This window comes from Streptomyces sp. NPDC059224, from assembly GCF_042754285.1.
In the GTDB taxonomy this organism is placed as follows: Bacteria; Actinomycetota; Actinomycetes; order Streptomycetales; family Streptomycetaceae; genus Streptomyces.
In genome coordinates, this window is record NZ_JBHZAN010000002.1 from 55,185 (window position 1) to 144,543 (window position 89,359).

The window sequence follows — 89,359 nt, forward strand, 5'->3', positions numbered from 1 at the left end:
ACCGGCGGACGTCGGCGGTCCGCGTCCGGCCCTCCGCGTCCAGGTCGATGGTCCACAGGACGGCCGGGCAGGTCTGGCCGGGGAGCAGGCTGGCCGCGCCCTCGCCGAGTACGGCGGGGTGCAGCGGGATCCGCTCGTCCGGGAAGTAGAGCGTGTTCACACGGTGGTGTGCCTCGGAGTCGAGGTCGCCGCCGGGTACGACGAAGGCGGCGACGTCGGCGATGGCGTACCGGACGCGGTAGCCGCCCTGGTGCCGGGAGAGGTGCATCGCCTGGTCGAGGTCGTTCGCGGTGGGCGGGTCGATCGTGACGAAGGGGATGTCGGTCGCGTCGTGGGCGGGCACGGCCGGGTATCTCGCGGCGCTCTCGGCTTCCGCGAGGACCTCGGGCCGGAAGTCGTCCGGGATGCCGAGGTCGTCCCGGAGTGCGGCGAGCGCGGCCCGCAGGGGCGCCTCGGGGGCACCCTTGACGCGTATGTGGCGGCTGGGCATACGACGAGCGTAGTCACATCGTGCCGGTCCGGCGCTCTACGCTGGCACGGAGCGTCGATCGAAGAGCGTGATGGTGAAGAGGAGTACGTGTGCTGGTCCTGCTGCCGCCCTCGGAGGGCAAGGCGTCCTCGGGACGTGGTGCCCCGCTGAAGTCCGGGGCGCTGTCCCTGCCGGGCCTCACGGACGCCCGCGAGGCCGTGCTCGCCGAGCTGGTCGACCTGTGCGCCGGTGACGAGGAGAAGGCGCGTGAGGTCCTCGGGCTGAGCGAGGGACTGCGCGGCGAGGTCGCGAAGAACGCGGAGCTGCGGACGGCCGGTGCGCGGCCGGCCGGGGAGATCTACACGGGGGTGCTGTACGACGCCCTCGGTCTGGCCTCCCTGGACACGGCCGCCAAGCGGCGGGCCGCGCGGTCGCTGCTGGTGTTCTCGGGGCTGTGGGGCGCGGTCCGGGTGACGGACCGGATCCCCTCGTACCGCTGCTCGATGGGGGTGCGGCTGCCGGGGCTCGGTGCGCTGGGGACGCACTGGCGCAGGTCGATGGCCGAGGTGCTGCCGGAGGCGGCCGGGGCGGGGCTGGTGCTGGACCTGCGGTCGGCGGCGTATGCGGCCGCGTGGAAGCCGAGCGGGGAGGTCGCCTCGCGGACGGCGACCGTGCGGGTGCTGCACGCGCCGACGCGGAAGGTGGTCAGCCACTTCAACAAGGCGACGAAGGGGCGGATCGTACGGAGTCTGCTGACCGCGGGGATCGCGCCGGGTGGTCCGGGTGAGCTGGTGGAGGCGTTGCGGGACCTGGGGTACGAGGTGGAGGCGGCGGCACCGGGGAAGGCGGGGCAGGCCTGGGCGCTGGATGTGCTGGTGGACGAGATCCATTAGGGAGACGCAGGGAGACGACATCCGTTGCAGAGAATGCAACGGGTTTTGCGTGCTGTGCATCGCCCCGGCAGGATGTCGCCCATGCCCACCTCCGTGCTGGACCTCGCCCCCGTCGTCCCCGTCGTCGTGATCGAGGACGCCGGCGATGCCGTACCGCTCGCGCGGGCGCTGGTGGCCGGGGGGCTGCCCGCGATCGAGGTGACCCTGCGGACGCCGGCCGCGCTGGAGGCGATCCGGGCCATCGCCGGCGCGGTGCCGGACGCCGTGGTCGGGGCCGGGACCGTGCTGACGCCCGGCCAGGTCACGGAGTGCGTGGCGGCGGGAGCGCGGTTCCTGGTGAGCCCGGGGTGGACGGACGGGCTGCTGGGCGCGATGGCCGCGTCCGGGGTGCCGTTCCTGCCGGGCGTGTCGACCGCCTCGGAGGTGGTGGCGCTGCTCGAACGCGGGGTGCGGGAGATGAAGTTCTTCCCGGCGCAGGCCGCCGGCGGCACGGCCTATCTGAAGTCCCTCGCGGGTCCGCTCCCGCAGGCCCGCTTCTGCCCGACCGGCGGGATCGGCGCGCAGAACGCGCCGGAGTACCTCGCCCTTCCCAACGTGGGCTGTGTGGGCGGCACCTGGATGCTCCCGGCGGATGCCGTGGCCGCCCGGGACTGGGCCCGCGTCGAGTCGCTGGCGCGGGCCGCGGCGGGTCTCAGGGACGCAGGTGGGACGTGTCGTTGAAGAGCCGTACGCTCGCGTTGCCGTCCCGGTAGTACGCCACCGCCGACAGCGAGGCCGCCGACAGCTCCATGCGGAACAGGGACTTGGCCGGGGCGCCGAGGGCGAGCCGCACGAACGTCTTGATCGGCGTGACGTGGGTGACCAGCAGGACGGTACGGCCCGCGTGGGCGGCGACCAGCCTGTCCCGGGTGGCCGCGATCCGGGCCGCCGTCTCGGCGAAGCTCTCGCCGCCGCCGGTCGGGTGGGCCTCCGGGTCGGCGAGCCAGGCGTTCAGGTCGTCCGGGTAGCGCTCGCGGACCTCGCCGAAGGTGAGGCCCTCCCAGGCGCCGAAGTCCGTCTCCTTGAGCCCCTCCTCGAGAGTGACGTCCAGGCCGAGCCGCTCGGCGACGGCGGCGGCGGTCTGCCGGGTGCGGGTGAGCGGGGAGGCGAGGATCACCTCGATCGTGCCGCGCCGGGCGAGGGCGCCGGCGGCGGCCTGCGCCTGCCCCAGACCGACGGGAGACAGGGCCGGGTCGGTGCCGCCGCTGCCGGAGAAGCGTTTCTGGGGCGTGAGGGGGGTCTCGCCGTGGCGGAGGAGGACGAAGGTGGCGGGGGCGCCCGTGTCCGGCGCCGCCCAGCCGGAGGCCGGCGTAGCGGCCGTGGCTGCATCGCGTGCGGCGCGGGTGTCTGCGACCTCTGCCGTGGTAGCCGTCACCGTGCGAGCCGGTGGGGGTTGCTCGCGCCCACGCGGCGGAGCCGCAAATGTCTCAGCCCCGTGTCCCTTACGGGGCGCCGCCGTAGCCGCGGATCGAGCGTCGAGCTCCGCCGTGGAACCCGCGGCCGACCACCGCTCGCCGCGCTTGCCCGCGTCCATCGCCTCGTTGGCCAGGCGGTCGGCGTGTTTGTTCTCGGCTCTCGGGATCCACTCGTAGGTCACCCGGTCCGCGGGGAACACCCGCGCCGCCTCCGCCGCCAGGGGCTTCATGTCGGGGTGCTTGATCTTCCAGCGGCCGGACATCTGCTCGACCACCAGCTTGGAGTCCATACGCACGTGGACGCTCGCGGACGGGTCGAGTTCCCGGGCGGCCCGCAGTCCCGCCAGCAGTCCCCGGTACTCGGCGACGTTGTTGGTGACGACCCCGAGGTACTCGGCCGCCTCGGCCAGTGTCTCGCCGGTCGCCGCCTCGATGACCACCGCGCCGTAGCCGGCCGGTCCCGGGTTGCCCCGGGAGCCGCCGTCCGCCTCGACGATGAACTCCCTTGCCACGCGCGCCCCTTGCTACAGGCCGGACTCGGCCGTGCGGACCAGGATGCGGCGGCAGTTCTCGCAGCGCACGACGGTGTCGGGCGCGGCCGAGCGGATCTCGTTCAGCTCGGTGATGGCGAGCTCCTGGCGGCAGCCCTGGCAGCTGCGGGCGTACAGCTTGGCCGCGCCGATGCCGCCCTGCTGCTCGCGCAGCTTGTCGTAGAGCTTCAGCAGGTCCGCGGGGACCGTGCCCGCGATGACCTCGCGCTCCTTGGCGACCGTGGCCGCCTCGGCCTCGAGTTCCCCGGACGCGGCGTTGCGGCGGCCGGTGGCCTCGTCGATCCGGCCCTGGACGGCGCCGGTCCGCTCGGTCAGTTCGGCGACCCGCTCCTGCGCGGACTCGCGGCGCTCCATGACCTCGAGGACGACGTCCTCCAGGTCGCCCTGGCGCTTGGCGAGGGAGACGATCTCCTTCTGGAGGTTCTCCAGGTCCTTGGGGGAGGTGACGGCGCCGGAGTCCAGGCGCTGCTGGTCGCGGGCGGCGCGCTGGCGCACCTGGTCCACGTCCTGCTCGGCCTTGGTCTGCTCGCGGGCGGTGTCGCTCTCCTCGGTCTGCGCGGCCACCAGCAGGTCACGCAGCTGGGTGAGGTCCTTGGTCAGCGAGTCGATCTCGGCGTGCTCGGGCAGCGACTTCCGCTTGTGCGCCAACTGCTGGAGGCGGACGTCCAGGGCCTGGACGTCGAGGAGTCGGATCTGGTCGGCGGGCGCGGCGTTCAGTTGGGGGCTCCAAGGGACGGTGAGTGGCTGGTCCAGGGGTCGGTGACCGTCTTGGAGACGTGCACGCGGAGGTCCCAGCCGTGGCGGTCGGAGATCTCGTCGAGCTGGGCTGCGGCCAGCTCGCACCAGGGCCATTCGGTGGCCCAGTGCGCCGCGTCGAGCAGCGCGAGGGGGCTGTGGGCTACGGCTTCGGAGGCCGGGTGGTGGCGCAGGTCCGCGGTGAGGAAGGCGTCCACCCCGGCGGCGCGTACGACGTCGAAGAGGCTGTCGCCGCTGCCGCCGCTGACGGCGACCCTGCGGACGAGGGCCTCGGGATCGCCGGCGACGCGGATGCCCTGCGCGGTGGCGGGCAGCCGGGCGGCGGCCCGCTCGACGAGGTCGCGGACGGTCACCGGGTGGTCCAGTTCGCAGATCCGGCCCAGGCCACGGCGGCCCTTCGGGTCGGTGGCGTCCGGCACCAGGGGGGCCACCACCCGCAGGTCCAGGGCCCCGGCGAGCGCGTCGGAGACGCCCGGGTCGGCCGTGTCGGCGTTGGTGTGGGCGACGTGCAGCGCGATGTCGTTCTTGATGAGGGTGTGCACCACGCGGCCCTTGAAGTGGCCCGCGGCGACCGTGGTCGTGCCGCGCAGGTAGAGGGGGTGGTGGGTGACCAGCAGGTCGGCGCCCAGCTTCACCGCCTCGTCGACGACGTCCCGCACCGGGTCGACCGCGAACAGGACCCGCGCGACCTCCTGGTCGGGGTCGCCGACGACGGTGCCGACCGCGTCCCAGGACTCGGCCCGCTCGGCGGGCCACAGGCTCTCCAGCGCGGCGATGACTTCTGACAGACGGGGCACGGGGAAAGGCTACCTGCCTGTTCCCCGGGGCCGTACCTGCTCGCCCACGCGAGGCGACGCCCAGCACACCCGTCCCCGTTTCCTCAGGCGAATCGTCGAGTGTGCACCCGTATGTGTGAAGCCGTGGGGCGCTGCTGCCCCGCCTGTGCGTACGAAAACTAGCTTCGTGGCCGGAGGTGACCGAGAGATGACGGTCTGTGCGATCGAACCCTCGGCTGCGGACGAGGACGACAGCGCGCCGAGAGCGGGCTGCACCATCACGGCGGACGGGGCGTACGCGGCCCGGCTGGCCGAGCAGGAAGGTTCCTGGTACCCGGAGCGGTGGACGCTGGACGGCCCCGAGCCGTACGCCGTGCCGCTGCCCGGCAACCAGCCCGAGGAGCCGGGCACGGAGCTGCAGCCGATGGGCGACGGGCGGGTGCTCATCCGCCGGCCGGTGGACGGGCGGCACCACTTCACCCTGCTCTATCCGACCGGGCCCGGCACCGGTGAGCTGCCGCTGGGCGCGGTGGAGTGCCCGGACGCGGGGACGTCGCTACGGCTGCTGCCGCCCGCGCCCGGCGGCCGCACCGCGTACGCGCTCGCGGTGGGGCCGCGCACCTCCACGGTGTGGCTGGTGGCGGGCGGAGCCTTCGGGCCGGAGCGGCTCGCGGTGGTCCCGGGACGCTGTTCGGGCGGGGTCTGGCTGGACCGCGGCGGGCGGATGCTGGCCCTGGACCGGGAGCTGGGCGGGCGGACCAAGGCGGTCGTGGTCGATCTGGGGCGGGGTGGCGAGGTGTCGCCGCTGCTGCAGATCGCGGCCGACAGCGACGACCGGCTGCTGCTCGCCGAACCGGACAGCGGACTGATCCTGGTCGGCTCGGACGCCCCCTCCCCCGGGCAGGAACGATTGGGCTGGGGTGTTCTCGGCAGCACGCTGCCGGTGCGCTTCCCGGAGAGCCTGCGGCCGGCGGCGTGCACGGTGACGCCGTTCGCGATCCAGCCGGGCCTGGTGCTGATGCCGGAGAACTGCGGGGTGGCGCTGCGCATCGACGGCCCGTACGGCAGCTGGGTCGGCGCCTGGCGGCCGCGGGCCCGCGGGGTGTGCCATCTCCCGGCGCCCGAGGGGTGGCTGGCGGGCGTCGGGTCGTGGACGCAGGACGGGGTGCTGCGTCTTCCGTACGCCACCGGGGAGGTCCCGTGCGGTGTGGCGGAGGTCGCGGTGCCCTGGGGGGAGACGGGGGAGCACGGGGGGCCGGGCGACGCGGGCCCGGAGGATCCGGTTCGGGACGGCACGGCCGCCGGGGAGTCCGGTACGCCCGGGGAGCAGGCGGAACCGGACCCTCCGGTGCCTGTCGTGGCGCGGCCGGTGCCGCTCCAGCAGGCTCCGCTGGGCGGGCTGGTAACGAAGTAGGGACGGCTTGTAACGAAGTAGCACCGGTCGGTGTGCCTGCCTGGATCCGCCCCGTGCCGGGTTGGTTAAAATCGCCGCGCTGTAAGAAAGATCATGTTGACGGGGTGAATTCTTCCGATGAGCGACACCAGCACGTCTCAGCACCTGTCCGCCGGCCTGGAGGAGTCCGACAGCCACGGCAAGCACCGTGGTCCGGTCTCGGCCCAGGACGGCGAATCGGCCCCGAGCGGCCGGCACCGCAAGCCGGAGCCGGCCGAGACCGCGGCCTGACGGCACCTACGACAGCGGCTCCGCCCCTTGTGGGGGTGGGGCCGCTGTCCGTCTGCCACAGTCCGGGCGTCTGCCGCCCTACTGGCGTTTCAGCCCCAGCACCTCCGCCGCCGCGAAGGTCTCCCCCGCCGGCCGGTCGGCGTAGTGCGGGGTGAGCAGGGCGTCGAGTTCGTCGTAGCTGAAGGTGTCCTGCTTGCTGTCGAACCTGGCCTGGACCCGCGGCCGTTCGACGACAGCGACCATGCCGCCGTGGACGACCAGCAGCTGACCGTTGACCAGCCCGGCGGCCGGGGACGCCAGGTAGCCGACGAGCGGGGCGACGTGTTCGGGGGCGAGCGGGTCGAGGCCCTCGGCGGGCCGCTCGAACCCGGCGAAGACGTCCTCGGTCATCCGGGTGCGGGCGCGTGGGCAGATCACGTTGGCGGTCACGCCGTACTTGGCGAGGGCGAGGGCGGTGGAGGTGGTGAGGCCGACGATGCCGCCTTTCGCCGCCGCGTAGTTGGGCTGGCCGGCCGAACCGGCGAGGAAGGCCTCCGAGGAGGTGTTGACGATCCGGCCGTACACCCGCGCGCCGCCGGCCGCCTTGGACCGCTCCCGCCAGTGCGCGGCCGCGAAGCGGGTGGTGTTGAAGTGGCCCTTGAGGTGGACCCGGATCACCGAGTCCCACTCGTCCTCGGTCATGGAGAAGACCATGCGATCGCGCAGGATGCCGGCGTTGTTGACGAGGATGTCCAGCTTGCCGTACTGGGTTGTCGCCAAGGTGAGAAGGTCTCGCGCCTGTGAGAAGTCCGCGATGTCCCCGGTGTGGGCGACGGCCTGCCCGCCCGCAGCGCGGATCTCCTCGGCGACCTGCTCGGCGGGGCCCGTAGAGGCCGTCCCCGAGCCGTCCCGGCCCGGCTGGCCGAAGTCGTTGACGACGACGGCCGCGCCCAGCCGGGCCAGTTCGAGCGCCTCGGCCCGGCCGAGGCCCCGGCCCGCGCCGGTGACGACCGCGCTGAGCCCTTCCAGTGGCCTCTGCGGCATACCGCGTCCCCTCAGATCTCGATGCAGGTGCGCAGCGCGGTGCCGGTGCGCATCTGGTCCAGGGCCTCGTTGATCTCCGCCAGCGGCACCCGGTGGGTGATCAGGCCCTCCAGGTCGACGCGGCCGGCCCGCCACAGGGCGATCGTGCGTTCGTAGGAGCCGACCACGTCTCCGCCGCCGTACATGGACGGCAGGATCCGCTTCTCGTCGAAGAACAGCTCGAACATGTTGAGCTGGAGGAAGTCGTCCATCGCGCCGGCGCCGACGACCACGAGGGTGCCGCCGCGCCGGGTGTTGTCGTAGGCCGTGCGGGCGGTGGCGGACCTGCCGACGACCTCGAAGACGTAGTCGAAGCCCTCGCCGGCGGTGACCTCCTGCTTGGCGCCGGGCAGTTCGTCGGGCGAGACGGCCCTCGTCGCCCCGAACCGGAGCGCGGCCTCGCGCCGGGACGCGACCGGGTCGACGGCGACGATCTCGGCCGCCCCCTTGAGCCGGGCCCCCTGGATCGCCGAGATCCCGACCCCGCCGCACCCGATCACCGCGACCGACGAACCGGCCTCCACGTCGGCCGTGTTGAGGGCCGCGCCGAGTCCGGTGGTGACCCCGCAGCCGATCAGCGCGGCGATGTCGAAGGGCACGTCGTCCGGGATCGGCACCGCGCATCCGGCGTCGACCACGACCTCCTCGGCGAAGGTGCCGGTGCCGGCGAAGCCGAAGACGTCACCGCCGGAGCGCCTGAAGTTGGGGGTGCCGGCGTTCATGAACCCGGCCAGGCACAGCTCGGTCTGCCCGCGCCGGCAGGCCGGACAGGCCCCGCAGGCCGGCAGCCAGCAGACGACCACCCGGTCGCCCGGCTTGACCCGGGTGACGCCCTCCCCCACTGCCAGGACCTCGCCCGCGCCCTCGTGGCCCGGCACGAACGGGGCCGGCTGCGGAAGCACCCCGTTCATCGCCGACAGGTCCGAGTGGCACAGCCCGGTGGCGCGCACCCGTATCCGCACCCTGCCGGGGCCGAATCCGACCGCCTCGACGTCGTCGAGGACCTCAAGCTTCTCCTGACCGATCTCCTGCAGTACGGCTGCGCGCATGGTGCGGCTCTCCCCTCGACTGCGTGCCTGTTCAAGCGAGTTCAAGCGAGTTCAAGCGAGTTCAAGCGAGTTCATGTGGGTTCATGTGGTTTCATATGGGTTCTTCTGGGCTCTCGTGGGTTCACGAGTGTTCGACGATCGTGTCGGCGAGGACGGGCGCGTCGTCCCGCTCGACGGCGCCGACGGCCACGCGGACCTCGGAGGCTCCCCGCCACATGCGGATGCGCAGGGTCTCCCCCGGGTAGACCACGCCGGCGAACCGCGTCGTGTACGACCGCACCCGGCTCACGTCCCCGCCGAGCAGGGTGTCCACGACCGCCTTGAGCGTCATGCCGTAGGTGCACAGCCCGTGCAGGATGGGCCGGTCGAAGCCGGCGAGCTTGGCGAACTCCGGGTCGGCGTGCAGGGGGTTGTAGTCGCCGGAGAGACGGTAGAGCAGGGCCTGGTCCTCACGGACCGGCCGCTCGACGGTCCGGTCGGGCTCACCGGCGGGCGGGTTCTGCCGGGTGGACGGGCCGCGGTCGCCACCCCAGCCACCCTCCCCCCGTACGAAGATCTGCGCGTCGTTGGTCCACAGCGGCCCGTCGTCGTCCGCGACCTCGGTGCGCATCACCAGGACGGCCGCCTTGCCCTTGTCGTACACGGCGGCGATCCGGCCGGTCGCGGTGGCCGTGCCTTCCACGGGGAGGGGGCGGTGGACGGTGAGCGACTGGCCGCCGTGCAGCACCTTGGCGAGGTCGACGTCGACGCCGGGCATGGACAGCCCGCTGATCACCCCGGGCGAGCCGGCCCCCGCCACGGTGGCGAAGCTCGGCAGTACGTGCAGCCGGGACTCCAGGGTGTAGCGCAGTTCGTCGGGGTCGGTGGCGGGGCGGCCGGCACCGATGCCCAGGTGGTAGAGCTGGACGTCCCGGCGCTCCCAGCGGATCTCCCCGGACCGGGGTTCGGCGGCGAGGGCCTTGGCTGCGTCGATGGGCATACGGCTCCTGAGGTGTCTCAAGACCTCGGCACGACCGTCCGCACCGTCGGCCGCACCGAGGTCGTCCACGGGGCGGGTCCAAGGGGGTGTCCCTAGAACGCGTTCCAGTCCAGCGCCCCTTGTATAGCCGAGCGCTCCACACTTGTGAAGACTCCTGACACAGTGTCAGATACGGCCGTGCCGGGCCATGACATTTGTCCTGCCCGAGTCCGTACAACCGCATCTGCCGCGCCCGGTGCCCGGGTTCGTAGCGTCGTAGCCATGACATGGACAGGTGGGACGGCAGGCCTGACGGAGCGTGCGGTGTCCTTCGCGGGGGCGGTCAAGACCTTCGGGGCGCTGCGCGCGGTGGACGGGGTGGACCTGGAGATCGGGCGCGGTGAGACGGTCACGCTGCTCGGCCGCAACGGCGCGGGCAAGTCGACGACGATCTCGCTGCTGCTCGGGCTGGACACGCCCGACGCCGGCACGGTCGAACTGTTCGGCGCGCGGCCGGCGAGGGCCGTACGGAGCGGACTGGTCGGGGCGATGCTCCAGGAGGCGAGGGCGGTGCCCCGGGTCACCGTCGGCGAACTGGTCAGCTTCGTGGCCCGGCGCTATCCGGCCCCGATGTCCGTCGCGCAGGCCCTGGAGCTGGCCGGTATCGGCGAGCTGGCCGGGCGCCGCGTGGACCGCCTGTCGGGCGGCCAGACGCAGCGCGTGCGCTTCGCCGTGGCGCTGGCCGGGAACCCGTCCCTGGTCGTCCTGGACGAGCCGACCGCCGCCCTGGACGTGGAGGCGCGGCACGCGTTCTGGCAGTCGATGCGGGCGTACGCCCGGCGCGGCCACACCGTCCTGTTCTCCACGCACTACCTGGAGGAGGCGGACGCGCACGCCGACCGCATCCTCGTCATCGACCGCGGCCGGATCGTCGCGGACGGCAGCGGCGAACAGCTCAAGCGGGCGGCCGGCGGCAACCTCGTCTCCTTCGATCTGGCGGGCCGCGCCACCGAGGGCCTGGCGGGGCTGCCCGGCGTACGGTCCCTCGAAGTGCGCGGCGACCGCGCGCTGCTGCGTACCGACGACTCGGACGCGACAGTGATCGCGCTGGCCGCCCGGAACGCGATCCGCGGCCTCGAAGTCACCCCCGCCTCGCTGGACGACGCCTTCCTGGCCCTGACCTCGGGCCCGCGAACCGGTGACCGTCCGCCGGACGGAGCGCTGCGCGCCGCAGCCGGCCCGAAGGCCGCCCTCCCCGCCCGTACCGCCGCCGAGACGGAGACCGTCTGATGCCCGACTACCTGCGCCTCGAAGTACGCCGGACCCTGCGCGACGTCGGTTTCGTCGTCGGCGGGATCGCGATGCCGGTGATGATGTACCTGCTCTTCACCAACCTGGGCGGCGACGACAGCGGCTACCGGACCCAGGCCATGGTCGGCATGGCCGCCTACGGCGCGGTCGGTTCGGCCCTGAACACCGGCGGCGGGGTCGCCGAGGACCGGGCGATCGGCTGGCTGCGGCAGCTCCGGGTGACCCCGATGACCCCGCGCCAGGTCGTCCTCGGCCGGGCGCTGACCGGCTCGGTGACCGTACTGCCCGCGATCCTCGCGGTGCTGGCGGCGGGCGGACTGGTCAACGGGGTGCGGCTGGCCCTCTGGCAGTGGGCGGGGATCGCGCTGCTGCTCTGGCTGGGCTCGATCCCCTTCACCCTGCTCGGGCTCGGCAACGGCTACGGGCTGACCGCCCAGGCCACCGGCGTGACGAACATGGCCTGCAACCTGGGGCTCGCCGTGGTCGGCGGTCTGTGGTTCCCGATCAGCCTGTTCCCCCGCTGGCTGCGCGCCGTCTCGGAGTACACCCCGACCAACCGCTTCGCCGAACTCGGCACCTCCGTCGCAGACGGGCACACCCCGGCACTCGGCGCGATCGCCGTCCTGACGGCTTGGCTGTTCGCGTTCGGTTCGTACGCTGTCATGGCGTACCGCCGCACCGGGCGGACCGTGTGAACGGGGGAGCGGGAGAGATGTCCTGGATGCTGGGGATCACCAGTCAGCTGCGCCGGTGGCGGGCGGGGCGCGCGCGGTGGAAGGCCGACATGGCGGAGTTCAAGGCCGCGCGGAAGGAGTCGCGCCGCAGGGGCGAGTGGCCCGAGAATCCGGGTCCGCCGCCGACCGGCTTCACCCTGCTGCCGTGGCTGCTGCTGGGGCTGGGCTCCTTCTCCAACCTCCTCCAGGGCAAGACCCCCAACCCCTGGATCGGCGGCCTGGGCCTGCTGACCTTCAACTCGCTCTACATCTACGTCGTGTTCCGCTCCTTCGTGAAGGAGGCGCGCGAGGCCGTCCCGACGCGGGTGGCGCTCGGCCTGATGGGCCTGCTCACCTGCGGCCTGGCCCTCGGCTACGGCGGCAGCTGGCTGTACTTCTTCCCGCTGCTCGGCCTGGCCACCGGGGCCTGCCTGCGCGGGCCCCGGCTGGGCCAGATCGGCCTCTCGCTGACCGCCCTGGCGGCGGTGGTCTCCGCGTACCGGGCGGGCTGGGACGGGATCAACGTCGCCTACGGCACCTTCCTGTCCACCATGGTGACCGCCGCGATCCTCTCCCTGTCCGAGGCGGTACGGGAGCTGCGCGCCGCCCGCGAGGAACTGGCCCGGCGCGCGGTGGAGAAGGAGCGGCTGCGCTTCTCCCGGGATCTGCACGACCTGCTGGGCCACACCCTCTCGGTGATCGTCGTCAAGTCGGAGGCGGCCCGGCGCCTCGCCCCCCGCGACATGGACGCGGCCCTCTCCCAGATCTCCGACATCGAGTCGGTCGGCCGGCAGGCGCTCACCGAGATCCGCGAGGCGGTCACCGGCTACCGCGAGGGCAGCCTGGCCACGGAACTCGACCGGGCCCGCTCGGTCCTGACGGCGGCGAACGTCGAACCGGTCGTCCGGCAGACCGGGACGCCGCTCGCCCCGCAGACCGAGACCCTGCTGGGCTGGGTGGTGCGCGAGGCGGTCACCAACGTGGTCCGGCACAGCGACGCCGCCCACTGTGAGATCACCGTCGACAGCGGCGCCGAGCGGGTCCGGCTGACGGTCACCGACGACGGCACCGGCGCGAGTGCCGCCGAGCCGCGCCCCGCGGGCGTCGGCGGCACCGGCCTGAAGGGGCTGACCGAACGCCTCGCGGCGGCGGGCGGCTCCCTCGAAGCCGGCCCCTCGCCCCGCGGCGGCTTCACGGTCACCGCGGAACTCCCCACCGAGTCACTGGAGTTGCTGACCTCGATGACGGTGGCGACTACGGCGCCCAGGGCGAGCTGACGACCCAGCTCACGTCGTCGGTCCAGGACGTGGCGCTGTCCCAGGCGTTGGAGCCGCCGTCGCTCGCTGTGCAGAGGTCGTAGTCGTAGTGGCGCAGCCAGCGCGTCGGGTGGTTGTACGAGGCGAACGAGGTGCCCGTGCCGCTCTTGCCGGTCCCCGGGCAGAAGGTGGCGTCGGCTCTGAACGTGGCGGTGCCGTCCATGGGCTGCCGCAGGCAGCTTGAAGTTGTGGTGACGCAGGAAGTCACCGGGGTAGTTCCGTGACTCGAAGGAGACGCAGGAGCCGCTCGCCAGCCCGCGCCGGACGATCCAGGTGGCGTCGTTCCTGTCCAGGGCGGAGCCGGAGGCGGTGACGGCGGAGAGGACGGCCGCGCCGGCCTGGTGGCGGAGATAGTCGGTGGTGCAGCAGGACGTCGTGGCCTTCAGGGAGATCTCCGAGCCGGGGCTGAGCGTGCCGGAGAACCCGGTCGCGCCGCCGTAGCCGGCGGAGACGATGTCGGACTGGACGGCGTCGTCGGCGGCGTCGGTCGGGATGCCGGAGGTCATCACGCCCTCGAAGAACGAGCCGACGGAACCGTTGCTGTTGTCACCGCCGGTACCGAGGACGATCGCGCCCTCCTGGTGCATGGGCGCGTAGCCGCCGGCGGTGGGCTCACCGCCGGAGTACGTGGTGGTGAGTCCGCCGGACCGGGCGTTTGCCCATTTCAGTGCGAAATGGTTCTGACCGTTGTTCTTCAGCAGCGCGGTGACGAAAGGCGTCGCGCCCGTGCCGGTGCCGGCGGAGTCGGTGCTGTGGCCGAGGTCGGACTGGAACAGCCCGTTCTCCAGGTCCGCCTGCACCCAGGGGCCCGAGCCGTAGCAGGGCGCGAACCAGCACTCGGTGCCGAAGTTGATGGCGTCCATGTGGCCGTTGCCGGTGTCCTTGTTGTCGGTCTCGGCGTTGCCGTAGTCGAAGCAGCAGCTGCCGTTGACATGGGTGCCGGAGGTGACCATGTACATCCCCTCGGCGGCGCCGTTGGTGGCGACGCCGGAGGTGGAGTTGTCCCGGTAGCCCATGCCGGCCGAGATCTCCAGGCCGTAGACCTGGTGTCCGCCGACGGTCACCGGCAGCGCGTCCGCCGGGGCCCCGACGTCGGCCGCGCCGGCCCCGCCCGCGCCCTCGACGGTGAGGTCGTTGTGCCGGGCGGACTGGTCGTAGCTCTTGGTGACCGATGCAGGTCGTGCCCGAGCAGAAGGAGTCTCCTGCGCGCCCGCGTTCGCGTAGCCGCCGGCGGTCAGCGGGCCGATGTCCGCCGTGGCGCCGTCGGAGGCGCGCTGTACCTGGTGGAGGGATCCGCCGTACGACGAGTACAGCGCCCGGACCATGCTGTGCGCGGCCACGCACGGCGTGCCGGCGCCGGCGCAGACGTCACAGGGCAGCGAACCCGCGGCGGCGGCCTGCGGGGCGCCGGCCCCGACGACGAGCGCGGCGACGGTCACGAAGGCCGCGAGCGCGGCGAGCGATGCTCTCCTGACGCGTGCCGGACAGGAGCGGGGCTCGTAAGGACTGTGAGAACACGGTGCACCTCTTCTTCGGTTCCTCGTAGGGCTGTGCGGTGCGGGCTCGGGTCGATATGCCGAACGCTGTTCGATCGACATACCGAACCCATTCGACGGTCGAAATACCGACCATCGGGCGGGAATTCGGAGAATTGCAGAGGTGATTGTTTGAACACGGTCAATCGCCGTCAAGCCCTGGAGCGGGAAACAATGACCACTCTTCGTTTCGCGGGCCCGAAGCTAGGCTTGGGCCGTGTACGAGCCTGCGAACGAGATGCCCCGGGACCACCGGCCCGCCAAGTCGATCCGCGTGCTGCTCGCCGAGGACCAGGGCATGATGCGCGGAGCCCTCGCCCTGCTCCTCGGGATGGAGCCGGACATCGAGGTCGTCGCCCAGGTCGCGGCGGGTGACGCGATCGTGGACTCCGTGCTGGCCCACCGGCCCGACGTGGCCCTCCTCGACATCGAACTGCCGGGCATCAGCGGCCTGGACGCGGCGGCGGAGCTGCGCGACCAGGCGCCCGACTGCCGGGTGCTGATCCTGACCACTTTCGGCCGGCCCGGCTATCTGCGCCGGGCGATGGAGGCCGGGGCGGCCGGCTTCCTCGTCAAGGACGGCCCGGTCGAGGACCTGGCCCGGGCGATCCGGCAGGTGCTCACCGGGGAGACCGTGGTCGACCCCGCGCTCGCGGCGGCCGCGCTCAGCGCGGGGCCGAATCCGCTCACCGCCCGCGAGTGCGATGTGCTGAAGGCGTCGGTGGACGGCGCGACCGTCGCCGACGTCGCGGCGAAGCTGCATCTGTCGGAGTCGACGGTCCGCAACTACCTGTCCGCCGCGATCGGCAAGACCGGCACCCGCAACCGCACCGAGGCGGTACGCGAGGCCAGGCAGCAGGGGTGGCTGTGACCTCCCGACGCGTTCCGCGCTACTTCGTCACCTCCGCCGACTCGTAGGCGGTGCCCTGCGGGGCCACGCAGACGAACCAGTCGGCCCCCGGGTAGTCGCGGACCGGCCGGAGCTCCGACTGCCCGTCGTAGTACGGGGACTCGGCGGGAACGCGCGTGACCCGGGTCGAGGTGCCGTCCTTCCAGCGGCAGGTGACCGACGCGGCGGTCGTGGCGACCTTGCCGACCACCAGCCGGCCGGCGCTCGCCGGATCGTCACCGAGTCTGGCGGCGGCGGCGTCCACGTCGGTCCCCGAGAGCCGCTCCACCTCCTGCACCGTGTTGAACATGACCACCTGACGGCGGAATCCGTCGTAACTGCGGGCGGCGAAGAAGGACGTCCTGCCGATCAGGTCGGCGGGCCTGTCCGCGTCCGCGGGTCGGAGCCCCCAGCTGCCCATCGCCTTCCACTGCTTCTCGGCCTCGGCACGGGTGAGCGGCGCGCCCCACACCATGACCCCGACACCCCACTTCTTGCCCTGGTAGCTCCCCGACGCCAGATCCGTCGACTCCGGCGTGTACACATGGCGCGCCTGCGGTGACGGCGGCCGGACCGCCACCTCACCGCCCCGGTCCCGGTGCCCCCCGCCCGGCAGCCCCGTCACCGCCAGTGTCCCCGCCGTCGAGGCGACGGCGAGAACCACCGCCGTGGCCCCGGCCACCGCCCACCGCCGGGCCCGGCGTCGCCTGCCGCCGCGCATCACCGCCTGGACAGGGGCTATGCCGATCTCGACCTCGTCCGTGGCGTCCGCGAGGAGGAGGGCGATGTCCGACTCCGTCCGTGTCATGCCGTGGTTCTCCCTGTTCCCGCTCATCAGGCACGCCCTCCCTGTGTCGCCATGTCGGCCAGTCCCGGTATGGCGCGGAGTTTCGCGATCCCCTTGGCCGCGTTGCTCTTGACCGTGCCCACCGAGCAGCCCATCGCCTCAGCCGCCTGGGTCTCCGTCAGGTCCTCCCAGTAGCGCAGCACCACCGCCTCCCGCTGCCGGGGCGGCAGTTGGACGAGCGCCTTGAGCAGGGCGCTGCGGTCGTCGGCCTGGGCGATCCGGTCCCCCGTGTCGGCGATCTCGCGCACCAGGCCCGAGTCGTCCTTCGGCGCGAGGAACTCCTTGAGCCTCCTTCTGTGCCGGCGGGCGTGCGCGTTGATCATCACGCGCCGTACGTACGCCTCCGGGTCATCGGCCGAGCCGACCTTCCGCCAGGCCACGAAGACCTGTTCGAGCGTCGACTGGACCAGGTCCTCGGCGGCGTGCTGCTCCCCCGTGAGGAGAAATGCCGTACGCATCAGCCGCGGCCAGCGGCCGGTCATGAAGCTCTGGAACTCCTCGCTCCGAGCGTTCTCCCGTTCCCCCATGGGCACCTCCTAGATGTAAAGAGGAGTCCACGAGCCGCCCGGACCGTTGCCTCATCGAGCGGGCGCCGGCGAAATTCTTCCCGGCAGCCACAGCAGCATCAGCACCGCCCCGGCCAGCAGCACCCCGGTACTGGCGCGGAAGGCCAGCGCGTACCCCTCGGTCAGGGCCGCGGCCCCGCCGCCCGGGCCGGTCCGGGCCGCCGCGACCGTCGACATCACCGCGAGCCCCAGTGAACCGCCCATCGTGCGCGAGGTGTTGATGAGCCCCGAGAGCAGCCCGGCCTCCGCCGGTGCCGCCCCGGAGGTGGCCAGCGCGGCCAGCGGGGTCGCGGCCAGGCCCGCGCCGAGCATCATCAGGATCCCCGGGAGCATGATCGCCGTCAGGTAGGCGCCGTGCGGCCCCATGGCCGACTGCCAGCCGAACCCGGTCGCCGCGGTCAGGGTGCCCGTCACCGCCACCGTCCGGGCGCCCGCCCGGCGCATCAGCCGGGGCGCCGTCTTGGAGCCGACGAGCACCGCCACCGAGCTGGGTATCAGGGCGAAGCCGGCCTCCAGCGGGGAGTAGCCGAGGACGTTCTGGGCGTAGAGCGTCATGAAGTACCACATGCAGAACATCGCCGACCCGGACACCAGCATGGCCGCGTTGGCCGACGCCACCGTCCGCCGCCTCAGCAGACCCAGCGGCATCAGCGGGAGGGCCGTACGCGCCTCGACGGCCAGGAACAGCCCGAGCACCGCGAGCCCGGCGGCCAGCGGGACCAGGGTGGCGGCCGCCGTCCATCCCTCGGCCTCGGTCTGCGAGACGCCGTACGCCAGGGTCGCCAGGCCCGTCGTCACCAGCAGGGCGCCGGGCAGGTCGAGCCGCCGGCCGGCACCGGCCCGGCTCTCCGACAGCCACAGCACGGACCCGGCGAGGACCAGCGCGCCCACCGGCACGTTGATCAGCAGCACCCAGCGCCAGGACAGCACGTCCACCAGCACGCCGCCGACCAGTCCGCCGGCCGCGCCGCCGCCGGCACCGACCGCCGTCCAGGTGGCGATCGCCCGCGCCCGGGCCGGGCCCTCCGCTACGGCGGCGGTGAGCAGGGTCAGCGTCGAGGGCGCGAGGACCGCCGCGCCCAGCCCCTGGACGGCCCGCGCGAGCAGCAGCTGCCAGCCGTCCTGGGCGAGGCCGCCGCCGAGCGAGGCCAGCGTGAACAGGCCGAGCCCGACCAGGAACATCCGCTTGCGGCCGTAGAGGTCGCCGGCCCGCCCGCCGAGCAGCATGAACCCGGCGAAGGCGATGGCGTACGCGTTCACCACCCACTGCAGGCCGGACGCGCTCAGCCCGAGGTCCGCGCGCATCGACGGGAGCGCCACGTTCACCACGGACACGTCGAGCACCACCAGGAACTGCCCGGCACACGCCAGCGCCACCACCAGCCAGGTGGGGACGGTGGTACGGCGGGATATGTGTGAGGTGTCCGCGGCTTCGAGCATGGCCGTCATGCTCTCAAGCCGGTTACGGTCCTTGCACCGGTTTTTCGGCTCAGCCGGGTCCGGTCCGTACGGCCCGGTCCGCCCCGCGGGGCGTGGTGGCCCGGTCCGCCCTGCGGAGCAGGGTCACCACGGCCGCCCCGCCCAGCCCGATGTTGTGGGCGAGCCCCACCCGCGCGCCCGGCACCTGCCGCTCCCCCGCCGCGCCCCGCAGCTGCCACACCAGTTCGGCGGCCTGCGCGAGACCGGTCGCGCCCAGCGGGTGCCCCTTGGAGATGAGCCCTCCGGAGGGGTTCACCACCCAGCGGCCGCCGTACGTCGTCGCCCCGGACTCGACGAGCTTGCCCGACTCGCCCACCGGGCACATGCCGAGCGCCTCGTACGTCAGCAGTTCGTTGACGGAGAAGCAGTCGTGCAGTTCCACGACGTCGACGTCCTCGATGCCGAGTCCCGAACGGTCGTACACCTGGCGGGCCGCGGCCCGTGACATCGGCTGCCCGACGACGTCGATGCACGAGCCCGAGGCGAAGGACTCCTCGGTGTCCGTCGTCATCGCCTGCGCGACGATCTCGACGAGGCCGGTGAGCCCGCGCCGTTCGGCGAACCGCCGCGAGACGACCACGGCCGCCGCCGCACCGTCCGAGGTGGGCGAGCACTGGAGTCTGGTGAGCGGGCGGTGGACGGTACGGGCGGCGAGGATGCCGGCGACGTCGTACACGTCCTGGAACTGGGCGTACGGGTTGTGCGCGGAGTGCCGGTGGTTCTTGGCGGCCACGGCGGCGAGCTGCGCCTCGGTGGTGCCGTACCGCTCCATGTGCTCGCGGGCCGCGTCGCCGAAGATCTGCGCGGTGGGCGGGGTCGCCTCGAAGCCGTGCCGGGCGGCCATGACGCCGTAGTGCCGGGCGACGGGCGAGGTCGAGAAGTCGGCGCCGTCCGCCCCGCTCCCCAGCGCGCCCCTCTTCATCTTCTCGAAGCCGAGGGCGAGGACGCAGTCGGCCGCCCCGCCCGCGACGAGCTGCCGGGCCAGCATCAGGGCGGTCGCGCCGGTGGCGCAGTTGTTGCTGACGTTGTAGACGGGGACGCCGGTGAGACCCAGCTCATAGGCGGCCCGCTGGCCGGCGGTCGAGGGCTGGAAACAGTAGCCGACAGGAACCTGTTCCACATCGTCGTACGAGATCCCGGCGTCGGCGAGCGCCGAGCCCCCCGCCTCCCGGACCATGTCCCAGTACTGCCAGTCACGGGACTCGGGCTTCTCGAACCTGGTCATACCGACCCCGGCGATGTACGCCTTCACTGCACTCACGGCGGCACTCATGGCCGGTGAGACTAGAACACGTTCCATAAATTCACCAGGTCCTGACACCGGATCAGAAACCCATGGGAGGGTCAAGAATTCGTTAGCAGCTCGAAGCAACGGAATAGTTGCCTGCGCATACGAGGTTTACCCACCACTTATCCGCCGCGGATTCCGCTCCCCCTTCCCGTCACTCTCTGGCCCGGAGGCCTCACTCAATGACGCACACGACGACCGGCCAGCCCGCCCGGGGCGCGAGCGGGGCCGTGGTCCCGGTCCTCGCCTTCGCGGGCATCGTGGTCGCGGTGATGCAGACCCTGCTCGTCCCGGTCATCAAGGACCTGCCGCAACTGCTGGGCACCGAGCCCAGCAACGCCACCTGGGTCCTGACCTCGACGCTCCTGTCCGGTGCCGTGGCCACGCCGATCATGGGCCGCCTCGGCGACCTGTACGGCAAGCGGCGGATGCTGATATTCAGCCTCTCCGTGATGGTGGTGGGCGCGCTGATCAGCGCCCTCACCAGCGAACTGCTCACGATGATCGTCGGCCGTACCCTCCAGGGCTTCGCGATGGGCGCGATCCCGCTGGGCATCGGCCTGATGCGCGACATGCTGCCGCGCGAGAAGCTCCCCTCGGCGATGGCCCTGATGAGCTCCTCGATCGGCGTCGGCGGCGGCCTCGCGCTGCCCGCCGCTGCCCTGGTCGCGCAGCACGCCGACTGGCACGCCCTGTTCTACGGCGCCGCCGGCCTGGGTGTCGTGGCCATCCTCCTCACCCTCCTCGTCGTACCGGAGTCCTCGGCGCGCGCCGAGGGCACCTTCGACGTCCTCGGCGCGATCGGCCTCTCGGTGGGCCTGGTCCTCTTCCTCCTGCCGATCACCAAGGGCAGCGACTGGGGCTGGACCTCCGGCACCACGCTCGGGCTCTTCGCCGCCTCCGCCGCCGTCCTTCTCCTGTGGGGCGTGATGGAGCTGCGCGTCAAGGCCCCGCTGGTCGACCTGCGCACCACGGCCCGCCCGGCCGTGCTCTTCACCAACCTCGCCTCGATCATGGTCGGGGTCAGCTTCTACGTCGTCTCGCTGGTCCTGCCGCAGCTGCTCCAGCTGCCGAAGGCCACCGGCTACGGCCTCGGCCAGTCCATGGTCACGGCGGGCCTGCTGGTCGCCCCGCTGGGCCTGACGATGATGCTCACCGCCCCCGTCTACGCCCGGCTGTCCGCCAAGTACGGCCCCAGGACCACCCTGATCCTGGGCATGCTGATCATCGGCATCGGCTACGGCGCGGGCATCGGCCTGATGAGCGCGGCCTGGCAGAGCCTGGTCATCTCGGTGGTGCTGGGCGCGGGCATCGGCCTCGCCTACTCCTCCCTCCCGGCCCTGATCGTCGGCGCGGTCCCCGCGTCGGAGACGGGCGCCGCCAACGGTCTCAACACCCTGATGCGCTCCATCGGTACGTCGGTGTCCAGCGCCGTCATCGGCATGGTGCTGGCCAACACGGCGAACAACGTGGGCGGCGTCGCCGTCCCCACCATGCACGGCTTCCGGGTCTCCTTCCTGATCGCGACGGGTGCGGTGGCCGTGGGCCTGGTCCTCGCCCTGATGCTGCCGAGGCGGAGCGCGCCGGCGGCGGCCGCCCAGCACACGCAGCTGCGCGCGAGCGGCGACGAGGACATCGCGCCGGCCGTGGCCGAAGAGGTGCTGCGGGGCTTCCGCGGACGGGTGCTGGACGCCACGGGCACTCCGGTGGCCCGCGCCAAGGTCACGCTGATCGACCGGCGGGGGCGGCAGGCGGGCGCCACGCTGTCCGGTGACGACGGTACGTACGCGCTGGCGGTGCCGGCCGAGGGGCCGTACGTGCTGGCCGCGAAGGCGTCGGGATACGGGCCGCTGGCCTCCTCGGCGTCGCACGCGGGGGACGACCGGGCCGTGGACCTCGATCTTTCGTTGCCGACGGAGTCTGTCACGGCATAACGAGCGCGTTGCCGGCCGCGGGTCCGTGGGGGCCGGGCGCACCCTCGCGGCGGAGGCGCAGACCGGATTCCGCCCCGCCCACCCGAAGGGGCGCCGCCCCCGCGGACGCGGCATGCGTACCCCCCGTCGGGCAACCGGCGGGGGTACGACAGCATGGGGCGAGGAGAACGTCGTACGAGCGAAAGGGCCTCCATGACGGCCGCACCCCAGCCCGAGACCCTGGCCGCGTTCGAGAAGGCCAAGGGGTTCATGCCGCTGCACGAAGGGCTGGCGCTGTACGCGGCCGCCGCCGAGGCCGGAGCGCTGGGTCTCCCCCTCCTGGAGGTCGGGACGTACTGCGGCCGCTCCACCCTGCTCCTCGCCGACGCGGCACGCGCCGCCGGGGTCACCGCCGTCACCGTCGACCACCACCGGGGCAGCGAGGAGCAGCAGCCGGGCTGGGACTACCACGACCCGGAGACGGTCGACCCGGAGCTGGGGCTGATGGACACGCTGCCCGCCTTCCGGCGCACCCTGCACCGCGCCGGACTCGAGGACCACGTCGTCGCCCTGGTGGGCCGTTCCCCGCAGATCGCCGCGCTCTGGAACTCGCCCCTCGGGTTCGTCTTCATCGACGGCGGGCACACCGACGAGCACGCCACCGCCGACTACGAGGGCTGGGCCCCCCATGTGGCGCCCGGCGGGCTCCTGCTGATCCACGACGTCTTCCCGGACCCGGAGGACGAGTTCACCGGCCAGGCCCCCTACCGCGTCCACCTCCGCGCCCTGGGGTCGGGCGCCTTCACGGAGGTCGCGGCGCACGACTCGCTGCGCGTCCTGCGGCGAACGGGCGCGGGGATCTGAGGGCGCGGCCGGGACCGGGGCCCCTCCTCAGGCGGCGGGCAGCCGTCCACGGTCACGGAGTCGTGCAAACGTGCGCTCCTGGCGGTGAGGCGGAGAAGGACGCGGCCGGCGTCCGCGGGCGGGGCGGAGATCGGGCGGGCGCCCTGGGCCGGTCCGGACACGCCGGGCCGGGACCGCGTGACCGCCGGTCCCGCGCGGGTCCGGCGCGCGCTCGACGGCGGTGACGGAGAGGCCGTGCCTGGTGAGCCGGCAGGCCGGAACCCGGCCGGCGACGCCGGCGCCGGAGACGAGAACCCGCATGGGCCCACGGTCGCCGCCCCCGCCCGCCGCCGTATTGGACGCATGTTCCCCCGGCCCGGTGACCGGTGTCACGCCGTCATCCTTTCGGCCCTCTTGGACCCTCTTGGACAGGGTGGGCGCCGTGGACGGCCGCTAGGGTGGCTGATGTGTCGTACACAGGCCCGGACTTCGATCCCCCGCAACAGCGGCGCTCCCGGCGGGCGCCCATGACCTTCGCCCTCGCCGCGCTCGTGCCCGGTGCGCTGCTCGGATGGGTGGTGTACGAGGGCGTCGGGAAACCCGGCGGGAACGGCGGCGGACGGACGGACGCGGCGGCGCCCAGGTCGGCGCCCGTGTCGTCCGGCGACGACGCCAAGGTACCGAGCCCGAGCGCGACGCCCCCGCTGCGGGGCAAGGTCGTACTCATCGACCCGGGGCACAACCCGGGCAACTTCCAGCACACGTCCGAGATCAACCAGCAGGTGGACATCGGGACGAACTGGAAGGAATGCGACACGACGGGGACCTCCACCAACGCCGGTTACAGCGAGGCGCAGTTCACGCTCGACGTCGCGGACCGGCTGCGGACCCTGCTGGAGCGGGAGGGCGCCACGGTGAAGATGACCCACGACGGGGACAAGCCCGCCTGGGGGCCGTGCGTGACCGAGCGCGCGCAGATCGGCAACGACGCGCACGCCGACGCGGCCATCTCCATCCACGCCGACGGCGCACCCGAGGGCGACCGCGGCTTCCACGTCATCCTGCCCGCGGAGGTGCACTCCGGCGCCGCCGACACCCGCCCGATCATCGGTCCCTCGCGGACCCTCGGCGAGCACGTCGAGAGCGACTTCGCGAAGGTGACGGGCAGCGCTCCGTCCAACTACGTCGGCGACGGCACCGGTCTCGACGTCCGCAAGGATCTCGGTGGTCTCAATCTGTCGACGGTGCCCAAGGTGTTCATCGAGTGCGGCAACATGCGCGACAGCAAGGACGCGGCACTGCTGACGAGCGGAGCCTGGCGGCAGAAGGCGGCGCAGGGAATCTCTGAGGGAATCGTGAGTTTCCTGCGCGGGTAGGCATGGGTCGACTGGTCCGGGCGGACACGCCGATCGTACGAACGATAGTGTCCTTCCTGCGATTCCTACGATGAGGGGCAACCTCGCGACGCCTCCTCCGCCGACGATGCGACCTACGAAGGACCTGAAGTGAATATCCGCTCCCTCACTAGAGGCGACGGCGTGGTGATCGGAGCAGCGGTGTTGCTGTTCGTCGCGTCGTTCCTCGACACGTTCGACACGTCCGGCAACGGTGCCCCGAACGCCTGGGACAACCTCGGCCTGGTGATGAGCATGTACGTCGGCGGTATCGCCGGCGCGGTCCTGATCGTCCTCGCCCGGGCACTTCCGCAGCCGTTCAAGTTCGTCGGGCTCGACCTGGGCCAGATCGGCGTCGGCCTGTCCGTGTTCGCGGTGTGGACCGCGTTCTGGTCGACCATCGACCCGCTGGGCGCGTTCGACGACTTCAACAGCCTGAACATCGGCGCCGGTTCCGGTCTGATCCTCGGACTGATCGCCACCCTGCTGCTGGCCGCGGCCGCGATCGCCACCCCGCTGGTCCCCGCCCTCCAGGCAGCCCTGGTCCCGGCCCCCAAGCCGCAGGCCCCGCAGCCCTACGGCGCCCAGCCCTCCGGTGGCTACGGCTACCCCGGTGCCGGCGCACAGCAGGGCGGGCAGCCGTACGGCGCCCAGCCGCAGACCGGCCAGCCGTTCGGGCAGCAGCCCCCGGCCGCCGCACAGCAGCCGGCCTCCCCCGCGCCCGACTTCTCACCGTTCTGGTTCGCCGTCCCGGTGGCGCGGCCGCTGTTCGCGGAGGACGGTTCGACCGCGCCGATCGCCGAACTGGCGCCCGGCACCTGGTACTTGGCGGTCGAGCAGCGCGGCGGCGCTCTGGTGGCGCAGACGCAGGACGGCCGCCGTGGCGTGCTTCAGGACACCTCCGGGATCCAGCGCGGCTGACGCGTCGGCGACCTCCGCGGCCCCTTGCCCTTTCGGGTGAGGGGCCGTTGTCGTACAGTCGTCCGTCCGTAAGTTCTGACGTTCCGTCAGGAGGCTGATATGCGGCTCGGGTTGGCGCTCGGATACTGGGGACGGGGGCCCTCCTCGGACCAGGTGCCGCTGGCGCTGGAGGCGGAGCGGCTCGGGTACCACTCGGTGTGGACGGCGGAGTCCTGGGGCTCGGACGCGTTCACCCCGCTCACCTGGATCGCCGCGCAGACCTCGACGATCAGGCTGGGCACGGCCGTCGCCCAGATGGCGGCCCGCTCGCCGACCACCACCGCGATGCACGCGCTGACCCTGGACCACCTGTCGGGGGGCCGCGTGATGCTGGGGCTCGGCCTGTCCGGGCCGCAGGTCGTGGAGGGCTGGTACGGCCGCCCGTTCCCGGCGTCGCCGCTGACCGCGACCAGGGAGTACGTGGACGTCGTACGGCAGGTGCTGCGCAGAGCGGGGCCTGTGGAGTCGGCCGGGCGGTTCCACCCGCATCCGTACCGGGGGCCGGACGCCACCGGGCTCGGCAAGCCGCTCAAGCCCATCACCCATCCGCTCCGGGCCGGCCTTCCGGTCCTGCTCGGCGCCGAGGGGCCGAAGAACGTCGCCCAGACCGTCCGGATCGCCGACGGGTGGCTGCCGCTGTACTGGGCGCCCAGCCGCCCCGAGGTGTACGGGCCCGCGGTGGCCGACCTGCCGGAGGGCTTCCTGGTCGCCCCCATGGCCCAGGTGAAGGTCTGCGACGACGTGGCCGCCGGGCTGCTGCCCGTGAAGGCCATGCTCGGCTTCTACATCGGCGGGATGGGGCACGCGGCCCGCAACTTCCACGCCGATCTCATGGCGCGCATGGGGTACGAGGAGGAGGCGCGGCGGATCCAGGAGCTGTTCCTGTCCGGACGGCGCGAGGAGGCCGTACTGGCCGTACCGGACGCGTTCGCCGACGAGATCTCGCTGGTCGGCCCACGCGAACGCATCGCCGAACGGCTGGAGTCGTGGCGCGGGGGCCCGGTGACCGATCTGCTGGCGCTGGCGTCCGACCCGCACACCCTGCGGATTCTTGCCGAGCTCAACTCCTAGGCGGGCCAGGATAGTTCAGCGGAGGACGGCGAACGGGTCCAGGGCCGGTTCCCGCGCCCGGCACTTCCGGCTGCGTACCCCGGCCGGGCAGGGGCCTGGAACTCGACGCCGCCGGAGTACTCCTCGTCCTGGAACTCCTGCCGCCTCGCCGGTCCATTGGGCGGGCAGGGCGCGGCGCGGGAGACGGCGCCGGGGTCTTCGGCCGATGCCGAGCGGGGGCTCGTCGGCGGTGACGGGGCTGGATTACCGCCTCGAACAGTCACCGCCGGAAGCGTCAACTCCGTGCGGACACGGGGCGAACGAGCCGGACACTCGGGGGGCACCCGGACACTCCGGCGCCGGACCCGAACCACGTCGCTCAGTGGGTGAGCTGAGACGCCGAGGGCACCTTGTTGGTGACCGGGGCGCCGGCGCTCTTGCCGGCTTCCTTCACGTTGTTGATGACGTCGTTGAACGAGCTGGCCGCGTTCCCGTCGCCCTTGCGGAGCTTGGACGGCAGGCCCTTCAGCGCGTCGATGCCGGACGAGAGCGGGGCGACGGCCTTGGCGAGCAACGGGTCGCCCTGGGCGTTCCGCTTGGCGGCCTGCAGCCGGTTGTAGGCGAAGGTGCCCGCGAGACCGGCCTTGATCAGGGCGAGGGTGCGGCCGTGGGCGCCCTTCTTGAACTTTCCGGCCTTCCAGGGCTTGATGATCCACTGGTAGGTGGCTCCGGCAGCGAGGGACGCGTTGGCGACGAACCGCGTCTTGGCGAACTTCTGTTTCTCCGCGGACGTACTCGGACTGGGCGTGTCGGCCACGGGCACCACGGCCCTGCCGGTGTCCGTGGACTTGCTCTGTGTGCTGCTGCATGCGGTCACGCCGGCGACGAGTGCGCAGCAGAGGGTCAGCGCGACGACCAGGCGCCGTATCGGTACGGGCACGGGGTCCTCCCGTGTGTCTCGATGTCCTCCCCGAGCGGTAGCTTCCTCCCGCAGCCTCACCCAGATGGCGGCACCTCGCCACTCGGGGAACCCGGTACAGGTTTCAAGGACCGATCGGCGGCAACCCGAAGGGCATGTCTCCTCGATATCGTCACAACCAGGCAGGCACGGTCGTCGCGGTCGTCGCCGACATCATGGCCCTCATACTGGGCCTCTGGATAGTCATGTACCTGCTGGACGCGAACCGGGCGAACAGCCTGGTCCAGTTCATCCATGACGCGGCGGCCTGGCTGGCCGGCTGGTCACGCGACCTGTTCACCTTCGACGAGGCGTGGGCGAGGGTGGTCGCAGGATACGGCCTGGCGGCGGTCGTCTACCTGTTCATCGGCCACGCCATCGCCGGCCGGATGCAGCGGCACTGAGAACCGCCGTACCGCAGCCCCCGGCCGCCCGCTAGGCACAGCAGTCCACTTCGAGCCCCGCGGGCAGCCGCCCTCCCCCGAACACCGCGCACGTGGCGTCGTGCCCGCCGAGCGCGGCCACGGCCAGCAGCAGCGACCCCGCCGTCCAGGTGGTCAGCTCCCGGGGCCAGATCGCGCCGTCCTCGAAGACGTACCCGGTCCAGTACAGCCCCGACTCCGCGTCCCGCAGATGCTGGATCGACTGCAGGATCTCCAACGCCCGGTCGGACTCGCCCACCGCCCACAGCGCGAGGGCGAGTTCGGCCGACTCCCCGCCCGTCACCCACGGATTGGGTACGACGCACCGCACCCCGAACCCGGGCACGACGAAGCGCTCCCAGTCCTTCTCGATCCGCGCGCCCGCCTCGGCACCCGTCAACGCCCCGCCCAGGACCGGGTAGTACCAGTCCATCGAGTACCGGTCCTTGTCCAGGAACCGCTCGGGGTGGCGCCGTATCGCGTGGCGCAGCGCACCCACCGCCAACTCCCAGTCCGGCTGCGGCTCTTCCCGCTGCTCGGCGATGGCGAGCGCGCAGCGCAGCGCGTGGTGGACCGACGAACTCCCGGTCAGCAGCGCGTCGTCGGCGGCCGTCCCGTCCTCCTCGCGGCGCCAGCCGATCTCACCGCCCGGCTGCTGCAGACGCAGCACCCATTCGACGGCCGCGTACACGGCGGGCCACATCCGGTCGAGGAAGGTGTCGTCGCCGGTGGACAGGTAGTGGTGCCAGACGCCCACGGCGATGTAGGCGACGAAGTTGGACTCGCGGGCACGGTCGGTGACGTCGTCGTGCGCGCCGTCGGCGTAGGCCGCGTACCAGGAGCCGTCCTCGTTCTGGTGCTCGGCGAGCCAGGTGTAGGCCCGCTCGGCGGCCGTGTGCTCACCGGCCGCGTCCAGCGCCATCGCGGCCTCGGTGTGGTCCCAGGGGTCGAGGTGGTGCCCGCGGAACCACGGGATGGCACCGTCCTCCCGCTGCACGGCGAGGATGCCACGGACGGTCGCGGCAGCCTGCTCGGCGGTGAGGACCCCGGGCAGGACGAGGTGTTCTGTCCGGGGGGTGGTCACTTGGCGGCCACCTCGGCGTCCGACGGGGTGCCGGTCGCGGACCGGGCCCCGGTGCGGGGCAGGTGCGGCTTGGTGGCGTAGACGACGAAGCTCTTGCCCATGACCGGGTTCAGCGCCTGCTCGGCGACGCGGGTGGCCAGCGGCTTCTTCATGATGTCCCAGACGAGCAGCTTGTGGTACGCCCGTACCGGCAGCGCCTTGTCGTTGTCGACGCCGAACGCGCACTTCAGCCACCAGTACGGCGAGTGCAGCGCGTGCGCGTGGTGGCTGCCGTACGGCCGCAGACCGGCTTCCTTGATCTTCCCGATCAGCTCGTCGGCCTTGTAGATGCGGATGTGCCCGCCCTCGACCTCGTGATAGGCGTCGGAGAGCGTCCAGCAGACCTTCTCGGGGCCGTAGCGCGGCACGGTGACGGCTATCCGCCCGCCGGGCCTGAGCACGCGCACCATCTCGGCGAGCACGCCCTTGTCGTCCGGGATGTGCTCCATGACCTCGGAGATGATGACGACGTCGAAGGACTCGTCGGGGAAGGGAAGCGCCAGCGCGTCGCCCTCCATGGCGGTGGCGGTCGCGCCGGCCGGGGCCTCACCGGCCTCCGCCATCGCCGCGAACCACTTGGCGACCTCGCGGATCTCCTCGCCGTTCTGGTCGAGCGCCACGACCTGGGCGCCGCGCCGGTAGCACTCGAAGGCGTGGCGTCCGGCCCCGCAGCCGAGGTCCAGGACGCGGTCGCCCGGGGCGAGCGGGAACCGGGAGAAGTCGACGGTCAGCACGTGGCCCTGCCTTCGGAATTGACAACCTCTGAAGAGACAAAGTCGGGGGAGACGTCCTCCGGCGCGACGGAGACCCCGCGGCCGGCGGGGCCGACGCCCGCGGTGGCCGCCGGGCGGGCGGCGGCGTCCGTGGTCCGCCCACGGCCGGCCGGCCGGGTCCCCGGGTGGCGGTCGGGCCGCGGCGCCGCGGTGGCGATCGCCTCGCGGTAGCGGGCAACCGTGCCCTCCGCGGCGCGGGCCCAGGTGAAGTGCCGCAGCACCCGTTCCCGGCCGGCCCGGCCCAGGCGGGCGCGCAGCTCCGGGTCGCCGAGGAGCCGGCTCAGCCCGGCGGCCAGCGCTCCGGCGTCGCCGGGCGGCACGGCCAGGCAGGTCTCCCCGTCCCGTCCGGCGACCTCGGGAATCGCGCCGCCGGTCGTGGCCAGCAGCGGGGTGCCGGTCGCCATCGCCTCGGCGGCGGGCAGCGAGAAGCCCTCGTAGAGCGACGGCACGCAGGCGACCTCGGCCGAACGGACCAGGTCGACGAGTTCGGCGTCGGAGATGCCCTTCACGAACTCGACGGCGTCCCCGAGGCCGTAGCGCTCCATGGCCTGCGCGACGGGCCCCTCGGCGGGCCGCTTGCCGACGACGACGAGATGCGCGGCGGGGTGCTCGGTCCGTACCTTGGCGAGGGCTTCGACAAGGAAGACCAGCCCCTTCAGCGGTACGTCCGCGCTGGAGGTGGTGACGATCCGGCCGGGCACCTGGGGTACGGCGGGATTCGGCGCGAAGAGGTCGGTGTCGGCGCCGATGTGGACGACGTGGACCCGGTCCCCGCGGACACCGAGATGGTCGACGATCTCCTGGCGGGAGGTGCCGGAGACGGTGAGCACGGACGGCAGCCGGCGCGCGACCCGCTTCTGCATCCGGGTGAAGGCGTACCAGCGCCGTACGGACAACCGCCGCTGCCATCCCTCGGCCACGTCCAGCTCCAACTGCCGGTCCACGGTGATGGGGTGGTGGATGGTGGTGACGAGGGGCGCGCCGACATCCCCCAGCAGGCCGTAGCCCAGCGTCTGGTTGTCGTGGACGACGTCGAACTCCCCGGCGCGGGCCCGCAGATGACGGCGGGCCCGGAGGGAGAAGGTCAGTGGTTCGGGGAAGCCGCCGGTCCACATGGTGGCCACTTCGAGCGCGTCGACCCAGTCCCGGTACTCGTCCCGCGCCGGCGTCCGGAAGGGGTCCGGGGAGCGGTACAGATCCAGGCTGGGCAGCTCGGTGAGGGTGAGCTCGGGGTAGCCCTCGTCCAGGACGGGGTACGGCTGGGACCCGATCACCTCGACACGGTGGCCGAGCCGGGCCAGCTCGCGGGAGAGGTGCCGTACGTAGACGCCCTGACCGCCGCAGAACGGGTTCCCTTTATAGGTGAGGAGCGCGATGTCGAGCGGTCGCTCGCCGTCGGCGGCGGGTTCCTGGTCGGCACCCGTCCGCCTGGCCTCAGCGGTCACTCTGGGCCCCCTTCTCCCTGCACTTTCCCGCGAGGTTACGCCGGGACGCTAATCTAGAACAAGTTTCAGACTTGATCGTTCAGGAGGCTCTGAATCTACCGGCAGGTAGGGGCCGAGTGAGCAGTGGATCAGGTGATTCGCGCCACGGCGCGACCCCTGCCATGCTGTCTGATCACTCGCCCTGAGCGCTGCCCTCACCGACTGTCACGGACGGGACCCATGCCTGCGGAAGCCAAGGTGGACATCGGCACCGGATCGGCCACCCCGCCGCTCACCGAGCGGCAGGAGGCCCGGCGCCGCCGGATCCTGCACGCGAGCGCCCAGCTGGCCAGCCGGGGCGGTTTCGACGCGGTGCAGATGCGCGAGGTGGCCGAGTCCTCCCAGGTGGCCCTCGGCACGCTCTACCGCTACTTCCCCTCCAAGGTGCACCTGCTGGTCGCGACCATGCAGGACCAGCTGGAGCACATGCACGGCACGCTGCGGAAGAAGCCCCCGGCGGGCGAGACGGCGTCGGAGCGGGTCGCCGAGACCCTGATGCGGGCCTTCCGGGCCCTGCAGCGCGAGCCGCACCTGGCCGACGCGATGGTCCGCGCCCTGACCTTCGCCGACCGCAGCGTCTCCCCCGAGGTGGACCAGGTCTCCCGGCAGACGACGGCGATCATCCTGGACGCCATGGGACGGACCGACCCCACCCCGGCCCAGCTCTCGGCCGTCCGGGTCATCGAGCACACCTGGCACTCGGCCCTGATCACCTGGCTGTCGGGCCGCGCCTCCATCGCCCAGGTGAAGATCGACATCGAGACGGTCTGCCGGCTGATCGACCTGACGGAGCCGGAGCGGAAACCGTAGGCCCGCGGGAAGGCATGCGAAGACCTACGAGACGGGTTCCCTTCGCCGGCATGGTCCGGATCAGGTGAATGGAGGTCGCCGTCCGGCCCTACTGCTGCCTTTCGACCTCTCAGCCCGACCGTCGACGTCGGCACCGGCGGATGCTGGTGCATCTGCGTCGCGCCAGAGTCGGCTACTCCGCTCGGACTCCCTCACTCGCCTCGTAGGCTGTTTTCAGCATAGAACGTACAGACGGGAATGGAACACCCCAATAGGGGATTTTTTCTACTTTTCCCGCCATCCAGCTCCTCCTGCCGGGGGACCGGCTATCCCACCGTCTCCAGCCCGTCCCAGCTCCGCCCGGCCGCGGTCTCGCCCGCCCAGCGCTCCAGCAGCAGCCGGGCCTCCGTCTCCGGGGCCGCCAGGCAGACCCGCTGGGCGCCCGCGTGGACCCTGCGGGACTGTTCGCGGGTGCCCTCGCTGCAGCAGGAGCAGAGCACCTCCAGGCTGCTCGCGGGTTCCGCGCCGAAGCCGTGCTCCACGAAGAGGGCGACCAGCGCGTCCAGGTCGGCGGCCTCGCCGGCGTTCACCGTCACCTCCAGGGTCGGCAGCCCGGACGAACGGAGCAGGAGCAGTTCGTCGAAGACGGGGAACTCGCGGCCGTCGACCACCCGGCGCCCCGTGGGCTCGCCGTCGTGCACGACGATCTCCCCGAACCGGCGCCCCGCCGTCACCGGCACGTTCATCACCCTCCCCCGCGTCGGGCACAGCCGGTCGATCCACACGACCTCCCGCTCGCCGCCGGTGTCGAGGCGCACACAGGCCGCCCCGAACCGCCCCTCGATCTCCCCCTCCCCCGCCGGGAGTCCGATGCCGAAGCCGGCCCAGGCGTCACGGGCGGTGGCCCAGTCGCCCTGGATGGTGGCCGCGATGCCGAGGTTCCAGAACGCCGGGTCGCCCTCGCCGCGCGGAGCACGGGCGGCGGCCTCACGGCCCAGTGCGTGGGCCTTGGCCCAGTTGCGCAGGAACTTGTGGGCGAGCGCGGCGTCGTACCACCACACCGCGCTCCGTTCCTCGTCCGGGAACCGTGCGAGAACCCGCTCGAACAGCCTGGCGGCGGTCAGCCACTCCTCGGCCCGCCACGCCTCGTAGGCCTCACTGATCAGGCCTTCGGCCTCGGACTTGCGCACGTTCCCCACCCTGGTCGGCCCGACGGACCGCAGGAGCGTATCCCAGCCCACTGACAGCGCCGGCGTGGCCGGGGCGGGGGTACGGGGCCGTACCGGGGTGGCTCAGGTGTCCGCTCCCCAAGTCCCTGGCGGATCCCCTGCCCCCGGTCGGAGAATCTCCCCCATGGCACTCATCCACCACACCACCCTCAAGCCCACCAAGGTCGAACTCCTCGCCGGCTGGCTCCCCACCCGTCGCTGGTACCACGGGCCCGCCGCACCGGAGTTGGTGAAGGCCGGCGGCTTCCGGCTCGACGACCCGGAGGGGCAGGTGGGGATCGAGTTCATGGTCGTCACCGAGGGCTCGGCCGCCTACCTGGTGCCCCTCACCTACCGTGCCGCCCCGCTCGACGGCGCCGAGCACGCGCTCATCGGCACCATGGAACACGGTGTGCTCGGCACCCGCTGGACCTACGACGGCTGCCACGACCCCGTGCTGACCGCCGGGTTGGCGGCCCTGATCGAGGGGCGTGCCGCGGCGCAGGCGCAGAGCGTCACCGACACTCCCGACCGCGAGGTCGCCCGTGGGTACACCGGCGCGGGACCGCTCCCCGGCCTCGGCGCCCCCGCCGACACCGACGAGAACACCGAGTTCGCCGTGGCGGACGGCGGCCCGGTGCTGCGGCTGCGACGCGTACTGACCCCCGGCTCGCTGCCGCGCGCCGACGCGGCCGGATACGTCACCGGAGCCTGGCAGCGACCGGACGGCACCCGCGCCGGCGCGTTGTTCGCGGCGCTCGAACCGCGCTAGGGCCGGTCCGGCGGATCACGCGGCGGACGCGGGGTCTGCCACGCCCTGCTCCCCAGCGGCGTTGTCGTCGCTTGTCGACATCCCCAGCCCTCGGCCGGGAGGTGTCCACCGCGTTGCCGCCCTCCTCCGCCTTGCCGGTGGACGCACCGGACCCCGCCCACCGGCGCCGACGAGGCGCCACGACTTCCCGCCCCCTGATCCGCCGCACCGGCCCTAGTCCTCCGGCGGGAAGACCGGTTCGCCACTGTCCAGCAGGGTGATCGTGATCGCTTCCACCGGGCAGTTCTCCGCCGCGTCCAGGATCCTGCCGTTGGCGTCCGACTCCGGTTCCACGGGGTGGGACTGCATGGCGGAGTCGAGGCGGAAGGCCCCGGTGGCGCGGTTGACGCACTGGGCCGAGCCGATGCATACGGAACGGTCGACCTCGACGTGCCAGCGGTCACCCATGGCCCCTCACGCCTCCCAGCCGGCCGGGAGGTGGATCATCTTGTGCTCGAGGAACTCGCCGTAGCCCTCGGGCCCGAACTCCCGTCCCAGACCGGAGTTCTTGTAGCCGCCGAACGGTCCCAGCATGTCCAGGCTGAAGGTGTTGACGGAGTAGGTGCCGGTACGGACCTGACGGGCGACCTCGATGCCGTGCGCCACGTCCGCCGTCCACACGCTGCCGCTCAGCCCGTAGTCCGAGTCGTTCGCGATCTTCAGGGCCTCGGACTCGTCACCGTAGGGAAGGAGGCAGATCACCGGGCCGAAGATCTCCTCCCTGGCGATCCGCATGGAGTTGTCGACGTCGCCGAAGAGGGTCGGCTCGACGTACCAGCCCTTCTCCAGACCCGGCGGCCGGCCCCCGCCCGTGAGGATCTTCGCGCCCTCCTCCTGGCCGATCCGGATGTAGTCCAGGTTCCGCTGCTGCTGGCGGCGGGCGACGAGCGGGCCCACCTGGGTGGCCGGGTCGAGCGGGTCGCCGACCTTCAGGGCGCTCGCCGCGGCCGCGAAGGCGTCGGCGAACTCGTCGTACCGGGAGCGCGGGACGAGGATGCGGGTCTGGGCGACGCACGCCTGGCCGTTGTTCATCCAGGCCGCGGGGACGATCCCGGCGACGGCGGCGGCCGCGTCCGCGTCCGGCAGCACGACCGCGGCCGACTTGCCGCCCAGTTCCAGGGTCACCCGGGTGAGGTTCCTCGCGGCCACCTCCATCACCCGCTTGCCGGCCGCGACCGAACCGGTGAAGGAGACCTTGTCGACGCCCGGGTGCGCGACGAGGTACTCGCTCACCTCGCGGTCGGCCGGAAGGATGGACAGGACCCCGTCCGGCAGCCCGGCCTCCTTGGTGATCTCACCGAGGATGTAGGCGTCCAGCGGCGACTCGGGGGACGGCTTGAGCACCACCGCGCAGCCGGTGAGGAGCGCGGGGGCGAGTTTGGCGGCGGCCACGAACTGCGGCACGTTCCAGGGCACGACGGCCGCCACGACCCCGACCGGCTCCCGCCGCACCAGGATCTTCCCCAACACCCCGTCGCGCGTCTCCTCGTACGTGAAGTCGCGGGCCACCCGGATCGCCGCGTCCCACACCATCATCGCGCCGAGGGCCTGGGCGAGCACGCTCCACGAGTACGGCGAACCGTTCTCGGAGGAGATCACCCGCGCGATCTCCTCGTGCCGCACGGCGATCGCGTCCTTGATCCGGGTGACGACCTCGATCCGCTCGTCGAGGCTCATCCGCGGCCAGGGCCCCTCGTCGAAGGCCCGCCGCGCGACCCCGACCGCCCGGTCCACGTCCTCCCGCGAGGCGTGCGGCACCCGCCCGAAGACCTCCTCGGTGTGCGGCGACACCACCTCGATGACGTCCCTGCCCAGCGGGTCGGTCAACTCCCCGCCGATGAACAGCTGCCCATGCTCCAGGAACTCGGTCATGGCGCCCCACCACCTTTCCTGACGATGTTTCAGAACTGATACCAGTTCTAGTTATAGTGAGCAATGGCCGTGCGGCGGCGCGGGGGCGGAGGGTGGCGAATGGCGAACAGTCAGGGCGAGCCGGGTGAGCCGGCGGCCGCGCGGGCCGGGGTGACCGTGCACGATCTCGGCGGGGGCGTCCGGTCCGTCGAGGTTCCCATTCCGGACAATCCCCTGGGGTACACGCTGGTGTACGTCGTCGACACCGACCGCGGGCCCGTGCTGGTCGACACCGGCTGGGACGATCCCGGGTCGTGGGACGTTCTGGTGGCGGGGCTGGAAGCGTGCGGTACGGGGGCCGGCGAGGTGTACGGGGTCGTCATCACCCACCATCACCCCGATCATCACGGGCTGTCGGCGCGGGTGCGGGACGCCTCCGGGGCCTGGGTCGCCATGCACGCGGCCGACGCGGCCATCGTGCGGCGGACCCGGGAGACCCGGCCGGAGCGGTGGTTCACCTACATGGCGGCGAAGCTGACGGCCGCCGGTGCCCCGCAGGAGCACGTTGCGCCGCTGCGCGCCGGACCCCGCCGGCGCACCTCGCTGCCGGGCCTGTCCCCCGCCCTTCCCGACCGCGAGATCCTTCCCGGTGAGCTGCTCGACCTGCCCGGCCGCCGGCTGCGGGGCGTGTGGACGCCGGGGCACACGCCGGGCCATGTCTGTCTGCACCTGGAGGAGGAGCACCCGGCCCTGCCGACGGGGCGCGGCCGCCTGTTCTCCGGTGACCATCTGCTCCCGGAGATCACGCCGCACGTCGGCCTGTACGAGGATCCCGACGACGCGACCGTCACCGACCCCCTGGGCGACTACCTCGACTCCCTGGAGCGCATCGGCCGCCTCGCGCCCGCCGAGGTCCTCCCGGCCCACCAGTACACCTTCGCCGACGCGCCGGCCCGGGTACGGGAGCTCCTGGCCCACCACGAGGAACGCCTCACCGCTCTGCGCGTGCTCCTTCGGCAACCCCTGACCCTCTGGGAGTTGGCCGTGCGCATGGAATGGAACCGGCCCTGGGAGCAGATCCCCTACGGATCGCGGAACATCGCCGTCTCGGAGGCGGAGGCACATCTGCGGCGCCTGGTGAAGCTGGGACTCGCGGAGCCGGTGACGGGCAGCGAGCCGGTCAGGTACGTGGCGGTGTAGGAGCCGCGGTCAGCTGACGGACGTCTCGGACGTGATGAGCATGTCCGCCAGGTCGGCGAGGGTGGTGAGCTGGCGCGGGTTCATGTGCGGGGCGCGCGCCGCCAGCCGGACCAGGCCGCTCTCGCGCAGCCGGGACAGCGGGTCGGCCCGCGCCTCCAGTCCCTGCAGTACCGGCTGGAGCGCCTCGTACAGCGCCTCGGACTCGCTGGCGGTGAAGAATCCTGGCGGCAGCCCGAAGAACCGCCGCAGGCGGTCGGTGTGTTCGAGGCCCGGCATGCCGCTCTTGCGCCACTCGCCCAGCCACTGCCTGCTGGTGCCGGCGATCGCAGCGAGCTCGCCCAGCGAGTACCGCTTGCCGTCCGGACGTCGCCGGTGCTCGCGAATGAAGTCCAGCCGCTGCCGCACCCGTTCGGCCAGCTCCACCTCGGGCGCCGTGGCGCCGCCGAGCAGTTCGGCGACGGTACCGACGGGGATCCCGGTGCGGTAGGACAGGTCGGCCACGTCGAGCACCTCGGGCAGCCGCCCGGGCCGTCCGGTCAGTTCCCCGAGTCTGCCCAGTACGCCGGTCAGCGGGGTGTGGTCGTCACTCACCAAGGTCCCCCAGGAGACACGTCGTCGGCGGGCCGGCCTGCCGAGTGGTCGGCGGGCCGAACGGACGCGAGGTTATCGAACTCCCCAGCCCACTCACCAGACATGACAAGCGTCACTGCGGATTTGGGCAGTAATCGTTGACATATGACGGTTCGCCAGAAAGGATCTGGAACGATCACGTCGCCAGGCCACGGTCGAACCGACCCGCCCCGGGTGCCGCATATGGGGGAGCGGCATCCGTGGCGATCAGCCGCCCCGCCTCCTCCGGAAGGTGAGGCGAACCGATGCCGCAGCCCGTCCTGCTCCTCGGCGCCGGCCGCCGGTGCGCGTACGACGAGTTCGTACTGACGCGCATCGCCGCGACCCGCCCCGTGGTGCTGGTGGACGCCGCGCCGCCCGACTGGGCACGGCCGTGGCTGGCCGGTCACCTCTCGGCGGACCCCGGCAAGGACGGGGCGACGGCGTCCGCCGTGGTGCGGTTCGCGGCCCGGCACCGGGTCCGCGGGGTACTGGCCCACTCGGCCCGGTACACGCTCGCCGCCGCCCGGATCGCCGGGCAGCTGGGGCTGCCCGGCCCCTCCCGTGCCACGGCCGCCGCCTGCGCCGACCCGGCCGTTCTGCGGGCCTCGCTCGCCGTCGGCACGGTCCCCGCCGACGACCCGGGCACGCCCAGGGTCTGCGCCGAGACCGTCGTCCTGGACGGCGAGATCCGCATCGTCGCCATCACCCGGACGACCCTGGGCCCGGCGCCCGCCCGGCAGCCGCTCCGGCACACCGTGCACGCCCACGACGGCCTGCTGCACAACCGTTTCCTGCGGCTGGCCGTCGACCGGACCGTGCACGCCCTCGGCCTCACCCGGGGGGTGCTGCACATCGGGCTGCGGCTCACCGACCGCGGCCCCCGCGTCACCGACGTCACCCCGTGCCTGCCGGGCGACCTGATCCCGCTCCTCGTCAAACGCGCCACCGGCGTCGACCTCGCCCAGGCCGCCGCCGCCCTGGCCACCGGCGAGGTGCCGGACACCACGCCCACCCGGCAGCGGGCGGCCTCGATCCGGTTCGCCTACCCGGCCGCGACCGGCCGCCTCGACCACCTGGCCCTCTCCCCCGACGCGGCCCAGGAGCCCGGCGCCGAGCGGATGATCCTCACCCGGGACGCCGGCCACCACGTGACCGCCGGACCGCACGCGACCGTCGACGACCGCCTGGCACTGTGGGTGGCGGTCGGCGAGGATCCCGCCGGTTGCGACGACGCCCTGCGCCGGATGGGCCGCCACCTGTCCGCGGGCATCGCCCCGGTCGTGACCGCGGCCTAGGGCCGTCCGGCGGTCACAGCAGGGTCCGTATCAGCTTCTCCGCCGCGCCGAGCAGGTCGACCTCCCGGCGGCTCATCGTCGGGTTGGCCGCCCGTCGTCGCAGGGCCTCCGCCAGCCCCTGCTCGGTCAGTTCGGACGGATCGGCGAGCAGGGCCACGAGCAGTTCGCGGGCCATCGGCAGGTCGCCGACCGCGACCTGGGCGAGGATCACCGCGGACATGGCCCAGTCCAGCCCCGGCGGCCCGTCCTCGGCGTTGGTCCAGTCGATGACCCGGGGCCCGTCCGGAGTCAGCATCACGTTGTCGGGATGCAGGTCGAGGTGGAGGACGCGCGAGCCGGGGTCGGCCGGGTCCCGCCCGGGCACGGCGTGCAGCCGCCGCAGCAGCGAGGCGAGCAGCGCACCGCCCTCCGCCGGATCCGTCTCCGCCGCGAGCAGCGCCGTCAGCATGGTCGGCCCGGACAGCCGCTCCATGACCAGGTCGGTGCGGGACGCCGCGGGCCGCACCCGGGGCACCGGGTAGCCGTGCCGCCGTACGTACGTCATCACCGCGCCCTCGGCGGCCGCGTCCCCCCAGCCGTCCCGGTCCCGGCGCAGCACCCACGCCTCGTCGATCTCGTACACGTCGGCCGAACGTCCCGACCCGAGCAGTCTCCCCGTCATGGCATGACCATAACCAGCGGCTACGACCCACGGCCGCCCCTCGGCCTCGGAACGGCGGCCGGTAAAGTAGCCGGGTCGTCATCACCCGTACGGGGGAAAGCCGGTGCAAACCCGGCGCCGGCCCCCAACCGGTCCTCGGCTTCGCCCGAGCCGGGGACACCGATGTCCGTGAACCGTCGCACCGACGGTGAGCCGGACCGCCCCGCACGGGACGTTGATCGGCCAAGTGCGCCGGCACCCGTCGGCGCACGGCACCGTCGAGGTTCACGGAGCCGAGCCGCCGGGGTGTCCGGCGCCGCCCGGCTCCCCCGCAGGGAGAGGCACCCGCCGATCATGACCGTCCTCCGCCGCAGCGCCGCGGTGCTGGCCGCCACCGCCGTCATCGGTGCCGCCACGCCCGCCATGACCGCGACGGCCGCCGACGACCCGTCCCCGTCCGCCTCCACGGTGCTCCCCTCGGGGCTGTTCGGCCGTACGGACCCCCGGTACGACGGCGTCTGGCGCCAGTCGCTCGCCCTGCTCGCCCAGCACACGGTGGGGGTGACCCCGGCGTCGAAGGCGGTGGACTGGCTGACCGGGCAGCAGTGCGCGAACGGCGCGTACGCCAGTTTCCGTGCCGAGCCGGGCGCGGCCTGCGGCGCCAAGGTGACGGTCGACACGAACAGCACGGCCGCCGCCGTGCAGGCGCTGACGGCGCTGGGCGGGCACGACGACGCCGTCGGCAAGGCACTGACCTGGCTGAAGGCGCAGCGGAACAAGGACGGCGGCTGGGGTTACACCCCCGGCTCGCCCAGCGACACCAACTCCACCGCCGTGGTCGTCGGCGCGCTCGCCGCGGCCGGTGAGAGCCCGGACAGGGCGACGGACGGCCTCCTCGCCAAGTGGTCCCTGCCCTGCGGCCGGGACGGCGGCGGCGCCCTCGCCTACCAGCCGGACAAGGAGGGGAAGCTGGCCGCCAACGCGGACGCCACGGCCGCCGGGGTGCTCGGCGCCCTCGGCAAGGGGTTCGTGGCGAAGGCCGGGACGGCCCCCGCGGACGGCCACGCCTGCGCCGACTCCGACCCGGGCAAGGCGCTCGCACCGGCGGACGTGGCCCGCAACGGCGCGGCCTACCTGGCGGAGGCCACGCACGGCAAGGGGTACCTGGTCTCGGCCCTCGCCGGCGCCAAGGCCCAGCCGGACTACGGCAACACCGCCGACGCGGTCGTGGCCATGGCCGCGCAGGGCTCGGCCGAGGCCGCGAAGCAGCCGTACGCCTGGCTGGAGGCCCATGCCGTGCCGTGGGTGGAGCAGAGCGGTCCCGCGGCCTACGCGGAGCTGATCTTCGCTGCGCACGCGATGGGCGCGGACCCGCGCGACTTCGGCGGTACGGACCTGGTGGCGGGCCTCGGCGCGACCGGCCCGGCCCCCGCGAAGGCGGCCCGGAACACCGAGGAGAAGGCGGACGAGAAGGAGTCGTCGGGCACCGGCGTCTGGTGGATCGTCGGTACCGGGCTCGTCGCCGGCACCGGCATCGGATTCCTGTTCAGCGGGCGCCGGAAGCAGCGTCAGCCGTGACCGGCGTCCGCCGTGCGGCGCTGCTGGTCATCACCTCGTCGACCCTGCTGGCGACGGCCGCGCCGGCGGAAGCCGCCGGTTACCGCTACTGGTCCTTCTGGGAGCGGGACGGCTCACGGTGGACGTACGCCACGCAGGGTCCCGCCACCGCACGGCCGGACGACGGCGCGGTCGAGGGGTACCGGTTCGCGGTCAGCGAGGACTCGAAAGACGCGTCGCGGCCCCGCGGGACGGCGGACTTCGGCACGATCTGCGCCGGTACGGCCGCGGTCGGTGGCCGCAAGCGGGTGGGGCTGGTAATCGACTTCGGCACGACGGCGGACGCCCCGTCCGCGCAGCGTCCGCCGGTGCGGCGGACCGCGTGCGCGGTGGTGCCGCGGGACGCGACGGCGGCGGAGGCGCTGGCCGCCGTCGCCAAGCCGCTGCGGTACGACACGAACGCGTTGCTGTGCGCGATCGGGGGGTATCCCGCGCAGGGGTGCGGGGAGAAGGTGGCGGCGGGCGGTGGGCCGGCGGCCGGTACGTCGGGGGGCGGGCCGTCGGTGGGGCTGCTGGCCGGGGCGGGGGTGGTCGTGGTGGTCGCCGCGGGGGCGTTCTGGCAGGCGCGGCGGCGAAGGGATGGCTGAGCGGAGCACTCCTCGTACCCGCGGTCTGCACCCCGGTGCCTGGTGGCTGTGGGCGCTGTCCCTCGGGGTCGCCGCCTCGCGGACGGCCAACCCGCTCCTGCTCGCCCTGCTCGTCGCGGTCACCGGTCATGTCGTGGCCGCCTGCCGGAGCCGGACGCAGGGGGCCCGTTCGTACTCCGCGTTCGCCAGGCTCGCGCTCGCCGTGCTGCTCGTCCGGCTCGCCTTCACCGTCTTCCTCGGCTCCCCCGTGCCCGGCTCGCACATCCTCGTCACCCTCCCCGAGATCCCGCTCCCGCACTGGGCGCAGGGCATCCGGCTCGGTGGCCGGGTGAGCGCCGAGGCGCTGGTGTTCGCCCTCTACGACGGCCTCAGGATCGCCACGCTGCTGATCTGTGTCGGTGCCGCGAACGCGCTCGCCGATCCGGGCCGCCTCCTCAAGTCGCTGCCCGGCGCCCTGTACGAGCTGGGCGTGGCCGTGGTCGTCGCCCTCACCTTCGCGCCGAACCTGATCGCCGACGTCCAGCGGCTGCGCGCCGCCCGCCGGCTGCGGGGCCGTCCCGACTCCGGGGTACGGGGGCTGCTCCAGGTCGGACTGCCGGTCCTGGAGGGCGCGTTGGAGCGCTCGGTCGCCCTCGCCGCCGCGATGGACGCGCGCGGTTACGGCCGTAGCGCCGACGTACCGGACCGGGTCCGCCGTACGACGGCCGCGCTGACCCTCGGCGGGCTGCTCGGCGTGTGCGCGGGAACGTACGGGCTGCTCACCGCCGAGGGCGGCGGATACGGGCTGCCCCTGCTGCTGGCCGGGGTGGTCGCCGCGCTGGCGGGGCTGCGGCTCGGCGGCCGCCGTTCGCTGCGCACCCGGTACCGGCCGGACGCCTGGGACGGGCGGGCCTGGCTGGTGTCCGGGTCGGGTGCCGCCGTCGCCGGGCTGGTGGCGCTGGCCGCGGTGCGGGATCCGGGCGCCCTGCAGCCCGGGGTGGTACCGCTGGTCGCCCCCACGCTTCCGCTGTGGCCCGCGGCCGCCGTACTGCTCGGCCTGCTGCCCGCCCTGGTCGTACCGAAGGAGCCGTCGTGATCCGCTTCGAGAACGTCTCCGTGACGTACGAGGGCGCGGCCGAACCGGCCGTGCACGGTGTCGACTTCGAGGTCCCGGAAGGTGAACTCGTCCTGCTGGTGGGCCCGTCCGGTACGGGCAAGTCGACGATCCTGAACGCGGTCAGCGGGCTGGTGCCGCACTTCACCGGAGGCACCCTGCGCGGCCGGGTCACCGTCGCGGGGCGGGACACCCGGACGCACAAGCCGCGTGAACTCGCCGATGTCGTCGGCACGGTGGGCCAGGATCCGCTCGCCCACTTCGTGACCGGCACGGTGGAGGACGAACTCGCCTACGGGATGGAGTCGTTGGGGATCGCTCCGGCCGTGATGCGGCGGCGGGTCGAGGAGACCCTCGACCTGCTCGGGCTCGACGGGCTGCGAAACCGGGCGATCGCCACCCTCTCCGGCGGGCAGCGGCAGCGGGTCGCGATCGGGTCGGTGCTCACCCCGCATCCACAGGTCCTGGTCCTCGACGAGCCGACCTCCGCGCTCGACCCGGCCGCCGCGGAGGAGGTACTGGCCGTGCTGCAGCGGCTGGTGCACGACCTGGGGACCACGGTGTTCCTGGCCGAGCACCGGCTGGAACGGGTGGTGCAGTACGCCGACCGGGTGGTGCTGCTTCCGGAACCGGGGGCCGCGCCCGTGTGCGGCACGCCCGCCGAGGTGATGGCCGTGTCGCCGGTGTGTCCGCCGGTGGTGGAGCTGGGGCGGCTGGCCGGGTGGTCGCCGTTGCCGATGACCGTCCGGGACGCCCGGCGACGGGCGGGCGGGCTGCGGGAGCGGCTCGCCGGCCGGGTCCCGGAGCAGCGGACCCCCGCCGACAGCACGGCTCCCGCGGGTACCACCACCACTCCTCCGGCCACCCCGACGACCGACGCCCGCCCCGCCGCCCCTCTCCCCGCACAGGGGCCCGGCCGCCGATGGGCCGCCGCCGCCCGCCTCGGGCTCGGCACCGGGCGGCCCACCGCTCCGGCGGTCCCCTCGGTCGCCGCCGACGCGCCCGCTCCGCCCCTCGCCGAGGTCCGTTCGCTCGTCGTGCGCCGGGGCCGGGTGGACGCGCTGCGCGGTGTCGATCTCAGCGTCGCGCCCGGGGAGACGGTCGCCCTCATGGGCCGGAACGGCGCCGGGAAGTCCACGCTGCTCGGCGCCCTGGTCGGGCTCGTGGAGCCGGGTTCCGGGACGGTCCGGGCCGGCGGCGCGGTGCCGCGTCGCACCCGCCCGCACGATCTCGTACGCCTGGTCGGTCTGGTTCCGCAGGAACCCCGTGACCTGCTGTACGCCGACACGGTCGGCGTCGAGTGCGCGGCCGCCGACCGGGATGCCGGGGCGCTGCCGGGGACCTGCCGTGAGCTGGTGTCCGGACTGCTGCCCGGGGTCGCCGACGACACGCACCCCCGTGATCTCTCCGAGGGGCAGCGGCTGGCGCTGGCGCTGGCCGTGGTGCTGACCGCCCGGCCGCCGCTGCTCCTGCTGGACGAGCCGACCCGTGGCCTCGACTACGCGGCGAAGGCCCGGCTGGTCGGCGTGTTGCGCGGCCTCGCCGCCGACGGGCACGCGATCGTGCTGGCCACCCACGACGTGGAGCTGGCCGCCGAGATCGCGCACCGGGTCGTGCTGCTCGCGGAGGGTGAGGTGATCGCGGACGGGCCGACGGACGACATCGTCGTGTCCTCGCCGTCCTTCGCGCCGCAGGTGACGAAGGTCCTCGCGCCCCAGCGATGGCTGACCGTGACCCAGGTGCGAAAGGCGCTGGCATGACCGGCCCGGTACGGCTGGGCCCCCGTTCGGTGGCCGCCCTGCTCCTGGTCAGCGCCGTCGGCGTGGTCGCCGTCGGCTGGCCCTTCCTCGCCCCGCCCGCCTCCCGGATCACCTCGCACGCCCAGGACGCGCCCTGGCTCTTCGCGGGCCTGCTGCTCCTGCTGGTCGCCGTGCTCGGGGCGACGATCTCCGAGTCGGGGCTCGGTCCGAAGGCGGTCGCCATGCTCGGCGTACTGGCCGCGACAGGGGCGGCGCTGCGGCCGATCGGCGCGGGCACCGCCGGGATCGAGCCGATGTTCTTCCTGATGGTGCTGAGCGGGCGGGTGCTGGGACCTGGCTTCGGGTTCACCCTCGGTTCGCTCACCATGTTCGCGTCGGCGCTGCTCACCGGCGGGGTGGGGCCCTGGCTGCCGTTCCAGATGCTGGCGATGGGCTGGTTCACGATGGGAGCCGGGCTGCTGCCGGGGGCCGGGCGGCTGCGCGGGCGCGGTGAGCTGGCGCTGCTGGCGGGCTACGGCTTCCTGGCCGCGTTCGGCTACGGCATGGTCGTGGACCTGGCCGGCTGGCCGCTGCTGGCCGGCACCGCCTCGGACATCGCCTTCGACCCGCACGCCGGGCCCGCCGCCAATCTGGCCCGGTTCCTCGCCTACAGCCTGGCCACCGCCATGGGCTGGAACCTGGGCCGGGCGCTGTGCACGGTCGTCCTCACCCTCGTCCTCGGGCCGGCCCTGCTGCGGGCGCTGCGCCGGGCGACCCGGCGGGCCGCCTTCGAGACCGCGGTCACGTTCGACGGCCCCGGGGCGTGAGGCGGCGTACGCGTCCCGTGACGCGACCGGTGAGGCACCCCACATGACCCAGGTCACCTACGATCCCGGGCAGTAGTGCGATTTTCCCGAAATGCCCACTAGGTAACCGCCCTGACCTGCACTTTGAGAGCCACGCCACATCGCGGGTGAAAGTCTCCTGTGCGACCACAACTAGTAAAAGGGGTGATTGCGGACGGGAGGGCGGCCTGCTTCTCTGGACGACGTCGCCAGGCACCACCGGCTCCCGGCCGGCCGCGGAGCCGACGCACACGGCCACCGCTCACGGGCGGTTCCGGAGCACGGCGGCCCCCTGTCCCCGATGAACGAGGTTCTCCGTGTCCGTGTCCGTGTCCGTCATCCGCCGCATCGCCTCCCCGAAGAAGGTCCTCACCGCCGCCGCCGTGGCCGCCGCCACCGCCGGTATGGCACTGAGCGCGGCGCCCGCCCAGGCGGCCACCGGCTCGGCCTCCTCCGCCCAGGCGATCGCGCACAAGATGATCCCGGACGCCGCACAGTTCAACGCGTTCAGCAAGATCGTCTCGCACGAGAGCGGCTGGAACCCCAGCGCCACCAACAGCTCCTCCGGCGCCTACGGCCTGGTCCAGGCCCTGCCGGGCTCGAAGATGGCGTCCGCCGGGTCCGACTGGAAGACCAACCCGGCCACCCAGATCAAGTGGGGTCTGGACTACATGAACTCCCGCTACGGCAGCCCGACGGCCGCCTGGAGCTTCTGGCAGGCCAACGGCTGGTACTGAGCCGGCCGGCCCGCTCCCCGGACCTCGGCACCCTCGCCCCCCTCCTCCCGGGCGAGGGTGCCGACGCATGTCCGGACGTGGTGGACTTGAGACCCAGGAGCAAGCGGCCGCGGCCGCCCGGTCCGGCGCGACCCCACCGGAGGAGCGATGCCCACGGCGACCCCGCCCCGCGATCCCGAGACCCGCGGTGTGCGACTGGTGTACGCGCTGCTGGCCCTGACCGTGCTCAGCGGCATGATCGACGCCGTCAGCTATCTGGGCCTGAGCCATGTCTTCACCGCGAACATGACCGGCAACGTGGTCATCCTGGGTTTCGCGGCGGCCGGGGCGCCGGGCTTCTCCGTCCCCCACTCGGCGGCCTCCCTGGGCGCCTTCCTGCTGGGCGCCGCCACGGGCGGCCGGGTCGCGGCCCGGTTCGGCGGCGGCTCCCGCAGACGGTGGATGCGGGTGGCCCTGGCCGCGGAGGCGGTCCTGGTGGCCGGGGCGGCGGCGGTGGCCTTCGCCCGGCCCGGCGGGACGGCGACCACGTACACCCTGATCGGGCTGACCGCCTTCGCGATGGGGCTGCGCAACGCGAACGTCCGCAAGCTGGGGATCCCCGACCTGACGGCGACCACGGTCCTGACGACCACCCTGACCGGCCTCGTCTCCGAGTCCCACCTGGGCGACGCCAGCAGGCCGCGCTCCCCGCGCCGCGTGGCCGCGGTCCTCGCGCTGATCGCGGGCGCGGTCCTGGGCGCCTGGCTGGTCCTGCACCACAGCCTCGGTGTTCCGCTGCTCGTCGCGGCGGTGGTCTCCGGGGTGCTGGCGGTGGTGACGGCCGGGCGGGAGTGACGGACGACGGGGACCGGCGTCTCGGGGGAGGCAGGAACGGGGCGTGGGAAGGGGGTGCTCCTGCCTCCCTCGGGGCGGGCCGGCGGCGCCGGGAGCCGTCGGCCCGGGTCGGGGGGTGCGAGGGGTCACACCGTGGTGACCTGGAGGTGCTTCACCCCGTTGATCCACGCCGAGCGCAGCCGGTCCGGGTCGCCGACCAGCCGCAGGGTCGGCATCGCGTCGGCGATCGCGTTGAAGATCAGGTCGATCTCCAGGACCGCGAGGGACTTGCCCAGGCAGTAGTGGGGGCCGCCGCCGCCGAACCCGAGGTGGGGGTTGGGGTCCCGGGTGATGTCGAAGGTGTCGGGGTCGGCGAAGACCTCGGGATCGTGGTTGGCCGAGGCGTAGAAGACGCCGACACGGTCGCCCTTGCGGATCAGCCTGCCGCCCAGCTCGGTGTCCTGGGTGGCGGTGCGCTGGAAGGAGTTGACCGGGGTGGCCCAGCGGACGATCTCCTCGGCGGCGGTCGACGGGCGCTCGCGCTTGTAGAGGTCCCAGGCCTCGGGGTGGGTCAGGAAGGCGTGCATGCCGTGGGTGATGGCGTTGCGGGTGGTCTCGTTCCCGGCCACCGCGAGCATCAGCACGAAGAAGCCGAACTCGTCGGAGTTCAGATTGCCCTCGTCCTCGGCCGCCACCAGCGTGGAGACGATGTCCTTGGCCGGGCACTGCTTGCGGTCGGCGGCCATGTTCATCGCGTAGGCGATCAGCTCGGTGGCCGACTCGGCGCCCACCTCCTCGGTGATCGCGTACTCCGGGTCGTCGTACGAGATCATCTTGTTGGACCAGTCGAATATCTTCGCCCGGTCGTCCTGGGGGACGCCGATCAGTTCGGCGATCGCCTGGAGGGGGAGCTCGCAGGCGACCTCGGTGACGAAGTCGAAGGGGCCCGAGTGGGTGCGGGCCGCGTCGGTGATCGCCCGGGCGCGGGTCCGCAGCCGGTCCTCCAGGGCGCGGATGGAGCGGGGCGTGAAGCCACGCTGGATGATCTGGCGGACCCGGGTGTGCTCGGGCGGGTCCATGTTCAGCAGGATCAGCCGCTGGGCGTCGATCGCGTCCCGCGGGATGTGCTCGGTGAAGCGGATGATCGCCGTGTTCAGCCAGGACGAGAAGAGCTCGGGGTGCGTGGAGACGTACTTGACGTCCGCGTGCCGGGTGACGGCCCAGTAGCCGTCGTCCGCGAAGCCGGCGATGCCGTGCGGCTGTTCGATCCAGCGGACCGGTTCCGTCCGGCGCAGCTCGGCGAACTCCGGGAGCGGTACCCGGTGATGGAGCAGATCGGGGTCGGTGAGGTCGAACCCGTCGGGCAGCGCGGGACAGGGCATGGCGACTCACTCCCACCGTGTACGAACCTGGATACGTAGGCTCCGGCCCTGTTCTGACGGACCATCAGAAAGAGTCGGTTGCGGGTGAAGGTAGTAACGGGTTCTACAAGTAGCAAGGGGCGCGGTCACCCCAATTGCGTGCACCCCTCTTGCGGTTGTGGACGGGCTGTCAGCAGACTGCACACAGAACTAGTACGCGTTCTAGTTCTGCGTGGCGGGCCGGGCCGGGACGCCCCTGCGCCGCGCGGGTGACCGAGGAGAGGAACCGAGCCCCCATGGCCGCGGAACCCGTGATCGTCGAAGCCGTACGCACCCCCATCGGCAAGCGCGGCGGCGCGCTCGCCAACCTGCACCCCGCCTATCTCCTGGGCGAGACCTACCGTGAGATCCTCGGCCGCACCGGCATCCCCGCCGACTGCGTCGAGCAGATCGTCGGCGGCACGGTGACCCACGCCGGCGAGCAGTCCATGAACCCCGCGCGTACGGCCTGGCTGACCGTCGGGCTGCCGTACGAGACCGCGGCCACGACCGTCGACTGCCAGTGCGGCTCCTCGCAGCAGGCCGCGCACATGACCGCGAACATGATCGCCGCCGGGGTCATCGACGTCGGGATCAGCTGCGGGGTCGAGGCCATGTCGCGGGTGCCGCTGGGCTCCGGCTCCAAGCACGGGCCGGGCAAGCCCTTCCCCGACGAGTGGAACGTCGACCTGCCCAACCAGTTCGAGGCCGCCGAGCGCATCGCCCGCCACCGGGGACTGACCAGGGCGGACGTCGACGCGCTCGGGGTGCTCTCGCAGGAGCGGGCGGCCCACGCCTGGGCCGAGGAGCGCTTCAAGCGGGAGACCTTCGCCGTACAGGTGCCGACGACGGAGGAGGAGCAGCACGCCGGGCAGGGCATGTGGCGCCTGGTCGACAAGGACGAGGGCCTGCGCGACACGTCCCTGGAGGCGCTGTCCGGTCTGAAGCCGGTGATGCCGACGGCGGTCCACACCGCGGGCAACTCGTCGCAGATCTCGGACGGCGCGGCCGCCATCATGTGGGCCTCCAAGCGGATGGCCCGCGCCCTGAAGCTGCGCCCGCGGGCCCGGATCGTCGCCCAGGCCCTGGTCGGTGCCGATCCCCACTTCCACCTCGACGGCCCGATCGACGCGACCCGGGCCGTGCTCGGCAAGGCCGGCATGACCCTCAGGGACATCGACCTGGTCGAGATCAACGAGGCGTTCGCGTCGGTGGTGCTGAGCTGGGCCCAGGTCTTCGAGCAGAGCCTGGACAAGGTCAACGTCAACGGCGGCGCCATCGCCCTGGGCCATCCGGTGGGGTCCACCGGCGCCCGCCTGATCACCACCGCGCTGCACGAACTGGAGCGCACGGACAAGGAGTTCGCCCTGGTCACCATGTGCGCGGGCGGCGGCCTGGCAACCGGGACGATCATCCAGCGGCTGTAGCGGACCCCGCCCGCCGGACGCGGCCCACCCGCATGCCGCCCGGCTGACCCGCCGGCCCCCACCGCGTCGCCACGCCACGGGGGCCGGCACCGGCACGAGCACGCGGCGGCACCCCGGATCCCTGGTACGACAGAAGCCCGTCGTACAGGCAGGGAACACCCTTCTTCGACCTGCCGGGGAAGGGGCGGGAGCCGCCTTGGCAGGCGGGTGCCGGCCGCGACTGGTCACGAGGCGGTCGGCCTCCGACGTCCGGCGGTAGTACACCCGGCTGCCCTCCCGCGTCCGTTCAGCAGCCCCACCCGGTGCGGCCTGACCAGGTGGTACGACACGGTGGACGCGCTCATGTGCAGGCGCCCGGCGAGTTCCGTCGTGGTCCGCGGGCGCGGTCCGCCGGCAGCTCCAGCCGGGCGTGCGCGATGACCCCGCCGAGCGGGTTCCCGACCGGTCGGCGAGCGCGTCGGCCTCGCCGCCGTGGCCCACGCCGGCGATGTGATGGATCCAGTAGGTGTCGAGTGGTGCGGCATCGCCGCCCGGGCCGGCACCGCGCCCGCGTCGAAGGTGCCGCCGGTGGCGAGGGCGGCCCGGCGGCGGCCGGTGAACAGAGCGGCGGGGCGAACAGCAGCAGGGCCGGCTGGAGGGCGGCGGCCAGGCCGGTGCGCACTCCGCCGTCGCGCTGCCCGCGGGCTGCGAGGCAGCCGAGCATCACCGGCAGGACCGGGACGATGCCGGTCCGGCCGAGCCAGAGGGCGCTGCGGAACGGCACCGAGAGCATGAGCAGGCTGATGGCGACCGGCGCGGCCGGCAGCGCGGTACGGCGGCTCACCGGCTGGGCGGCGCCCGCGCGGCGACCACGCCGAGGGCGACCACCAGCAGCAGCGTGCCGAAGGGGGTGCCGGTGCACTGGGTCGAGTCGTACAGGGAGCCCTTGACGTGCAGCACGCCCTCCGGTCCGACCCAGGTCTCCAGATCGGTCAGCCGCTCCCCGCCCGGGGTGGCGAGGACGGCGGCCACCGCCCACAGCCCGAGCCGGACCATTCTGAACCGCGTCCCGGGTTCCGCTCCCCCGCCGCCGAACACGTCTGCCGGTCTCCCGCCGTGCTTCACATCCACGCCGCGCCGGCCTCCGGGGCGCGACAAGGCTCACACCGGACGGTCCGCTCACGGCCGCGGGAGCGGGCAGACGTCCCTGCGTACACCGCATTCAGCTGCGCACTGCACGGATGCGCGTACGCGGCGTGATGGAGCCAAGCTCCTATCGTCGTCTTTCGACCCGTCCGGCGCCGTACGGGCCAGCCCCTGTCCCCGTCGAAAGGTAGGCGAGCCCCGTTTTGGCGACCGCCACAGCCGTCACCCCGTCCCTCACGGTCCCCGGCCCCCTAAGGGCCGCCCCCGCGCCGACCGTCACCGACCCCGCGCTGGTGAAGCGCGCCGTGAAGGCGGCCGCGCTCGGCAACGCCATGGAGTGGTTCGACTTCGGCGTCTACAGCTACATCGCGGTGACCCTGGGCAAGGTCTTCTTCCCGTCCGGCAGCCCGACCGCCCAGCTGCTGTCCACGTTCGGCGCCTTCGCCGCGGCCTTCCTGGTCCGTCCGCTCGGCGGCATGGTCTTCGGCCCGCTCGGCGACCGCGTGGGCCGCCAGAAGGTGCTCGCCGTCACCATGATCATGATGGCGGCCGGCACCTTCGCGATCGGCCTGATCCCGTCCTACGCGACGATCGGCGTGGGCGCCCCGGTCCTGCTCCTCGCCGCCCGCCTGGTGCAGGGCTTCTCCACCGGCGGCGAGTACGCGGGCGCGTCCACGTTCATCGCCGAGTACGCGCCGGACAAGAAGCGCGGCTTCTTCGGCAGTTGGCTGGAGTTCGGCACGCTGGCGGGCTACATCGGCGGCGCCGGTCTCGTCACGCTGATGACGGCCCTGCTCTCCGACGGCGACCTCACCTCCTGGGGCTGGCGCATCCCGTTCCTGATCGCGGGCCCGATGGGCATCATCGGCCTCTACCTGCGGATGCGCCTGGAGGAGACCCCCGCGTTCGCGGCGGAGGCCGAGAAGGCGGAATCGTCCCGCCCGAAGGTCCCCCTCCGCGAGATGATCACCGGTCAGTGGCAGGCCCTGCTGCTGTGCATGGCCCTGGTCCTGGTCTTCAACGTCACGGACTACATGCTGCTGTCGTACATGCCGAGCTACCTGACGAGCGAGCTGAAGTACGACGAGACGCACGGCCTGCTGGTGGTCCTCGCCGTCATGACCCTGATGATGATCGTCCAGCCGTTCGCCGGTGCCCTGACCGACCGCGTCGGCCGCCGCCCGGTGATCGCCGCGGGCTGCGCGGGCTTCCTGTTCCTCTCCGTCCCGGCCGTGCTCCTGATCCGGCAGGGCGGCCTGCCGGCGGTCGGCCTCGGCATGGGCGCCCTGGGCCTGCTCCTGGTCTGCTTCACGGCGGCGATGCCGGCGGCCCTCCCGGCCCTGTTCCCGACCCGGGTCCGCTACGGCTGCCTGTCGATCGGCTTCAACATCTCGGTGTCCCTCTTCGGCGGCACGACCCCGCTGGTGGTGACGGCCCTGATCGGAGCGACCGGCAACATGATGATGCCCGCGTACTACATGATGGCGGCGGCGGTCATCGGCGGCTTCGCGGCCTGGCGCATGACAGAGACGGCGGGCAAGCCCCTGCCCGGTTCGGCGCCTTCGGTCGAGGCGCCCCTCTAGGAACGCCTCACCGCCGGTCGGGGCGGCCCGCCAGGAACGCGAGAGGGCCGCGCGCCCGGCGCCCGGACCCCGCCCGGTCCGAGCGATCCGCACCCCCCGTGCGTACCGTCGGTGGACAGACGGTGGCTGTCCGGAACAGGCCCAGGAGCCATGCCCTCCGCTCTACCGTCCGTGGTCGGTGATCCACACCCGGGCGGAGGGCACCGGCTCACGGTCGGGCGCGCACGTGTTCTCGCGGTCCTGCTCACCCCCCTCGGCACACAGCTGAACGGGCTCGCCGTGCCCGCCTTCGCCTGCGGCTGCGACTGCGACTGCGACTGCGGCTGCGGCTGCGGCTGCGGCTGCGGCTGCGGCTGGGGCGCCCTCGTCCCCGGCGGCCGGCAGACGGTCTCCGTCGGCCGGGAGGAGTCGGTCCTGCGCTGGGACGGCACCCGCGGACAGCTCGTGATGCGTCCGACGGTCGACGGCGACGCCGACCGCGCCGCCTGGCTCATGCCCGTCCCGCACCGCGCCACCGTCACCCCGGCCGATCCGGCGCTCTTCGACGAACTGCACACCCTCACCGCCCCGGTGCACCGCACCCGGCGGCACTTCTGGCCCCGGAACGGCGACTGGCCCCTCGCTGCCGGCGCCGGCGCCGGCGCGGGCCCGCCGCCCGGCGTCGGCGTGGTCGGCCGCCGCCGGCTCTGCCCCTTCGGCCCGGCCCGGCTGACCGCCACCGACCCCGGCGCCCTGGACGGCCGGCTGCACAGCAACGGCTTCCCGCTCCCGCCCCGCCTGGACACCGCGCCGCGGCCGTACGCCGAGCGGCGCTGGGAGTACGTCGCGGTCAGGCTCGCCCGCAAGACCGCGGGCTTCGCGCCGACCGGCGCCCTCGACCCGCTGCACCTCGCCTTCGCCGGCGAGCCGGCCCTCTCCCGATGCGGCTGTCCGCGCTCGCGGCCACCCCGCAGTCGCTGGGCCTGCACGTGCTCGCGGCGCACCGCGTGGAGCCGCGCGCGGCGATCGGCGGCGACCGCCCGAGGGTCCTCTGCGCGGGCCGGCTGAGCCGTCCGGCCGGCGGTCTGCCCGGACTCGCCGCCGGCGCCCCGTATCTGACGGCCGTGCCAGGAGTTCCCGTACCCGTCCCGGATCTCCGACGACCACGTGCTGCGCCGGGCGTCCTCGGACACCCCCTTCCAGCAGGCCGTCCACGAGGACCGGCTGCGCGAGGCGGCCGGTGTCCCACTGTGGCTCCTACGGCCGGCGCCGCACTGCTGCCGGCCGTCACGGCCGGTTCCCTGCCACCGGTGCGGCCCCCGGCCCCGCCCGGTGAGCCGATCGGCTGAGTACCGTCCGGTACCGGGGCGGTGGATCACCGACGCATCCGCCCTCTGAGTAGTGCTGAGCAGATAGCTTTCAGTGGGCAGTTACCGGATATCCGAAAGGCAGCGGACGCATGAGCGGCTCTCAGCTCTGGGACGACGTCGACTTCTACTTCACCAGCCAGCTCTCACCCGACGACGAGGTGCTCCAGGCGGCCCTGCGCGAGAGCGAGGCCGGCGACCTCCCGCACATCAGCGTGACCGCCGGCCAGGGCAAGCTGCTCCAGCTCCTCGCGCAGATCCAGGACGCCCGGAACATCCTGGAGATCGGCACCCTGGGCGGCTACAGCACCATCTGGATGGCCCGCGCCCTGCCCGCCGACGGCAGGCTGATCTCGCTGGAGTACAACGCCCGGCACGCCGAGGTGGCGGTCCGCAACATCGCCCGCGCCGGACTGGAGCGCATCGTCGAGGTACGGGTCGGCCCCGCCCTGGAGTCGCTGCCCAAGCTCGCCGACGAGAACCCGGCCCCCTTCGACCTGGTCTTCATCGACGCCGACAAGGCCAACAACCCGCACTACGTGGAGTGGGCGCTGCGGCTCACCCGCGCCGGCAGCCTGATCGTCCTCGACAACGTGGTGCGCGAGGGCCGGGTCGTCGACGAGGCGAGCAGCGAACCGGACGTGGTCGGCACCCGTGCCGCGATCGAGCTGATCGCCACCCACCCGAGGCTGAGCGGTACGGCGATCCAGACGGTCGGCAGCAAGGGCTACGACGGCTTCGCCCTGGCCCGCGTACTGGCCTAGCCGGCCGGCGGGCTCAAGCCTCGTGGTAGAAGCCCACGTTGACGCTGCGCGGGGCGGTGCGGTCCCGGACGACGATCTCGCCGGAGCCGCCCCGGGGCAGCGCGACCGTGATGCCGTACCCGATGGTCTGGGCGTACTCGCCGACCTTCAGCAGCACCTCGGAGGACGGTTCGGTCTGGGAGCCGCGCAGCCAGGTGACCTGCCAGCCGCCCTCGGGCCCGCACAGGAACTCCAGGTGCACCCGCGAGACGAACAGCCAGTCGTCGGGCGTGGCGAGCCGGCAGACGGAGGCATCGCGGCCCACTCGCAGCACGGCGCCCGGTTCGCTGGGCGCGTCGGCCATGAGCATGCCGGCCGTTTCGCCCGCGTCCCCGGACACGGAGGCCATGGTGAGTTCGAGCACGTGCTTTCCCCCTGCGCGGTTCCTGAATCGTTCGTGGATCTCCGGCGCATGATAAAACGCCCGGCGCGGTGGCGTCCGGCACAATGAAGTCATGACCGAGCGAAAGCCACCCGGGGTACCGTTCGAGTCCTGGGTCGACAAGCAGATCAGTGATGCGCAGCAACGCGGCGAGTTCGATCGACTCACCGGCGCGGGGCAGCCGTTGCCGACCGACCTGGAGGCGTCGTACGACGAACTGTGGTGGGTCAGGCGGAAGATGGCCCGGGAGGGCCTGACGATGCTGCCTCCGGCCCTCGCGCTGCGCAAGGAGGCGGAGGACGCTCTGGCGGCCGCCTACGCGGCCCCCTCGGAGCGGATCGTCCGCAGGATCCTCACGGAGGTCAACCTGAAGATCCGGGACATGATGTTCAAGCCGCCGCCCGGGCCCCCGCTGGGCAAGAAGCCGTACGACGTCGAAGAGGTCGTACGCGAGTGGCGGGAGCGCCGGGCGGCGTCGGACTCAGATGTGTAGCAGCCGGTCCGCCAGTTCGCGGTACTCGCGCAGGGCCAGCCGGAGCTGCTCGGTGTCGGTCGTGCCGGGGTGGTCCCGGTCGGTCTCCTGCCAGCTGCCGCGCAGGGTACGGCGGCGCCGGTCGACGGCGTCGGTGAAACGGGCGCTGAGTTCCTCGACGGCCCGGTCGGCCTCCTCCACGGCCGCGCGCGGCTCGTCGACGAAGCCGGTGAGCGCGTGCTGCAGGCGCTCCTCCAGCTGTCCGCACTCCTCGTTCGGCATCAGCCGGCCGTCGCTCGCGCCCGCCCGGTCGTCCCTGGTCACCGGCCGGCCGGCGGTGCGGGCCGAGCGGTCGTCGCGAGCCGCGTCCGGCGAGTGGCCAGGACCGTTGCCGGCCACCAGCACCGCCTGCCCGGGCGCCTCTTCCCGCTCGCCCGTACGCTCCGCCGCGACGGACTCCCGCCCGGGGGTGGCCCCCCTGGCGGAGGTGTCGCCACGGTCCGCCGTGGCCCCGGTCGTGCGTGTGGCCGTGCGCTCCTCGCGGCCCGGCATCGCTTCGTCGCCGGGATATATGTCGCCGCTCATGGACTGGCGGTCGTTCCCTGTCGTCGCGTCGGTCATGTGGGTCAGCTCTCCTTCGGGCGGCTCCGGTCGGCGGACCAGGGCAGATGCGGATGGCCGCCGGTGTCGGCACCGACACCGGCGCGATGGTGCCGGCCGGTACCGCCGGCCGGCGAGGTGACCAGGTCGTCGAAGAGGGAGCGGGCCTCGATCATGGCCGTACGCATCTCCTCGGTGGCCGCCTGGCTCTGCTGCGTCCCGCTCACGGGCGCCTGGGCGGCGCGGTGGACGCGTCGGTAGCCTTCGACGTGGTCGGCGTGGTGCACGGACAGCGCGGCGACCTGGTCGTCGTACTCGGCACCGGCCGGGAAACCACGGGCGGCCGCCACTTCGGCGAGCAGCCGGTCGGCCTCGGTCACGGACTCCCGGGGCGACTCGACGAAGTGCTCCTGCGCGGTCGTCCAGCGTGCCGCGTAGCGTTCGCGCTCCGCCTCTTCCAGCGGACGCTCGTGCAGGTCGCCGTGGCGCTGAACGCGTTCGGCGAGTTCCTGCTCGGCCGCCTTCGTGTCGCCGCTGTGCTCGGCCACGACCCGTTCGTACTCGGGCCCGAAGCGCTGTTTCAGACCGTGCGGGCCGCGGCTCCTGGAGCGCGCCGCCAGCACGGCCGCGACGACGACCACGGCGGCCACGATCACGATCGCGATGATCAAGCCTGTGGACATGGTTGCCTTCCGGTGTCTCGGCCCGACGGGCCGGCTCGCCCTCCGGGTGACCCGCACGGCGCCCCGCAAACAGGTCCGGACCGAGCGGCCGGACCGGACCCGCCGCGAATTCGGTTGCACGGTCCCCCCTGACCCGCCCGAGACTGTCGTCCATGACCACCTGGACGATCACCCCGGAACGCCCCGGCTCACCCGTCGCCGCCGACCTGTGGCGGGCGTACTACACGGAGGTCAGCGACCGCTGGTACCTGCGCCACGAGGACCGGCGCACCGACCCGGCCGAGCTGGAACGGGAGATCGCCGCCCGGTCCGGATCCGAACTCGCTCCGCCCACCGGGCGGTTGCTGATCGCACGGTACGGCGGTGCGCCGGCCGGCAGCGCGGGCGTACGGCTCCTGGACCCGGCCACCGCCGAACTCACCCGGGTCTTCGTCCACGAGGGGCTGCGCGGCCGGGGCGGTGCGGCGCTCCTCGTAGCGGCGGCCGAGGACGCGGCCCGGGCGCTCGGGGCCGGGCGGATCGTGCTGGACACCCGCACCGACCTCGTCGAGGCCCGCGCCCTGTACGCGCGGCTCGGCTACGCGGAGACGGCACCGCACAACGACGACAGGTACGCCGAGCACTGGTTCCGCAAGGAACTCGTCAACTGACCGGTCGGGAGGCCGGGTTCTGGGGCTGCTCGCGTTCGGTCCCGCACAGTTCGTCGGTCAGTTCGCGTACCAGGCGGTCCAGGTCGGTGGGCCGGTCCGCCGCGGTCCACCAGTCACCGAGCAGCTCGGCCAGCGACTCCTCACGCGCCCTGGCGAGCCGCTCGGCCATCGCGCGGCCCTGCTCGGTCAGGGTCAGGTCGAGGCCCAGCCGGTCGACGAGGTGCCGCTCCTCCAACTGGCGGGCGCCCTCCAGCACGACGGTCATCGGGACGGCCCCGCGTTCGGCGAGCCGCCCCGGCTCCACCGACCCGTACCTGCGGATCCGCAGCAGCAGCCAGCCGGCCGCGGGCAGCAGATCCGCCCCGGCCCGTTCGTTGATCTTCCGGTAGACCTCCCGGCGGCCCTCCCGGGTGCCGAGCAGTGACAGGGCCCGGCAGCACTCGTCGTACGACGACCGCTGCACCGGGTTGGGCGGGATGGTCTCGGAGGCGTCCGGCGCGGTGACCGAGCCGCGCAGCCGGTCCTCCTTGAGGAACCAGGCCAGGACGAAGCCGAGGGCCGCCACCGGGGCCGCGTACAGGAAGACGTCGGTGATCGAGGACGCGTACGCGTGCAGGGCCGCCGGGCGCAGCGCGGGCGGCAGTTCGGAGATGCCGCGCGGGTCCGCCTCGAGGGCGTCGGGAGTGACTCCGGCCGGGAGGCTGACGCCCCGGAAGGCGTCGGCCAGCTTGTCGGCGAGGCGGCTCGCGAAGACCGAGCCGAAGATGGCCACGCCGAAGGAGGCACCGATGGAGCGGAAGAAGGTCGCGCCGGAGGTGGCGACGCCGAGGTCCTCGTACGAGACGGAGTTCTGCACGATCAGCACCAGCACCTGCATGACCAGCCCGAGGCCGAGGCCGAAGACGAAGAAGTAGCTGCTCATCTCGACGGTCGAGCTGTGTTCGTCGAGCCGGTGGAGCAGCAGCAGGCCGAAGGCGGTGACGGCGGTGCCGGCGATCGGGAACACCTTCCAGCGGCCGGAGTGGCTGACGATCTGCCCGGACAGGGTGGAGGACAGCAGCAGGCCGATCACCATCGGCAGCATGTGCACACCCGACAGGGTCGGCGAGATGCCCTGCACGACCTGGAGGAAGGTCGGCAGGTAGGTCATCGCGCCGAACATGGCGAAGCCGACGATGAAGCTGATCACGGCGGCGAGCGTGAAGGTGCGGATGCCGAAGAGCTTCAGCGGGAGCACGGGTTCCGCGGCCCGCCGCTCGACGGCCACGAAGGCGACGGCGAGCAGCACCCCGAGCACCGCGAGACCGATGATCTGCGGCGACCCCCAGCGCCAGGTGGTCCCGCCCAGGGACGCCACCAGCACCAGGCAGGTGGCGACGGCGGCGATCAGCGCGGTGCCGAGGTAGTCGATCCGGTGGCGGGCGGCCCGGCGCGGGATGCGCAGCGCGACCGCGATCACGGCGAGCGCGACCAGGCCGAGGGGCAGATTGACGTAGAACACCCAGCGCCAGCTCAGATGCTCGGTGAGCACCCCGCCGAGCAGCGGCCCGAGCACACTGGTGGTGCCGAAGACGGCGCCGAACAGGCCCTGGTAGCGCCCCCGGTCACGAGGCGGCACGAGGTCCCCCACGATCGCCATCGACAGCACGATGAGCCCGCCGCCGCCCAGCCCCTGCAGCGCGCGGAAGGCGATCAGCTCACCCATGTTCCGGGCCATCCCGCACAGGGCCGACCCGACGAGGAAGATCACGATCGCGGCCTGGAAGAGCCGCTTGCGCCCGTACTGGTCACCGAGCTTGCCCCACAGCGGGGTGGCGGCGGTGGAGGCCAGCAGATAGGCGGTGACCACCCACGACAGATGTTCGAGCCCGCCCAGGTCACTGACGATCGTCGGCAGCGCGGTCGACACGATGGTCTGGTCCAGCGCGGCGAGCAGCAGGCCCAGCAGCAGCGCCCCGATCGGGACGAGCACATTGCCGGGTACGTGCTCCGCGTCCTTCGCCTGGGTGTGCGTCATGTCCAGGGCCATGAGACCTCCCGGATGCTCTCGGCCATCTTCCATCGTGGACGGTGTCTCCCGGTATGGCCCGTCGAGCCCTCTTCGTGCCGGCTGAGACAAGGGGATCCCGCGGACGTACGTGTGGGAGCGACGCATAATCTGTGGAGTTCGTGAGGGTTCGCGGGGGACGCGAGGGGACCCGTGGGGAGGGGGACGACCACCGTGACGGAGACCACCGGCGGCCACCGGTGCCCGGAGTGCGGGGCACCGAGAGGGCCGGACAACACGCCTTCCTGCGACTGCACCCGGCGGGCGTCGGACGCCCTGCGCGCCGCCCGCACGGCCGAGCAGGCGGCCGCGGAGGACTTCGACCCGCTGCGGATACGGCCGTACGTCGACCTCTCGGCGGGCGGCACCGAGGCCGGGGCCGGCGCCGAGGGCGGGAGGACCGGGCCGCTGCCGCTGCCGGTGGCCGAGGGGGCGACCGTGCCGCTGCGCGCGGTACCGGAGCCGGCGGGGCCCGGCGACACCGCGGTACCCCCCTCCGGCCCGGTGGAACCCCGCCGGCGCCGGCCCCGGTGGGTGCTGGTGCTCTCGATCGCCGGGGCGGTGGCCGGGATCCTCGCGGTGGCCGGTCTCGCGAGCGGCCTGTTCTCCCATGTGACGCCGGAGCGGACCGCGGCGGCGCCGGACGACGTCCGGGAGAGCGTGCCCGACGTGACACGGGGCTCGGGGCCGCCGTCCCCCACGGAGCCGGTGACGTCGGCGGGGGCACAGGCCCCGGCCGTGCCGTCCACGTCCGCGGGTACGAGCGCGCCGCCGACGGCCTCGCCGTCACGGACGGTCGGCGCGAGTCCGTCCGCGACCGCGTCCCGGTCGGCCGCGCCGACCCGGTCGGCGTCGACGACCGGTACGGCCGCCTCCGCGGAACCCACCTCGGCACCGGCCCTGCGCCTCGGTGACAGCGGCGCGGAGGTGACGGAGCTCCAGCTGCGGCTGGCGCAGCTGAGGCTCTACTCGGGGAACGCCGACGGCCACTACGACCGCTCGACTCAGGGCGCGGTGCGGACGTACCAGCTGGCGCGGGGGATCCTGACGGACGAGTCGGGGGTGTACGGGACGGCCACCCGGACGGCCCTGGAGTCGGAGACGACGGAGCCCTAGGGGCCGGTCACGGTCATGGGCGGCCGCGGCGCCGTCGTCGCCGCTCGCGCCCTCTCCCCGCGCCCCGCGCCCCGCGCCCCGGGGGAGTTGCCCTTGAAGCCGGCTTCAGGGTCGATGCCGGGACGGGGGCGGGGAACCGCGCGAGCGGCCCTCACCTGGCCCGCGGCCGCCCGACCGCCGCCTCACCCCACGTGCAGCCGCAGCGAACCGTCCGCCACCGCCTCCACCCGCACCCGCGTCAGGTCCCGCACCACCACGTCCGGCCCGTGCACACCCGCCCGCGCACCGACGCCCACCACCCGCATCCCCGCCGCGCGCCCCGCCGTGATCCCCGCGCCCGAGTCCTCGAAGACCACGCAGTCCGCCGGGGCGACGCCCAGCTCGGCCGCGCCCTTCAGGAAACCCTCGGGGTCCGGCTTGCTCGCGCCCACCGACTCCGCCGTGATCCGCACCGCCGGCAGCGGCAGCCCGGCCGCCGCCATCCGCGCCGTGGACAGCGCCACGTCCGCCGAGGTCACCAGCGCGTGCGGCAGCCCGTTCAGCGAGGCCAGGAAGGCCGCGGCGCCCGGGACCTCGACCACGCCCTCCATGTCGGCGGTCTCCTCGGCCAGCATCCGCGCGTTGTCCGCGAGGTTCTGCTGGACCGGCCGGTCCGGCAGCAGCACCGCCATGGACGCGTGTCCCTGGCGTCCGTGGACGACCTTCATGACCTCGTCGCCGTCCAGTCCGTGCCGCTCGGACCAGCGCCGCCAGATGCGTTCGACGACGGCGTCCGAGTTGACGAGGGTGCCGTCCATGTCGAGGAGGAGGGCGCGGGCGGTGAGGACGGTGGCCGTCATCGGGCAGCTCCTAAGCAGACCGGGGCAGAGCAGAGCCGGGCAAAACAAAACAGAGCGGCCCCGCCCGCCGGTCAGGGAAAACGAGCGGGAGCCACTTTGTTTCTCTACGGTACAAAACAGGGTGGTCATTCCGCCAGCGGTGCCGCCTGCCGTTCACCGACTCTTCAGCTCACCGGGCCCCCGGCGGGACGCGTCCGGCTCAGCCGGCGATCGCCTCCCACAGGCTCCACACGCCGAGCGCCAGCATCAGCACGGCCGCGATCTGCGTGATCAGCCGTAGCGGCACCTTCCTCATCAGCGCCTTGCCGCCGACGATGCCGAGTCCGGCCACCGCCCACAGGCCGAGCACCGCGCCGAGGCCGACGGAGACCGGGTCGTCGTAGCGGGCCGCGAGGTTCGCCGTCATGATCTGCGTGAGGTCGCCGAACTCGGCGACCAGGATGAGCATGAACCCGGTGCCGGCGACCTTCCAGAAGGACTGGTCGGCGGGCTTGCGGATCTCCTCTTCCTCCTCGCCCTTCTTCAGCAGCAGCACGGCCGCGCCGCCGAGGAAGAGCACACCGGTCAGGGCGTGCACGATCTGCTGCGGCAGCAGGGTCAGCACGCTGCCGGCCGCGACGGCCAGCACGACGTGCAGGAGGAAGGCGGCCGCGACGCCCGCGAAGACGTAGGACGCCCGGTAGCGGGTGCCCAGGACCAGGCCGGCGAGGGCGGTCTTGTCGGGCAGTTCGGCGAGGAAGATGACGCCGAAGACGAGCGCCGTCACGGTGATGCTGATCAAGGGTCCTCAATCGGTCGGGGCGGCCCCACCGAGAGTGCTGCATTTCGCGCGGAACACACGACACCTCGGCACGGCAGCACACATGGATCCACCCGCGCCGCTGTACGGCACGGGCGTGCACTGCTTGCCGAAGGTCTCGCTGGCGGCCTCGTGACCGAGGTCCGCCTCCGGGCGCCGGCTCAGACGGGCTGAGCAGTATGTCGACGGTCCGGCGAAGAGCTACTCCCCTTCAACGCCCTCCACGGTACGTGACCACCGCACCGGTCCCCAGGCCGCGGGCCCCGTATGTGAGTCACGTCGCACACCTTGTCGTGTCATGCACACGTCACTAGCTTCTTACCGAGCGCTCACCCCCCGGCAACACGGGAGCGCGAGCATTCCCACGCTCGCGCTCCAACACCCCACCCCCACCAGGGAGTTAGCATGCCGAAGTTCTACGCGCGTCGACGGCTCAGCATACTCGCCGCGTTCACCGGCCTCATAGCCTCCGCCGCCCTTTTCAACTCCCCGAGCGCCTCCGCCGCCCTGCCCACCCCGGTCAGCGCGTCCACCGCCCGCACCTACCTCGCCTCCCTCACCGTGGCGACCGAGGTCCGCACCGGCTACGCGCGTGACCTGTTCCCGACCTGGGACACCATCAGCGGCACCTGCAACACCCGTGAGTGGATCCTCAAGCGCGACGGTTCGAACGTCGTGACCAACTCCGCCTGCACCGCCACCAGCGGCAGCTGGTACTCCCCCTACGACGGCGCCACCTGGACCGCCGCCTCCGACGTCGACATCGACCACCTGGTCCCGCTGGCCGAGGCCTGGGACTCCGGCGCCCGGAACTGGACCACCGCCCAGCGCGAGGCCTTCGCCAACGACGTCACCCGCCCGCAGCTGCTCGCCGTCACGGACAACGTCAACCAGTCCAAGGGCGACCAGGACCCGGCGACCTGGATGCCGTCGCTGACCTCGTACCGCTGCACCTACGTCCGCGCCTGGGTCCAGGTGAAGTACTACTACGGCCTCTCGGTCGACTCCGCCGAGAAGAGCGCGCTCACCAGCTACCTCTCCGGCTGCTGACACACCCCGCGGACGGTCCGGCAGCCAGAGGGGCCCGCTCCCCCGCGTTCCGGCCACGCTCCACCCCCCTTCCCGCGTTCTTTCCCGCGTCGAAGCCTCCCCGCCGGCCTCCGTCGTTCCGTACCGTACGGTGCGACGGGGGCGAACGACCGGGAAAGAGGGCGGGCGAACGTGGCCGGACTGCGCCTGGGACCACTGCTGAGGTACACCGACGGCTCGTCGGCGACCGTCTGGGTCGAGACGAGCCGTCCGTGTACCGCCGAGGTGCGCTGCCCGGACGGGGCCGGCGGCAGCACGCGCACCTTCCAGGTGGCCGGCCACCACTACGCCCTGGTCCCCGTCTCCGGGCTGACGCCGGGGACTTCGACGCCGTACGAAGTGGTCCTGGACGGCACCCGGGTGTGGCCGCCGCCGGACTCCTCCTTCCCGGCCCCGGTGATACGCGCCCCCGGCGAGGGCGACGAGCTGAGGGTGACCTTCGGCTCCTGCCGCTGGGCCGCGCCCCCGGCCGACGGCCACGACCCGGTCGGCCCCGACGCTCTGGACAGCCTGGCCTCGCGTGTCGCCGCCGGCGGTGAACGGCCCGACGTGCTGCTGCTGTTGGGCGACCAGGTGTACGCCGACGAGACCTCGGCCGCGACCCGTCACTGGCTGGCCGCGCGCCGCGACCTGTCGGAGCCGCCCGGCGCCGAGGTCGCGGACTACGAGGAGTACACCCGCCTCTACTACGAGTCCTGGCTCGACCCCGAGGTGCGCTGGCTGCTGTCCACCGTGCCCAGCTGCATGATCTTCGACGACCACGACGTCATCGACGACTGGAACACCTCCGCCGCCTGGCTGGCGGACATCCGGGACACTCCCTGGTGGCAGGAGCGGCTGCTGAGCGGACTGATGTCCTACTGGGTCCACCAGCACCTGGGCAACCTCTCCCCCGCCGAGCTGGCCGCCGACCCGCTCTACGCGGCCGTCCGCGCATCCCCCGACGGCACCGACGAGTTGCGCGCCTTCGCCGCCAAGGCCGACGCCGACCCCGCGTCGGTGCGCTGGAGCTACCGGCGCGACTTCGGCCGGGTGCGGCTGCTGATGGTGGACACCCGGGCGGCCCGGGTGCTGGACGAGCACCACCGCGCCATGCTCGACCCCGGCGAGGCCGAGTGGCTGGGCCAACAGGCGCTCACCGACCGGGAGTCGTACGACCATCTCCTGGTCGGCACCTCACTGCCCTGGCTGCTGCCGCACCTCATACACGACCTGGAGACCTGGGACGCGGCCCTGTGCCGGGGCGAACGGGGCGGCCGCTGGGCGCAGTTCGGGGAGCGGCTGCGGCGCGCGGCCGACCTGGAGCACTGGGCGGCCTTCCCGGCCTCCTTCGCCGACCTGGCCGGCGTGCTCGCCCGCACCGGCTCGGGTCCCGGGGCGCCCGCGTCGATCTGCGTCCTGTCCGGGGACGTCCATCACGCCTACGTCGCCGAGCCCGCGTGGCCGGCCGGCACCGGCCCCGCCGCCCGTGTGCTGCAACTCACCTGCTCGCCCGTCCACAACTCGGTGCCACCGACGATCCGGGTCGGCTTCCGGTTCGGCTGGAGCGCCCTGGCCCGGTTCCTGGGGCGGCGGTTCACCCGGCACGGCCGGTGCGCGCCACCGCCGGTGACATGGCGGAAGAAGGGCGGCCCGTGGTTCGGCAACCAGCTCATGACGCTGACCCTGCACGGCCGTTCGGCCCGGCTGCGGCTGGAGCGGGCCCGACCCGGCGGCACCCTGGAGACCGTGCAGGAGTCCTCCCTCACCGCCCCATGAGGGACATCCGAGGCGCGTGGGGCGCGCGTTGGCTTCCGTGCATCACGACGGCATGATGAGGCGGACCGTCCGCTTCCTCATCCCGTGCGGGCGGTGTTCCTGCCCAGCGCCCCCACCCGCCCGGGAGTCACGTCGTTGTCTGTCTCGCCCCAGGAATCCGCCCCGGTCGCCGTCGCCCTGGTCGGCGCCGGACCGCGCGGCACCAGCGTCCTGGAACGCCTGTGCGCCTCCGCACCCGAACTGCTGCCCCCGGGATCGCGCCTCACGGTCCACGTGATCGACCCGGCACCGCCGGGCGCGGGCCGGGTCTGGCGTACGGCGCAGTCGGCGGAGCTGCTGATGAACACCGTGGCGAGCCAGGTCACCCTGTTCACCGACGACAGCGTGGAGTGCTCGGGCCCGGTCCGGCCCGGCCCCAGCCTGCACGAATGGGCGGCCGGCGAACTGGACCCCGACGCCTACCCGACCCGCGCCCACTACGGCCGCTACCTGGAGTGGGTGTTCGCGAGGACGGTCGCCCTCGCCCCGGCGTCGGTCCGCGTCGAGACGCATCGCGCCCGTGCCGTGCGCCTGGCCGACGACCCCGACGGCCGCCAGACGCTCACCCTCGACGACGGCCGCGCCCTGCCCGGTCTGGCCGCGGTGGTGCTGGCCCAGGGGCACCTGCCGGCGACGGCGACCCCGCAGGAGCGCGCCGACTCGGCACACGCCGCCCGGCACGGCCTGCGCCACCTGCCGCCCGCCAACCCGGCGGACGTCGATCTCACCCCCGTCGCCCCGGGCGAGCCGGTGCTGCTGCGCGGCCTCGGCCTCACCTTCTTCGACCACCTGGCCCTGCTCACCACCGGCCGCGGCGGCCGCTTCGCCCGCACCCCCGACGGCGCGCTGCGCTACACGCCCTCGGGCCGGGAGCCGCGCCTGTACGCGGGCTCCCGGCGGGGCGTCCCCTACCAGGCGCGCGGCGACAACGCCAAGGGCCCGTACGGCCGGCACACCCCGCTGCTGCTCACCGGCGAGACGATCGCGAGCCTGCGCAAACGCGCGGACTCCGGCGAGCCGCCCGACTTCCTCGCGGAGGTCTGGCCGCTGGTGGCGAAGGAGGTGGAGACGGTCTACTACACCGCTCTGACCGGCGACCCCGAAATCGCCGAGCGGCTCCTCATGGCCGACGGCCGGCCCGCGGAGAGCGCCGTACTCGACGCGGCAGGCGTCCCCGAGACGGACCGCTGGTCCTGGGAACGTCTCCAGCACCCCTACGGGGAGCGGGAGTTCACCGGTCCGGCGGACTGGCACGCCTGGCTCCTCGGGCACCTGCGCGAGGACGCGGCACAGGCCGCCCTCGGCAACGTGCGCGGCCCGCTCAAGGCGGCCCTGGACGTACTGCGCGACCTGCGCAACGAGATACGGCTGGTCGTCGACCACGGCGGTCTGACCGGCGCCTCCCGGCGGGCCCACCTGGACGGCTGGTACACCCCGCTCAACGCGTTCCTGTCCATCGGCCCGCCCCGGCGCCGCGTCGAGGAGCTGACCGCGCTGCTGGCGGCGGGCGTGGTGACGGTGCTGGGCCCCGGCCTCGCGGTGGGCCGGACGGACGGCGCGTGGGTGGCGCGCTCGCCGCGGGTGCCCGGCTCCGAGGTCCGGGTGACCACGCTGATAGAGGCCCGCCTCCCGGAGCCGGACCTGCGCCGCACCACCGACGAACTGCTGGCCGGACTGCTGCGCGAGGGCGCGTGCCGCCCGCACCGGGTGGACGGCCACGAGACCGGGGGCCTGGACGTGGCACCACGTTCGTACCGGCTGCTCGACCGTCACGGCCTGCCGCACCCGGGGCGGTTCGCCTTCGGCGTGCCCACGGAGGGCGTGCACTGGGTGACCGCGGCGGGCGCCCGGCCGGGCGTGGACTCGGTGACGCTGTCGGACGCCGACACCATCGCCCGCGCGGCCCTGCGCACGGCGACGCCGGGGCACACGGAGCAGCCGGCAGTGGAGCAACCGGATCCAGGGCAACCGGATTCAGGGCGGCCGGTGGCGGGACGGTCACCGGACGAACAGTCGGACGCGGGGCAGCCGGTGGCGGAACCCGCGGGCGCGGGGCGGCCGGACACGGGGCGGTCAAAAGCCGGGCAGGCGCCGGGTGGGGCGCAACCGGTCGGGGCGCAGTCGGAGGGTGGGCCGGCCGCGCCGGATGCCGGGCCGGACACGCCGGTGGCCGCTTAATCCTTTGCGGAATCCGCAAGCCCCCCGTGAAACTCCTGTCACACCCTCCGCGTACGCTGTATGGCTGGCGTCGGGGGCGCAACAGGACAATCACGGGGGAACCGTCGTGTGGGAAAGCATGGGGTCACTGGAGGCCGGGCCATGGATATACGCCATGGTGGCCCTCTCCGTGCTGCTTGATGTGTTCCTGCCGGTCCTGCCCAGCGGCGTACTGGTCATCACCGCGGCCACGGCAGCGGCGGCGGGCACCGGCGCGGCTCCCGGACAGGTCCCGCACGCCGTGCCCGACATCCTCGCGCTGACCCTCTGCGCCGCCACCGCGTCGGTCCTCGGCGACCTGGTCGCCTACCGGCTGGCCCGGCGCGGCGGGGCCCGCCTGGACCGTGCCATCGCCCGCTCCCGACGGATGAGCAGCGCGCAGGAACGTCTCGGCGAGGCCCTGTCCCGGGGCGGCGGCGCACTGGTCGTACTGGCCCGTTTCGCGCCCGCCGGCCGCTCGATCGTCTCCCTGGGCGCCGGCGCGACCCACCGCCGTGTCCGCGAATTCCTCCCCTGGTCCGCGCTGGCGGGCCTCAGCTGGGCGGTCTACAGCGTCGCCCTCGGCTACCTGGGCGCCCAGTGGCTGGGCGAGACCTGGCTGGCGACGGCGGTGTCGGTGGTGGCGCTGTTCGGGGCGGGCGCGGGAGCCGGGTTCCTGATGCGAAGACGCCCGGCCTGACCCCGGCGGCCCCGCCGCCTCAGCCGGCGGCTTCGCGCACCGCCTGCCCCCGCACCTCCAGCCCCCCGAGCAGTGCGGCGGTAGCCTCCGCCACCGCGTCGACCGCCCGCTCGAACACCTCCCGATTGTGCGCGGCCGGCGCCCGGAACCCGGACACCTTCCGCACGTACTGCAGCGCGGCAGCACGGATCTCGTCCTCGGTGGCCTCCTCGGCCAGCTGAGGCGGTCGCAGGGTCTTGATACTCCGGCACATGGCCCCAGTCTCCCGCAGTCCCCCTGTCTCCTGCGAGGATCGTCCCGAGGCGGCCACCGTTCCCGGGGCCGACCGACGAGAGGACAGCCCCATGACGAACACCCCGGACATCCCCGAGACCCCGGACAGCGCACCCGGTGCCCGGCTCACCGTCGCCGTGCTCGGTCCCGGCGGCGTGGGCGGCCTGCTCGCGGCCCTGCTCTCCCGCGCCGGCCACCGCGTGCTGTGTCTGGCCGCCGAGCAGACCGCCGACACCCTGCGCGCCTCCGGAATCCAGGTCCGCAGCGCCCTGTTCGGCGACTTCACGGCCTCCGTGGACGCGGACACGGCCCTCCGCGAACCGGTCGACGCCTGCCTGATCACCGTCAAGGCCACCGCCCTGGACGCGGCCCTCACCCGGATCCCGCCCGCGGCCCTCGGCGACGCCCTCCTCGTACCGTTCCTGAACGGCGTGGAGCACCCCGCGCTGCTGCGCGCCCGCTACGCCCCCGACCGCGTGGCCCCCTCCGTGATCCGCGTCGAGTCCACCCGCACGGCCCCCGGTCTGATCGAACACACCAGTCCCTTCGCGGAGATCGACCTGACCGGCGCCAAGGTCCCCCGCACCCGTCTGGAGGCCCTGGCCGCGGCCCTCACCACCGCCGGTCCGGCCACCCGCGTCCTGGACGACGAGACCACGACGCTGTGGGCGAAGATGTCCTTCCTGGCGCCCTTCGCCCTGCTCACCACCCGCTACGGCCTCCCCCTCGGCGAGGCCCGTACCCGGCACCGCGACGAACTGGCCTCGCTCGTCGCGGAGACGGCCGCGGTCAGCCGCGCCTGCGGAGCCCCGGCCGACCCGGCCCAGGCCCTGGTCCGCTACGACGCCTTCCCGCCCGCGGCCAAGTCCTCGATGCAACGTGACGCGGAGGCCGACCGCCCACTCGAACTCGACGCGATCGGGGGCGCGTTGCTGCGCGCGGCGGACCGCCACGGGGTGCCGGTGCCGGTGACGGCCCGGATCGTGCGGGAGCTGCGCGAAGCCGAACGCTAGGGCCTGTCCCGTCCCGGAGTCCGGGCGGCGGCGATGAAGGAGGCCATCTTCTCGCGGCTCTTGACCCCGGGCGCGGTCTCGACGCTGCTGGAGACGTCGACGCCGTAGGGGCCGAAGGCCTCGACGACACCGGCCACGTTGTGTTCGTCGAGGCCGCCGGCGATGACGACCCTGCCGGGCACGTCCGCGACCCAGGCGGGGATGTCGGCGAACACGCCGCTGCCCGCGCTGGCGTCGTAGAAGAAGTACTGCAGGGCCTCCGGCCGCTCGGGCGGGGTGCCGGAGGCGAGGGCGAGGTTCGGGACGGCGGCGGTCTCGTAGATCTGGACGGTGTCGACGTACTCGGCGACCTCGGCCGTCTCGGCGTACGTCAGCGCCACGGCGAAGACCGGGATCCGCCCGCGCGCGTATCCGGCGAGTGCCACGGCCCGCTCGGGCGGGCAGTACCGCTTGCTCCTCGGCGTCACGACGATCCCGACCGCGTCGTACCCCAGCTCCACGGCCCAGTCGATCTGCCGCTCCTGGGTGAGCCCGCACACCTTCACGAACACCGGCCGCAGCCCGCTCATCCCGCCCGCTCCATCCTCCCGCCCGGCGGGAACGCCCTCACACGGCCCACCCTCTCATCCCGGGCCGGGGTCCACTGTCAGTGGCCGCCGGCACCATCGCCCGCATGACGGACACGAGCGAGGACTGGCGGGCGCTGCTGACGCGGTGGAGCCAGGAGTGGGCGGACGCGCAGGACGCGGTGGCACCGCAGGGTGCGCGGCCGGCGCGGGACGAGGAGGCGTTACGGACTCGGTGGCTGGGCTTCCCGCCCGCGGCCGAGGAGCGGATACGGGTGCTGGAGGAGCGGCTCGGACGGCGGCTGCCGCCGTCGTACCGGACGTTCCTCGCGGTGAGCGACGGCTGGCGGTACGCGGGCGATTTCGTCTGGCTGCTGGCCGGCACCGACCAGGCCCGGTGGCACGAGGACTCGTCGGGGTTGTCCGAGTTCTTCCCCGGGGAACTCGACGCGGACTCCACGCCCGAGGACGTGCTGCTGGCCGGGATGTGGGGACGGGCGCTGCAGGTGGACGTGGAGTCGGACGCCACCTACGTCCTGCTGGACCCGGGCGACACGGACGCCTCCGGCGAGTGGGCGGTGTACACCTGGGCGCCCTGGTACGGGGACCAGCCCACGCGGTACGGCTCGTTCGGCGCGTTCATGGCGGCGATGTACCGGCAGTTCCACAGTCTCGCGGCGGGCCGCTCCGAGCGGACGGGGACGGAGTTCGTCAACGCCACCACCCGGGCCCAGGACGCGGCCGTCGAGGCCGCGCGGCTGGATGCGCTGGGCGGGCGGTACGAACAGGCCGAGACCGCGCTGGCGGAGGCGCTGTCGTACGGCAGGCCGCGGGCGGCGGGGCTGCGCGACCAGATCCGCCGGCTGCTCGGCCGGACGTACATGGTCTATTTCCACGGCCTGGCGGACGACCCGGTGTACACCCGGGAGATCGTGCCCGTGCTGCTGGGCGAGCATGTGCGGACGCGCCGGGACCGGGCGCCGGGGGCGCACGATCTGCCAGGCGCCTCCGACGCGGTGCGGGAGGCGGCAAACGACGTGCTGCGGCAGATCCGGGAAGGAACCTTCCGCTACACCGCCGAGGGTCCTTTCGGCCGTGCCGTGGAAGAGGCGCGTGAACAGGCGCGGTGGGGCGACACGGACGCGGCCTGGCACACCCTGCGGGCCGCGCTGCCCGAGTGGCGTCCGCTCAGTACCGACCATCTCGCCCCCGTCGGCCTGTGCGCCGACCCGCTCCTCGGCCCGCTGATCACCCCCGAGCGCGGTCGGGAACTGCTGGCGACCCCCCGGGCGGGCCGGCCGGGGGGCACGCCGCCGCCCGGCGCCGACCTGGATCCGCCGGGCCTGGCCTGGCTGGCGGACGGAGACCAGCAGAACGTCCTGACGTCCTACCGCTTCCTTCTCGTGGAGGGGGTGGCACCGGCCGGTCTGCCGGCGCTGCTCGGCGCCGACGAGGCCACCGTCCTCAACGCCCCGTCGACGCCTCGGGAGGCGCGGAGGCACCTTGAACGCGGCGCGGACGATCACCCCTGGGTGGACCGTGCGGTGATGTCCGTGGGCCGGGCGGGCCCCGGCTGGAGTTTCGCCTTCGCACCGAGCCCGGTCGGACGGTTCGACGAACGGCGCTTCGTCTCCCCCGGCCTGGCCGCCTCCGCGGGCACCCGCGTGGTCACGGTGTGGAGCGAGTCCCGCAACGGCCGTCCGGGCGTCTTCCATCTTTCGCGGAGCACGGCGAGGAACGCTACGGCTGCACCTTCCGCGACACCGCCGCCGACATCCGGGGTCCCGTACCGCAGGCGTTCCTCTCCTCCGCGGACGCGTCGGCCGAGGACCGCTCGCGCCGTGCCCTTGCGGCCCTCGCGTCCGAACTCGGCGTCGGCCTGCCGCGGTTGGCCCTCACCAAGGGCCGCCTGCACACCTTCCGCACCCGCCCGTGGAACCGCCCTCCGGCGCCGGGCGAGCGTTACGTGACCATCCGGATGGGACCGGTACGGCCGTAGCGGGGCGGTCCGCACCCCACCCCCGCTCGAACACATGAACCCCACGAACCGACTCGCCACCTAAAATCGAACAGGCGTACCATTGCGGGCGTGGCTGCCACCTATGACTTCCCGAGTGACCTCCTCGCCGGTCAGGAGGAGCTGCATCAGGTCCGGGCCGAGCTGTCGGCCCTCCTGAAGCGGCTCCCCTGGTCGGTCGTGCCGCTGGAGGGGTTCAGCGACGGCGGCGGCTGGCGCAAGGTGGAGCGCCCCGCCTCCCCGGGCTGGACCGAGGACGAACAGGCCGAGGTGGAGAAGCTGCGCCGCCGCGAACACGAACTCGCGGTCTTCGTCAGCGGCCATCGCTTCTGGGCGGAGGTCACGGCGCCGGACCGGGTGGCCGCCCGAAGCCGCCTCAAGCACGCGCGCGAGGAGGACTGAGAACGGAAAGAGGACCCCGGCCGATCCGGCCGGGGTCCTCCCACACGTGGGCGCGGACGGTTTCGAACCGCCGACATCCTGCTTGTAAGGCAGGCGCTCTACCCCTGAGCTACGCACCCTGAACGAGTCGACAGCCTACATTGCCCGGGGCAGTGTCCCGCAAACCCGTATCCGGTGCGAACGCCCGGTGAATGCCGCGGACCGATTCCGGGAACCGCGAACTGACCGGCTCGTGTGTTCGTCTTTCACGAGTGGGAGAATTGCAGCAGCCGCCAGGACACAGGGCGCACCGTGGCACGGGAGAGGGAGAAGTGACGGGGACATCGGCGACTTCGGCGGTATCCGAGCAGTCGTACCCGACTCCCGTACGGGCCCGGCGCACGCCGGTCCGGGATGTTCTGGCGCTGATGAGCCTGCCGTTGCTCGCCGTGCTCGTGGTGCCGGGGGCGTTCGCCGGGGGCGGGACGCGGCGGTGGTTCGGGGGGCGGGCGGACGCCCAGCGGGCCGAGGCGCAGGCGGCCAAGGACGCCGCGGCGGGCGCCTTCTACGAGCTGGACACCGCCCAGCGGGATCTGCGGATCTCCATAGAGACCATCTCCGCCGTCGACGACACTCCGGCCGCCCGTCGTGCCGTCTCCGACTTCGAGGCGCTCGGGCGGCGGATCGACGAGGTCAGCAACCGGTACATCCAGGCCATCGACGCCTACGACCTGGAGCGGGACGACCTCGAGGCCGCCACGGCGTCGCGGGCGCGGGGGGAGATCTCCGGGGCCAAGGACGAGCTGGTCCGGGTCAAGGGGGAGCTGGACCGGTTCGGGGACTCGCTCGGGCCGCTGCTCGGCAAGGCCGAGACGCAGCTGGCGCGGCTGGCGCCGGCCGTGGAACGGGCCCGGCAGGCGTTGCTGGCAGCCAGCAACGCGCTGGACGCCGTGCGCGGGACCCGGATCAGGGCCGATGAGCTGGCGGCCCGGCTGGCCGCGCTCTCGCCGGAGCTGACGAAGCTCAACCAGGGCGCGGGGCAGCATGGTGTGCAGGCCACCCTGGAGCGGGCCGGGCGGGTGCAGCGGGAGGCCGAGGCCATCCGGGTCGAGGCGGAGCGGCTGCCGGAGAAGGCCGCCGAGATCGATCACCGGCTGGTGAGTCTGCGTACCCGCGCCCAGGCGCTGACGACCCGGGCCGGCCAGGTGGATCCGGTACTGAGCGAGCTGCGGCGGCGGTTCTCGGCGGCCTGCTGGCAGGATCTGCAGCAGGTGCCCCGGCAGGCCGGGGAGAACGTCCGGCAGGCCGAGCAGAAGCTGAAGGAGGCGCAGACCGCGCGGGACGCGCAGAGGTGGGCGGACGCCACCTCGCTGCTGTCGACCGTGCGGGCCCTGCTGAACGGCACCGACGAGGCGGTGTCGGCGGCCGGTGACCGGCTGGCCCGGCTGAACGCCGTGCAGAAGGACCCGCAGGCGGAGATCGACCGGACCCGGTTCGCGATCCGGGACGCGCAGCGACTGGCGATGTCCGGGCGCAACAGTCCCGACCCGCGGCACGCGCGGCCCCTGGACGACGCGGTGGCCCGGCTGGAGCGGGCGGTCGGGGCGCTGGCGGGACGCCATCCCGACTACTGGCACTTCCTGACGGAGACGGAAGCGGTACGGCAGAGCGTGGCGCGGGTCGTCGGGCAGATCCGGGAGGACCGGGGCACCGGGCATCCGTGAGCCGTTGCCGACCGGTCGGTGCGGGCGGATATTGGGTAGGCGACCCGTATTCGAGATCAGGAGGCGGACATGGCCTCACATCCAGCGCATCCGGAGACGCGTCGGCGGCAGATCCTGTTCGACGAGGCGATGCCCGTCGACCACCGCCTGAACATGGTCTACCGGATCGGGGCGGGCCTGATGGGCCTGTTCCTGCTGGCCTTCGGCATCCTCGGGCTCACCGACAACATCGGGTTCTTCGACACCGGCGGCAACACGGCGATCGGTCTGAACACCAACGGCACGCTGAGCGTGCTGTCGGTCTGTGTCGGGCTGCTGCTGTTCGTCGGGATGGTGATCGGCGGGAACTTCGCGTCCACCCTGAACATGGTGCTCGGGGTGCTGTTCATCCTGAACGGCTTCCTGTTCCTGGCCCTGCTCGACACGGACTCGAACTTCCTGGCCTTCAGGATCCAGAACGTGCTGTTCAGTTTCGTGGTGGGCATCGTGCTGATGGTGTTCGGGATGTACGGCAGGGTCAGTACGAACCTGCCGCACGACAACCCCTACTGGCGGGCCCGCCACCCCGAGGCGGAGCAGCGGGCCCTCACCGCACGTGATCAGGTGCGGTAGGCGTAGTAGTACGCGTTCGGGTACGAGGCGACGAGGCTCGCCACCGACCTGCGCAGGGTGTTGTTCGAGTGGTACGTGACGTACGGGACGCCGTTGCTCTTGTACGTCACGATCATCGTGTGGTCCTTCGAACCGTCGCGGTCGAAGTCCATCTGGATGACGTCGCCGACTTCCGCCTGGTAGACGTTGGCGAGCGGCTGGGTCCGCTTGGAGTTCTGGGCGAACCAGGACCACTCGTTGACGCCGACGAACGAGTCGGACTGGATGTCGGCGGTGCCGAACCACTTCGTGTAGTCGTAGACGTAGCCCGGGACGTGCTTCCAGCCGCCGGCCTTCAGGGACTGACTGACGAAGTTCGTGCAGTCGCCGCCGTCCGCGTGGCCGTTGAAGTCCGGGTAGTCCTTGTTGTAGACGTTCCAGTACTTCTCGGCGTAGGCCGCCATGGCCTTGTAGTCGTACGTGGTGCTGGTCTTCGGGACGGCCACCGGGTTGCGGGTGGTGGTCGCGCGCGGGGCGTTCGGCATGGTGTCGCCGTCGTCGCCGGTGGCGGGCGCCTTGACCGAGGGCTTGGACAGGGTGTTGACGGCGAGGCCGCCGTCGTCCGTGTCCTTGATGGTGGTGAGCTGCCAGGTGCCCTGCCGGTCCGCCTTGAAGGTCAGCTCGTGGTGGGACTGGAAGCCGGTGGTCTTCGGCGCGTTGCCGGTGGCCTTCGCGTAGGTCAGCGTCGTGGTCTCGGTGACGTCGGCCTTCGCGGTACGGCCGGTGACCCGGGTCGCGTCGAGCGTGACCCGGGTGTTGCCGGCGCTGTACGTCTCGCCCAGCTTGGCGAGGCTGTTCTGGCGGCCGCGCAGCTGGGTCAGCGCGGAGTTCTCGTCACGCGACTGGGTGCTGGACATGCGGACGTCGCCGGAGAAGCGGGACGTGCTCTGCTTCGTGGTGGCCCCGTGCACGAGGGCCTGGGTGCGGTCGGTGAAGACCGCGTCGGCCAGCTTCTGGAAGGTCGCCTTGGTCGCGGCGTCCACGGTCGGATCGTCGACGACGGCCGCGCCCGCGCTCCAGTTGGGCACGAGGGCGACGCCGGCGACGACCGAGGCCGCCGCCGCCGTGACTATGGCCGTACGGCTGCGCTTACGGCTCAGTTTTCTGGATTTCAATGGTGTTTCCCCTCTACGCCGGTACACCTACCGGGCGACGGCATCTTCGCACGGCGTGTGTGGCTGCTGTGAAGGGGGTTGCAGAACTGGAATCAGCCGTCAGCGAGCCTCACTTGACGATGGCCGACCAGTCGGCCGGGGCCTGCGCCGGGTCCAGGGAGCGCAGCCGGGCCAGGGTCTGCGGGTCCTGGGCGTCCATCCAGTCGGAGAGTTCCTTGAAGGAGACGCATTTGACGCCCTTCTTGGTGCAGATCTTCGGGATGATCTGGTCGATGGCCTTCATGTAGATGCTGCCGTTCCAGTCCTCGAAGTGGTTGCCGATGAACAGCGGGGCCCGGCTGCCGTAGTAGACGCGGTTGAAGCCGTTCATGTAGGAGTCGACGGTCTGCTGTTCCCAGGTGGCGTACTGGGACGGGTCGCCGTCGACCTCTCCGTTGGACTGGTTGTAGAGGAAGTTGAAGTCCATCGACAGGGCCTGGATGTTGTTGCCGTAGGGCAGCAGTTCCAGCGGGAAGTTCCAGAGGCCGTCCTTCTTGGACGGCCATATCTGGTAGTCACCGGGGGAGCTGGCGTCGTACCTCCAGTGGTAGCCGTACTTCTGCAGGGCCTTGAGCAGGTTGGGCTGGCCCTCCAGGCAGGGGGCGCGACCGCCGACGACCTCCTGCTTGAAGTCGAAGGGCAGGGCGGGTATGTCCTTGAAGCCGGTGTTGGTCTTCCAGTTCTCCACGAAGTCGTAGAACTGGTCGATCTCGCTCTTCCACTGGGCGACGCTCCACTCGCCGCCGCCCTTCTTCTCGCAGAAGTGGCCGTTGAAGTGGGTGCCGATCTCGTTGCCCTGGTCGTAGGCCTCGCGCAGCTGCTCCAGCGTGGTGCGGATGTGGGCGTCGGTGGCGTAGTCGATCGCGGCGTCGCCCGGGGAGTGCATGGGCCCGGTGTAGAGCGTCTTCTTGCTCTTGGGCAGCAGGTAGATGCCGGTGAGGAAGAAGGTCATGTGGGCGTTGTACTCCTTGGCCATCTCCCGGTAGTGCGAGAAGAGATGGTCGTCGCCCTCCAGGGCGCCGTCCCAGGAGAAGACCACGAACTGGGGCGGTTTCTCACCGGGCTTGAGCTTCTCCGGCTTCAACTGGCCCTTTTGCGGACCGGTGTACGACGTGGAGCCGTCCCCGAGGACCTTGGTCCTGCCGTCCCACTTCGGGCTCGCCGACGCCGACGGGGCGGCATTCTTGCTGCCGGCCGCGGTGGGCGCGGTGTCGTCCTGTCTGGAGAGCACCAGATAGCCCGCGACGAGGGAGGTCACGACGAGGAAGGCGGCCAGGGTCAGGAACTCCGGGCGGGCTGGACGGCGGTCGCGGGTGGGTGCCTTGCGACGGTGGCCGCCGGTTGTCGACTTCGTGCGGGGCTTCATGCGGGGCTCATTCTGCGGGTGGAGTGGGGAGCTGTCGGCTTCGGTGGTCAGTCAAGGCCCATGGCCTTGGCCCAGACCGCGTAGGGGACGCTTTCCTCGCCACTGCCGGCGAGTCCCTTCAGCGGGAGCGGCTCCAGGGATGTGTTCAGGTCGATGCGGTAGACGACGACGGACGTGGTCACGGAGTCCGCCGTGCCGGTGTACCAGGAGGCGGTGTCCTTTCCGGAGGCCTTGGTGCTGCCCGCCTTGCCCGCCACCCCGCTGCCGGCCGTGGCGCCCGGATGGGCGAGGCGGAACGAATCGGTGAGCGCCTGTTCGACGTCCTGGGCGACGTCGTCGCGGACGGCGCGGGCCGGCTTCGGGGTGTCGAGGGCGACCCGGCGGCCGTTGCGGGTGATCTTGGCGACCGAGTACGGCTCGGTGTGGGTACCACCGGCCGCGAAGGTCGCGTAGCCGCTCGCCATGCGGATCGCGCTGGGGGTGGAACTGCCCATGGACAGTGCCGGCACCTGCGCCCCGATGCTGTCGGAGAGCAGCCCGGAGGCGACCGCGGTGGACCGCACCCGGTCGAGCCCGGTGTCCATGCCGAGTTGCATGAACGGCGTGTTCACGGACCGGGTGAGGGCCTGGGCCAGGCTGATCTGCCCGTAGGACGTGCCGTCGTCGTTGTTCGCGAAGACCTTCTTGCCGCTGCGGTCCCAGTACGGCCCGTCCGGTGTCGTCACCGGGATCTTGTCGTCGCCGTCGTAGAGCGTCTCCGGGGTGACCGGGGTGGCGGTCCCGCCGCGTTCCTTGTGGACGCCGTTCTGGAGGGCGGCGGCATAGACGAAGGGCAGGAAGGAGCTGCCGGCCGGGACGGTGGTCGAGTTGGACTCGTTGAAGCCCTGTCTGCGGTGGTCGGGTCCGCCGTACACGGCGACGATCCGCCCGTCGGTGGCGACCGAGGCGGCGCCGTAGTGCGCGGCCTCGGCGAGCTTCGGGTCGCTCTCCTTGGCCTCCTTGCGGGCCTTGGTGACCGCCTTGGTGAGGATGTCCTCCTTCTTGCGGTCGAACGTCGTGTAGATCTGGTATCCGCCGAGGTCGAACTGTTTGTCCGAGATGTGGGCGGACTTCTTGGCGTACTGCTGGGCCAGTTCCACCAGGTAGTCGCTCTGACTGCCGGTGTCGTAGACCTTGTTGTTCTTGATCGGCTCCGGGAAGGTCCTGTACTTGGCCCGCTCGGCGGGCGACAGCTTGCCGATCTTGACCATCCGGTCCAGGATCCAGGACCAGCGTTCCACCGCCCGCTTGTGGTTGGCCTTGCTCAGCGTCGGGTCGTAGAGCCCGGCGCCCTTGAGCAGCGAGGCGAGCATGGCGGCCTGGCTGGCGTTCAGCTGGCTGACGTCCTTGCCGTAGTAGGCCTGGGCGGCTCGCTGGATGCCGTAGGTCCCCCGGCCGAACCAGCTGGTGTTGAGGTAGCCCTCCAGGATCTGGTCCTTGCTCATCCTGTTGTCGAGCTTGAGGGAGATCATCGCCTCGGTGAATTTACGGCTCACCGTCTGGTTCTGTGTCAGATAGACGTTTTTCACATATTGCTGAGTAATGGTCGATCCGCCTTCGGTGTCTCCTTCACCGATCGTGCGGTACAGGGCGCGGGTGATGCCCTTGACCGAAATGCCGGGGTCCGAGTAGAAACTCTCGTTCTCCGCCGCGAGAACCGCCCAGCGCACGTCCACGGGTATGTCCTTGAGCGGCATGTCCTGCCGCTGCACCCAGCCGGTCCGGGCCATCGGGGTGCCGTCGGACCAGAAGTAGACGTTGTCCTGCTGGGTGGCGTACGTGTTGAGGTTGGACGGTATGTCCGTGGCCGCGTAGGCGACGACGAGGAACAGCCCGGTCAGGCCGATGCCGCCGAGGACGCCGCCCAGCCACTGCCGCCAGGACGGCATCCAGCGCCGCCAGCCGGTCCGGCCGGGCCGCGGGTACATCGGCCGCAGCTTCCGCGCGTACGGGGCCAGTGGCGCGAGTCGGGGCCCCACGAGGGCCCGGAATCCCGCCACCGCCGCCAGCGCCCTCTCACGCGGCGACAGGCGGGCGCTACGGCGCCGCTCGGCACGGCCGCCCGCAGCCGCCGACTCCGGCTCCGGCTGCCGCTGTTCGGGCACCCGGATCTGCATCGTGGCCTCCGCCCGCAGGGCGTCCACCTTCAGATGCAGGGTCTCGTCGTGCCGTGGCGGAGCCGGCTCGCCGCCCCGCTCGCCCTTGGCCGTCTTCGCCGCTTTCCCCGTCTCGGAGTCGGCGGCCCGCTGTGCGTGCAGCTCCTTCCACAGGGACTCCGCCTTGCTTCGTGCGAGCTCCTGCGCACGCTGAGCGTCTTCGCCCTTCTGCCGCAGAGCATGCTCCGCACGCAGGCCGTCGACCTTCAGATGCAGGGTCGCGTCCGGCTCGAACGGCTTTCGATCCCGGGATCCGGCCTGGTCATTGCCGTCTTCCGGGTCGCCCGTCCGCTCCGTTGCGTCCGTCACGACTGCGTCTCCCCTCGCACTCGGTCTTGCGCGCGCGGTTAGACACGACGGGTGGCAGGACCGCGGTGGGCGCGGCGCTGCGAGCCCCCCTCAACCCCCGGTCTTTCGGCTCCTCGCGGCCAGCTTAAATTATCAGCGATCTTTTCAATATCTCCGCACAAGTATCGGACAGAAAGGAACACTCATGAAATTCTGAGGTGCAGTGATGCCCATCACTCCCTCAGTACTCCCGTTAGCCTGTCCCCATGCCCCGCTACGAGTACCGCTGCCGCACCTGCGGCGACACCTTCGAACTGTCCCGCCCCATGGCCGAGTCGTCCGCCCCCGCAGCATGCCCTCAGGGGCATGAAGACACCGTAAAGCTCTTGTCCACGGTGGCGGTGGGCGGCACCGCCTCCACGCCCGCCCCCGCCCCCGCCCCCGGTGCGGGCGGCGGCGGTTGCTGCGGCGGCGGTTGCTGCGGCTAACCCTCGCCGCGGACCGTCCGCAGGAATTCCCGCAGGATTCGTTCCCCGGCGAGCACTCCGCGTTCCGGCAGTGCGACGACGGCCGGCCCGGCCCATCCGGCGTCGGCCAACTCGCCGTGCCCCGGGCGCCAGCCACGGTCCGCGGCCAGCAGCAGGTCGGCGTCGAGCAGCGAGTCCCCGGCGGCCAGCGTCAGCACGGCCCCGGTCCGCCGCGCGACCTCCCGCATCGCCGCGCTCTTCGTCAGCGGCTTCGGCACGGCGTAGATCTTCCGCCCCTGCAACGACACCGTCCAGCCGCGGTTCTCCGCCCACGCCGCGAGGTTCTTCACCCATTCCCCGGGCAGCAGTTCCCGTTCCACGACCAGATAGGCGAACAGGTCCTCCGCGACCCGGAGTTTGCGCAGCCACACCGGGTCGGCGTGCTCCGACAGATACGCGCACACCTCCTCCAGCGGCGCGCACTCCTCGGCCAGCCGCGCCTGCACCCACTCGTGCCAGTCCCCGTCGGACACCCCGTCCACCAGCAGATGGCCGCCGTTGGCGCAGATGGCGTACCGCGGCGCGGGCCCCGGCAGGTTGATCCGCTCGTACTGCTTGCGGGTCCGGGTGGTCGTCGGCACGAAGACGGCAGCGTCGCCGAGCTCGGTCAGCAACTGCGCGGAGGTCTCGGTCAGGTAGGACAGCGGCCTGCTCTCGTGCACCTCGACGCAGAGCAGCCGGGGCGCCCGCGCGTCCGGCATGGTCAGGGAGAGCGCGCCCGCCGAGTAGATGAGCGTACGGTCGAGGTCGCTGGCCACCAGCACGGGCATCAGCCGTTCACCGCCCTGCCGTCGGCGCCGGTCGCCCCGCGCGTGTACCTGGGATGGATCAACCCGACACAGGTGTACGGCAGTTCACCGACCTCCTCGACGGGCACACCGCGCTGCTCGGCCAGCAGCCGCACATGGTCGAGGTCGGCTCCCGCCCCGGCCCGCGCCAGGATCTTCCAGGGCACCCGGCGCAGCAGCACCCGGGTGGTCTCCCCCACCCCCGGCTTGACGAGGTTCACGTCGTGGATGCCGTACTCCTCGCTGATCCGCTCGACGGCCGCCCAGCCCTCCCAGGTCGGCGTGCGGTCCGCGACCGCCAGCTCCTTGACGGCCGCGTCCACCGCGTCGACGGCCTCCCCGAACCGGTCGGCGACCGCGTCCAGGAACGCCACCGACACATCGGCCCCGGCCAGCTCGCGGTAGAACTTCGCGCCGTGGAAGTCGTCGGGGCCCACCAGGTCGGCCCGCAGCACGGTCCGTGAGATCAGCCCGGAGACGGTCGAGTTGAGGCAGGCGGAGGGGATCAGGAAGTCCTCCCGGGTGCCGTACGTCCGCACGCACGACCCGGGGTCCGCGAGCACCGCGATCTCCGGGTCGAACCCGCAGACGCCCTCGCGCTCCTCGAACTCCGCGACCGCGTCGGCGAGTTCCCGGGTGATCGCGCCCTTGCCGGTCCAGCCGTCCACGAACACGACGTCCCGCGGGTCGTGACGGTTCGCCAGCCAGCGCAGCGCGTTCGCGTCGATACCGCGGCCGCGCACGATCGACACCGCGTAGTGCGGCAGGTCGAGGTCGTACCTGAACCGCGCCCAGCGGCGCATCAGGACGCCCACCGGGGTCCCGGCGCGGGCCAGCGAGACGAGTACCGGCCGGGCCGGCCGTTCGGCCAGGACGGTCTCCGTGACGACCCCGACCGCCTGTGCGATCCGGGCGGCCGAGGTCTCCAGTGCCGCGTGGAAGAGCGCCTGGTACCGCTCGCTCGGCTGGTACTCGACCGGCAGCGACTCCGCGTAGTGCGCGCCGCCGCTCTGGATCGCCTCCTCGCGCTCCTCGGTCGGCGCCTCCAGCGTGACGTCCGAGAGGTCCTGGAGCAGCCAGCCGACGTCCTCCGGCGGGTACGAGGAGAAGGCGGGGCCGCGGAGGGGCTCGGGCAGCATGGCGGGGCTCTCTTCGGTCAGCGCGGGGACGTACGACGGTACAACCGCGAGCAGGACATGCGGGACATACGCGCCGAGCCGGGCCAACAGACCGTCCGGGGCGTGCAGTTCGGGGGTGTCACCGGCCGAGTCGACGAAGACGACCACGGCGTCGAAGCCGGCGCCGGCCACGTTGTACGCGTAGCGCTCGCCGGGGCCGTCGGCGGGGTCGTCGTGGGCCGGGAAGACGAGCCGGCTGCGGATGGCGTAACCGGGGTCGTCGACGGCCAGCACGGGCGAACGGGTGGTCGTGGAGTACCGCACCTCGGCGGCGACGAGGGGCTCCAGCTCGCGGGCGACCCGGAGGGGGGCGTACATCAGCTCCTCGAAGCCGAGCGTGAGCACGCGGCGGGCGCCCAGGGGCAGCGCCTCGGCGAGGCGTGCGGCCATGGCCGGGAGGGCCGTCTCGAGGCGTATTCGGTGAGCGGGGGTGAATCCGTGCCGTCCCCCGTCGGGGAGACCGTGCGGCCAGTGCAGGTCGACGCGGGTGACGTTGCCGGTCGTCCGCGGGCCGGTGGGAGCCGTTCGCGCCCCCGCGGCGGTGGCCGCAGTTTCAGCACAGCCCCGCGCCCCTGGGCGGGGGGACTGGCCGTCGGCCTCAGGATCAACCGCGGCAGGGGGTGCGGGGAACCGCGCGCTCAGCCCCGACGGCGCCGCACCCGCCCGGTCCTCCTGCCCGGCACCCTCCTCGTACCGCGCCACCAGCTCCTGCCCTTTCTCCAGCACCCCCGCCGGCAGGCGAACGGTGCCGGAGGCGCCGGCCACCAGGTCCGCCCTGGCGCCGATCTCACCGGCGAGATCCGCGAGGCGCCCCGCGTCCGCCGGTGACCGCATGTCCACCAGGGCCACCACGACGTAACGTTTCCGCGGATAACGGGCGTGCAGATCCCTGATCGTGTTCAGGATCGTGTTGCCCGTGGAGAACTCGTCGTCCACCAGGACCAGCGGGCCCTCGCCGGAGAGCAGGGCGGGATCCTCGGGGAGCAGAAGGTGGGACGTGGCGTGCGAGTGGGACTCCTCGAAGCCGCCGGCCGGGGTCACCCCGGGCACCGGGCGGCGCGTGGAGTGCAGGTAGGGGGCGAGGCCGATACCGTCGGCCACCGCATGCCCGAGGCCGGTGGCCGTCTCGGCGTAGCCCACCACCACCGCCCGGGCCGCCTCCTCGTCACCGAGGAGCTCGCGCACCCGGCGGCCGAGGGTGAACCCGTGGCTGTACACCACAGTCGGCGACTGGGGGACGTGCTTGCCCAGCACGTTGGAGACCAGCAGGTGGGCCCGTTTCGGGTTGCGGCGCAGGGCGAGCCCGAGGAGGGCCCGCAGGCCGTCGTCGCCCACGATGTCCACGCCGAGCCGCTCCGCGACCCAGCTGCCGGACCAGTCCCCGTTGTTCACTGCGATGTTCATGTGCTTCCTGTGCCGTCCGCTAGGGCCCGTCAACCGGGGATTCCGGCGGCGAGCAGCTCCACGAAGCCCACGTCCTCGTTGGCCACGCCGAACACCTCGGCCCGCAGCATGGTCCGCTCGGCCCAGGCGCGGTGCGGCTTCACCTCGTTCATCTTGTTCGTGTACGCCGACCGAAGTACACCCCCACCGCCCCGTTCCGGCCGCAGGATGTCCTGGGCGTCGCAGAACTCCTCGTGACTGACGACCGACAGCGCGTGCACGGGCAGGACGTGCGAGGGGTGGATGCAGGTCTTGCCGAGCAGCCCGTTGGCCTGGTCCAGGGAGATCTCCCTGAGCAGGCCGTCCATGGCGTGCTCGATCAGCCGGTCGCGCAGTTCCACGGCCTGGCCCTCCAGGAAGGGGCTGGTCCGCAGCAACGGCTTGAACATGCGCTCGGGCACCCGGAAGTACTCCCAGACCGGTCCGGTCACGGTGAACCCGGTGCCGTCGGCCCGTCCCAGCATGTTCACCACGTCGGCGATGACGGAGGCGATGATCTGCACGTCGTAGGCGGTCATGTCGGGTGCCCGCCGCAGCCCGTACGACGAGCAGAAGTCGGTCACACCGAGACGCAGCGCCAGCACCTTGTCGCGGTACTTGTCGACGGCGCGGGCGATGCCCTCCAGGGCGTCCACGCGCGTCTCGCGGTACATCAGCTCGGGCGTCTCCAGGACGGGCATCCCGAACAGCCGGCGCCCGCTGCGCGTCTCGGCGCCGTCCAGGGCCTGCAGGAAGGGGATGCCGCGCTCCTCGGTGAACTTAGGGAACACGAAGCCGGACAGCAGCGACACGCTGTCCCCGAGCCGTCTCACCAGATCGGGGATCTGCTCGGGCTCGCGGACCCGGATGAAGAGCAGCGGGACCTCCGCGCCCGCCCGGACCCGGGCGGCCAGGTCGGCGAACTGGCGGACGAGGTTCTCCTCGCCCGCCACCACGTCCTCGTCGCCGATGGAGTCCTCCAGGCACAGCACCATCGAGACCACGCCGACCCGTGCCTGCTTGACGACGTCGTCGGCGAGCCGCTCCCGGGTGGCCGGGCTGTACAACGTGGCGCCCAGGGCGGCCGAGAGCAGCCGGGCGGGGGAGTCGGCGGTGAACTCGCACGGCTCCTGGTGGAAGAGACGCTGGCGCACCTCAGGTGCGATGTGCCCGAAATGACGCATAAAACTCCCCGTGGCGTGGGCCCAGCCTGTGGATTGGGTAAAGGGTGGCCGGTAATAGTACGTACAAAGCCATGTCGAGGGTTCCCGCCGGGCATGAATTCCAGGTAACCCGCCTGTGTCGGGCGCGAGGCCCCCCGCGTTGTCGTGACCAGGACCGAGAGGGCAGGATGACCGCATGACGCACGCGATGCTGAAGGGGTCGAACGTCCCGCTGAAGGCCACCACGGTCCGGGCCGTGCTGCGCTGGACCACCGGGCAGGGAGTTCCGGACGTGGACGCCTCGGCGCTGCTCCTCGGCCCCGACGGACGTGTGCGCTCCGACGAGGACTTCGTCTTCTACAACCAGCCCCGGCACCCGTCCGGGAAGGTCTGGCGGCTCGGCAAGAAACGGGTGGCCGAAGGCCTCACCGACACGATCCAGACAGATCTCTCCGGTGTCGAGCCCAATGTCGGCCGAATCCTCCTGGTCGCGTCGGCGGACGGCATCCCCTTCGAACACGTACCCGCCCTGCGCATCCTGCTGTACGACGCCTCGGCCCCCGACGCCGAGCCGCTGGCCCACTTCGACATCAAGCCGGAGACCGGCGCCGAGACGGCCCTGATCTGCGGCGAGCTGTACCGCAGGGGCGAGGGCTGGAAGTTCCGCGCACTGGGCGAGGGGTACAGCAACGGTCTCAAGGGCCTGGCGACCGACTTCGGCATCTCGGTGGACGAATCGGAGACGCTGGACGAGCCCCAGGCCGCCCAGCCCCTGCCGCCCGAGCAGCCGGCCTCCGTCCCGGCCCAGCCCGCGTACGGGTACCCCCAGCCGGCCTCACCGGCCCCGCAGCCGGCCTACGGCTACCCCCAGCAGCAGCCCCCGTCGGGCTACGGCTATCCCCCGCCGGCCCCGGTCCCGGTGGCCACGGTCCCGAACACGGACTTCCGGCTGCCTCCCCAGGGGCCGCAGTTCATCGGACGATGACGGGGGCCGGACCACCGGCCTACTTCTCCACCTTCGTCTTGTAACCCCGCCCCCACTGCAGCCCCCACCCGTACAACCGGTCCAGCTCGCCCTGGAACCCGTACACGAACTTCACCTCACGCCGGACGACCAGTTCGCCCTTCACGTTCTCGATCATCACCACCGCACAGGACCGGGCCTGCGGATGCCGTTCGTCCAGGCCGATCTCGATCCGCGGCCCGTTGCTCGGGTACAGGGTCACGATCGCGTGGGTGCGGTCGAACGCCGGCGTCTGGTCGTAGATGTACACGAAGACCAGCAACCGCTTGATGTCATCGCGGTGGTCGAGGTTGACGTACATCGTCTCGCCGGACGCCGACCCGAACCGGTCGTCGCCGCTGAGCTTGATGTACGGCGGGGCGTTGACGTCGCCGAGCAGGCCGCCGAGCGGCTGCACGACCCCCTTGCTCCCGTCGGACAGCTCGTACAGCGCCCCGAGGTCGAGGTCGACGTTGACCATGCTCTGCCCGTGCCCGATCACCTCCGGCGGCCTGAGCGCCTTGAAGGGGTGCCGGAACAGGCTGGTCCGCTGCTCGCCGTCGAAGTCGGAGGTCCGCATCCGCCAGCTCAGGTTGATGCGCAGGTTGCCGGTGGCCGCGCCCTGCTTGGTGAGGGACACCTGCTGGTGCCGCTTGGTGAGCTCGATGGAGTTGGACGCGGCGCTGCCCGAGTCGAACTCGGCCGCCCTTCCGCCCAGCAGCCCGTCGAAGAAACCCATTCCCGCCCCCAGAGACTTCCGCCGACGCCTCGGGGCGGCCGACCGCGTCGGCCGCCCCGAACAGAGCGTTCCTCGTGCAGAAGGGTGTCACACCCTTCGTTTTCGGCCCGGTGAGCCGGTTCAGACCCCGGACGGGACCTCAGCCTTCTCGTCCGTCCCCGCATTTCCCTCGGCCGCCGCCAGCCGCTGGTTGCGTCGCACGGACGACCAGAACGACCAGGCGATCAGGACGACGCCGACGAGACCGGTGATGACCTCGTTGATCTCGTACTGGATGGTGACCATCAGGATCACGGCCAGCGCGCCGATCGCGTAGTGGGCGCCGTGCTCCAGGTAGACGTAGTCGTCGAGGGTGCCCTGCCGGACCAGGTAGACCGTGAGCGAACGGACGTACATCGCGCCGATACCGAGGCCGAGGGCCATGAGCACGATGTCGTTGGTGATGGCGAACGCGCCGATCACGCCGTCGAAGGAGAAGGACGCGTCCAGGACCTCCAGGTAGAGGAACATGAAGAACGCGGCCTGACCGGCGAGCACGACCGCCGATTTCTTCTTGCCGGTGCGCTCGGCCTCCTCCTCCGCCTCGTGCTCACGCTCCTCCTCGGCTTCGAGCCGGTCCTCGAAGAAGCCGGAGAGACCACCGACGATCATGTAGGTGATCAGGCCGGCGATGCCGGCGATCAGGACCGTCTGCGCCTTGTCGACATGGCCGCCGCCGTGCTGGTGGGCGTGGGTGGCGAAGGTGAAGGAAGTGATCAGCAGGACGATCAGGGCGATGCAGACCGACAGCATGTCGACCTTGCCGAGCTTGGCGAGCGGGCGCTCGATCCAGCGCAGCCACTGGATGTCCCGGTCCTCGAAGATGAAGTCGAGGAAGATCATCAGCAGGAACATGCCGCCGAAGGCGGCGATCGCCGGGTGGGCGTCGGTGACCAGTTCCTGGTAGCGGTCCTTGTTGTTGAGTGCGAGGTCGACGGCCTCGATGGGGCCCATCTTGGCGGTGACCGCGACGATCACGACGGGGAAGACCAGCCGCATGCCGAAGACCGCGATGAGCACACCGACCGTGAGGAAGATCTTCTGCCAGAAGGCATTCATCTTCTTCAGGATTCCGGCGTTGACGACCGCGTTGTCGAACGACAGGGAGATCTCGAGGACGGCCAGGATGGCCACGATCCCGAAAGCCTCCCACCCCCCGTAGAAGACCGCGGCGACCAGGCCGAGCGCGGTGATCGCGAACGACCAGCCGAAGGTTTTCAGAAGCACTGGTTACCCAATCATGGTGTGTGGGGGTACCTCCCAGACGGAGTCTGGAGGAGGATCTCCCCTCGCGCCGTACTCGGCTTTACTCATTGTTGACCACGGAGTCTAGAGGGCATCGGTGTCCTACGGCTCGCGCGGGCCCTGCATCCGGCTGTGACGAGTGCTACGAAACGTTCACACCGAAGTCGAGCGCGATGCCCCGCAGCCCCGACGCGTACCCCTGGCCGACGGCCCTGAACTTCCATTCGCCCTGGTACCGGTAGAGCTCGCCGAAGATCATGGCGGTTTCGCCGGAGGCGTCCTCGCTGAGGTCGTAGCGGGCGAGCTCCTGGCCGTCGGCCTGGTTGACGACCCGGATGAACGCGTTGGAGACCTGCCCGAAAGTCTGGCCGCGCTCGTCGGCCATGTGGATGGAGACCGGGAAGGTGATCTTGTCGACATCGGCCGGCACCTTGGGCAGGTCGACCAGAATCGATTCGTCGTCGCCCTCGCCCTCGCCGGTCAGGTTGTCACCGGTGTGCTCGACCGAGCCGTCGGGGCTCTTGAGCTGGTTGTAGAAGACGAACCACTCGTCACCGAGCACCCGGCCGTCCTTGCACAGCAGCGCGCTGGCGTCCAGGTCGAAGGGGGCGCCGGTGGTGGAGCGGGCGTCCCAGCCGAGTCCGATCATGACGTTGGTGAGGTTCGGTGCGGCCTTGGAGAGGGAGACATTGCCTCCCTTGGCGAGCGTGACGCCCATGGTGATGGTCCTCCCCTAGTGGTGCTTCTCCGGTTGTCCTGCGCGTCCGGCGCCGACCGTAAACGGTGCGGCGCCGGACAGAGCGGACGTGCGAGAGCCAGGGCCCCCGGCCTGGCTCAGACGTTGACGCCGAAGTCCTGGGCGATGCCGCGCAGGCCGGAGGCGTAGCCCTGGCCGATGGCGCGGAACTTCCACTCCGCGCCGTTGCGGTACAGCTCGCCGAAGACCATCGCGGTCTCGGTCGAGGCGTCCTCGGACAGGTCGTAGCGGGCGATCTCGGCGCCGCCCGCCTGGTTCACCACGCGGATGAAGGCGTTGCGGACCTGGCCGAAGGACTGCTGGCGGTTGTCCGCGTCGTAGATCGACACCGGGAAGACGATCTTGTCGACGTCGGCGGGGACCGTGGCCAGGTTGACCTTGATCACCTCGTCGTCGCCCTCGCCCTCGCCGGTGAGGTTGTCGCCCGTGTGCTCGACCGAGCCCTCGGGGCTCTTGAGGTTGTTGAAGAAGACGAAGTTCTGGTCGCTGCCGACCTTGCCCTCGGCGTTCAGCAGCAGCGCGCTGGCGTCCAGGTCGAAGTCGGTGCCGGTGGTGGTCCGGACGTCCCAGCCCAGACCGACGAGGACCGCGGTCAGGCCCGGGGCCTCCTTCGTCAGCGATACGTTGCCGCCCTTGCTGAGGCTGACTCCCACGAGTTCTCCCTTGTGGTGTCCAGGGGCGGGGAGCCCCCGTCGTGCTTCGGATACCGGATCAACGATTCGATCCTAGTGACGGGTTCCCGCCCCCTGCAGGCCCTGGACCCCGAAGAATTACCGGGTGTCGGCCACCTGCACCCCTAGGGGACCGGCGGGCGGTCTACAGGGCGTCGAGGGCCCGCACGTAGTCGTTCAGGTCGCGCGCGTCCGGCAGTGCGTTGACCACGGTCCACCGCACGACGCCCTCCTTGTCGATGACGAAGGTGCCGCGGACCGCGCAGCCCTTGGCCTCGTCGAAGACCTCGTAGGCGCGCGAGGTCTCGCCGTGCGGCCAGAAATCGCTGAGCAGCGGGTACTCCAGGCCTTCCTGCTCGGCGAAGACCCGCAGGGTGTGGATGGAGTCGTTGGAGACGGCGAGCAGCTGGGTGTCCCGGTCCTCGAACTGCGGCAGGTTGTCGCGCAGCTCGCAGAGCTCACCGGTGCACACGCCCGTGAAGGCGAACGGGTAGAAGAGCAGCACGACGTTCTTCTCGCCGCGGAAGTCGGACAGCCTCACGGACCGGCCGTGGTTGTCCTTGAGCTCGAAGTCGGGCGCCTTGTCGCCGACCTGGATCGCCATCGCTGCATCCCTTCGTAAGGGTCTGTTCGGGTGAGAACACCCTATGCGGCGGCCTTCGGGCGGCGATCACGGCAGGCCGGGGGGGGGGGCCGGGCCCCGGGCGGGCGCCCGGCCGGGGGGGGCCGGGGGGGGGCGGGCCCCCCGGCGGGACCAGCCCCCGGGCCGGCGCCGCCGTAGGCCCCCCCACG

The 89,359-nt window shown here is 72.4% G+C and carries 85 protein-coding genes, 1 tRNA gene, 2 pseudogenes and 1 riboswitch (1 of these 89 running past the window's edge); of the genes and pseudogenes, 44 read left to right on the plus strand and 44 right to left on the minus strand.

Annotated features, from left to right (window positions below):
• Positions 1 to 490 carry the 5' portion of an RNB domain-containing ribonuclease gene (locus tag ACFXI4_RS02630; RefSeq protein WP_384987516.1) on the minus strand. 947 nt of this gene lie to the left of the window's left edge, so only the first 490 of its 1,437 coding nucleotides appear in the window; it begins with the start codon at positions 488 to 490; its stop codon lies off the left edge, out of view.
• A gap of 89 nt (positions 491 to 579) precedes the next feature.
• Here ACFXI4_RS02630 and yaaA point away from each other — a divergent pair, with 89 nt between their 5' ends.
• Positions 580 to 1,362, plus strand: coding sequence for a peroxide stress protein YaaA (yaaA, locus tag ACFXI4_RS02635; RefSeq protein WP_362731456.1), 783 nt, complete (start codon positions 580 to 582; stop codon positions 1,360 to 1,362).
• Between the two features lie 72 nt (positions 1,363 to 1,434).
• Positions 1,435 to 2,082, plus strand: coding sequence for a bifunctional 4-hydroxy-2-oxoglutarate aldolase/2-dehydro-3-deoxy-phosphogluconate aldolase (locus tag ACFXI4_RS02640; RefSeq protein ID WP_384987518.1), 648 nt, complete (start codon positions 1,435 to 1,437; stop codon positions 2,080 to 2,082).
• Here ACFXI4_RS02640 and ACFXI4_RS02645 read toward each other — a convergent pair.
• From ACFXI4_RS02645 to ACFXI4_RS02655, 3 genes are read right to left on the minus strand one after another with little or no spacing between them, the layout of a single operon-like run.
• The gene (locus tag ACFXI4_RS02645) at positions 2,054 to 3,328 is read right to left on the minus strand and encodes a bifunctional RNase H/acid phosphatase (protein ID WP_384987520.1); all 1,275 of its coding nucleotides are present in this window, start codon (positions 3,326 to 3,328) and stop codon (positions 2,054 to 2,056) included. The genes ACFXI4_RS02640 and ACFXI4_RS02645 overlap by 29 nt on opposite strands.
• A 12-nt stretch (positions 3,329 to 3,340) precedes the next feature.
• On the minus strand, positions 3,341 to 4,084 hold the full coding sequence (locus ACFXI4_RS02650) for a C4-type zinc ribbon domain-containing protein (RefSeq protein ID WP_362730875.1): 744 nt from the start codon (positions 4,082 to 4,084) through the stop codon (positions 3,341 to 3,343).
• Positions 4,081 to 4,920, minus strand: coding sequence for a Nif3-like dinuclear metal center hexameric protein (locus tag ACFXI4_RS02655; RefSeq protein ID WP_362730872.1), 840 nt, complete (start codon positions 4,918 to 4,920; stop codon positions 4,081 to 4,083). The genes ACFXI4_RS02650 and ACFXI4_RS02655 overlap by 4 nt, the downstream gene beginning before the upstream one ends.
• Before the next feature lie 187 nt (positions 4,921 to 5,107).
• Between ACFXI4_RS02655 and ACFXI4_RS02660 the strand changes: the two genes are divergently transcribed.
• Complete coding sequence (locus tag ACFXI4_RS02660; RefSeq protein WP_384987522.1) at positions 5,108 to 6,313, plus strand: hypothetical protein; 1,206 nt, start codon at positions 5,108 to 5,110, stop codon at positions 6,311 to 6,313.
• A 117-nt stretch (positions 6,314 to 6,430) separates the two neighbouring features.
• A complete protein-coding gene (locus ACFXI4_RS02665; RefSeq protein ID WP_362730152.1) occupies positions 6,431 to 6,583 on the plus strand; it encodes a hypothetical protein in 153 nt (50 codons plus the stop codon).
• Between the two features lie 78 nt (positions 6,584 to 6,661).
• Here the strand turns inward: ACFXI4_RS02665 and ACFXI4_RS02670 are convergent, their stop codons facing one another.
• The 3 genes from ACFXI4_RS02670 to ACFXI4_RS02680 all read right to left on the minus strand — a co-directional run bounded on the left by ACFXI4_RS02670 (position 6,662) and on the right by ACFXI4_RS02680 (position 9,673).
• Entirely contained in the window at positions 6,662 to 7,606 is a 945-nt protein-coding gene (locus tag ACFXI4_RS02670; RefSeq protein WP_384987524.1) for a 3-oxoacyl-ACP reductase, read from the minus strand.
• An 11-nt stretch (positions 7,607 to 7,617) separates the two neighbouring features.
• Entirely contained in the window at positions 7,618 to 8,694 is a 1,077-nt protein-coding gene (locus ACFXI4_RS02675; RefSeq protein ID WP_384987526.1) for a Zn-dependent alcohol dehydrogenase, read from the minus strand.
• A gap of 121 nt (positions 8,695 to 8,815) precedes the next feature.
• Entirely contained in the window at positions 8,816 to 9,673 is an 858-nt protein-coding gene (locus ACFXI4_RS02680) for a MaoC/PaaZ C-terminal domain-containing protein (protein WP_384987528.1), read from the minus strand.
• Positions 9,674 to 9,934: 261 nt separating this feature from the next.
• On the opposite strand from ACFXI4_RS02680, the gene ACFXI4_RS02685 reads away from it, so the two are divergent.
• Genes ACFXI4_RS02685 through ACFXI4_RS02695 form a run of 3 tightly spaced genes read left to right on the plus strand, consistent with a single transcriptional unit; the run spans position 9,935 to position 12,953 of the window.
• On the plus strand, positions 9,935 to 10,942 hold the full coding sequence (locus ACFXI4_RS02685; RefSeq protein ID WP_384987530.1) for an ABC transporter ATP-binding protein: 1,008 nt from the start codon (positions 9,935 to 9,937) through the stop codon (positions 10,940 to 10,942).
• The gene (locus ACFXI4_RS02690; RefSeq protein ID WP_384987532.1) at positions 10,942 to 11,658 is read left to right on the plus strand and encodes an ABC transporter permease; all 717 of its coding nucleotides are present in this window, start codon (positions 10,942 to 10,944) and stop codon (positions 11,656 to 11,658) included. The genes ACFXI4_RS02685 and ACFXI4_RS02690 overlap by 1 nt, the downstream gene beginning before the upstream one ends.
• Before the next feature lie 17 nt (positions 11,659 to 11,675).
• Positions 11,676 to 12,953: a sensor histidine kinase gene (locus ACFXI4_RS02695; RefSeq protein ID WP_384987534.1), complete on the plus strand. Its 1,278-nt coding sequence runs from the start codon at positions 11,676 to 11,678 to the stop codon at positions 12,951 to 12,953.
• Here ACFXI4_RS02695 and ACFXI4_RS02700 read toward each other — a convergent pair.
• Positions 12,931 to 13,155 (minus strand): AbfB domain-containing protein, encoded by a 225-nt coding sequence (locus tag ACFXI4_RS02700; RefSeq protein WP_384987899.1) that lies wholly within the window; start codon positions 13,153 to 13,155, stop codon positions 12,931 to 12,933. The two genes, ACFXI4_RS02695 and ACFXI4_RS02700, sit on opposite strands and share 23 nt — an antisense overlap.
• A gap of 61 nt (positions 13,156 to 13,216) precedes the next feature.
• Positions 13,217 to 14,590 (minus strand): annotated as a pseudogene (locus ACFXI4_RS02705) (arabinofuranosidase catalytic domain-containing protein); the annotation flags it as partial.
• A 175-nt stretch (positions 14,591 to 14,765) separates the two neighbouring features.
• On the opposite strand from ACFXI4_RS02705, the gene ACFXI4_RS02710 reads away from it, so the two are divergent.
• Positions 14,766 to 15,398: a response regulator transcription factor gene (locus ACFXI4_RS02710; RefSeq protein ID WP_362723460.1), complete on the plus strand. Its 633-nt coding sequence runs from the start codon at positions 14,766 to 14,768 to the stop codon at positions 15,396 to 15,398.
• Positions 15,399 to 15,417: 19 nt separating this feature from the next.
• Here ACFXI4_RS02710 and ACFXI4_RS02715 read toward each other — a convergent pair whose 3' ends face one another.
• The 4 genes from ACFXI4_RS02715 to ACFXI4_RS02730 are packed head-to-tail and all read right to left on the minus strand — an operon-like array spanning position 15,418 to position 19,608.
• Positions 15,418 to 16,251, minus strand: coding sequence for a hypothetical protein (locus tag ACFXI4_RS02715; protein WP_384987536.1), 834 nt, complete (start codon positions 16,249 to 16,251; stop codon positions 15,418 to 15,420).
• Entirely contained in the window at positions 16,251 to 16,790 is a 540-nt protein-coding gene (locus tag ACFXI4_RS02720; RefSeq protein WP_362723436.1) for a SigE family RNA polymerase sigma factor, read from the minus strand. Before ACFXI4_RS02720 ends, ACFXI4_RS02715 begins: the two co-directional genes overlap by 1 nt.
• A gap of 51 nt (positions 16,791 to 16,841) precedes the next feature.
• Positions 16,842 to 18,269 (minus strand): MFS transporter, encoded by a 1,428-nt coding sequence (locus ACFXI4_RS02725; RefSeq protein WP_384987538.1) that lies wholly within the window; start codon positions 18,267 to 18,269, stop codon positions 16,842 to 16,844.
• Positions 18,270 to 18,318: 49 nt separating this feature from the next.
• Positions 18,319 to 19,608, minus strand: coding sequence for a lipid-transfer protein (locus ACFXI4_RS02730; RefSeq protein ID WP_384987540.1), 1,290 nt, complete (start codon positions 19,606 to 19,608; stop codon positions 18,319 to 18,321).
• A gap of 170 nt (positions 19,609 to 19,778) precedes the next feature.
• Here ACFXI4_RS02730 and ACFXI4_RS02735 point away from each other — a divergent pair, with 170 nt between their 5' ends.
• From ACFXI4_RS02735 to ACFXI4_RS02755, 5 genes are all read left to right on the plus strand, one after another.
• Positions 19,779 to 21,530, plus strand: coding sequence for an MFS transporter (locus tag ACFXI4_RS02735; protein WP_384987542.1), 1,752 nt, complete (start codon positions 19,779 to 19,781; stop codon positions 21,528 to 21,530).
• A gap of 192 nt (positions 21,531 to 21,722) precedes the next feature.
• Positions 21,723 to 22,373, plus strand: a complete 651-nt coding sequence (locus tag ACFXI4_RS02740; RefSeq protein ID WP_384987544.1) for a class I SAM-dependent methyltransferase — start codon at positions 21,723 to 21,725, stop codon at positions 22,371 to 22,373.
• A gap of 446 nt (positions 22,374 to 22,819) precedes the next feature.
• Entirely contained in the window at positions 22,820 to 23,728 is a 909-nt protein-coding gene (locus ACFXI4_RS02745) for an N-acetylmuramoyl-L-alanine amidase (protein WP_384987546.1), read from the plus strand.
• Positions 23,729 to 23,857: 129 nt separating this feature from the next.
• Positions 23,858 to 24,667, plus strand: coding sequence for a hypothetical protein (locus ACFXI4_RS02750; RefSeq protein WP_384987548.1), 810 nt, complete (start codon positions 23,858 to 23,860; stop codon positions 24,665 to 24,667).
• A 99-nt stretch (positions 24,668 to 24,766) separates the two neighbouring features.
• Positions 24,767 to 25,777 (plus strand): LLM class F420-dependent oxidoreductase, encoded by a 1,011-nt coding sequence (locus tag ACFXI4_RS02755; protein WP_384987550.1) that lies wholly within the window; start codon positions 24,767 to 24,769, stop codon positions 25,775 to 25,777.
• A 358-nt stretch (positions 25,778 to 26,135) separates the two neighbouring features.
• Here the strand turns inward: ACFXI4_RS02755 and ACFXI4_RS02760 are convergent, their stop codons facing one another.
• Complete coding sequence (locus tag ACFXI4_RS02760; protein WP_362727748.1) at positions 26,136 to 26,696, minus strand: hypothetical protein; 561 nt, start codon at positions 26,694 to 26,696, stop codon at positions 26,136 to 26,138.
• Positions 26,697 to 26,830: 134 nt separating this feature from the next.
• On the opposite strand from ACFXI4_RS02760, the gene ACFXI4_RS02765 reads away from it, so the two are divergent.
• Positions 26,831 to 27,118 carry a hypothetical protein gene (locus ACFXI4_RS02765; protein WP_362727746.1) on the plus strand — a complete coding sequence of 96 codons (288 nt, stop codon included), beginning with the start codon at positions 26,831 to 26,833 and terminating at the stop codon, positions 27,116 to 27,118.
• A gap of 31 nt (positions 27,119 to 27,149) precedes the next feature.
• On the opposite strand, the gene ACFXI4_RS02770 is transcribed toward ACFXI4_RS02765, so the two are convergent.
• The 3 genes from ACFXI4_RS02770 to ACFXI4_RS02780 are packed head-to-tail and all read right to left on the minus strand — an operon-like array spanning position 27,150 to position 30,477.
• Complete coding sequence (locus ACFXI4_RS02770; protein ID WP_384987552.1) at positions 27,150 to 28,220, minus strand: prenyltransferase; 1,071 nt, start codon at positions 28,218 to 28,220, stop codon at positions 27,150 to 27,152.
• Positions 28,217 to 28,993 carry a class I SAM-dependent methyltransferase gene (locus ACFXI4_RS02775; protein ID WP_384987554.1) on the minus strand — a complete coding sequence of 259 codons (777 nt, stop codon included), beginning with the start codon at positions 28,991 to 28,993 and terminating at the stop codon, positions 28,217 to 28,219. The genes ACFXI4_RS02770 and ACFXI4_RS02775 overlap by 4 nt, the downstream gene beginning before the upstream one ends.
• Complete coding sequence (locus tag ACFXI4_RS02780; RefSeq protein ID WP_384987556.1) at positions 28,987 to 30,477, minus strand: glycosyltransferase family 4 protein; 1,491 nt, start codon at positions 30,475 to 30,477, stop codon at positions 28,987 to 28,989. The genes ACFXI4_RS02775 and ACFXI4_RS02780 overlap by 7 nt, the downstream gene beginning before the upstream one ends.
• 219 nt (positions 30,478 to 30,696) lie before the next feature.
• On the opposite strand from ACFXI4_RS02780, the gene ACFXI4_RS02785 reads away from it, so the two are divergent.
• Positions 30,697 to 31,326 carry a TetR family transcriptional regulator gene (locus tag ACFXI4_RS02785; RefSeq protein ID WP_362722470.1) on the plus strand — a complete coding sequence of 210 codons (630 nt, stop codon included), beginning with the start codon at positions 30,697 to 30,699 and terminating at the stop codon, positions 31,324 to 31,326.
• A 20-nt stretch (positions 31,327 to 31,346) separates the two neighbouring features.
• A riboswitch (TPP riboswitch) is annotated at positions 31,347 to 31,529 on the minus strand.
• Between the two features lie 102 nt (positions 31,530 to 31,631).
• On the opposite strand, the gene ACFXI4_RS02790 is transcribed toward ACFXI4_RS02785, so the two are convergent.
• Positions 31,632 to 32,495 (minus strand): tol-pal system YbgF family protein, encoded by an 864-nt coding sequence (locus tag ACFXI4_RS02790; RefSeq protein ID WP_384987558.1) that lies wholly within the window; start codon positions 32,493 to 32,495, stop codon positions 31,632 to 31,634.
• A gap of 163 nt (positions 32,496 to 32,658) precedes the next feature.
• Here ACFXI4_RS02790 and ACFXI4_RS02795 point away from each other — a divergent pair, with 163 nt between their 5' ends.
• Positions 32,659 to 33,285, plus strand: a complete 627-nt coding sequence (locus tag ACFXI4_RS02795; protein WP_384987560.1) for a 1,4-alpha-glucan branching protein — start codon at positions 32,659 to 32,661, stop codon at positions 33,283 to 33,285.
• A 213-nt stretch (positions 33,286 to 33,498) separates the two neighbouring features.
• Here the strand turns inward: ACFXI4_RS02795 and ACFXI4_RS02800 are convergent, their stop codons facing one another.
• Both ACFXI4_RS02800 and ACFXI4_RS02805 read right to left on the minus strand, forming a co-directional pair.
• Complete coding sequence (locus ACFXI4_RS02800; protein WP_362722461.1) at positions 33,499 to 33,732, minus strand: ferredoxin; 234 nt, start codon at positions 33,730 to 33,732, stop codon at positions 33,499 to 33,501.
• 6 nt (positions 33,733 to 33,738) lie between these two features.
• Positions 33,739 to 35,196: an aldehyde dehydrogenase gene (locus ACFXI4_RS02805; RefSeq protein ID WP_384987562.1), complete on the minus strand. Its 1,458-nt coding sequence runs from the start codon at positions 35,194 to 35,196 to the stop codon at positions 33,739 to 33,741.
• Positions 35,197 to 35,295: 99 nt separating this feature from the next.
• On the opposite strand from ACFXI4_RS02805, the gene ACFXI4_RS02810 reads away from it, so the two are divergent.
• Positions 35,296 to 36,375 carry an MBL fold metallo-hydrolase gene (locus ACFXI4_RS02810; protein ID WP_384987564.1) on the plus strand — a complete coding sequence of 360 codons (1,080 nt, stop codon included), beginning with the start codon at positions 35,296 to 35,298 and terminating at the stop codon, positions 36,373 to 36,375.
• Positions 36,376 to 36,384: 9 nt separating this feature from the next.
• On the opposite strand, the gene ACFXI4_RS02815 is transcribed toward ACFXI4_RS02810, so the two are convergent.
• Positions 36,385 to 36,966, minus strand: coding sequence for an XRE family transcriptional regulator (locus ACFXI4_RS02815; RefSeq protein WP_384987566.1), 582 nt, complete (start codon positions 36,964 to 36,966; stop codon positions 36,385 to 36,387).
• Positions 36,967 to 37,250: 284 nt separating this feature from the next.
• Here ACFXI4_RS02815 and ACFXI4_RS02820 point away from each other — a divergent pair, with 284 nt between their 5' ends.
• On the plus strand, positions 37,251 to 38,282 hold the full coding sequence (locus tag ACFXI4_RS02820) for a hypothetical protein (protein ID WP_384987568.1): 1,032 nt from the start codon (positions 37,251 to 37,253) through the stop codon (positions 38,280 to 38,282).
• Between the two features lie 13 nt (positions 38,283 to 38,295).
• On the opposite strand, the gene ACFXI4_RS02825 is transcribed toward ACFXI4_RS02820, so the two are convergent.
• On the minus strand, positions 38,296 to 38,943 hold the full coding sequence (locus tag ACFXI4_RS02825) for a phosphotransferase family protein (protein WP_384987570.1): 648 nt from the start codon (positions 38,941 to 38,943) through the stop codon (positions 38,296 to 38,298).
• A 333-nt stretch (positions 38,944 to 39,276) separates the two neighbouring features.
• Between ACFXI4_RS02825 and ACFXI4_RS02830 the strand changes: the two genes are divergently transcribed.
• From ACFXI4_RS02830 to ACFXI4_RS02860, 7 genes are all read left to right on the plus strand, one after another.
• Complete coding sequence (locus tag ACFXI4_RS02830; RefSeq protein ID WP_384987572.1) at positions 39,277 to 40,500, plus strand: prenyltransferase/squalene oxidase repeat-containing protein; 1,224 nt, start codon at positions 39,277 to 39,279, stop codon at positions 40,498 to 40,500.
• Positions 40,497 to 41,126, plus strand: coding sequence for an SCO2322 family protein (locus tag ACFXI4_RS02835; RefSeq protein WP_384987574.1), 630 nt, complete (start codon positions 40,497 to 40,499; stop codon positions 41,124 to 41,126). Before ACFXI4_RS02830 ends, ACFXI4_RS02835 begins: the two co-directional genes overlap by 4 nt.
• Complete coding sequence (locus tag ACFXI4_RS02840) at positions 41,119 to 42,201, plus strand: CbiQ family ECF transporter T component (protein WP_384987576.1); 1,083 nt, start codon at positions 41,119 to 41,121, stop codon at positions 42,199 to 42,201. Before ACFXI4_RS02835 ends, ACFXI4_RS02840 begins: the two co-directional genes overlap by 8 nt.
• Positions 42,198 to 43,979, plus strand: a complete 1,782-nt coding sequence (locus tag ACFXI4_RS02845) for an ABC transporter ATP-binding protein (protein WP_384987578.1) — start codon at positions 42,198 to 42,200, stop codon at positions 43,977 to 43,979. Before ACFXI4_RS02840 ends, ACFXI4_RS02845 begins: the two co-directional genes overlap by 4 nt.
• Positions 43,976 to 44,785 carry an ECF transporter S component gene (locus ACFXI4_RS02850; RefSeq protein ID WP_384987580.1) on the plus strand — a complete coding sequence of 270 codons (810 nt, stop codon included), beginning with the start codon at positions 43,976 to 43,978 and terminating at the stop codon, positions 44,783 to 44,785. Before ACFXI4_RS02845 ends, ACFXI4_RS02850 begins: the two co-directional genes overlap by 4 nt.
• Before the next feature lie 341 nt (positions 44,786 to 45,126).
• The gene (locus ACFXI4_RS02855; RefSeq protein WP_362728510.1) at positions 45,127 to 45,540 is read left to right on the plus strand and encodes a transglycosylase SLT domain-containing protein; all 414 of its coding nucleotides are present in this window, start codon (positions 45,127 to 45,129) and stop codon (positions 45,538 to 45,540) included.
• A gap of 147 nt (positions 45,541 to 45,687) precedes the next feature.
• Entirely contained in the window at positions 45,688 to 46,374 is a 687-nt protein-coding gene (locus ACFXI4_RS02860; RefSeq protein WP_384987582.1) for a YoaK family protein, read from the plus strand.
• Between the two features lie 125 nt (positions 46,375 to 46,499).
• On the opposite strand, the gene ACFXI4_RS02865 is transcribed toward ACFXI4_RS02860, so the two are convergent.
• On the minus strand, positions 46,500 to 47,735 hold the full coding sequence (locus ACFXI4_RS02865; RefSeq protein ID WP_384987584.1) for a cytochrome P450: 1,236 nt from the start codon (positions 47,733 to 47,735) through the stop codon (positions 46,500 to 46,502).
• A gap of 275 nt (positions 47,736 to 48,010) precedes the next feature.
• Between ACFXI4_RS02865 and ACFXI4_RS02870 the strand changes: the two genes are divergently transcribed.
• Entirely contained in the window at positions 48,011 to 49,180 is a 1,170-nt protein-coding gene (locus tag ACFXI4_RS02870) for a steroid 3-ketoacyl-CoA thiolase (RefSeq protein ID WP_384987586.1), read from the plus strand.
• A 438-nt stretch (positions 49,181 to 49,618) separates the two neighbouring features.
• Here ACFXI4_RS02870 and ACFXI4_RS02875 read toward each other — a convergent pair.
• Positions 49,619 to 50,215 (minus strand): annotated as a pseudogene (locus ACFXI4_RS02875) (glycosyltransferase family 87 protein); the annotation flags it as partial.
• A 293-nt stretch (positions 50,216 to 50,508) separates the two neighbouring features.
• On the opposite strand from ACFXI4_RS02875, the gene proP reads away from it, so the two are divergent.
• From proP to ACFXI4_RS02895, 4 genes are all read left to right on the plus strand, one after another.
• Complete coding sequence (proP, locus tag ACFXI4_RS02880; protein WP_384987588.1) at positions 50,509 to 51,888, plus strand: glycine betaine/L-proline transporter ProP; 1,380 nt, start codon at positions 50,509 to 50,511, stop codon at positions 51,886 to 51,888.
• A 150-nt stretch (positions 51,889 to 52,038) separates the two neighbouring features.
• Positions 52,039 to 52,935 carry a DUF2330 domain-containing protein gene (locus ACFXI4_RS02885; protein WP_384987590.1) on the plus strand — a complete coding sequence of 299 codons (897 nt, stop codon included), beginning with the start codon at positions 52,039 to 52,041 and terminating at the stop codon, positions 52,933 to 52,935.
• Entirely contained in the window at positions 52,857 to 53,216 is a 360-nt protein-coding gene (locus ACFXI4_RS02890) for a hypothetical protein (protein WP_384987592.1), read from the plus strand. Before ACFXI4_RS02885 ends, ACFXI4_RS02890 begins: the two co-directional genes overlap by 79 nt.
• A 110-nt stretch (positions 53,217 to 53,326) precedes the next feature.
• A complete protein-coding gene (locus ACFXI4_RS02895) occupies positions 53,327 to 53,998 on the plus strand; it encodes an O-methyltransferase (RefSeq protein ID WP_362729533.1) in 672 nt (223 codons plus the stop codon).
• Positions 53,999 to 54,011: 13 nt separating this feature from the next.
• On the opposite strand, the gene ACFXI4_RS02900 is transcribed toward ACFXI4_RS02895, so the two are convergent.
• Positions 54,012 to 54,401 carry a hypothetical protein gene (locus ACFXI4_RS02900; RefSeq protein ID WP_384987594.1) on the minus strand — a complete coding sequence of 130 codons (390 nt, stop codon included), beginning with the start codon at positions 54,399 to 54,401 and terminating at the stop codon, positions 54,012 to 54,014.
• Positions 54,402 to 54,492: 91 nt separating this feature from the next.
• Here ACFXI4_RS02900 and ACFXI4_RS02905 point away from each other — a divergent pair, with 91 nt between their 5' ends.
• Positions 54,493 to 54,912, plus strand: coding sequence for a DUF1992 domain-containing protein (locus ACFXI4_RS02905; protein WP_362729529.1), 420 nt, complete (start codon positions 54,493 to 54,495; stop codon positions 54,910 to 54,912).
• On the opposite strand, the gene ACFXI4_RS02910 is transcribed toward ACFXI4_RS02905, so the two are convergent.
• Together ACFXI4_RS02910 and ACFXI4_RS02915 are read right to left on the minus strand one after the other, a co-directional pair.
• Positions 54,901 to 55,512: a hypothetical protein gene (locus ACFXI4_RS02910; protein WP_384987596.1), complete on the minus strand. Its 612-nt coding sequence runs from the start codon at positions 55,510 to 55,512 to the stop codon at positions 54,901 to 54,903. The two genes, ACFXI4_RS02905 and ACFXI4_RS02910, sit on opposite strands and share 12 nt — an antisense overlap.
• 5 nt (positions 55,513 to 55,517) lie before the next feature.
• Positions 55,518 to 56,174 (minus strand): hypothetical protein, encoded by a 657-nt coding sequence (locus ACFXI4_RS02915; RefSeq protein ID WP_384987598.1) that lies wholly within the window; start codon positions 56,172 to 56,174, stop codon positions 55,518 to 55,520.
• Between the two features lie 152 nt (positions 56,175 to 56,326).
• Here ACFXI4_RS02915 and ACFXI4_RS02920 point away from each other — a divergent pair, with 152 nt between their 5' ends.
• Positions 56,327 to 56,824 carry a GNAT family N-acetyltransferase gene (locus tag ACFXI4_RS02920; protein WP_384987600.1) on the plus strand — a complete coding sequence of 166 codons (498 nt, stop codon included), beginning with the start codon at positions 56,327 to 56,329 and terminating at the stop codon, positions 56,822 to 56,824.
• Here the strand turns inward: ACFXI4_RS02920 and ACFXI4_RS02925 are convergent.
• A complete protein-coding gene (locus tag ACFXI4_RS02925; protein ID WP_384987602.1) occupies positions 56,817 to 58,853 on the minus strand; it encodes a DHA2 family efflux MFS transporter permease subunit in 2,037 nt (678 codons plus the stop codon). The two genes, ACFXI4_RS02920 and ACFXI4_RS02925, sit on opposite strands and share 8 nt — an antisense overlap.
• Before the next feature lie 192 nt (positions 58,854 to 59,045).
• Here ACFXI4_RS02925 and ACFXI4_RS02930 point away from each other — a divergent pair, with 192 nt between their 5' ends.
• The gene (locus ACFXI4_RS02930; RefSeq protein WP_384987604.1) at positions 59,046 to 59,987 is read left to right on the plus strand and encodes a peptidoglycan-binding protein; all 942 of its coding nucleotides are present in this window, start codon (positions 59,046 to 59,048) and stop codon (positions 59,985 to 59,987) included.
• Positions 59,988 to 60,169: 182 nt separating this feature from the next.
• On the opposite strand, the gene ACFXI4_RS02935 is transcribed toward ACFXI4_RS02930, so the two are convergent.
• Positions 60,170 to 60,826, minus strand: a complete 657-nt coding sequence (locus ACFXI4_RS02935) for an HAD family hydrolase (RefSeq protein ID WP_362725744.1) — start codon at positions 60,824 to 60,826, stop codon at positions 60,170 to 60,172.
• A 199-nt stretch (positions 60,827 to 61,025) separates the two neighbouring features.
• The gene (locus ACFXI4_RS02940; protein WP_384987606.1) at positions 61,026 to 61,607 is read right to left on the minus strand and encodes a TMEM165/GDT1 family protein; all 582 of its coding nucleotides are present in this window, start codon (positions 61,605 to 61,607) and stop codon (positions 61,026 to 61,028) included.
• Positions 61,608 to 62,030: 423 nt separating this feature from the next.
• Here ACFXI4_RS02940 and ACFXI4_RS02945 point away from each other — a divergent pair, with 423 nt between their 5' ends.
• The 4 genes from ACFXI4_RS02945 to ACFXI4_RS02960 all read left to right on the plus strand — a co-directional run bounded on the left by ACFXI4_RS02945 (position 62,031) and on the right by ACFXI4_RS02960 (position 67,407).
• A complete protein-coding gene (locus ACFXI4_RS02945; RefSeq protein ID WP_362725750.1) occupies positions 62,031 to 62,675 on the plus strand; it encodes an HNH endonuclease family protein in 645 nt (214 codons plus the stop codon).
• Positions 62,676 to 62,846: 171 nt separating this feature from the next.
• Entirely contained in the window at positions 62,847 to 64,472 is a 1,626-nt protein-coding gene (locus tag ACFXI4_RS02950) for an alkaline phosphatase D family protein (RefSeq protein WP_384987609.1), read from the plus strand.
• Between the two features lie 135 nt (positions 64,473 to 64,607).
• Positions 64,608 to 66,689, plus strand: coding sequence for an FAD/NAD(P)-binding protein (locus ACFXI4_RS02955; RefSeq protein WP_384987611.1), 2,082 nt, complete (start codon positions 64,608 to 64,610; stop codon positions 66,687 to 66,689).
• A 118-nt stretch (positions 66,690 to 66,807) separates the two neighbouring features.
• Positions 66,808 to 67,407: a DedA family protein gene (locus ACFXI4_RS02960; protein ID WP_384987613.1), complete on the plus strand. Its 600-nt coding sequence runs from the start codon at positions 66,808 to 66,810 to the stop codon at positions 67,405 to 67,407.
• 19 nt (positions 67,408 to 67,426) lie between these two features.
• On the opposite strand, the gene ACFXI4_RS02965 is transcribed toward ACFXI4_RS02960, so the two are convergent.
• Positions 67,427 to 67,660, minus strand: coding sequence for a DUF2277 domain-containing protein (locus ACFXI4_RS02965; RefSeq protein ID WP_360486953.1), 234 nt, complete (start codon positions 67,658 to 67,660; stop codon positions 67,427 to 67,429).
• 91 nt (positions 67,661 to 67,751) lie between these two features.
• On the opposite strand from ACFXI4_RS02965, the gene ACFXI4_RS02970 reads away from it, so the two are divergent.
• The gene (locus ACFXI4_RS02970; RefSeq protein WP_384987615.1) at positions 67,752 to 68,693 is read left to right on the plus strand and encodes a ketopantoate reductase family protein; all 942 of its coding nucleotides are present in this window, start codon (positions 67,752 to 67,754) and stop codon (positions 68,691 to 68,693) included.
• On the opposite strand, the gene ACFXI4_RS02975 is transcribed toward ACFXI4_RS02970, so the two are convergent.
• Positions 68,690 to 69,262, minus strand: coding sequence for a hypothetical protein (locus ACFXI4_RS02975; protein WP_384987617.1), 573 nt, complete (start codon positions 69,260 to 69,262; stop codon positions 68,690 to 68,692). The genes ACFXI4_RS02970 and ACFXI4_RS02975 overlap by 4 nt on opposite strands.
• 104 nt (positions 69,263 to 69,366) lie before the next feature.
• On the opposite strand from ACFXI4_RS02975, the gene ACFXI4_RS02980 reads away from it, so the two are divergent.
• Positions 69,367 to 71,229 (plus strand): SMI1/KNR4 family protein, encoded by a 1,863-nt coding sequence (locus ACFXI4_RS02980; RefSeq protein ID WP_384987619.1) that lies wholly within the window; start codon positions 69,367 to 69,369, stop codon positions 71,227 to 71,229.
• A 119-nt stretch (positions 71,230 to 71,348) separates the two neighbouring features.
• A complete protein-coding gene (locus ACFXI4_RS02985; RefSeq protein ID WP_362713204.1) occupies positions 71,349 to 71,678 on the plus strand; it encodes a hypothetical protein in 330 nt (109 codons plus the stop codon).
• Positions 71,679 to 71,725: 47 nt separating this feature from the next.
• Here the strand turns inward: ACFXI4_RS02985 and ACFXI4_RS02990 are convergent.
• Positions 71,726 to 71,797 (minus strand) — tRNA-Val (locus ACFXI4_RS02990).
• Positions 71,798 to 72,085: 288 nt separating this feature from the next.
• Here ACFXI4_RS02990 and ACFXI4_RS02995 point away from each other — a divergent pair.
• Together ACFXI4_RS02995 and ACFXI4_RS03000 are read left to right on the plus strand one after the other, a co-directional pair.
• Positions 72,086 to 73,381, plus strand: a complete 1,296-nt coding sequence (locus ACFXI4_RS02995) for a hypothetical protein (RefSeq protein WP_384987621.1) — start codon at positions 72,086 to 72,088, stop codon at positions 73,379 to 73,381.
• 69 nt (positions 73,382 to 73,450) lie between these two features.
• Positions 73,451 to 73,993: a DUF4383 domain-containing protein gene (locus tag ACFXI4_RS03000; RefSeq protein ID WP_384987623.1), complete on the plus strand. Its 543-nt coding sequence runs from the start codon at positions 73,451 to 73,453 to the stop codon at positions 73,991 to 73,993.
• Here the strand turns inward: ACFXI4_RS03000 and ACFXI4_RS03005 are convergent.
• From ACFXI4_RS03005 to ACFXI4_RS03015, 3 genes are all read right to left on the minus strand, one after another.
• Positions 73,981 to 75,147, minus strand: coding sequence for an amidase domain-containing protein (locus ACFXI4_RS03005; protein ID WP_384987625.1), 1,167 nt, complete (start codon positions 75,145 to 75,147; stop codon positions 73,981 to 73,983). The genes ACFXI4_RS03000 and ACFXI4_RS03005 overlap by 13 nt on opposite strands.
• A 109-nt stretch (positions 75,148 to 75,256) precedes the next feature.
• On the minus strand, positions 75,257 to 76,552 hold the full coding sequence (locus ACFXI4_RS03010) for a hypothetical protein (RefSeq protein ID WP_384987627.1): 1,296 nt from the start codon (positions 76,550 to 76,552) through the stop codon (positions 75,257 to 75,259).
• Positions 76,553 to 76,599: 47 nt separating this feature from the next.
• Positions 76,600 to 79,056, minus strand: coding sequence for a transglycosylase domain-containing protein (locus tag ACFXI4_RS03015; RefSeq protein WP_384987629.1), 2,457 nt, complete (start codon positions 79,054 to 79,056; stop codon positions 76,600 to 76,602).
• A 245-nt stretch (positions 79,057 to 79,301) separates the two neighbouring features.
• On the opposite strand from ACFXI4_RS03015, the gene ACFXI4_RS03020 reads away from it, so the two are divergent.
• Positions 79,302 to 79,523 carry a zinc ribbon domain-containing protein gene (locus ACFXI4_RS03020; RefSeq protein WP_384987631.1) on the plus strand — a complete coding sequence of 74 codons (222 nt, stop codon included), beginning with the start codon at positions 79,302 to 79,304 and terminating at the stop codon, positions 79,521 to 79,523.
• On the opposite strand, the gene ACFXI4_RS03025 is transcribed toward ACFXI4_RS03020, so the two are convergent.
• From ACFXI4_RS03025 to ACFXI4_RS03035, 3 genes are read right to left on the minus strand one after another with little or no spacing between them, the layout of a single operon-like run.
• Positions 79,520 to 80,332: an HAD family hydrolase gene (locus tag ACFXI4_RS03025; RefSeq protein ID WP_384987633.1), complete on the minus strand. Its 813-nt coding sequence runs from the start codon at positions 80,330 to 80,332 to the stop codon at positions 79,520 to 79,522. The genes ACFXI4_RS03020 and ACFXI4_RS03025 overlap by 4 nt on opposite strands.
• Positions 80,332 to 82,932, minus strand: coding sequence for a phosphoribosyltransferase (locus ACFXI4_RS03030; protein ID WP_384987635.1), 2,601 nt, complete (start codon positions 82,930 to 82,932; stop codon positions 80,332 to 80,334). The genes ACFXI4_RS03025 and ACFXI4_RS03030 overlap by 1 nt, the downstream gene beginning before the upstream one ends.
• 29 nt (positions 82,933 to 82,961) lie before the next feature.
• Positions 82,962 to 84,134: an HpcH/HpaI aldolase/citrate lyase family protein gene (locus tag ACFXI4_RS03035; RefSeq protein WP_384987637.1), complete on the minus strand. Its 1,173-nt coding sequence runs from the start codon at positions 84,132 to 84,134 to the stop codon at positions 82,962 to 82,964.
• A gap of 175 nt (positions 84,135 to 84,309) precedes the next feature.
• Between ACFXI4_RS03035 and ACFXI4_RS03040 the strand changes: the two genes are divergently transcribed.
• Positions 84,310 to 85,098 (plus strand): TerD family protein, encoded by a 789-nt coding sequence (locus tag ACFXI4_RS03040; protein ID WP_384987639.1) that lies wholly within the window; start codon positions 84,310 to 84,312, stop codon positions 85,096 to 85,098.
• Between the two features lie 19 nt (positions 85,099 to 85,117).
• On the opposite strand, the gene ACFXI4_RS03045 is transcribed toward ACFXI4_RS03040, so the two are convergent.
• The 5 genes from ACFXI4_RS03045 to ACFXI4_RS03065 form a co-directional block, all read right to left on the minus strand.
• Positions 85,118 to 85,855 (minus strand): Tellurium resistance, encoded by a 738-nt coding sequence (locus ACFXI4_RS03045; RefSeq protein WP_384987641.1) that lies wholly within the window; start codon positions 85,853 to 85,855, stop codon positions 85,118 to 85,120.
• A gap of 120 nt (positions 85,856 to 85,975) precedes the next feature.
• Entirely contained in the window at positions 85,976 to 87,121 is a 1,146-nt protein-coding gene (locus ACFXI4_RS03050; RefSeq protein ID WP_362713187.1) for a DUF475 domain-containing protein, read from the minus strand.
• A gap of 160 nt (positions 87,122 to 87,281) precedes the next feature.
• Entirely contained in the window at positions 87,282 to 87,857 is a 576-nt protein-coding gene (locus tag ACFXI4_RS03055; RefSeq protein WP_362713186.1) for a TerD family protein, read from the minus strand.
• A 116-nt stretch (positions 87,858 to 87,973) separates the two neighbouring features.
• Positions 87,974 to 88,549 carry a TerD family protein gene (locus ACFXI4_RS03060; RefSeq protein WP_384987643.1) on the minus strand — a complete coding sequence of 192 codons (576 nt, stop codon included), beginning with the start codon at positions 88,547 to 88,549 and terminating at the stop codon, positions 87,974 to 87,976.
• 163 nt (positions 88,550 to 88,712) lie between these two features.
• A complete protein-coding gene (locus tag ACFXI4_RS03065; protein WP_362713182.1) occupies positions 88,713 to 89,171 on the minus strand; it encodes a peroxiredoxin in 459 nt (152 codons plus the stop codon).
• Between the last annotated feature and the right edge of the window lie 188 nt (positions 89,172 to 89,359).

What these genes read in the sequence shown, in the direction of transcription:
- ACFXI4_RS02915 (WP_384987598.1), bottom strand. Translation starts at nt 56,174, where the DNA reads ATGTCCACAGGCTTGATCATCGCGATCGTGATCGTGGCCGCCGTGGTC.
- ACFXI4_RS02730 (WP_384987540.1), bottom strand. Translation starts at nt 19,608, where the DNA reads ATGGAACGTGTTCTAGTCTCACCGGCCATGAGTGCCGCCGTGAGTGCA.
- ACFXI4_RS02735 (WP_384987542.1), top strand. Translation starts at nt 19,779, where the DNA reads ATGACGCACACGACGACCGGCCAGCCCGCCCGGGGCGCGAGCGGGGCC.
- ACFXI4_RS02810 (WP_384987564.1), top strand. Translation starts at nt 35,296, where the DNA reads ATGGCGAACAGTCAGGGCGAGCCGGGTGAGCCGGCGGCCGCGCGGGCC.
- ACFXI4_RS02695 (WP_384987534.1), top strand. Translation starts at nt 11,676, where the DNA reads ATGTCCTGGATGCTGGGGATCACCAGTCAGCTGCGCCGGTGGCGGGCG.
- ACFXI4_RS02690 (WP_384987532.1), top strand. Translation starts at nt 10,942, where the DNA reads ATGCCCGACTACCTGCGCCTCGAAGTACGCCGGACCCTGCGCGACGTC.
- ACFXI4_RS02640 (WP_384987518.1), top strand. Translation starts at nt 1,435, where the DNA reads ATGTCGCCCATGCCCACCTCCGTGCTGGACCTCGCCCCCGTCGTCCCC.
- ACFXI4_RS02960 (WP_384987613.1), top strand. Translation starts at nt 66,808, where the DNA reads ATGGGGTCACTGGAGGCCGGGCCATGGATATACGCCATGGTGGCCCTC.
- ACFXI4_RS02685 (WP_384987530.1), top strand. Translation starts at nt 9,935, where the DNA reads ATGACATGGACAGGTGGGACGGCAGGCCTGACGGAGCGTGCGGTGTCC.
- ACFXI4_RS02995 (WP_384987621.1), top strand. Translation starts at nt 72,086, where the DNA reads ATGAGCCTGCCGTTGCTCGCCGTGCTCGTGGTGCCGGGGGCGTTCGCC.
- ACFXI4_RS02665 (WP_362730152.1), top strand. Translation starts at nt 6,431, where the DNA reads ATGAGCGACACCAGCACGTCTCAGCACCTGTCCGCCGGCCTGGAGGAG.
- ACFXI4_RS02840 (WP_384987576.1), top strand. Translation starts at nt 41,119, where the DNA reads ATGGCTGAGCGGAGCACTCCTCGTACCCGCGGTCTGCACCCCGGTGCC.
- ACFXI4_RS02865 (WP_384987584.1), bottom strand. Translation starts at nt 47,735, where the DNA reads ATGCCCTGTCCCGCGCTGCCCGACGGGTTCGACCTCACCGACCCCGAT.
- ACFXI4_RS02850 (WP_384987580.1), top strand. Translation starts at nt 43,976, where the DNA reads ATGACCGGCCCGGTACGGCTGGGCCCCCGTTCGGTGGCCGCCCTGCTC.
- ACFXI4_RS03035 (WP_384987637.1), bottom strand. Translation starts at nt 84,134, where the DNA reads ATGCGTCATTTCGGGCACATCGCACCTGAGGTGCGCCAGCGTCTCTTC.
- ACFXI4_RS02920 (WP_384987600.1), top strand. Translation starts at nt 56,327, where the DNA reads ATGACCACCTGGACGATCACCCCGGAACGCCCCGGCTCACCCGTCGCC.
- ACFXI4_RS03065 (WP_362713182.1), bottom strand. Translation starts at nt 89,171, where the DNA reads ATGGCGATCCAGGTCGGCGACAAGGCGCCCGACTTCGAGCTCAAGGAC.
- ACFXI4_RS03025 (WP_384987633.1), bottom strand. Translation starts at nt 80,332, where the DNA reads ATGCCCGTGCTGGTGGCCAGCGACCTCGACCGTACGCTCATCTACTCG.
- ACFXI4_RS02965 (WP_360486953.1), bottom strand. Translation starts at nt 67,660, where the DNA reads ATGTGCCGGAGTATCAAGACCCTGCGACCGCCTCAGCTGGCCGAGGAG.
- ACFXI4_RS02970 (WP_384987615.1), top strand. Translation starts at nt 67,752, where the DNA reads ATGACGAACACCCCGGACATCCCCGAGACCCCGGACAGCGCACCCGGT.
- ACFXI4_RS02795 (WP_384987560.1), top strand. Translation starts at nt 32,659, where the DNA reads ATGGCACTCATCCACCACACCACCCTCAAGCCCACCAAGGTCGAACTC.
- ACFXI4_RS02910 (WP_384987596.1), bottom strand. Translation starts at nt 55,512, where the DNA reads ATGACCGACGCGACGACAGGGAACGACCGCCAGTCCATGAGCGGCGAC.
- ACFXI4_RS02725 (WP_384987538.1), bottom strand. Translation starts at nt 18,269, where the DNA reads ATGCTCGAAGCCGCGGACACCTCACACATATCCCGCCGTACCACCGTC.
- ACFXI4_RS03040 (WP_384987639.1), top strand. Translation starts at nt 84,310, where the DNA reads ATGACGCACGCGATGCTGAAGGGGTCGAACGTCCCGCTGAAGGCCACC.
- ACFXI4_RS02765 (WP_362727746.1), top strand. Translation starts at nt 26,831, where the DNA reads ATGTCTCCTCGATATCGTCACAACCAGGCAGGCACGGTCGTCGCGGTC.
- ACFXI4_RS02740 (WP_384987544.1), top strand. Translation starts at nt 21,723, where the DNA reads ATGACGGCCGCACCCCAGCCCGAGACCCTGGCCGCGTTCGAGAAGGCC.
- ACFXI4_RS02720 (WP_362723436.1), bottom strand. Translation starts at nt 16,790, where the DNA reads ATGGGGGAACGGGAGAACGCTCGGAGCGAGGAGTTCCAGAGCTTCATG.
- ACFXI4_RS02820 (WP_384987568.1), top strand. Translation starts at nt 37,251, where the DNA reads ATGCCGCAGCCCGTCCTGCTCCTCGGCGCCGGCCGCCGGTGCGCGTAC.
- ACFXI4_RS02935 (WP_362725744.1), bottom strand. Translation starts at nt 60,826, where the DNA reads ATGACGGCCACCGTCCTCACCGCCCGCGCCCTCCTCCTCGACATGGAC.
- ACFXI4_RS03045 (WP_384987641.1), bottom strand. Translation starts at nt 85,855, where the DNA reads ATGGGTTTCTTCGACGGGCTGCTGGGCGGAAGGGCGGCCGAGTTCGAC.
- ACFXI4_RS02975 (WP_384987617.1), bottom strand. Translation starts at nt 69,262, where the DNA reads ATGAGCGGGCTGCGGCCGGTGTTCGTGAAGGTGTGCGGGCTCACCCAG.
- ACFXI4_RS02660 (WP_384987522.1), top strand. Translation starts at nt 5,108, where the DNA reads ATGACGGTCTGTGCGATCGAACCCTCGGCTGCGGACGAGGACGACAGC.
- ACFXI4_RS03020 (WP_384987631.1), top strand. Translation starts at nt 79,302, where the DNA reads ATGCCCCGCTACGAGTACCGCTGCCGCACCTGCGGCGACACCTTCGAA.
- ACFXI4_RS02905 (WP_362729529.1), top strand. Translation starts at nt 54,493, where the DNA reads ATGACCGAGCGAAAGCCACCCGGGGTACCGTTCGAGTCCTGGGTCGAC.
- ACFXI4_RS02670 (WP_384987524.1), bottom strand. Translation starts at nt 7,606, where the DNA reads ATGCCGCAGAGGCCACTGGAAGGGCTCAGCGCGGTCGTCACCGGCGCG.
- ACFXI4_RS02980 (WP_384987619.1), top strand. Translation starts at nt 69,367, where the DNA reads ATGACGGACACGAGCGAGGACTGGCGGGCGCTGCTGACGCGGTGGAGC.
- ACFXI4_RS02805 (WP_384987562.1), bottom strand. Translation starts at nt 35,196, where the DNA reads ATGACCGAGTTCCTGGAGCATGGGCAGCTGTTCATCGGCGGGGAGTTG.
- ACFXI4_RS02700 (WP_384987899.1), bottom strand. Translation starts at nt 13,155, where the DNA reads ATGGACGGCACCGCCACGTTCAGAGCCGACGCCACCTTCTGCCCGGGG.
- ACFXI4_RS02710 (WP_362723460.1), top strand. Translation starts at nt 14,766, where the DNA reads ATGCCCCGGGACCACCGGCCCGCCAAGTCGATCCGCGTGCTGCTCGCC.
- ACFXI4_RS02860 (WP_384987582.1), top strand. Translation starts at nt 45,688, where the DNA reads ATGCCCACGGCGACCCCGCCCCGCGATCCCGAGACCCGCGGTGTGCGA.
- ACFXI4_RS02680 (WP_384987528.1), bottom strand. Translation starts at nt 9,673, where the DNA reads ATGCCCATCGACGCAGCCAAGGCCCTCGCCGCCGAACCCCGGTCCGGG.
- ACFXI4_RS02785 (WP_362722470.1), top strand. Translation starts at nt 30,697, where the DNA reads ATGCCTGCGGAAGCCAAGGTGGACATCGGCACCGGATCGGCCACCCCG.
- ACFXI4_RS03010 (WP_384987627.1), bottom strand. Translation starts at nt 76,552, where the DNA reads ATGAAGCCCCGCACGAAGTCGACAACCGGCGGCCACCGTCGCAAGGCA.
- ACFXI4_RS03030 (WP_384987635.1), bottom strand. Translation starts at nt 82,932, where the DNA reads ATGAACATCGCAGTGAACAACGGGGACTGGTCCGGCAGCTGGGTCGCG.
- ACFXI4_RS02945 (WP_362725750.1), top strand. Translation starts at nt 62,031, where the DNA reads ATGCCGAAGTTCTACGCGCGTCGACGGCTCAGCATACTCGCCGCGTTC.
- ACFXI4_RS02885 (WP_384987590.1), top strand. Translation starts at nt 52,039, where the DNA reads ATGCCCTCCGCTCTACCGTCCGTGGTCGGTGATCCACACCCGGGCGGA.
- ACFXI4_RS02825 (WP_384987570.1), bottom strand. Translation starts at nt 38,943, where the DNA reads ATGACGGGGAGACTGCTCGGGTCGGGACGTTCGGCCGACGTGTACGAG.
- ACFXI4_RS02715 (WP_384987536.1), bottom strand. Translation starts at nt 16,251, where the DNA reads ATGAGCGGGAACAGGGAGAACCACGGCATGACACGGACGGAGTCGGAC.
- ACFXI4_RS02830 (WP_384987572.1), top strand. Translation starts at nt 39,277, where the DNA reads ATGACCGTCCTCCGCCGCAGCGCCGCGGTGCTGGCCGCCACCGCCGTC.
- ACFXI4_RS02925 (WP_384987602.1), bottom strand. Translation starts at nt 58,853, where the DNA reads ATGGCCCTGGACATGACGCACACCCAGGCGAAGGACGCGGAGCACGTA.
- ACFXI4_RS03055 (WP_362713186.1), bottom strand. Translation starts at nt 87,857, where the DNA reads ATGGGCGTCACGCTCGCCAAGGGAGGCAATGTCTCCCTCTCCAAGGCC.
- ACFXI4_RS02675 (WP_384987526.1), bottom strand. Translation starts at nt 8,694, where the DNA reads ATGCGCGCAGCCGTACTGCAGGAGATCGGTCAGGAGAAGCTTGAGGTC.
- ACFXI4_RS02870 (WP_384987586.1), top strand. Translation starts at nt 48,011, where the DNA reads ATGGCCGCGGAACCCGTGATCGTCGAAGCCGTACGCACCCCCATCGGC.
- ACFXI4_RS02800 (WP_362722461.1), bottom strand. Translation starts at nt 33,732, where the DNA reads ATGGGTGACCGCTGGCACGTCGAGGTCGACCGTTCCGTATGCATCGGC.
- ACFXI4_RS02895 (WP_362729533.1), top strand. Translation starts at nt 53,327, where the DNA reads ATGAGCGGCTCTCAGCTCTGGGACGACGTCGACTTCTACTTCACCAGC.
- ACFXI4_RS02755 (WP_384987550.1), top strand. Translation starts at nt 24,767, where the DNA reads ATGCGGCTCGGGTTGGCGCTCGGATACTGGGGACGGGGGCCCTCCTCG.
- ACFXI4_RS03000 (WP_384987623.1), top strand. Translation starts at nt 73,451, where the DNA reads ATGGCCTCACATCCAGCGCATCCGGAGACGCGTCGGCGGCAGATCCTG.